Here is a 115,343-nt window from a genome sequence, read left to right on the forward strand (position 1 = left end):
TAATACAGCCCGTGTAAAACTAATACTGTAATTTAGTTGGATAAATTAAAAATAAAACGGAGTTATTAGACGAACTGACGTTGCCAGTAATTTAAGAAAATCCGTAAATAATTTGAAAATTCTGTCATATTTCGAAAACTCTTGTCACTAAATAAGTAGAGAGTAATAATGAAAGATAAAAAACCAATGACAGAAACATTTGAACAGCTACTTGAAAATAATAAAGAGAAAATTTATAGAATTTGTAAAATCTACGCAATTTCACCTTTAGAACCTCAAGACCTTTTCCAAGAAGTAATCTTTGCAATTTGGAAATCTCTTCCAACTTTTAAAGGCAATTCGAGTGTTGACACTTGGATTTACAGAATTACACTAAATGTCTGTCTTCGCTCAAAACAAAAATCAGAGAAAACTTATAACGAGACACTTCAATTAGAATCTATTCAATTCATTCCTTTAGAAACTCCTATTGAGAATAATCAACACGAAAAGTTTAATGCTTTGACTTCTTGCATCTCAAAACTAAACAATGAAAATAAATCAATCATTATCCTTTATTTAGAAGAATTGAAGTATAAAGAGATTGCAGAAATAACTGGATTAACAGAAAATCATATTGCAGTAAAAATGAAAAGAATTAAAAAAATCCTATTGGATTGTATAACAAATAAAATATAATATTATGTGGAATAGTGAACAGAAAAATATTTGGAAAGACATAAAAGATACTTGGAATGAACAGCCTCAATCCGAAAAGATTAATATTCAAGTATCACAGCTCATAAATGAATTTAAAAGTAAAGTAAGTCAATTCGAGAAAGATTCGATTAATTCAGACATAGCTACTTTGAAATTAAACTGGGCTAAAACGAAAAGAAATAACGTCAGCCAATTTGAAAAAGATTCAATCAAAAAGGATATTAATTTAATTTCAAAATTTATAAAGAAGATAATCAACAAATTAAGAAGAAAAAACTAATAAAAATTATGAGGAAAATTATATCAGTTAGCTTATTTGTTTTGATAACAAATATAACATTTGCACAAACTGAAAAACCAACTTACACAGACGTTGTAAGTGACTTTGAAAAAAACTATAATACTAATAATTTTGAAATTATTTTCTCTATGTTTTCAAATAATATGAAAACAGCAGTACCTCAAGATAAATTAATCCCTTTCTTAACTAATTTAAAAGCGCAAGCTGGAAACATAACCAAAAGAGAATTTGTAAGCTATAAAAACGGGAGTGTTGCTGTTTACAAAACGAATTTTGAACGTGCACTTTACGCCCTAAATATTTCGTTAGATAATAATTCTAAAATTAATGGTTTTGCAGTAACACCTTTTAAAGACGATAAACTACCAAAAATGGATCGCAATAGCACCAATCTTATATTACCATTCAAAGAAGAATGGAATGTACTATGGGGAGGAGATACAAAGGAATTAAATTATCATATAATAAGTGAAGCTGAAAAAAATGCGTTTGACTTTGTTATAACCAATGAAAAAGGGAGCTCATTTAAAACGAATGGTTTAAAAAATGAAGATTATTATGCCTTTGGTAAAGAATTGATTGCTCCTTGCGATGGAGAAATTGTTTTGGTTGTTGATGGTGTAAAAGATAATAACCCTGGAGAAATGAACCCTGCATACGTCCCTGGAAATACAGTTATTATTAAAACAATAAATGATGAATATCTTTTTTTTGCTCACTTCAAGCAAAATACTATTAAGGTAGCCCAAGGTCAAAAAGTAAAACAAGGTGATTTATTGGGGCTTTGTGGGAATTCTGGGAATTCCACTGAACCTCATTTACACTTTCATATTCAAAATATTGAAAATATTAATATGGCAACAGGTGTAAAATGTTACTTTAATACTATTTTAGTAAATGGTAAGTTAAAAGCAGATTACTCACCCTTTAAAAATGATAAAATAAGTAACAAATAAACTACTGGCAATAACTAAGTATATGGCGTGCCGATAGGCCAACGCTATATATTCTGTTGATTGATCTGAAAAGTCTTTAGATAAGGAGGGAATCGAGGTTTTGGGTGTTATTTATGGGAAGAAGTACTGTGTATACTCTTTTCGCTTTTGTGTCCATTTGTTAAGATTTAGGCACTTCTATTGATACAATACTTACAGAAGCGTTTACAATAAATCTATTTACATTGCAGGTAATAAGAATTTTTATCTTTTTACAATAAAAGCTAGCGTGGTAATTAATGCATCAACAAAACTCTCGTATATCCGATCGTGATGGCTGTGTAATGGGATAAAAGTTTTGTATTTAACAAGTTGTGTGCAATTTGGATACGTTACCAAGATTTGGTATATTTGAATAAATTTTAGTTAAAATGGGAAAAAACACATCAATTTCAATAGGAAATTATTTTGAAGATTTCATTAAAGACGAAGTGAAATCAGGCAGATATAATTCAGTAAGCGAAGTAATTCGTTCAGCTTTACGTTTATTAGAAAGTGAAGAAAAAAAAGAAAGAGAATTGATTAAGGCTCTTGAAGTTGGAGAACAAAGTGGATTTGTAGAAAATTTCGACCCAAAACAAAATCTCGCTGAATTACATCGAAAACACTTATGAGTAAAAACAAATACAGAATAAGTGAACAGGCAATTGAAGATTTAAATAATATTTGGGCTTATACCTTTCATAAGTGGTCTAAAGAGCAAGCGGATAGATATTACGACTTAATAATCGGAGAAATCGAATTTATAGCTGATAATTTTATGATTGGAAAATCGGCTCAACAAACTCGGAAAAATTATAGATACTCGAAAATCAAGTCGCATCTGATTTTCTATAGAAAATCAGAAAATGAAATTGTAGAAATTGTTAGAATTTTACATCAGAGAATGGACTTGAAGAAAAGGTTAGCGGAATAAAAACTGCACAAATAACTAAATATATGTCGTACCGATAGGCCAACGCTATACATCTTGTTGACTGATCCAGAGTTTTTTTTTAAGTAAGGGATACATCGAGGTTTTGCCTTTTACTTTGAGAAGAAGTCATTTGTACTTATGTGTCTCATCAGGTTTCTTTTTTGTACTTGAGCGATCATTTTATCATTTTTGCTATATTCTATGGAATATGTATGTAAGTTTTAGTTCTTTATTTTTCTTTTAAACAATAGAATACTAAAACTCCTTTTAAAGACTTATTATCGATTGTATTTTGTTTTTTTTATATTTAAATTCACCTATAATCTCTTTTTGATAAAAGACTTCCAAAGGTAAAAAGGTCTTTAACAATGGTTAACTTTCTTAAAATTTCATAATTTTAGAAATCCTTAAAATTATGTATTTTTACAGGTAACTAAAAGCCTTTGATACACAAGGATATAACAAATCGCATTCAACTTGAAATAGCTCAACTAAGTCTTATTGCTATTTAAAATGAGAGAAATAGAAAAAATTTGGTTAGAAAAAGGCTACAATTGTTTTGCCTACGAAGGTCCAAAAGGACTTAAGGTAGAAAGGTTATCAAGAGAAGTTGGAAAGAATAAGTCTTCATTTTACCATTTATTTGCTGACTTAGACGTTTTTACGGAACGTTTATTGGAATTTCACTTGAGTCGCGCAAAAGCAATTTCAAAAAAAGAATCAGCGGCAAAGAATGAGAATGCATTAATCTCAATTATCATTGAACACAAGATCGATCTATTATTTAATCGTCAATTAAGAATCCATAGAGACAACCAAGAATTCAAAAAATATCTATATCGTATAAATCAATTTTCAATTGAAGGATTGATACCTGTATGGAAAAACATAATTTCATTATCGGAAAATAGTTCGCTAGCCAAAATGGTTTTGCACCTTAGTTTGGAAAATTTTTATCTTCAAATTACTGATGAGACGTTGAACGAAAGTTGGCTAAAAGCGTATTTCGCAGATATTCGCAAAATGGTACTTCTGTTCCAACAATCAAAAAAGTACACGAAATGAACGGTAGCGTCTAAAATTTAACATTTATTCTCTATAATTTTGTCAAAAAGAATGACAAGAAATGAAGCTAAATAGATTCCAATACTCAATATTATATTTGGCATTATTAATTAATCAAGGCTGCACCATGGTAAATGTATCAATAAGCGAAAAAAGAAATCCAATTCCACAACAAGTGACTATTGGAGAAAATATAACCTTAACAACTTGGGGAGCAATTAAAGTGAACAAATCACACTTTTTCCCTTCTAGTTTTCAGTTGAAAATTGAAGATAAGATTGTTTATATAGACCCTGTAGGAGTTGGAAAACCAGAACAAGCCGATTATATTTTAATAACGCATGCGCATCCAGACCATTTCTCTATTAAGGATATTAAAAATCTCCTTAAAGATGAGACAATCATAATTTGTTCAAAAGGAGTTTCAAAGAAGCTAAAAAACATCTCGAATAAAACACAAATAGTAAGACCTAAGGAACAGTTAAACTTTGAAGATTTTAATGTTGAGACAACCTTAGCATACAATACAAAATCAGTTTTCTTATGGATAAAGGCGCATCCAAAATCAAAAGAAAATGTAGGTTATGTATTTACAATGAAAAATGGATTAAGGATTTACCATGCAGGCGACACGGACCATATTCCTGAAATGAAAGAACTAAATGGTATTAATGTTGCTTTGATTCCCATTGGAGGCGATAACCTAACGATGAATGAGGAAGAAGCCGCCGAGATTATAAATAAAATCAACCCCAAAGTAGTTATTCCAATGCACTATGAAATCAAAAACAAAACAGCATTAAACAGGTTTGAAACTTTAGTTAACAAAAAAACCAGCATAATTAAATTAGACTAGAAAAGTCAACTAAAAATATAGGGAACAGGATGACAATTCAAGATTTAGGATATAATGATAATTTCGAAAAATTAAGAGTCGATAATAATCTTAAGGGCTTTGAAATTGGACGTGTAATAGCCGAGCATAAGGAAAGATATATTGTAAAGAACGGAAAAGGTGAATTTGAAGCTGAGATTACAGGAAAATTAAGGTTCTCTGCTATAAGCCGTAAAGATTTCCCCGCTGTTGGAGATTGGGTTTCTTTAATACATTATGAGACTGATTTTGTAATCATTCATAGTATTTTACCAAGATTTTCCGTGCTTTCAAGACAGGCGGTTAATAAGTTTGGTGAGTTGCAAATTATTGCTAGCAATATCGATTACGGGTTAATTGTACAATCGGTAAATAGAGATTTTAACTTGAACCGATTGGAACGGTATTTAACCCTTTGTTTCGCTTCCAAGATTGAACCGATAATTGTGATCACCAAAACTGACTTAATAGACGAGCAGCACTTAAATGATTTGCTTAACAAAATAAAAACCAGAGTTAAAAACATTCCTTTAATCCATGTGAGTAATGAAACTCAGGTAGGGATGGACAAATTGAAAAAATTGCTTTATAAAGGAAAAACATATTGCCTTCTAGGCTCATCAGGTGTGGGAAAATCTTCTCTTATAAACAGTTTGAGTGGGGAAAATAGAATGAAAACAGACACTATCAGTACAAGTATTGATAGAGGCAAACATGTTACAACTCACCGTGAGCTAATCCCAATGGTAAATGGCGCAATACTTATTGACAATCCAGGAATGCGTGAAGTTGGTATTACAGATAGTTCAGGTGGACTAGAAAGTACATTTGAAAGAATATATGACTTGACACAAAATTGTAGGTTTTCGGATTGCACCCACACCTCTGAAAGTGGTTGTGCGATTACATCAGCTCTAGAAAATGGACAAATAGACAAATCATATTTCGAAAACTATTTGAAAATGGAACGAGAAAAAGAACACTATGAGTCAACCGCTACTGAAAAACGTAAAAAAGATAAAGATTTTGGAAAAATGATAAATCAATATAAGAAGACAAGAAAATCAAATAAGTACTAAGGTACAATAATAACTAAATATATGGCGTGCCGATAGGCCAACGCTATACATCTTGTTGAATGATCCAGGAAGTTTTTAGATAAGGCGAAATCGAGGTTTAGGTTTTACTGATCAGAAGAAGTACTGCGTATACTCTTTTCGATTTTGTGTGCATTTTTTGTTTTAACCACAGCAGAAAATCGTACTACCATCAAATTTAGAATTGATAAAGTCCACTGCACAATCAAGCACATCTCATTTTGCTCCTGCCTCACAAAATAAAAAGAGCTTGCCTTTTTCTACCGCTATCCAAAAAATAAATTATGTTTCATATCGCAATAGACAGGATTTAACTGACTTAAATATATTAAAAAATAAGTTTTAGACTGATGATATATACCCTATGAGAATAAAAAACATATCAGCGCAATCAAATAAGATTCTCTCTTATTTCAATAAATTAAATCAAAATTGTTTTGGGTATACTGAAGCCGTAAATGCATTGCCTAATTCGAGCAATACTGCCCTAAAGGAATTATTGAGCGATATGGTAAAAAGAGGACTCTTAATGCGTTTAAAAAATGGCTATACTTTATCTTCCTTATGAGAAAGATGCTACATCTTTTATGCCTGATTGGCATCCCATTGCAGGACACCTTGCAAAAGAAACAAATCATTATATTGAGTATTATTCAGCCTTACAAATACACAATTTGATTACACAACCCTCACTAAAAGAACAAATTGTTGTTTCAAAACAAATTCAACCTTCTATAACTAAAATAAAAAATGTTGATTTTCAATTACCTCTAATTTTCTTAAATTGGCAAATTGGAAAATAAATTATTCAGAACGAGCAACGGAATGAATTTGACAATCAGTCTTCAAGACAAATAATTTTATCATTGTCAAAACAATGAACCACAGAATTTGGAAAAGGATTTTCTCGTTTCAATCTGTTCAATATGCGTAAATTTCATCTTGAATACCCGAATGTCCAAACATTGTCTGGACAACTTACTTGGTTGCATATTTGCGAACTGCTAATAATTGAAAATAAGGAAAAACGAAATTTTTACGAAAAAGAAATATCAAATTCTCAATGGTCAATAAGGGAATTAAAAAGACAAATCAATAGTTCTCTATATGAGCGTTTATTAAAAACTTAAAGAAATGAAGAACCTAATCAAACGAATGGATGAAATTAAGTAAAATAGTATTTATTAGCACACTATATTTGTCAAGTATTATGTTTCGTTTACTTGACAAATAAAATAAATTCTGTACTTTTGTTTTACAATGAAAGTAGCTCAAAAAATAGAAAAGCAAATTACCAAGTTAAAAGAAGGTACCACTTTCAAGTACCAGCAACTTTCTATTGAATCAAACGAATATAGTGCAGCTACAAAAGCAATTGAACGTTTAATTGAGAAAGAAATCATCAAAAGAGTTTCTACAGGTGTATTCTACAAACCTAAACAAACCATTTTTGGAGAGTTAAAACCTAATGAAGAAGAGTTATTGAAACCTTATTTATTCCAAAACAACAAAAGAATTGCCTACATCACAGGTATTTCCTTATACAACAGAATGGGTTTAACAACTCAAGTACCAAGAAATATAAAAATTGCAAGTAGAGATAAACGAATAACAGTATCAGTTGGAAATATTAAAGGAAAGCCAGTAAAAAGTTATGTAGATGTGACAGATAAAAATTACGTTCTACTAGAAATTTTAGACGCTCTCAAAGATTTTAAAAAAATCCCCGATTTAGATAAAAAATCAGGTATTAAAATTATTTCCAATCAACTAAAAAAACTAACCTTAAAAGAAGTAAAACAACTTATTGATTGTGCCTTATATTATCCACCTAGAGTGAGGGCTTTTTTGGGTTCTTTGTTGGAAAAAATAAACTTTTCCATTGAACTACAAACATTAAAAAAGAGTCTAAATCCACTTTCTGAATACAATTATGGAATTGATAAAAAAGCACTATCAACCATAACCAATTGGAATATTAAATGAAGCTACACAAAAACAAAGAACTATTCCAGGATGCGATAACTGCAACTTCTCAACAAAAAGGAATTCCAGAAATCTATATGTTTACAATTTTATTTCTTCACTAAATGTGCTAAACTCGGGTCGTTTTGTATCCGATCTATTTCTGACAAAATGATATTTTCAACATCCACTTTAATTTGTCGGTAGTTGGCATTCATTTCTTCTTCCATCCTATCGTTGCCATTTTTATCTACAAAAGAAATGATCTCAGGAATGGGCTTGTATTTTTTAGTTTCGGCAGACACGTTTTCATTGTTTATTACAATTTCAGCATGAAAAATCTTTTGTTCAATACGCTCCTCAAAATTATCCGATACGGCTCCTACAAACATTCCTTGTGTAAGATTGGCTATTTTAGAGGCAGGAATCAAACTATCCAATTGGGTAGCAATAGAGGTCGATGTATCCTGTCTGTTAATCGTCATAGACTGTCGTTTTTGCAATACTTTACCAAAACGTTCCGACAATGTTTTAGCAGTATCACCCACTACCTGACCACTAAAAATATTTCCAACTGTATTTTGAATTACTTTACTTTCCTTATCCCCATAATCACGGGTCAGTTGCGAATAATCTTGAAACCCCAAACAGACGGCTACCTTATTACTCCGAGCTGTGGCAATCAAATTATCCAATCCCCGAAAATAAATGGTGGGTAATTCATCAATAATCACTGAAGATTTAAGTTGCCCTTTTTTATTGATGAGTTTAACAATACGACTATTGTATAAACCTAAAGCTGCCGAATAGATGTTTTGTCGGTCTGGATTGTTCCCTACACATAAAATTTTAGGAGCTACTGGATTGTTGATGTCTAAACTAAAATCATTTCCCGTCATTACCCAATACAAGGCAGGTGAAATCATTCTTGACAACGGGATTTTAGCACTGGCAATCTGCCCCTGCAATTGGTCTTGTGCGCCACTTTGCCAAGCATCCATAAAAGGCGACAAATAGTTTTCCAATTCAGGATAGCTTGTTAAAATGGTAAATACATCTGCATATTTTTTATTCAAAAATTCAATGGCATGCGGAAATGTACAATACCTTCCATTTTCATAGATTTTTAAATACCAAATGATTGAGGCTAATAAAATAATTGGGCTTTCTACAAAGAAATCTCCCTGTTTTTGAATCCATGTCTTATTAAGATTCAACATAATGGTATAAGCACTTTCATAAGCATCCGAGATATCCGTCATAAATGCTGGATCAATAGGATTACATCGGTGACTTTTTCGAGGATCGTCAAAATTAATTACATAAAATTTAGGGGGAATTTTGTACTTATCGGCATGCTTTAACAAATGATTATAAGCTACGGTAGAAAGGTCATCAAACTTAAAATCGTAGATATACATCGCAAACCCTTTTTCAATTTGCTGTTTGATAAAATTATTAATCACGGCATAGGATTTTCCCGAGCCAGGAGTTCCCAACACCATCGTTGCCCGAAATGGATTGACAATATTGATCCATCCCCTATTCCATCTCTTTTGGTAATAGAATCGTGTAGGCAGGTTGACCGAATATTCATTTTCTAGCAAACGAGTTTCTTGCATAAAACTTTCGTTTTCGATATTGAAAACATCGTCCATCAAATTATTATTTAGCAATCGGCTCATCCAAACACCGCCCAAAAGCAACGAAATATATCCAACAGACATGCTTGAAATGTATAAAATAGCAATCTTCATTTTAGATAACGAAGCGGCTAATAGCCAAAAATTGAAAAAGAAAAACAGCACTCCTACTATAAAGGCAATACTAATTTTAGTCCCTGTTATTTTTTCATTTTTGATTCCTTTTGTACCCAAACAGGATAAACCGAGAAAGACAACAGCAAATAATTTTGTCCATAGCAAAGATGAAAACAACCCTGTAGTTCGTTGAAAGTTCCATAGTATTTTATCTACGATAGTTACGGTAAATTTCCATTCTGTAAACGCCTCATAACAAAACCAATAACAATGAATCACAACAAACAAAATACTAATCGCTCGCATAAATTCCATTATTTTGGCGAGTCCTCTTAAATCATCTTCGTTTTGCATTTTTCTTCTTTTTCCGTTTCTTTTTGATGATATCCTCATCATTTTCTAAAGGAATATCCATCGGCAGTAAACTCAAGGCTTCCCAAGAATGTGCATTAGAGAAGCTGTCTGCTTCTGCGATCGGTTCCTCTTGTATAAGTTCTGTTGGAGGGTCTTTTATATTATCAGCAATCAGAATTGGGGATTCTCCTTCCTTCCACCAACGATGAAACACATTGGCTGAAAAAGCTTTGCCCAACCGGGAACCATTAAGTACTGTTTTTGAGGCATGATCTATAAAACTTACGCCATAAATTCTTCCTTTATCATTTTCTCGAACAAAAAGCGATACTTTATGCTCCTGCAAATAGCTTCTAAAATCGGCTTGTGTTTGAGCATTTTGTATGGCCTGAGTGACCAACCCACGAAGTCGTTTTTGTGGTTTGTGTTGCTGAACAAAGATTTTCGATTTTTCCATTTTTCGGTGCACATCAGCTAAACTCACAGGTTGTGGGAATCGTGATGATGGTAACGGGTGGCTTCCCTTTTTACCCAAATCATCGATAGCAAAATACACCAACCCTTTTTTTTCTTTTCCGTGAATTTCACCTCTCACTTCCTGTGCAGTAACATTAAAAAAAGACAATAGGGCTTTGTATTCACCAAATGTTTGAAAATGGTAATACTCATTCACAAAGGTTAGCACAGAAGCAATTTGTCGTTTCAGATTAGCCTGTGTAATATCCACTTTTTGTAAAGGAATTGCTTCTTTCTTTTTTGAAGCTACCGCAGGAGATAAATCAAATTGTTTTTCTAATGCTCGGCAAACTTTCATAGAACGCCTTTTCTCGAAACTGTCCGAGATTCGTTTTCCTGTTTCATCGACACAAACCGAAACAATATGAATGTGAGCACGGTCAATATCCGTATGTTTAAAGACCACATAGGGCTGATTCCTATATCCCATTTCGTTCATATAATTTTCTGATAGCTGTTGAAATAACTCATCTGAAACTTCATCTTTTGGACTAGGATTTAAGGAGATGTGTAGTATTGGTTTTTCGGTACGTTTATTAGCGATGAGATACGGTTTAAAAGATTGTTCTAATAAGGAAATGGTAAACCTTTCACCCAAGGGTTCAATCATCTTATGGCCATGTAAAATGTTGCCTTTACCCTTTTCTACCTTTTTATGATTGTAAATCAATGCTCCTATCAGGTTATTTCCACGTCCTATTTTTGCAACCATTTTTCTTTAAATTTTTGGGTGAGGTGCGTAATTTCTTTGGACACCATAATGAGTTCTATGGTGAGTTTTTCCAACTTTAAAAGTAAAAACTGTGCTTTTTTTTCAGTAAATGTTGTGTGCAATGCTTTGACCGTTTGATTATAGTTTACACCAATAGCTCTAAATTGAGCATAAAACGAGGTCAATCGCATATAATAATCATGTGTTGATTTGTCGATTTTCACCACTTTAATTTCCTTTTCAAAGACTATTGCACGGATAAATTTGGCTTTGGTATCCAGTCCAGATGCCTCAAATTGTTTTAAAAACTCGGCATTTTCTGTTGCATTTAATCGAAACACATAGCGGTATGCTAGCGGGTTTTCTTTGGGTTTTCGTCCTTTTTTGGTGTTTTCTTTCTTCATTTTAGATCGTTTTATTGTAAAAATTCCAATTCGTCTTTTCCAAAAATCCTCGACTTCGGAGGGATTTTAAACTCCGTAGGACAAGTTTGTAATGAGCGGCACAAAATGCATTTTGAGGCACGCATTACACAACTTGCTCTGTTCTGCTGAACAGTTTTTAAATTGATTTTTTTGTTGTGATGGGACATCACAACTCTGAGATCTTATCACTACAAAGTAAAAGCGAAAAAATGAATGTAACACTACAATAACCAGTGACAAAAGGCGTCTTTTGAAGCCATAAAACGTCATAAAGTGGAGTCCCTAAAAAATAAGTTAAAAGTGTTGTTTTTTTGATGTGTGGAACGTCAGCACGTTCCAACGTACCGATGTTCTAACGCATAAATACATGAGCGTAACGATGCATATGCAAAAGAACAGACGTGTATATGTTCTAGCGTACCAAAGTACAAGCGCATCGAGGCACGTACGTACTTGCGTTCTAGCACACGGATATATAAACAAACCTATGTACACTAGCACCGACATGCGGACGTACAAACAGATCTACGAACAAACCTGTAAACAGTAAAAATTTATTCAATGAAAAAAGAACCTTTAAAAATCAGTTTTTCCTCTCAAAAAGGAGGTGTAGGCAAAAGTGCCATTACGATATTAACCGCAAGTATTTTGCATTACAAAATGGGCTATCAAGTGGTACTTTTTGATTGTGATTATCCACAACTGAGTATCGTAAAGCAACGTGAACGAGAGCTAAAAGTAGTTATGGAACATGACCATTACAAACGGATGGCACATACTCAATTTTCTCATTTAAACAAAAAAGCATATCCTGTTATTCCATGCCATGCAGATACCGCTCTACAAGAAGCAGAACGGTTTTTAAAAGAAAGTCCCATATCCTATGACATCGCTTTTTTTGATTTGCCTGGAACGGTAAATTCATCGGGAATATTACAAACACTCATGGGAATGGATGTTATTTTTTCGCCAATGACAGCCGATAGGTTGGTGATGGAAAGCACTTTGTCTTTTTATCAAGTAATCTCCGAGCTATTTAAAAAACAACCCAATAATAAAGGGTTGTATCTATTCTGGAATATGGTGGATGGACGAGAAAAATCGCCCCTCTACAAGATGTATGAAAAGGTAATCAGTCAATTAGATTTACATCTGATGCAACACTATTTTTCAGATAGCAAACGTTTCCGTAAAGAACTCTTGGAAATTGGTAACGGATTGGTATTTCGCGCTACTTTATTTCCCCCTCATCATCGATTGATTAAACATGCTCGATTGGACATTTTTATCGATGAATTTTTACATCTCTTACATCATAGCAATGAAAAAGATAAAAGGTTAGAAAAAGGCAAAATTGATGTATGACAAAACCATCCTAAAGCAGTATGCTTTGCCTATAAAATAGATTTTTTTACCATTTTTTCAGATTGGAACAGTATGAATGCAGCACAATTTTTGAAAAATCTATTTGAAGGAAAATCAGCTACTAGCATAGGAGAAGCTTGGAAAGAAGCTAAAAAAAAAGTGAGAAGCAACAAAGAAAAATTAACCACAAAACAACAAACTCGTAAGAGCCAAAAAACTTTATAGAAAATGAAGAAAAAAGAAGCACCCATCAACGAAGATAAACTAATGGAGATGATGTCACATTCATTTTCAGAAGACCGAGCGTTGCCTGAAATGAGAGAAACAGCACCCAAAAAGAAAAACCTGAAATCTAAAGAAAAATTAGCTATCAGTTTAGTGGCAAAAAAACAAACGTCATTTCAAGAATTATTTTTACAAAAAAGCGATTTAACGGCTCGTAATGGAAAGTCTATTTCCATCCGAAAAGAATTTCACCAACGATTACTCCGAATAACGCAAGTAATTGGTGATAATCAAATACCTATTTCAGGCTATCTCGATAAAATTTTAGAACATCATTTTAGGGAATTTGAAACCGATATTAAAAAACAGTTTAAAGATAAATACAAACCTATTTTATAAAAAGCAACTATTATGGAAATGTTGTTACAATTTATTATTTTATTGTTATTACTCATTTTATGGATTGACCGTTTTCGTTTTAAAAAAGCACGAAAAAATACACCTAAAAAAACAAAACGTACAAAAAAGAGTATTCAAATTATGGGGAAAAGTAAAGTCGCTTTAAATAAAGTGGAAACTGTAATACAATTTGATGAGGTGGTAGAAAAGAAAGCCAATAAAGCAATACCTACAGCTAAGTTAGATACCATTTTTAATTCGCCAAAAATGGAAACTTTTATCAATCCAGTAGAATTGTTAGAAGAGGAAGAAGAATTAAAAACTAATTTTTCTGTAAAAAATGATACTGATTTTGCCACAGGTTTGAGTTTTGAAGAATTGCAAAAAATACCAGCGCTATTAACTCAAGAAGAACCAACGCCTGATACATTACCTCTAGCCGTAAAAATTGCGGATACAGCATTGTTAGAAATGCTAAACAAATTAATTCCAGAAGCACAAGAACGTGTTTCAGAATTATTGGACAAGCACCTGGCTATCCGACCAACGATCAAGAAGGATTGGCGTGATTTTGATATTCAAGAGTTTGTATGAAACAAACATAAAAATCAATATCACATCCTTTAAAATATCCAAACCCTACCCTCCCAAAGCCAACGAAAGCCATAAAGTTTATATTCTAAAAAGGCTTTCTTACTCTCGCTACATTCGTGTAAAACAAGCTAAAAAAAAGCTTAAAACATATAAGAATGATAGAAAAACACTTTATACAACAGCATTTCAAGTATGGATAAGTTCCATCACTATCAACGGCAATTATTTGAGCACAAAAATAAAAAGGTTCAGACACTTCATAGCATTCAATTCATTAAAAAATCATCAAAAAAATGAAAACAAAAATTTATAAAAAAATAGCCTTTTGTATCCTATACTTTTTAATATATGGTATTGGAGCATATGCACAAGACGGCGCAGGAGGTATTAATGAAGCCACTCGAATGGTTACCTCCTACTTTGACCCAGCCACCAAGCTCATTTACGCTATAGGTGCAGTGGTGGGTTTAATCGGAGGCGTAAAAGTCTATAACAAATTTTCATCAGGAGATCCAGATACTTCTAAAACCGCAGCTTCGTGGTTTGGGGCATGTATCTTCTTGATTGTATCGGCAACCATTTTACGTTCCTTTTTCTTATAGATTATGGCAGCATTTCAAATTAATAAAGGCATCGGGCGTACCGTAGAATTTAAAGGTTTAAAGGCACAATATCTGTTTATTTTTGCAGGCGGATTACTCGGTCTTTTTATTGCGGTTGTCATATTGTATATGATTGGTATCAATCCATATGTATGCTTAACACTAGGATTAGGTAGCGGTGGTTTTCTGATATTGAAAACGTTTGCTATCAACAATGCCTATGGTGAACATGGTTTGATGAAGCGTTCGGCACAAAAAAGCCATCCACGATTTATTACCCGTCATCGCGCAGTGCGTTCGATTATCAACACTCAAAATCAAGACCGATGAGACCGATAGCAAAAAGAAGTGCATTCGCAAAAAAGCTTCCAATTTGGGCGGTGGAACACAATTGTATCATTAGCAAGGATGCGGATATCACCATCGCGTTTAAAGTAACCTTACCTGAACTGTTTACAGTGACTGCAAAGGAATACGAAGCCCTTCATTCCGCATGGTATAAAGCCATCAAGGTACTCCCTGATTATACCATTGTACATAAGCAAGATTGGTTTTTAAAAGAAACCTACCAGCCCGAAATCCAAAAAGACCATTTGAGTTTTCTCTCTCGCAGTTTTGAAAAGCATTTTAATGAACGCCCTTTTTTATCACATCACTGTTATGTGTATGTCACCAAAACTACCAAGGAGCGGATGCGCCTTCAAAGTAATTTTTCTGCGCTGACACGCAAACATTTGGTTCCGAAAGAAATTAGGGACAAAGAAATCCTGCTCAAGTTTATGGAATCGGTGGATCAATTTGAACGAATTATCAATGATTCGGGCTATGTTGATTTACAACGTTTAACTGATACCGACATTCTCGGTTCCGCTGCTAAAAAAGGACTGTTAGAAGAATATTTATCGCTGTCTAGAAATGATAATTTTACATTACAAGATATTCATTTAGGAGTAGATGAAGTCCAAATAGGCGATAAAATTTTATGCTTGCACACATTGTCCGACACGGAAAATTTACCCAATCAAGTAAGTACCGACACTCGTTTTGAACGATTATCTACCGATAAAAGCGATTGCCGATTGTCTTTTGCCTCGCCCGTAGGCTTATTGCTCAGTTGTAATCATATCTACAACCAATATATTTTTATAGATAATAGTGATGAGAATTTACGGAAATTTGAAAAATCAGCTCGGAATATGCACTCGCTGGGCAGGTACAGTAGAAGTAACCAAATTAATAAAGAATGGATAGAGGATTATTTAAACGAAGCCCATTCTAAAGGACTGACATCCGTACGCTGTCACTGTAATGTATTGGCATGGAGCGATGACCGACAAGAACTGCGACAGATTAAAAATGATGTCGGAAGTCAGTTAGCACTCATGGAATGCCGTCCGCATCACAATACGGTAGATACCGCCACTTTATATTGGGCGGGAATTCCAGGCAATGCAGGAGATTTTCCAGCCGAAGAAAGTTTTTATACGTTTATAGACCCCGCACTGTGTTTCTTTACCCAAGAAACCAATTACCACAATTCGTTATCTCCTTTCGGAATCAAAATGGTGGATCGGTTGACAGGAAAGCCCATTCATTTAGACATTTCCGATTTACCGATGAAAAAAGGAATTATTACCAACCGAAACAAGTTCATTTTGGGACCTTCGGGAAGTGGAAAATCCTTTTTTACCAACCACCTGATTCGACAATATTACGAACAAGGAACGCACGTATTGCTGGTAGATACAGGTAATAGTTATCAAGGGTTGTGCGAATTAGTTCGTCAAAAAACAGCTGGTGAAGACGGAGTCTATTTTACCTATACAGAAGACCATCCCATAGCTTTCAATCCTTTTTACACAGACGATGGTGTGTTTGATATTGAAAAAAGAGAAAGTATCAAAACACTCATTATGACCTTGTGGAAACGAGATGATGAACCTGCTTCACGTTCGGAAGAAGTGGCGTTGTCCAATGCAGTAAACTTGTTTATCAAAAGTATTCAAAAAGAGGCAACTACCGATATCTCGTTCAACGGATTTTATGAGTTTTCAAAAACCGATTATAAAACCATTTTGGAAGAAAAATCGGTACGAGAAAAAGATTTTGATTTGGCAAACTTCCTTAATGTATTAGAACCTTATTACAAAGGAGGTGAATACGATTATTTGCTAAACTCCACGGAAGAACTAGACCTGTTGAGCAAACGATTTATCGTGTTTGAAATTGATGCCATTAAAGACCATAAAATTCTATTTCCAATTGTTACGATTATCATTATGGAGGTATTTATCAATAAAATGCGCCGATTGACAGGGATTCGTAAACTGATTTTGATTGAGGAAGCTTGGAAAGCGATTGCTAAAGAAGGCATGGCAGAATACATTAAATATCTATTTAAAACGGTACGAAAGTTTTTTGGAGAAGCCATTGTGGTTACACAGGAAGTGGATGACATTATTCAATCACCTATTGTTAAGGAATCTATTATCAATAATTCCGATTGTAAGATCCTACTCGACCAACGTAAGTATATGAACAAATTTGATGGCATTCAAGAGGTGTTAGGACTTACCGAAAAGGAGAAAGCACAGATTTTATCGATCAATCTCAACAATCACCCCAGTCGCTTATACAAAGAGGTTTGGATTGGTTTGGGCGGCACACAATCAGCGGTTTACGCTACTGAGGTAAGTGCAGAAGAATATTTGACCTATACCACCGAAGAAACCGAAAAAATGAAGGTGCTACAACTTGCTAAAGAGCACCAAGGAAATATTGAATTTGCTATTAAGCAATTGGCAACAAAAAGAAAAGCCCATCCCTAGTGGTATTTGCTATCGCAAATAGTCCAAAGGAAAGAGAAAATAGGGTGGTAGAAATAGGATATAAATTTTAAAAATATAAAAATGAAAAAAACAATCTATATCGTATTGTTTATGATCGGTTTTCATAGCAGTACACAAGCGCAATGGGTAGTAAGTGACCCTGGGAATTTGATACAAAGTATTGTCAATACCGCTCAAGAAATCATACAAACATCAGCTACGGCGAGTAATATGATTAACAACTTTAAGGAAACGGTAAAGATTTACGAGCAAGGAAAAAAGTATTATGACAAACTTAAAAGTGTCAATAATTTAGTAAAGGATGCGAGAAAAGTACAGCAAGCAGTACTGATGATTGGCGAAATATCAGAGGTATATGTACACAGTTTTCAAAAAATGCTTCAAGATGAAAGCTATACCCCCCAAGAACTAACTGCCATCGCCTTTGGCTATTCGAAGCTATTAGAAGAAAGTGGTGGTTTGGTCATAGAGCTGAAAGAAATTGTGAACCCATCCACCTTGTCCATGAATGATAAAGAACGGATGGATGTGATAGACCGTTTGTATAAAGAAATCAAAGACTATCGTAATCTATTGAATTACTACACACAAAAAAATATCGGAATTAGCTATTTACGAGCTAAAAAGAAAGGCGATACCCAGCGTGTATTGGCTTTATATGGAACCCTAAACGAACGTAACTGGTAATTCAAAGCACATGTTTTTAGGTATAGAATTTGACAATTTGCATCAGGTATTACGGAGTTTATATACCGAAATGATGCCTTTATGCAGTACGATGATAGGCATCGCCAAAGCCTTGGCTGGTTTGGGTGCATTGTTTTATGTATCCTCAAGAGTATGGCAAGCTTTGGCTAGAGCTGAACCTATTGATGTGTACCCGATGTTACGTCCGTTTGCAATTGGTTTGTGTATCCTGTTTTTTCCGTCCATTGTACTAGGAACTATTAACAGTATATTGAGTCCTGTAGTATCAGGAACGGCAAGCATTCTAGAGACACAAACCTTTGATATGCAAGCATACCAAATCCAAAAAGATCAGTTAGAGCGAGCAGCATTGCTTCGAAATCCTGAAACCGCTTATTTAGTTAGTAACGAGGAATTTGATAAAAAACTAGAAGAACTAGGTTGGTTACCTTCAGATTTAGCCACCATGTCTGGAATGTATATTGAGAAAGGAATGTACGAAATGAAAAAGAGCATTCAGGATGCTTTTAGATCGTTGTTAGAACTTATTTTTCACGCTTCCTCTTTAATCATAGATACCATTCGCACTTTCTTTCTGGTGGTCTTATCCATTTTAGGACCGATAGCTTTTGCGATTTCCGTGTGGGATGGATTTCAATCCACATTGATACAATGGCTTAATCGCTATATCAGTGTGTATTTATGGTTACCCATTTCTAATCTATTCGGAGCGATGCTAGGTAAAATTCAAGTATTGATGTTAACTAAGGATATCGAAGCCTTGTCAGATCCCGATTATATTCCTGATGATTCCAATACGGTCTATACCGTATTTATGTTGATTGGAATTATTGGCTACTTCACCATTCCCACGGTATCCAATTGGATTATACAAGCTGGAGGTATGGGCAATTATCATAGAAATATCAATCAATCTTCCAAAAAAGCAGGCAATATGGTAGGTGCTGGAGCAGGTGCAGCTACGGGGAATATTAGAGGAAGATTAAAACCATAAAATAATGAAGAAAAATATTGAATTTAAGACGCTAACTACGGTAGAAAGTAGCTTTAAACAAATTCGTTTGTTGAGCATGCTGTTTGTGGTATTGTGTGCAGGAATTGTAGGATATGTAGTATTCAGCTCTTACCAATTTGCCGAAGCACAACGCCAAAAGATCTACGTACTGGACAAAGGAAAATCGTTAATGCTGGCGTTGTCACAAGATGCCTCATTAAACCGTCCAGTAGAAGCCCGAGAACATATTCGTCGATTTCATGAGTTGTTTTTTACCCTTGCCCCAGATAATAAAGCCATCGAATCAAATATTAAAAGAGCCTTGTTTATGGCAGACAGAAGTGCCTTTGACTATTACAAAGATCTTTCGGAAAAAGGCTACTATAACCGTATGATTTCGGGCAACATTCACCAACGGATTGTTATAGATAGTATTCAAACAAATTTTGATACCTATCCGTATGCTATGGTGTTATATGCCAAACAATGGATTATCAGAGCCAGTAATAAAACCCAACGGAGTTTGGTGACCTCTTGCCAATTAATCAATTCGGTACGTTCAGACAACAATCCACAAGGCTTTACTATTGAAAATTTTCGAGTGTTAGTCAATAAAAATTTGCAAACCATAAAGCGATGACCCTTACCAAGGGAAGGAAATTAAAAAAATGAGTAGCAAACAAAAAATAACTGATTGGTTACAAAAACAATGTAAAACCCTACCGCCCAGACAGCGTAAAGTGTTGTTATGGCTACTCTTTATAGGTTATGTAGCACTAACTCTTTGGGTCGTTGGAATGGTATTTTTTGAAACCTAAAAAAAGCATTAATAATTATAAAATTTTAAACAGATGAAAAATAATCAAAAAGAAAATCGAGAGAAACGTCCTATAAAACTCCAGGAGAAGCATAAGAAATTGTTTGTATATACAGCACTTTCGCTGCTATTTATAGGCGTGATGTATGTATTATTTGCTCCTGATACTCATAAAAAAACAGGACATACCACAAATAAAGGGATGAATGTATCTATTCCACAGGCAACTGGTGCAGGGCTATTAGACGATAAACAATCGGCATACGAACAGCAACAATTAGTAGAGGAGCAAGAACGAAAACGACAAGCGATGGCTAGTCTATCCGATTTATTTCAAAATGATACGATACAGAAACCCATGTCAAAAACCAATCGACATACACCGTCATCGGCTAGGAATCACATTGGAGCTTCTGTTTCGGCGTATCAAAATATACATAAAACTTTGGATAACTTTTACACCAACGAAACGTCACAAACCAAAGCTTTACAAGAAGAAATTGAGGCATTGAAAAAACAAGTAGCTTCTAAAAATGATGTGGTGAATCAAGAAGAACGTCAGTTGGCATTGTTGGAAAAGTCGTATCAAATGGCTTCAAAATATTTACCCGCAACTACACAAGAAACTACAGTAAAAGGAACACCTGTACAAAACGGACAACACCGAAAGATACAGATTAAATCAGTACAACAGCATCAAGAATTGGTGGTATCAAGTTTACAAAATGGTCGTTGGAATAATGGGCAATCTTTTAACACTGTAGTAGGGTTGGTACAAGAAACCCAACGCAACACCATAAAAGCCTGTGTACATCAAACCATGGAAATTGTACAAGGTGAAAGCGTCCCTATTCGATTGTTAGAACCGATACAAGTCGCCAATGTGGTTGTACCAGCTCAAACCATTTTTACGGCAAGCCCTAAACTACAAGGGAATCGTTTGCTATTAACCATTACATCAATACAATACAGAGGGTTATTAGTGCCTGTACAATTGGAAGTATATGATTTAGACGGACAAAAAGGAGTTTTAGTTCCTGGTACTTTGGAACAAAATGCAGTGAAAGAAGTATTGTTAAGTTTAGGTACTGCCTCAGGCACTGCCTTTTCGCTTAATAATTCTGCTTCTGAGCAATTACTGACTGATATGGGAAAAGGAGTATTACAAGGAACATCCAACTACCTAAAAAAGAAAATTCAACATATAAAAATCAAAGTAAAAGCAGGACATAGTGTATTACTGCTTTCAGAAATTCAATAACTTTTTAAACCAGAAAAAATGAAAAATAATTTAAAAGCACTTATGATTTTAATCATGATAGGTCAAAGTGCAATCGCACAAGAAAAACCATCTAGTGATTTATTTAGAGGATGGAGTCAACCCTTTTCGTATCAACAAATGATTGTTCCGTTCGGATTGGAAATCAGTTTCCACAAAACAACACATTTGCTGTTTGCTTCTCCTATCCGTTATGTGGATTTAGGCAGTAACAATTTGATTGCAGGAAAAGCGAAACAAGCTGAAAATGTATTGCGTATAAAAGCCAAAAAAGAACATTTTACTGCTGAAACCAACCTCACAGTGATTTGTGAAGACGGCAGTTTTTACACATTCAACGTCAAATATGCAGATGAGCCTGAAAAACTGAATATTGATATGAACGAGGCAATTATGAAAGATGCTCGTAAACACCCCAATAAACAAACCGTATTATTTAGAGAATTAGCAGGAGAATCTCCTCGTTTGGTGGATTTGATAATGGAATCCATATATCGGAATAACCGTACTCGCATTCATCATATCGGTTCTAAAAAAGCAAGCATTCAGTTTCGTTTAAAGGGACTGTATGTAGAAAAAGGTTTATTGTATTTCCATACAGCATTAAAAAATCGTTCCAGCGTCCCTTTTGAAGTAGATTTTATCATCTTTAAAATTGTGGATAAAAAGCTATTGAAAAAAACAGCTATGCAAGAAAAACAGCTACAACCTGTCCGTGTATATCATTCCCTTGGGCAAATACAGGGTAAAAGTAAAGAACACTCGGTGTTCTGTTTAGGTAAGATCACCTTACCTAATGACAAATTATTAGTGGTCGATGTGTTTGAAAAAAATGGTGGCAGACACCAAACATTTCAATTAGAGAATAAAGATTTGATACAAGTAGAAACCATTGAAAAACTACAGTTGCGATGGAACTAAGAATAATAATTATGATAGGGCTTTTACTTTTGATAAGCCCTATACAAGCACAACGTCTATTGGGAGACGAAATAGGAATACAAGTATCAGGAGCTATTCCGATGAAATCAATTAGTACGATGGATAAAGATTTCGGTTTTCAATTAGCCATAGTATCAAATACGGCATCAGGTAATTATTGGAAGTTTGGAATGGAATACCAGCATAAAACTTTTGATTATAAAAAAGGGCAATTGCCCTATGAGTACTATAACGGAAACATCGGATATTTTTTGCAAGCATTGAGTAACCATCGCAAAAGCGTTTTAGTATATGTAGGTATATCGGGAGTAGCGGGTTATGAGGTCTTCAATAAAAATACCGCATTATTACAAGACGGAGCAACCCTTAAAAATACTTCGGGATTTGTCTATGGTGGTAATGCAACGCTTTCATTGGAAACGTACTTGTCCAACCGTTGGGTATTGTTTGGCTTTTCGGAAATAACCTATTTGCCTAAAAGTGGTTTATCCAAATGGCGATCACAGTTTGGTATAGGCACACGCATCTTTATAAATTAATTTAAAAATGAAAAAAATGAAAACCAACTCAATTATTGGGCTTGTATTAATTTTAATAATGGCTATTTCTTGCAAGGATGAAACATTAGAGATTCAACAAGCCTACACGTTCAAATTAACGCATTTACCAATCCCTTCAGACGTTCCAGAAAACGGAACGGTGGAAATCCGTTGCACGTTGGAGACAGCGGGGAATTATAAGGAAGCGATATATAAAATTCGATTTTTTCAAAATGAGGGAAAAGGGCGATTGTTTTTAGAAAATATGCACCTTTCAGTCCCAAATGATCTGTACGCCATTGAACATCGAAATTTTAGATTGTATTACAAAGCAGAATCCAAACAAAATCATCAGTTTGATGTCTATGTGGAAGATACTTTCGGGCAAACTGAAAAAGTGAGTTTTGAGTTTGGAGCACAAGAATCAAAGAATTAAAAAACATCAATAAATGAAATTTTTTAATTTCGCTATATATCAAGCATCACCATGGACAAAAGATTTACAGATATTATTACGCTTATTAAAGTTTCTCGAAACCATGCTGTAAAAGCAGTAAATACAGAACTCATTAGCCTTTATTGGAAGATTGGTTCCCATATTTCACTTAAAGTAGCACAATCGGAATGGGGGAAGTCAGTCGTATCAGAATTAGCTAGTTATATTCAACAAAAAGAACCACATATTAGAGGTTTTTCTGATAAAAACCTGTGGCGAATGAAGCAGTTTTATGAAACCTATCAAGATTTCCCAAAACTCTCAACACTGTCGAGAGAAATCAGTTGGTCTCATAATTTGGCAATTTTTTCACGATGCAAAACGAATGAAGAACGCGCGTTTTACCTTAAATTATCAAAACAGGAAAATTACAGTTACCGTGAGCTGGATAGGCAAATATCGTCAAGTCTTTTTGAACGGACCATGATAGGTAACTCAAAACTCTCAACACCGTTGAGAGCAATTAAAGAAAGTATATCCAATACCTTTAGAGACAGTTATGTGTTTGATTTTTTAAACCTGCACGAATCCCATAACGAAAGTGATTTGCAAAAAGGACTTATAAAGCAGATGAAAAATTTTATTTTAGAATTAGGAAAAGATTTTATTTTTATTGGAGAAGAATACAAAGTGCAGGTAGGCAATAACGATTTTTTTATAGACCTCTTATTTTATCATAGAGCTTTACAATGTCTTGCTGTATTTGAGCTAAAATCAGATAAATTCAAACCACAACATTTAGGACAGCTTAATTTTTATTTAGAAGTTTTGGATAGGGATGTGAAAAGAGCCAACGAAAACCCAAGTATCGGAATTTTACTTTGTAAAGATAAGGATAGTGAAGTGGTAGAATATGCAATGAGTAGAAGTTTGTCGCCAACAATGGTTTCTGAATACAAAACAAAATTACCCGATAAAAAAATACTGCAACAAAAATTCCACGAATTGTTTGAGGGTAAAATAGAATAATATTCAGTCCAAGCGGAGTTCTTTTGCTTCTTTTCTTGTCTCCGCAAAACCCAAAGAAAAGAAGTCAAGGAGGTGCGTAAAAACACTTCCTTTTTAAGAATTCAATTTGCTATTTATTTTCATAGTCGTTACCATCATCGTAATCGTCCACATCGCCTATACAAACGTCTTCTTCTCTATCTACACAAACAAAATAGCCCTTTCTTATGAGGTGTAAATAAAAATAGAAAATTTGAACCAAAAAAGATAAAACGCCTTCAATTTTTGAAGACGTTTTTATGTTATATATTGAATACATACTCGTAATTATATAAATTTCGTAGTGCCTCTTCTTCCAACAAAACATCATAATTAATGTACTATTTTTTGGCATAGGTTTTCAAATCATTTCCAAATGTATTTTCAATATCTTTTTTAGAAACTGAAAGCAAACGGTTTTGTGTTTCTGCATCAAGATTGTTATAATTTAAATAGATCATATTTGTCGTTTTTGATAAATTCTATTATAAAATACCTTCATCGGCAAAACTATAGTAACTACCATTAGGTGCTAAAATCAAATGGTCTAAAATTTTTACATCAAAAAGTTTAGAAGCATTTTTTATTTTAGCGGTCAATTTTCGGTCAGATTCACTCGGGATTAATTTTCAGCTAGGGTGGTTATGTACTAAAATAACTCCCACAGAAAGGGTTTTTAAAATAATGGCAAATAAGATGCGGATGTCTACCAATGTACCTGTGATACTACCCGAAGACAATGGGTAGATGCCTTTTGTTTTATTGGAGTTATTGAGCAATACTACCTTAAAAGATTCATACAAAGCGATGGTATTTTCATCCCAATTTTTATAAATTAGGGTTGCTGCATCCCTTGAACTTTTAATAGTCGGAGATTGCGCAATTCCTATTTTTTCTCGGTAACTAATCTTTATTTCGTTAACTTGTACTTTCATTGTTTGCTGTTTTAAGTTTATAATGAAAAAGAGGGCAACAATTTTGATGATGATTGCCCCCCTTCCTTTTTGTTTACCCGTTGTTTCCTAATAGTAATATTTCACTTACAACCACTTCGGTTACATAACGTTTTACGCCCTCTTTGTCCTCGTAACTTCTTGAAGTCAATTTGCCCTCAATGGCAATCTCCTTGCCTTTTGTTACGTAATTTTCAATGATCTCAGCAGTTTTACCCCATGCCACAATAGTGTGCCAATTGGTATCGGTTTGTTTTTCGCCTTTTGAGTTTTTATAGTTCTCATTAGTGGCTACTGACAAACGGGCTACTTTTTTACCGCTATCCAAATTTGTAATAATTGGGTCTTGCCCAACGTTTCCGATGAACTGTACTTTGTTTTTTAATGTACTCATGATATAAAATTTAAAAGATTTATAATTCCCCTGTTTTGGTTTAAACTGAATTAAATTTTAAGGGGTGTTTTATTCGATTTCTCTCGTGCATAGCACAATAGATGACGTGGGTTTTGTCAAGACTTTTCGGAAAAAATCAGGAGTGTCTGCGACGTAGTAAAACCTGACTGCCGACAGGCAGGCCTTTTGGTTTTCAAGGAAGTAGAAACCTTATTTTTTTCTAAAACTTGTGTAGTCTTTACAAGTTCCATAAGGGCATTAGCAATTCTTTTGAACACATTTGTAAAATGAGCGTACGGGAAGTTAAGCGATTGAAACAGAGATGTTCTAACTAGAAGTGCTTAGGCCCTGCTTGTTTTTCGATGCCCCGAAAAACAACCAAGGCGCCATCTATTATAAACCCCTTAAAATGGTTCGAGCCAATCCTTTCATTTTTAAGAATTCTTCAACAAAGATCCGAGAAGGATTTGCCGAGAATTTGGTTCAGAAAATGAAGGGGTTGGGTTTCTATTTAAAATCCAATAGTTTTAGTTCTATATAATGAAAGAATCCATCCGCTAAAAAGAGTGTACACAAAATAAGAGTAGCGGTTTTGTGTAGATTCTTTTAAAAAAATTTCAGAGGCTCTTTTTCTTGAAGAGTATCCCTTTATTATCGATTAAGAATGTATCCTATTCAAGGAAATGTGCCGAAAAATTAAAAAAGGAATTGCCATTAAATCGAGGTTCAGAGTCTCATAAGATATATATTTTTAAGAGCATCAACTAGACAATACATGACAAATACAGTCATTTATATCTATTAAAATACAGTATGTTGTAAAAAAAATAGGTTTGTGTAAATGACATTATTGCTCTGGTGTTAGTCGGAGCAGTGATACGACACTATTTTAACCTATGGAAACGCCCCGTAAAGAAGATATACAGCAAGCCACAGAGAGAGTAAAAATAAGACTCCCAATTGAAAAGATAAGGAGTATTCCCAAATTTAGAAATATATCTGAAGAAAAATATCACAAACTTATCAAGAGTGCAGAAACATTTGCTTTGCTTATACTAGAGATCATCCTAAAGGAGAAAGATGATGTTTTTTAGATTTAAAGTTTTCAGAATTGACGCTTAATTCGTATATTTAGTAGTTATATTAAGTATTTGCAACTATGAATGATTTAGCCATTTTTCGACAATTTGCTGCACCAGTTCCAAAGGGATTTGAAAAAGGAAATAACGCCGTTATATATACTCGAGTATCATCCGCTGATCAGGAGAACAACACAAGTCTGGCATCTCAGAAAAAGCACTGTGAGTTGTACTCAGAAAAACGAAACCTAACTATTATTGATTATTTTGGAGGAACTTACGAGTCTGCTAAAACAGATGATCGCAAGGAGTTTATGCGGATGCTTGCATTCGTAAAGCGAAATAAAACTATAGATTACATCATAGTTTACTCTTATGAGCGTTTTTCCCGTTCAGGAATCGCTGGTGCTTTGATTGCTGATGAGCTATTGAAAAAGTACGGTGTTATTACTCTCGCGGTAACACAAGAACTTGATCCAACAACGCCCGCAGGTTCATTTCAACAAAAAATACTTTTCCTTTTTGGGCAAATGGATAACGAATTGAGGAAAGACAAGGTGGTTACAGGCATGAAAGAGTTGCTACTAAAGGGTTATTGGTTATGGTCTGTTCCACGTGGTTATCAAGACTTAAACAAAGGCAGGGCTACAGAGAGAAAACTGATAGTCAATGAAGAAGGAAAACTTTTGAAAAAAGCTTTTGAATGGAAAGCCTATAGTCAATTACCCAATGCCGAAATCGCAAGAAAATTAAACAAAATGGGAATTAAGATTTCAGATAAACGTCTGAACAAGCTTTTTTTGAATCCATTTTATTGCGGATTAATTACCAGTAGAATGATACCTGGTCAAGTTATTAATGGTCATCATGAGTCATTAATTTCAAAGGAATTATTTTTGGAAGTCAATAATATCAGAAAAGAGAAGCGCATACATGGATTTGTTCATGATAAAGAAAACGACAATCTGCCCTTGAAAGTGTTTACAAAATGTAGTAAATGCGAACAGGCGCTTACGGGCTACCTTGTTAAGAAGAAAGGGTTATACTATTACAAATGCAGAACTAGGGGATGTAAAGTAAACCGAAGTGCCAAAGCAATGCACGAGCTATTTAAAAAAGCTATAGCTGTATTTCATGTAGATAAAGAAGAACTTGAAGTATTAAAAGTACAATTAGAGGAACAAATTACGGTCTTTTTTAAATCGAAAATGCAGAGTGCAAATGCTTTAAAGGGTAATTTAAACGATATAAAAAAGAAACTGGATACCATAGAGGAGCGTTTTGCCATTGGGGAGATAGACCGCAACATTTATGACAAATTCAGACCAAAATACCAAAAAGAATATTTTGAAATCGAACAACAATTAAATAAAACCGGAGGATATAGTTCGAACCTTAAAAAGGTATTAAATTTAACCCTCAAAATATGCCAAGACCCCTTGCTATTATGGGAATCATCCAATTTCGAGAATAGGAAAATTTTTCAGAAAATGCTGTTTCCTGATGGAATCTTTTATAATAGGGAATTGGATCAAGTTCGAACCACTCGTGTAAATTCATTTTTCTCTCTAAACCCTTATATACTAAGGAATAAAGGAAATAAAAAAAGCGAGGATTCCATCATTTTTGACGAAATCCCCGCTTTGGTGAGCCCTGAAGGATTCGAACCTTCGACCGCCTCCTTAGAAGGGAGGTGCTCTATCCAGCTGAGCTAAGAGCCCGTAATTTTTAAGTTGTTACGACCAACTGTGTCGGGGTGGCAGGATTCGAACCTGCGACCTCCTCGTCCCAAACGAGGCGCGATGACCGGGCTACGCTACACCCCGAAAATGTGTAAGTGGTATGTGTTTTCTCAACTAAAATTGAGAGACCACACGCCGAAATAATTAAAAATTGCGGAGAGACAGGGACTCGAACCCTGGCGACAGTTACCCGTCGACAGATTAGCAATCTGCTCCATTACCACTCTGGCACCTCTCCTATTTTTTTTGAACTTGTACGCACTTCTTTAAAATTGCGAGTGCAAATGTAGTATTACATTTACAAATTCGCAAGATGTTTTTCAATTTTTTTTATCTTTTATTTACTCTGGATATTCCACTCGTAAATGGTAAATATTTAGGAGTTTTTTCTTGATAACTTTTTTGATAATTTCGATCTCTTTAAACGTAATATCTGCATTTAAAAACTGGTTGTCTGCCATCTGTTTGTCTACAATTTTATCAATTAAATCACTGATGGATTGTGCGGTAGGTTTTTTTAAACTTTTAGACGCCGCTTCAGCAGCATCACACATCATTAAAATGGCCGTTTCTTTTGAAAAGGGATTGGGACCTTTGTACTGAAATTTTTTAATATCTACCTCGGTGTCTATATTCAATTCTTTCTCTTTCCTATAAAAGTAATACGCAGTACTGGTTCCATGATGCGTTCGAATAAAATCTATAATTCTATCGGGTAAATTGTATTTTTTTGCAATCTCTACGCCTTTAATCACATGATCTGTAATAATTTTGGCGCTATCTCTTGGAGACAATTCATGGTGTGGATTCACTCCCGTGGTTTGATTTTCTGTAAAATACATCGGATTTATCATCTTCCCAACATCATGATATAAGGCACCAGTTCTTACCAACATCGAGTTGGCGCCTATTTCATTTGCCGCGGCTTCTGCTAAATTGGCAACTTGCATGGAATGTTGAAAAGTACCTGGTGCTTTTTCATTAAGTTCACGAAGTAATTTAGAATTTGTATTTGAAAGTTCTAACAGCGTAACATCAGACACCAAACCGAATATTTTTTCATACATATAAATCAGAATAACCGCTAGAAAAGAAAGCAATCCGTTGGCCGCAAAAAGCATAAAATAATCTAGGTTTATTTGCGAAGCATTTCCTTCTTTGATAATTGAAAATGCAAAATAGGTAATCATATAAATTCCTGTAATCTGTGCCACAGAGATAAACAAACTGGCTCTTTTGTACAAATCTGAAACCGATAAAATAGTGACAATTCCTGCAATAATATGCAAATATATAAACTCAAAACTATTCGGAACCACATAGCCCAATAGCAACACCGTAAGCACATGGGTAAACAAACCCAAACGGGCATCAAAAAAGGTTTTTAAAATGATGGGCAACACACTTAAAGGAACTACGTACAAATAGTCTGAATTGTATTTTATCACCAACGTTTGTATAAAAATCATCGAGAACACGTTGAAAAATATAAAAGTAACTTTGTTGTTATTGTTGTAAATGTCTAATCTGTTTTTTTTCAGAAATAGTAATAGCATCAGTAATGCCAATGCGACAAGAATTGTATACCCTAAAATAATCCAATTGTAATTAGATTCTGTCCAGATTTTAGATTCAGATTCACTTTTTAAGGAACTTAAAATCGCTAGTTTTTTGCCACCAACAATATCTCCTTTTAAGATGATCAATTCTCCTGCAGACACTTTTCCTTTGGTATAGGAAATGTTATTGATTTCGTTGGCAATAACTTTCTCGGTAAAATCAGCATCGTACCTAGTATTAGGTTTGATGACCTCCGTTAAAATAGTAAAAATTTGTTTGGTTCCGTACACCTCAAAATTTTCATCTAAATTCTGGGTAATTATTTTTAGTACATCATTCGAATTGAATAGATTTTTAAAAGGAATGTCTTTGACCTCGTTATCTACCCGAATCGAAACAAATTCGTCTTTATTGACTACTTTATCTTGACTCACCACTTCTAAAAAGCCTACTTTGTAAACTTTGTCAATAATATTGAGTCCCTTTCTAATAAAATTAGATTTTTGCCTTGCGGTTAAAGAATCACTTACAGGCAAAGAATTTACCCTTCTTTCAAAATTGTTTTTAACTTGATGTACTACGGAAGAATTGTAGGTAAAATACAATTTTGAATTTGCTTCAATTTGTTTTTTCTCTGCGGTGATTTCTTCTTCAGATTTTTGAATTGCAAAATCGAATGGAGCGTATAAGTTGTCATATTTCCATAGTTGACCATTGTCGAAATCATATTTAAATTGCCCTCCTTTTGGAAACAAATAAACAATCGCAACCGTGGTAATTATAAATAAAATTACTTTAAAAATGATGGTGTTATTTTGATACAGTTTATTTACTAGTTTGCTCATATTTATCATCTTGCTAGCACAAACTTAGTGCAAAAAAGTTTAGGTCGAAAATTCAACCCAAACAATCCTATAAAAATTGATTAAAAAAGATTAATTTAGCAGACAATCTTACACTAAAATAAACTCAATATATTATATGAAAGAAGTCGTAATTGTTTCTGTTGCAAGAACACCTATTGGAAGTTTTATGGGAAGTTTATCTGCTATACCAGCACCAAAATTAGGCGCTATTGCTATAAAAGGAGCTTTAGATAAAATCAACTTGGCGCCAGAGATGGTACAAGAAGTTTTTATGGGAAATGTAGTTTCTGCAGGCTTAGGACAAGCACCGGCAAGACAAGCTGCCATCTATGCGGGCATCCCAGATACCGTGCCTTGTACTACCGTTAATAAAGTGTGTGCTTCAGGAATGAAAGCCATCATGTTGGCTGCACAAAGCATTGCTTTAGGAGATGCAGATATTATTGTAGCAGGTGGTATGGAAAACATGAGTGCGATTCCGCATTACCAACATGCAAGAAGTGGTACTAAATTTGGTTCCATTACTATGGAAGATGGCTTGCAAAAAGATGGCTTAGTAGATGCTTATGAAAAGGTTGCTATGGGCGTTTGTGCAGATGACTGTGCTACAGAATATAATTTCTCTAGAGAAGACCAAGATAATTTTGCAATTCAATCTTATAAAAGAGCTGCAAAAGCGTGGAGCGAAGGAAAATATGCGGATGAAATTGTGCCGGTAGAAATTCCGCAAAGACGTGGAGATCCAATTATTTTTTCGGAAGATGAAGAATATACAAATGTAAAGATGGAAAAAATTCCAACTTTACGTGCGGCTTTTACAAAGGAAGGTACTGTTACTGCAGCCAATGCCTCTACCATTAATGATGGTGGTGCTGCCTTGGTTTTAATGTCTTTAGAAAAAGCCAAGGAATTAAACATAACACCATTGGCAAAAATTAGAGGCTATGCAGATGCTGCACATGAACCAAAATGGTTTACAACGGCTCCTGCAAAAGCATTGCCAAAAGCGTTGGCAAAGGCAAATATTGCTATAGATGATGTTGATTATTTTGAATTAAACGAAGCCTTTTCTGTAGTTGGTTTGGCAAATATGAAGTTGTTAAATATTACAGACGAGAACGTAAATGTAAATGGTGGTGCAGTGTCGTTAGGGCATCCGTTAGGGGTTTCTGGAGCAAGAATTGTTATTGCATTGACGTCTATTTTAAAACAAAATAATTCGAAAATTGGTGCTGCAGGAATTTGTAATGGTGGCGGTGGCGCTAGTGCCATGGTTATAGAACGAATTTAAAATCTGTCTCTATTTATGCTTTTTGGCATTTGTAATTTAAGTATGGTTCCTTTAAGAGCTGCAAAGGCTGACCAATCTGAAATGATTAGTCAGCTACTTTTTGGAGAACATTTTGAAGTGCTCGAAAAAGAAAAAAACTGGAGTAAAATCCGTTTGACTTTTGATCATTTTGAAGGATTTATAGACAATAAGCAGTATGTAGAAATTACAGCAAATTTTTATCATTCTATCGTAAAAGAAACTCCTCGATATTCTAGTGAAATTCTAGATTTTGTGACCAATAAAAAAAACGAGCTTACCACGATTGCAATTGGCTCTGAATTGCCATTATTACAAAATGGCGAATTCTTTTTGGAACATCAAAAGTACACCTATGAAAATTCAGTTTTTGAAGGAAAACTAGCTAAGCATGAAATTTTAAAAATTGCCTTTACGTACTTAAATTCGCCGTATGTATGGGGAGGAAAAACGCCTTTTGGCATTGATGCTTCTGGCTTTACGCAAATGGTCTACAAACTCTGTGGATATAGTCTGTTAAGGGATGTAAAAGAACAAGCTACTCAAGGCGAAGTGTTAAGTTTTATTGAAGAAAGTGAACCTGGAGATTTGGCTTTTTTTGATAACGAGGAAGGTGAAATTATGCATGTAGGCATTATTTTGAATGATTATCATATTATTCATTCTTATGGAAAAGTAAGAATAGATACCTTAGACCATAGTGGCATCTTTAATACAGACCTGCAAAAACACACACATACATTAAGGGTCATTAAAAAAATGATATAAAAAAACCGAAACGATGAAGTTTCGGTTTTTTTTACGAAAGTGATAAGATTAATTACCAGCTCTCATTTCTTTATATATTGGTCTTAAAGCGTCTGCTTCTTTTTCCATTTCTAACGTATCATAAATATTTAGTAAAGACCTTACAGTGCCTTCATTTCTATTCAAACTATCTGCTTTTATTAAAAAAGGCAACGCTTTTTTATACAAAGCTTTTTGCTTGTCTTGTAAAGCGTCGTATTTTTTGAAGTTTGATAGGTTTTTATTCATTTCTTCAACAATTGCTTTTTCTGCTGAAAGCATTGCAACAGCCAAATTCATATAAGCATCTCCATAATTTGGATCTAACTCAATGGCTTTTTTATAATAACCAATTGCTTCTTCCGTTTTATTTTCATTCGCATTTACAACTCCTAGATTAAAAAATAAGGTAGGGTTTGTAGGATCTAACTTTACTGCTTCTTCCATTAAAGCACCAAACTTCTCCATATCATCAAGCTTGATATACAACTGTGCTTCATTCAATATTAAATTTACATCCTTTGGACTCGACTTTCTTGCTTCTTGTAATGCCACAATAGCTTCTTCCGTTTTTCCTTGGTTTACTAAAATGTATCCAATATTTTTTACAATATCTGCGTACTTAGACTCAGAAGTTTTTTGGGTAGGAGATGTATACTGTCCTAATTTCACCATGGTATCTCTATTAGATTTAGAACCTAAATTTTCTACTTCACCAGAGACCTTATTCACGGCAAGGTATTGAGTTGTAATACCTGTATACCCCACTTCTTTTAATTCTTTAAAGTATTTTAAAGCAGTATCATTGTCTTTATCTAAAGAAGCACTTACAGCGGCATTGTATAAAAAAGAGGTATCTGTTGGACTTAACTTATAGGTTAAGGCAAAGTTTTTAGTTGCATCTTTATAATTTTTGTCTGTATTGTACTGTTTGATTGCTAAGTTAGATACCTTTTGAATCAGTTCGTTTAACATTGGTTGCGCTTCTTTTGTATATCTTTGTTTTCCAATTTCCTTTTCATAAGAAAACAAATTATTGAAAGAGTTAGCTGCACCCTCGTAGTCATTCTTACCTGCTAAAGCCTGTCCTTTTAAGAAATAATAATTTGCTTTATACTTCGCATCCATTCCAGCTAACATTCCATCTAATGCGTTTACAGTATTTAATGCTGTTGTATAATCTTTATTCTTAATCGCTTTTTCTGCGCTTCTTATTTCTTTCTTTTGACCAAATGCCATTACAGACATTAAACCTATAGAAAGTACTAATATTTGTTTCTTCATTGTATACGTTTTAAGTTAATTTTTATTCTTGATTTTCATTTGAATCATTTTCAATTTCCGTGCCATCTTCTAATTCATCCGCATCTTCTTCGGTTTCATGCATCACTTTGGCTACGGCAGCAATACTGTCTGTATCTTTAATATTAATCAAACGAACCCCTTGTGTTGCGCGTCCCATCACTCTTAAATCTTCTACAGCCATTCTAATGGTAAGCCCCGATTTATTAATAATCATTAAATCATTAGAATCATCTACATTTTTAATGGCCACTAAGTTACCCGTTTTTTCTGAAATATTCAACGTTTTTACACCTTTACCTCCTCTATTGGTTACTCTGTAATCTTCTAATTTAGAACGTTTTCCGTATCCTTTTTCAGAAACTACCAAGATATTGCTTTCCATATCGTTTACAGCAATCATACCAATTACCTCATCATTTTCATGCTGTAATGTGATTCCTCTTACACCAGAAGCAGTTCTTCCCATAGGTCTGGTTTTCGCTTCTTCAAAACGAATTGATTTACCAGAGGCCAATGCCAACATTACTTGGCTATCTCCTGTTGTTAATTTAGCTTCTAGCAACTCATCACCTTCTTTAATGGTAATTGCATTGATACCATTGGTTCTTGGTCTCGAATATTGCTCTAAAGAAGTCTTTTTAACTTGTCCTTTTTTAGTCGCCATAATTACATAGTGACTGTTGATATAGGCTTCGTCTTTTAAATCTTGTGTTACCAAAAATGCCTTTACAGAATCATCTTGTTCGATGTTGATCAAATTCTGCATCGCTCTACCTTTGGTGTTTTTTCCACCTTCAGGAATTTCATACACACGCATCCAGAATACTTTTCCTTTTTGAGTGAAAAACATCATGTATTGATGATTTGTACCTACAAATAAATGCTCTAAGAAATCTTCATTTCTTGTGGTGGCACCTTTTTGACCTCTTCCTCCTCTATTCTGAACTTTATATTCGTCTAGATTTGTACGTTTTAAATAACCTGCATTAGAAATGGTAACCACCACTTTTGTATCAGGAATCATATCTTCTATACGCATGTCTCCACCAGCATATTCTATAATAGATCTACGCTCATCGCCATATTTCTCTTTGATAAGTAATAATTCGTCTTTTATAATTTGATAACGTCTTGGTTCATTGGCAAGAATGTCTTTCAAATCTGTAATTGTCAACATAATTTCGTCAAATTCAGCACGCAATTTGTCTTGCTCTAAACCAGTTAATTGACGCAAACGCATTTCTACAATGGCTTTTGCCTGAATTTCTGTCAATTCGAAACGCTCGATTAAGCTTTCTCTCGCTTCATCTGCATTGCTAGAAGCTCTAATAATTTTAATGACTTCATCGATATTGTCTGACGCAATAATTAATCCTTCTAAAATGTGTGCTCTTGCTTCTGCTTTCTTTAATAAAAACTCTGTTCTACGAACCACCACTTCATGTCTGTGTTCAACAAAATAATGAATTAATTGTTTCAAGTTTAATTGCTCTGGTCTTCCTTTAACCAAGGCAATATTATTAACACTAAAAGAAGTTTGTAATTGCGTGTATTTAAACAATTTATTTAAAACGATGTTAGGAATTGCATCTCGTTTTAAAACATACACAATACGCATTCCGTTTCTATCAGATTCATCTCTAATATTCGCAATCCCTTCTATTTTTTTATCATTGACAAGTTCAGCAGTTTTTTTAATCATTTCTGCTTTGTTTACTTGGTAAGGAATCTCTGTAACGATGATACATTCACGTCCTTTTACTTCTTCAATAATGGCTTTTGCACGCATTACAATACGTCCTCGACCTGTATGAAATGCATCTCTAACACCATCATAACCATAAATAATGCCTCCTGTAGGAAAATCTGGTGCCGTGATGTGCTGCATTAATTCATCGATCTCAATCTCATTATTTTCAATATAAGCAATGGTTCCATTGATGACCTCTGTGAGGTTATGAGGTGCCATGTTTGTTGCCATACCCACAGCAATTCCCGATGCTCCGTTGACCAATAAATTGGGAATACGAGTGGGTAAAACCGTTGGTTCTTGCAAGGTATCATCAAAATTTAAACGATGGTCTACAGTATCTTTTTCAATATCAGCCAACATGTCTTCTGATATTTTTTGCATTCGAACCTCTGTATAACGCATTGCCGCTGGCGAATCTCCATCTACAGAACCAAAATTTCCTTGCCCATCTACCATCATATAACGCACACTCCAGTTTTGCGCCATACGTACCATAGAATCGTATACAGAAGTATCTCCGTGTGGGTGATACTTTCCTAAAACTTCCCCAACAATTCTTGCCGATTTTTTATACGTTCCAGTCGCTTTAATTCCTAATTCGTGCATTCCAAATAAAACCCTTCTGTGAACTGGTTTTAAACCATCTCTTACGTCTGGTAATGCTCTTGAAACAATCACTGACATCGAGTAATCGATGTACGCAGCTTTCATCTGATCTTCAATGTTAATCGGAATTAACTTTTCTCCGTCTGCCATATATATATTCTATTAATATTAAGTCATTTTTTTAAAACAAGGCAAGATACTATTTCTGTTAGTATCTACAAAGATTTCTCTACGCTGAAATGAAGAGAGTTATCAACATTTATTGATAATTTTTAACACTATTTTATTTGCCTGGTTTTCAATAGTTTTATAACTTGTATTCGAAGTCAAACTGTCAGTTTTTCAGCCTTGGCACCTTTTTTGTAATTATTCAAAAAAAAAAGGACTAAATTTACAACAAGATAGCATAAAATATGGACGATAATTTTTCACCAAAAGTTAGAGATGTAATTGCTTTCAGTAAAGAAGAAGCACTAAGATTAGGGCATGAATTTATTGGGACAGAACATTTAATATTAGGATTGATTCGAAAAGGAGAAGGAAAAGCAATAGAGATCTTAACTGCATTTGATGTAGATACTACGTTGTTGCGAAAAAAACTAGAACAACTGAATCCTGTAAATCCTGCATTTACAGAGACTTCAGAAAAGAAAAGCTTGCATTTAACAAGACAAGCAGAAAAGGCGCTTAAAACTACGTTTCTAGAAGCGAAACTATATCAAAGTGAGTCTATTGATACGGCTCATTTGTTATTATGCATCCTTAGAAATGAAAATGATCCTACAACAAAACTAATTCAGAAATACCATGTAAATTATGATGAAGCAAAAGCTTTGTACAAACAATTACATGTAGATGATACTGCTGAATTACTAAATAACCCTGTCGCGGAAACACCTTCTGACGATGAGTTTGAATCAGAAAAAACAAATCCGTTTGACCAACCTCAAAAAGGAAAATCTATTAAAAAATCGAAAACACCTGTTTTAGATAATTTTGGTAGAGATTTAACAGCTTTGGCAGAAAATGGCAAACTAGATCCTGTAGTGGGCAGACAAAAAGAAATTGAAAGAGTTTCGCAAATTCTAAGTCGAAGAAAAAAGAACAACCCAATGTTAATTGGTGAACCTGGTGTTGGTAAATCTGCCATTGCAGAAGGTTTGGCTTTAAGAATTGTAGAGCGTAAAGTTTCTAGAATTTTGTTTGACAAACGATTGGTTTCTTTAGATTTGGCAAGTTTGGTTGCAGGCACAAAATACCGTGGGCAATTTGAAGAACGTATGAAAGCATTGATGAATGAGCTTGAAAAGAATGAAGATATCATTCTTTTTATTGATGAAATTCACACCATTGTGGGTGCCGGTGGTGCAACGGGCTCTTTAGATGCTTCGAACATGCTAAAACCTGCTTTGGCTAGAGGTGAAATACAATGTATTGGTGCTACCACTTTAGATGAATACCGTCAGAATATTGAAAAAGATGGCGCTTTAGAACGTCGTTTCCAAAAAGTGATTATCAACCCTACAACGGTTGAAGAAACCATTCAGATTTTAAACAATATCAAAGGTAAATATGAAGAGCATCATCATGTAAATTATACAGATGAAGCCATTGAAGCTTGTGTAAAGTTAACCAATAGATATATGACAGACAGGTACCTGCCAGACAAAGCCATTGATGCTTTAGATGAAGCGGGTTCTAGAATTCATATTACAAATATTGTGGTTCCAAAACAAGTTTTAGAATTAGAGGCGCAGTTAGAAGTGATTCGCGATCAAAAGACAAAAGCAGTAAACGGACAAAAATATGAGGAAGCAGCAAAGTTAAGAGATGATGAAAAAAACATGGAAGCTGCCTTAGATTCTGCTCAGAAACAATGGGAAGATGATTCTAAATTGAATAGAGAAGTTGTCACGGAAGACAATGTTGCAGAAGTAGTTTCTATGATGACAGGCATTCCTGTAAATAGAGTCGCGGAAGCAGAAACCCATAAATTACATGAACTTCCTCAATTAATTAAAGGAAAAGTAGTAGGACAAGATATTGCCGTTACCAAAGTGGTAAAAGCCATACAGAGAAATAGAGTGGGTTTAAAAGATCCTAACAAACCCATTGGTTCTTTTATTTTCTTAGGACAAACAGGTGTTGGGAAAACGCAATTGGCAAAAGTGTTAGCTCGTGAATTATTTGACTCTGACGATTCTTTAATTAGAATTGATATGAGTGAATATATGGAGAAGTTTGCGATTTCTCGTTTAATTGGAGCACCTCCAGGATATGTGGGGTACGAAGAAGGCGGTCAGTTAACAGAAAAAGTAAGAAGAAAACCCTATTCTGTAATTCTTTTAGATGAAATTGAAAAAGCGCATCCAGATGTATTTAACATGTTGTTACAAATTTTAGATGACGGACATATTACAGACAGTTTAGGTAGAAAAATCGATTTTAGAAATACCATTATTATTATGACTTCTAATATTGGTGCACGTCAACTAAAAGATTTTGGTGGTGGTGTTGGCTTTGGTACTTCGTCTAAAAAAGAACAAGCAGATGCGCATGCAAAATCTGTTATTGAAGGTGCTTTAAAGAAATCTTTTGCACCTGAATTCTTAAACAGAATCGACGATGTAATCATATTCAACGCACTAGAAAGAGATGACATTCACTCAATTATAGATATTGAATTAGATAAGTTATTCCATAGAATTTCAGATTTAGGCTATACTCTAAATTTAAGTGAAAAAGCAAAAGATTATATTGCTGACAAAGGTTTTGATAAGAAATATGGCGCAAGACCACTAAAAAGAGCCATTCAAAAATATATTGAAGATGCCTTGGCAGAAGAGATTGTAAATTCTAAACTTTCTGAAGGCGATACCATTACTATGGATTTAGATGAGCAAGAAAACAAACTGACCATCAAAATTAAGAAAGGTAAAAAGAAAGAAGAATCTCGAACAGAGACAAAGTCTTAAAATTTAAGAAATCCCAAATGAGAATTTGGGATTTTTTTTATTTTTGATTTAAAATTTTAGAGGTCAGTAGTTAAATACACACTAAATTCAAGTTTTAAAATACTGTTTATTAAGTGTTTGAGTTATTCGTTATTGTCCGTTCGAGACCCGAGAAAAAAATTTTTATCAAGCGATTGGAATGACCTAATGTCTCCTCGAGCGCAGTCGAGAGGTTAAAGAAGGTCTCGACTGCGCTCGACCAGACATATATTAATAATTTGTAAAACAGTAACTTACAAGCTACGTCAATGGTAGCATTACTAAAATGAAAATGTATTTTCATTGAAAGTAGCTAGCAAAGCTATCGAGAACTATTGGTCTGCTTTATATAGGTTTCGACTGCGCTCAACCAGACATAGTTAGTTGATTATTGTTTTTAATAAGTAACTACTGACCTCTATAAAATTGATCCTATGAAAAAGATACTTTTCACGCTGCTTATCTTTACAACAGTAAGCATAAAATCACAAAATAAAGTTATTAAAGCGAACCCGCTTGGTTTGGCTTTTGGAATAGCTAATGTCGGTTTCGAATATTCAGAAAGAGAAAATCAATCTACCACTTTTTCAGTACTCTATTATTCTAAATCTGACCTTAAAGGTTTTGGTGTTGGTTTAGAAAAAAAGATTCTATTTTGATACAAATGAATCTTTAAAAGGATTTCATGCGGGTCCGAGTGCTGGATATTTAAATCTAAGCAATCGATCTAAAAATGGCATAACTGTTTTTAGTGTTGGTGCAGAAATTGGACATCAATGGTTTTTAAGCAAAAACTTCACAGCAGACTTATTTACTGGAATTGCATTTTTAACGGGTATACAAGAAGAAACCCTCTCCATTGGTATAGGCCTATCTGTTGGTTACGCTTGGTAAAGTTGTTTTATTTTAACTATTTTTTAAAACTATTAAATTCTATATTTGCGATTGATTTTCAAATAACAATCTATTCAAATGAAAAAATTAAGCCTACTTCTTTTTACCATTGTACTCATGAGTGCTTGTACAAAAGAACATTCTAAAGAATACATCACTTTTCAAGGAAAGTTAGAAAATAATAAAGATTCTGTTTTAACCGTAGCTAGCAGAACTGGTATTATAAAAACAATACAAATAAATGAAGACGGAACTTTTAAAGACACTTTAAAAGTAGCCAAAGGAGATATCTATACCTTTCAAACGAGCAATGCTAAAAGAGCGCCAATTTATTTAAAAAATGGTTTCGATCTTCAATTAACAGGAGATGCAGAAGATTTTATGACAAGTTTTAAGTACTCTGGAGAAGGAGCTGAAAACAGTAACTTTATGATTGCGCAAATTAAAGAAAGTCAGCACCTTGGCAATCCTTCTTTACTATTAGATCTTGAAGAAGAAGCGTTTAAAAATAAATTAGAAGCTATTAAAAAACGATATGATAGTATCTTAAACTCTTATCAAGATATAGACAGTTCTTTGGTTAGCATGGCGAATCAACAAACTACGCAAATGATGAATTACTTTACTCAAACATACGCGAGTAATAAGGGAATGGCTAAAGGAACTCCTTCACCAAAATTTGAAAACTATGTTGATTTTAAAGGAGGCAAAAAGTCTTTAGATGCTTTTAAAGGGAAATATGTATATATAGATGTTTGGGCAACTTGGTGCGGGCCTTGCATTCAACAAATTCCTTATTTAAAAGAATTGGAAAAAGAGTATCATACTAAAAATATAGAATTCATTAGTCTTTCTACAGATGAATCTAGAAGAAGTGGTGGCTCTTGGGAAGCTGCTGAAAAAAAATGGAGAGATTTTGTAAAAGCAAAACAATTAACAGGCACTCAATTATGGGCAGGACAAGATTTTTCTTTTCAACAAGCTTATCAAATCAATTCTATTCCGAGATTTATTCTAATTGATCCTCAAGGAAATATTGTAAATGCCAATGCACCCCGACCTTCAGACCCAGAATTAAAGGAAGTCTTTACTTCTTTAGGGATCTAAAGTAGATTGATAGTTTTTGCAAGATCTCAAGCAAAACTTACAACATAAAAAAAGCGAAATTCAATTCTGAATTTCGCTTTTTTTAATTTATCTGTAGTTGAATACTTATTCTTTATAAACACCCATATTTGCATACTTCTCCATTCTTTTGGCAACCAAATCTGTCTCTGACAAATCTTTCAATTCGTTAAAAGCAGCTACAATCTGATTTTGAACAACTTTAAAAGCGCCTTCTCGATCTGTATGTGCGCCACCAATTGGTTCTTTTATAATGCCATCAATTAACTTCAACTTTTTCATATCGTTTCCAGTTAATTTTAAAGCTTCCGCTGCTTGCTCTTTAAATTCCCAACTTCTCCATAAAATAGAAGAACAAGATTCAGGAGAAATCACGGTATACCAAGTGTTTTCCATCATGTAAACCCGGTCTCCTACTCCAATTCCCAAGGCACCTCCAGAAGCTCCTTCACCAATAACAACTGTTATAATGGGCGTTTTTAAAATGGTCATTTCAAAAATATTTCTGGCAATGGCTTCGCCTTGACCACGTTCTTCTGCTTCCAAACCAGGATACGCTCCTGGAGTATCTAATAAGGTAACCACAGGAATGCCAAATTTCTCTGCCATTTTCATTAAGCGTAAGGCTTTTCTATACCCTTCAGGATTTGCCATCCCAAAATTTCTATATTGACGTGTTTTTGTATTGTAGCCTTTTTGTTGGCCAATAAACATATAAGATTGGTCGCCAATTTTACCCAAACCACCAATCATGGCTTTGTCATCACCTACACTTCTATCTCCATGAAGTTCCATAAAGCTATCTCCACAAATGGCTTTGATATAATCTAATGTATAAGGTCTATTTGGGTGTCTAGACAATTGAACACGTTGCCAAGGTGTTAAATTTTTATATATACTCTTTCTAGACGCTTCTAGTTTCTTTTCTATTTTTTTGCAAGTTGCGGTAACATCTACTTCACTCTCTTCACCAATAATCTGACATTTCTGTAGTTGATCTTGCAACTCTTTTATTGGCATTTCAAACTCTAAATATTCCATATTATAGTGCTTTGATTTTAGTTATTTGTAAAGACAAACATACTATAAAATTTACTTTCTCAGGCAAAATAGATTTACTTTTTTCGCTTTAACTTTTGTTGAAACTTTCCTTTTATGGCAGTACTATTTTTTATAATTCCGTTTAATAATACCACAAAGAGTACCATAAAAGCACCTAGATAAAAGGTACTACTCATCTTTTCTTTTTCACCAAAAATAAGCAATGCTAAAACAATGGCATAAATGGGTTCTAAATTAATGGTAAGCATGACTGTATAGGGAGATAAATATTTCATAATTTTTACAGAAACAATAAAAGCATAAGCTGTACAAATACTACTCAATACCACTAAATACAACCAATCTGAGATTGGTATCTGGAAGAAACTTGCAGAAAAGCCATTGTTAAACAATAGATAAACACTCACAAAAACAACCCCAAAAAGTAATTGATAAAATGAAATGGTATCCGCTTGGTATTTTTTAATAAACAAACCATTTAAAACTGCAAATACAGCACCTGAAAAAGAGGCTATCAAAGCATATATAATACCAAGTTTATATTCCGTTTCAAAATTAAAAATAATGTACAAACCAGCAATAACTAACAGCCCCAAAAATATTTCTATTCCGTTTATTTTTCTTTTAAAAAAAACAGGCTCTATTAAAGATGTAAAAAATGCACCCGTGCTCATGGTTACCAAAGCAACTGAAACATTAGATACTTTTATTGCTTTAAAAAAAAAGATCCAATGTAATGCTATTACGATTCCGGTAAAGAAAAATTTTAGGAGTCCCTTAACATCTATTTTAAATGATTTTTTCTTCAACAGAAAATAAATGCCAATAAACACAACAGCCAAAAGCATTCGATACCAAACTAACGGAATTGCATCAATTGTTATTAAAGCGCCTAAAATTGCGGTAAAACCCCAGATAAAAACAACGAGATGAAGTAAGAGGTAATTTTTTATTTTACTTTCTTGCATTAAAGTATAGATAAATAGCTAAACTGCCAAACATGATGTTAGGAATCCATACATAATTTAATGAGTTTACGCCTGCGACAGAGCCTAAAACCTCACCAATTTTCATAAAGAAAACATATAAAAACATAATACCAACACCTATGGCTAAATTTACACCAGTACCTCCTCTTCTCTTTCTAAATGCCAAAGCAACAGCTATAATAGTAAGAATATAAGAGGCTATTGGTAAACTTGTTCTTTTGTATAGCTCAACTAAATAGGCATTTAAATTCTTAACGCCTCTTTTTTTAGAAAGGTCAATAAATTTAACCAATTCATTGGTTGGCATTTCTTGGGCAAATGCAGATTTATAAATTAAATCTCGAGGTGTAAAATTAAACACCGTATCTATTTTATTGCCAGAAAAAATACTGTCTCTATTTTCAAAAATTAAGCGTTTTCGCCACCGTGTTAAAGCGAATGTAGAGTCTTTTGTATTGTACCTTAAATTATCTGCAAAAAGTTTAGATTTTAACTCTAAACCATCATAGGTTTCCGAAGTAAAATCATATCCAGAATTTGTTTCTGTATTAAAACTTCTTATAAAAATATAAGTACTATCTGTAAGTTGTAAGCTAAAATCGGAAATATATTTTAACTCATTTTTTTGTTTTGTATTGCTTATATATTTTTTTTCAAACGCTTTTCTTACTTTACTACTCTTAGGCACAACATAGTGGTTCATTCCTAAAGAAACTAGTGTGATTAAAGTTGCTCCAATAAAATATGGATACAAAAAGCGTGTAAAAGAGACTTTCGCATTTGTTATGGCAATTATTTCTGTATTGTTAGAAAGTTTAGACGTAAACAATATAACGGCAATAAATAATGCCAAAGGCATAAAAGTATTGGTATAATAAATAATGAAATTTAAATAGTAATCATTTAAAATTTCTTCTAACCCCAGGTTTGGATGTTCTAAAAAATTATCTACTTTTTCAGAAACATCGATAGCTATTGCTATTGGAATTAAGATTAATAAGGTAAACAGAAATGTTACCAAAAATCGTTTTAATATGTACCAATCTATAATTTTCATAAAACTGTGCTAAGAGCCCATCCTAAATCCTTCCCCAAGAAGGACTTTTGCGAAGTAACATTTTATTTTTTTATTTTTCTTATATATTCGTTTCTATTAAACTAACGCTACTTTCTCCTTTGGGGAAATGTCTAAAGGACAAAGGGGATTTTAAAGTCGCTTATCCATTTGTTTGACCATTTTATCTTTCCATTCTCTAAAATCTCCTGCTAAGATATGTTTTCTAGCTTCTCTTGTCAACCAAACATAAAAACCAAGGTTATGAATAGATGCAATTTGTTTTCCTAGCATTTCTTTGGCTGCAAATAAATGTCTTAAATAGGCTTTTGAATACATGGTATCTACCCAAGTAATGCCCATATCATCTATTGGAGAAAAATCGTCTTCCCACTTTTTATTTTTAATATTGATGCTTCCATGTGCTGTAAACAACATGCCATTTCGTGCGTTTCTAGTGGGCATTACACAATCGAACATGTCTATACCTAATGCAATATTTTCTAAAATATTTATTGGCGTTCCTACGCCCATTAAATAACGAGGTTTGTCTTCTGGTAAAATTTCTGTAACAATCTCTGTCATTGCGTACAATTCTTCAGCTGGTTCCCCTACTGAAAGTCCGCCAATTGCATTTCCTTCTGCACCCGCATTTGCAATATATTCTGCAGATTGTTTTCTTAAATCTTTGTACGTACTTCCTTGAACGATTGGAAAAAATGCTTGTTCATGCCCATATTTAAAGGGCAATGTTTCTAAATGATTCATGCAGCGATTTAACCATCTATGCGTCATGTGCATAGAGCGTTTTGCATAATTATAATCACATGGATAAGGTGTACATTCATCAAACGCCATAATGATATCTGCACCAATTGTACGCTGAGTTTCCATGACATTTTCTGGTGTAAAAAAGTGCATAGAACCATCTATATGACTTTTAAACTTTACACCTTCTTCGTTAATTTTTCTTCTTCCAGAAAGCGAATACACTTGGTAGCCTCCAGAATCTGTTAAGATATTACGATCCCAATTCATAAACTTGTGCAAACCACCTGCTTTTTCTAAAATATCCATACCTGGACGCAAGTATAAATGATAGGTGTTTCCTAAAATAATATCAGGATTTATCTCATCTTTAAGTTCTGTTTGATGTACTCCTTTTACGGTTCCAACAGTTCCTACAGGCATAAAAATAGGTGTTTCTATTTCACCATGATCTGTAGTTATTACGCCTGCTCTTGCCTTACTTTTTGGGTCTGTTAATTTTAAGTCAAATTTCATTGTCGGCAAAGATACTACTAACAAGGGGTTTAAACCCCTTGTAAGAAAAATTATTCACTTAAAAAAAAAGGGTTGCGATTCGTTGCTGATTACCAACGTTTCTTTTTGGAAGAAAAGCTCGAGTTGTTTCTTTTACTTTTTGGTGATGATTTCCTAAAAGATGCACTTTTTTTATTGAAGTCGTTTTTAGTAGGTGCTTGTTTTCTTTTAGACTTTACTTGTTTTGGCTTTGGCGCTGTTGTTGAAGCTTCTTCGGTTTTAGAAGAAGTCGCAATCATTGTATTGATTTCTTTCATCTCTTCTTCTGTCAATTCTCGCCAATCGCCAGATTGTAAATAGCCTAACTCGACATTCATAATTCGAGTACGTTTCAGCTTGGTAACTTCATACTCTAAATATTCGCACATTCTACGAATTTGACGATTCAAACCTTGTGTTAAAACGATTTTAAAAATTTTATCACTCACTTTTTCTACCAAACATTTTTGAGTAACGACTCCTAAAATAGGAATTCCATTTCCCATTTTTTGAATAAAATCATCTGATATAGATTTATTTACAGAAACAAAATATTCTTTCTCGTGATTGTTTCCTGCGCGTAAGATTTTATTGACAATATCACCGTCGTTAGTTAAGAAAATTAACCCTTCAGAAGGTTTGTCTAAACGTCCAATTGGAAATAGCCTTTCAGGATAATTGATGTGTTTTATAATATTATCAGGCTCTCTTTCATCAGTAGTAGAAACAATACCAACTGGTTTATTTAAGGCGATGTATAAAACAGTATCTTTAGGTCTTACAACAGTTCCATCTAATTTTACAACATCTTTTTTGGCTACTCTATTTCCTAATTGAGTAGGTTTTCCATTGATAGTAACTCTACCTTCACTTATAAATTTCTCAGCTTCTCTTCTAGAACAAATTCCTGAAGAACTAATGTATTTATTAAGATTTATAGACTGTTGATTGTTGGTATCCAAAAGAGAAATATTTTACACCAAAAGTACTTATAAGATTGTAATTCTACTGTTTAAAAAGCTAAATTTATTTGAATTAATCTATTTTTCTTTTATCAAACCATTTCCCTACAAAGTTTAAGTTTAAAGTAATCTTATGAAAATTTTCTTCTATTAATTTATGCTCTAAGGTTCCTTCTTTTCCATAAGAATACGAAATATTTAAATTACTTCTCGTATGCTTTCCTAAAGGCAAACCTAAACCAGCAGACAGAAAGTAACTTTTTATTTGTTGATTAGATATTTGTAAAAAACCAGTATTATAGTTGGCTCCTATCCTATATTTTACATTGTTAAAATAGTTAATTTTATTCTTCGACGCTTCGTATTCTAGCCCAAAAGCATATATAGATTGATTTGTATACCGCTCATTATTTAACTTTTGACTTGTATCACTCCAAAATAATTTCTTATAATCGAAACTTGATGTAAAACTTTTATTTAAAACCGTAGTAAAACCTAATCCGTAAGCAGTAGGAAGTTCAAAATTATCTAATTCGTTTTCAACCTCCTCTTCAATAGTTATAGAAGTGCCGTTTGAAGAAGTTTTATATGAAGATCTTATTTGACTTCCCCTAAGTGATGTTGGCAATTCTAAAGTACCACCAAGCGTAGTTTTTATTCCTTTGAGACTAGGAAATGTGTATTGAAAACCTGTTTTTAATTGCACACCACCATAACTATTTTGATCGCTAATAGCAACATACGAATCTGTAAATAATTGATTCTCTTGATTGATAGCTCCAAATAGAAAAGAAAAATCTACACCAAGTGAAAGGTTTTTTAAGGCTTTGATTCCTGAAGAAATGTAAAATTTATTCAACCCGCCAGTACCGGTTATTCTTGTAATATAGGTATCTGTAGAACCTTCTATTGCATTTTCTATATCTACATTATAACCTGTTTTTGTATAAGGCAATAGTCCTATACCCATACCCCAATTGTGTTTTATTGGAAAAGCAATGGCCACATGAGAAAAATTACCATTATTGGTTGTTTCACTTAAGGTGTTGGTTTTTAAAGTAGCATAGATGCCGTTAATCCCAAATTCATATAAGAAAGATCCTTGTATCATGTTTCCTAAATTGGCAGGATTAAAAATATTTATTTCGAATAGGTTCTTTTGAGCAATCCCAGTGTTTCCTAGAGCTGTTAAGCCTGCTGTTCCGGTTTTGTTTTCTACACCTAAACCAAACAAAGAATAAGGTGTGTTTGTATTATTTTGTGAAAAAAAACTACTGATGGAAGCAATGAACAATAAAACTAAATTTTTTTTTAACATCTTCATTAATAATTTAAATATTTTACTGTTAATTTTATTTCGTTTTCTGTATCGTTCTGAATAACTAAGTTTTTAACAATGCTATTGTAATCACTAAACTGAATCATAATTGCATAATTTAAATCTGCTTCCGTTTGTAATATTTCTTCAACAAAACCACTTAAATCGATACTATAATAGGTATTCGAATTAAACTCATTACCCTCATCATTTAAAACTGCATTCACAGCATTACCATCAATATCTGTAAGCTCATTTAGTATTCTGTTTTTATGATCTACGATGTAAACCAATAGTGCATCTTCTAGTAAATCGCTATTGCTACTATTTGAAGGTATAAAAGTTAATTCTGCACTTAGTACAGTACCTGTATTTGAAATTTCTGTTAGTTTTTTTATGGATGGAATTTCTATTCTAGAAGAAATACCCGTTCCTCCTTGAGTAAAAATTAAATTGTTGGTATTGGTACTTTGTTTAATGTCTTCTCCATTTTCAAAATCGCCTAATAGGGTTGCTGTGACATTTGAACTAATTTCATTGAATTGATTTGCTTCACTAGTAATCGTAAAATCTATAAAATAATTATTGTCTTCATTGTCATCATCTTTTACGGTGTAATACAATCGCATTCTAGAATTGCTAGCTGTAGTTTCTGCTGTCAAAGTATGAAACCCTAAAACATGGCTGTCTAGAGTAGTATCTGGTACAATAGCAATTCCTTTAAAATATTGTAAAAAATCATCTGAACTATTGATCTCATTATCTATAATTTTATCAAATATTTCTTCCCCTAATGCATCTTTTATAGGAATGTATAAAGAATCTGTACTTTTATTGGGTCTGGGTGTAAAGCTTAATGACCCTAATGATTCTGAATCATAATTTAACGAAGAAGTATTGTAGAAATCAGTTCCTTCCTCTGGGACTATCGTTTGGCTTACTCTATGAACAGTATAGGTTTGTATTTTTGTAGTATCTCCATAGTAATAAGTATCATAGTTTAAAATGATTCCTATAGAATCATAAATAGCATCAGTATCTAAAGAAAAGGTATTGGTAGTTAATTGAAGGTAAGATTTTGCTGTTAAATGCCCTAGATGATCGTCTATTAAACTGCCTAATAAAATACGATTTGTACTTGATGTGGGTAAAGAGTCTAATTTAAAAGTTCCTGCTTTTATAGCAAATGTATCTAGCAACCTTATTTGTATAGCATTCTCTATAAAATCACTTCCAACTTCATACGTTGCATTTTCTTCTGAAGAACAGGAGACAAACAAAAGAACACCTAAAACACCTATAATAAAATACCTCATTTTACTTTTTAAAGCAAAAGTATTAGGCAGGTTATCACAAAAAATCATAAAATATACAAACAGCACTTTTTCATAGACTTACTAGCAAAAAACATCTCTAAATCTAATAATTACTACATTTTGAGAAAATTAACATTTGATTTACACGGTTATCTATAAAATATACCTGTTTGTCTATTTCGTACTAATTTACATTTTAATAGCTTCTAATTTTGTTTGATAACTAAGGAAATGAATAAATTAAACAGAATGAAAGAAGCAAATTTGATACAAAAAAGTAAAATTTTATTTTTAGTCATGTTCGTATCTATATCTTTTATAGGATGTAGCGATGATGACGATGATGCATACGAATATGGGAACTGGGTAGAAAGTTCAACCTTTGATGGAAACTCAAGAGCAAATTCTATCAGTTTTACCATTGGTACAAAAGGATATTTAGTAACAGGCTATGATGGCGATGATTACTTAACAGATACTTGGGAGTATAATTCTGATGAGGATTATTGGACTAGAAAAGCAGATTTTCCTGGAGTAGGAAGAAGTGGTGCTGTAGGATTTACCATTAATGGAAAAGGCTATCTTGGAACTGGTTATGATGGAGATGACGAACTGAAAGATTTTTGGGAGTACAATCCAACTACAGACACCTGGTCACAAAAAGCAGATTTCGGTGGCACGGCAAGGTATGGAGCCATAGGATTTTCTATTGCAGGAAATGGATATATTGGAACGGGCTATGATGGAAGTGAGCAAAAAGATTTTTGGAAATACAATGTGGCTACAGATACTTGGGAACAATCTGTAGGTTTTGGTGGAGAAAAAAGACAGGGTGCTTCCGTTTTTGTAATTGATGAAATTGCCTATATTGGTTTAGGAATTCATAACGGAGCTTATGAAGAGGATTTCTACTCTTTTGATGGCACTAACTGGACAAGATTAACCGACTTAGATGATGACGATGACGATGATGATGATTATGAAATTCTATTAAGTAGCGGAGCTTCTTTTTCTCTAAATGGAAAAGGATATATAACTACAGGAATTGCTGGCGCCATAACAACAGAAACTTGGGGATATGATCCTGCAACAGATACTTGGGAAGAATTACCTGCCTTTGAAGGTTCTGCAAGACAAAATGCCAATACCTTTACTTTTGATGCTAAGGCGTATGTATTAATGGGTAGAAGTGGTAGCTACTATTTTGATGATGTTTGGGAATTTAGACCTGAAGAATTAGAAAATGAAGATGATTAATTTTTCAACTAAATAACTCTTTTGTAAATGATAAAAAATAAATTTCTCTTTAAGTCAATTTATTTTTATTATTTTTTTTTAAGAAAAATACAACAGTCTTTTGGGAGTATTTTAAGAATCAAACTCTATAACATTGTACTTTATAATAGAAAATAAATTGAATATTTATCATAAGAAAATAGCAAGTTTAACTGTTCATATACTAGTATGGATTATTTTTTTTGCGATTAGTGCTTCTCCGATCTATTTAAAAATTGGGAGTGTCCCTAATGATTTCTATTTTAAATTCAGTGTATTTTTTATCACTTTTTATTTAAACTATTACATCCTTGTCCCTAAAATTTTTCTTAAGAAAAAATTTTTATTCTATATAATTACCGTTTTAGTACTTAGTATTTCTTTTACTTTATTCTTAGAATTTGTTATTGCCAAGCCTTTCAACATAAATCCACCAAATGGATTTCGAGAATACAAACCACAAGGTTTCCCTAGGATGTTTCCAAAACCAAGAGGCAAAGGTTTGTTCTTTTTTAAAACTTTACCCATATTTGCCCTCTTATTGCTATTTTTTACACTTAGTACAAGTATAAAACTAGGTATAGAGTGGTATCGAACAGAAAAAGAAAGAGTTTTAATAGCATCTCAAAAAGTAAGTTCTGAACTCTCTTTTTTAAAAGCACAATTAAATCCACATTTTTTATTCAATACTTTAAACAGTATTTATGCTTTAGCGAACAAAAAATCAGACAATACTACAGAAGCAATTGTAACGCTATCTGAATTAATGCGCTATATAATTTACGAAGCAAATGAAGACACAGTATCTTTAGAAAAAGAAATTGAACATATTAAAAACTACATCTCATTGCAGTTACTTCGTTTGAAAGATTCTAGCGGAGTAAGCGTAAATATTCACGGGAATTTAAACTACAAAATAGAACCCTTACTCTTAATTTCTTTTATAGAAAATGCTTTTAAATACGGTACCAATTTTAATGGAAAAACAGACATAAAAATAAAAATAATTATTGAAGATAAGACCTTACATTTATATGTTTATAATACTTCTTCCCACCAAAAAACAAAAAAAGAAAATTCAGGAATAGGATTAGAAAATATAAAAAATAGATTGAACTTGCTGTATCCGAATGCGCATACACTCGATATAAAAAGTGATAAAAAATCATATACAGTTAATTTAATTTTAGAATTGAAAAACAAGCAGATATGAGATGTTTAATTATTGATGATGAACCGCTTGCTCTTGAAGTACTAGAAGATTTTATATCTAAAATTTCTTTTATAGAATTAGTTGCCTCTTGCTCTAGTGGTTTTGAAGCAACAACTATTTTACAAGAACATCAAATAGATTTAATTTTTACGGATATTGAAATGCCAGATTTTTCTGGAATAGATCTTATTAAATCTTTAGATCCAAAACCTATGTTTGCTTTTACAACAGCATATTCACATTATGCTGTAGAGGGTTTTAATTTAAATGTTATCGATTATCTTGTAAAACCAATACCATTTCATAGATTTTTAAAAGCAGCTACCAGAGCTCAAAATTTATTAAATTTAAAGGTAGAAAAAGAGACACCAAGTGTGCATCGGGAAATAAAACCTGAATTTATTTTTGTAAAATCTGAATATGAAAATTTAAAAATAAGTTTAGCAGACATCAAATATGTAGAATCTTTAAAAGATTATATTAAAATTTACACCCATAAAGAGAAGCCTATTTTAACGCTAAGTAGTCTAAAAAGTTTTGAAGAAAAAATAGGGAACTCAAATTTTATTCGGGTTCATAAATCCTTTATTGTTTCCATTAAGCATATTTACTCTGTACAACGAAATAGAATTATTATTGATGGTAAATGGATTCCTATTGGACTAAATTATAAAGATGATTTTATTAAAAAGATTGACAGTTAATTTTACAATTCTATCGTTCTAAACGTCAAATTAATTCTAGGTGTCAAAATCTTTTTAGTAGGTGGCAATCGATGCAACCAATGAGACTGCGTGTTTTCTTTCATTACTAGTAAGCTTCCTCTTTCTAATACAATATCTATTCGTTGTTTATTTTCTTTGTGTTTAAAGGAGAATTTACGCGCTGCTCCTAAAGATATTGAAGCAATCGCGCCATTTTTCTTCAACATTTTTTCTCCGTCTGAATGATACGCCATTCCTTCATCTCCTGAGTGATATAAATTTAGGAGACAAGAATTGTAGGTTTCTCCACTTTCTTTTTCAACAATTTCTTTTAATGCCAACAGCTCTTCTGTAAAGATACTTGCCGTTTTAGTTGTACCTGAATATGTATATGAAAATTCAGCATTTCCGTACCAAGCCACTTTTCTTTTCGTAATTATTTTCTTGCCGAAAATAATAGCCTCATCGTTTTTCCACTGAATGGTATTCATGAACTTCTCATAATAAAAATCACATTGATTTTTATTTAAAACAATACCGTGATAATTAGTAACCCCATCAAAAGGTAGAATATTTTTTACTGTTTCTGAAGCGAATAAATCCATACATTAAAAGTACAAATTAAACTTGAAATAACTATTTTTAGATTTTATTAAATAGTAATTTTTGGTATTGATAACATGTCTAACTATTTCCAATCCTATTGCTGTAATGTAGGTTAGAGTAACTAGCAAATAGTAGGTATATAAATCTAAAAAAGTTATGAATATTCATAAACTAAATTTACCCGTTGTGCATTTTGATAAATTCTGTCAATTCGAGTGAATTTCACGATTGAAATAAGTGAAATTTGTATCGAGAATAAGAATTTTCGTTTCTAAACTAGTTCTCGATACGATTTTTTTATCAAAAAATCACTCGAACTGACATTTTGGAATATATTTAACTCAAAATGCACAACGGGTTAAATTTAATATTTTGTACGTAACATCATTACTTAACCTAGAAAAGCGCTTACAATTAATAGTTTTTGCTGAAGCAACACTTATCGTTTTGAAATGAGTTACGAATGAATTATCTGTATTTGTTTCAATAACTTGAGTAAATAGAAGGTTAATTTTGCTGAATTAGCGCAATGGCTTGTTCAGCAAATCTTTTTCCTAAAATTTTATATCCTTCTTCAGACAAATGCAAATCGTCTTCTACATATTTGCCTTTGTTGTCTAAACCAGTATTTAAATCATCAGTATTTATAAATGCGAAATTTGGATTCGAATTCGCCACTTTTTCCTGAATAATTCTAATTTTTGTCCAATGCTTCCAGTTTTTATTCTCCATATCAAAATCGCTTAATCTGCCAATTATAAAATTGATATTGTCTCGTTTTAAATCATTTTTTAATTGTTGATGCAATCCTAATAAACTATTTTCATAAACAGTTGCAAATTTTTGTCTGGCATCTCTTTCACCCTGCATCTAAATAAAAGTAATCGATTTTATTTTTTTATTTTTGATAACATCTCTTACTTTTCTCAACAACTTATTATACAAATTTCCACGAATAGTAGGGATATCTCCATCTGGCGATTCCCATTTTTTATACCATCTTCTTATCGATTGAGACCCTTTTGCATCTTTTACAATAATAACGTTTTCAGCCCCAAAATGTGATTCTAAAATGGGTGTAAATGATGTTTTCACATCCATTCTTACCATATTAGATTAACCAGAAAGGATAAATAAATGGTTTCCTTTTTCTTCTGTTTTACAGCATAAAAATACTACTAAAGAAATTAAACCAATGCATATAAGAAAAATTGATTTCATCATTTATTTATGAACTATTTTATATTTATAAATTCTCTAACTCCAAAAGTCCAAAAGAAGTTGGGGTATGAAAGTTAGGTGTTTCTGTATTTGGGTTTATCCACGTAATCCAAGTTGGTTGATAGCTTTTATCTTTTGTTTTATTATATTTTGCTCTGTAAATTCCTGTTTCAATACTATTATCTTTTAGTACATTTAAATCTCTTAAAGATTGAAGAGAAATAACAATTTCTACAATATAATGGTCTTGATGTATTGATGATTTTACTGCAATCTGATTTTGAGCCCAATTCCAATTAAAATCGAATTTCTTATTTGGTTGTGCTTTAAAATCCATAATTCTTGATGTTGGATCTATTTCTAGACAGTAGTATGGATTTAGAGAAGCATCACTTCTAAAAAATAATTCTACTCTGTCAGAATTATTAATGCTCTCATTTTTATTTGCTGAAGAATGAATGTACGTTTGAGGATCATCAACTTTAAATTGAAAAAAGATATTTTCTGAATTGTGAATTGCCTTAAATTCAGTTTTATTTATAGGTCGATTGTTCCAAGGACAAGAAAAATTGGTCAAACTATTTGCTGTTTTCCAAATTATATTCTTATCGTCTCCAGTAATTTGTACGTTTTTATTATTTACGTTTTTCACCTTGTAGGTATTCATTATAGTTTGAATTAAGGTAATTGAATCACTTTAAAATTTTCAATACGCAAGTGGTTGTTAACTGTTCTAAATCCAAAGTAACCACTTTTATAAGGTTCCATATCGTTCATTTTAAAAATGATTTCTCCATCTCTTGCGTAGCTTGTAAAATTGTCTTTTACCACAATTTCAATCTGCATTTTTTTGTTGGCCGTAATCATAAATTTTTTATCAGATAAATCGTGTTCTGGTAATAATGGTCTATCAATACTTCCATTATACCTTCTAAACCTTGTTTTGGTATTATGATGCCCACCGTAACCTACATAGTATAGTGTTAAATGATGATAGTTAGAAAAACGACCTGCTCTTTTTTTAGCATCTTTAAAAAAATCATCTGGATTTTTAGGATCAGTCGCCATCCAAAAACAGTTCATATCAGAAACTCTATCATACTTACCACCTTCGTCTATGATTGTAATTTCGTATTGAATTTTTATGTTTCCTTCTAGTTTATTTTTAAACCAAATGGTGCAGCCTTTTGCATCAATAATTTCGAGTGTGTTGTTTTTAAAGATTGATGTACCTTTTGGTTGTTGTTCTACAACCCAGTTTCTAGACGTATTTAAAACATCTTTGTAGCTAATTTTTTCTGATGCCGAATTGCATCCAAAGAAAAATAAAAGTATTAAAAAAAAGGGAAAATGATAAATTCTAAACATTGTTTTACACATCTAAATTATTATAACTCATAATTTTTACGAACTATATCTTGTGAAAATAAAGCATATATTGTTGTCAAAAAAGAAATTGAAAGAAGTAAATTCTTACACCTCATCTTAAATTTTAGTTTATGGTTTTTAAAGTTCCTGTAAAACTTAAATATAGCAATTTATTTGATTTTATCTTAAGGAAAAGTTACATACAAATAAATTTGTTTGTTTGGTTTCTAAACAAAAATATTTTCTAATGCTTTTTGCTAGCTTGCAATCTAGTTGATTGTTTTCTGTATCGATATCTAATGTCAATCTGTCTTTATCTATAAATGCGCAGATATCATAAACAGACAATAATACCTAAAACTTAATAAAAACATATTGACAATGCGTCAATATCATCAGTAATGTGTGTGTTTTTAATTTTAGGCACCATCGTTAAAGATAGAAGTCATCTTGACTTTTTTTTGATAAAAATAAAAGGGTTGTAGATATTTGTGTTGCGAAACATAAAAATTACAACCCAGTGTACTAGGTACTCGACAAAGATATGATAGAATTAGAAATAGTTCCCTATTTACCATTGCCAAAAAGAGGTTTTAAATCTAAAGCACCTCTTTGTGAGATTGTTAACGCTATTCTCTATAAATTAAAACAGGGATTCAATGGAAATATTTACCTGTTGAAACGTAACCCTCCGCCCAACTGCACTCCATTAAAAAAAGGAATCATTTTAGTGAGCTGTTTTCCAGTTTTCAGGAAGAAGCTTTTGGAAAAAATAAATAAAAGATATCTTGTTAGAAATATATTTTTTGAGTGAATTAGCGTATAAAATAAAACTTCACTTTAGATTAGGAAAAGTAAAATAATGCTTTGATATACTTTGAATTCATCCATCTAATAAAGAAAGCTTCATTAAGCTAGATATTTTGATATAAGAATTATATAAATGCCTTTTGATAATAAATTACATTATATACAAACTTCTAATTTGTACAGTTTACTAAAAAATGTATAAAAGCTTCAAATTTATAAATTTGAGGCTTTTATTAATTACAAATTAATTTTTTACTGCCACTTTTAGTTTAGACATTTCAAATGATCTATTCTTTCATAACTTTTTTAGTTGATAACTTGCCTTTAAAATCTAATATTTTGACAATGTACATACCTAACGATAAATTACTCATATCATAGTCTCCATTATTATTTATTTTAACATTTCTTGTTACATCTTTTCCTAAAATATTATAAAATACCACATCCTTAATACTATTATCACTATAAGCCTTGACTTTTAAAATACCTTCTGTTGGATTTGGGTAAACTGAAATAGTTTTATTTAATTCAAATTCATTAACACTTAAAGGGTTTCCATCTGTAAAAGTAAAATTATCAACATAACCAAACAAATCAGTATTATTAAGAACTAAACCTGCAGGGTCATTTTGAAAACCTAAATCTCCAAGAAAAATAATAGCTGAAACTGTAAGTCCAGAAGCTCCTCCGTCTAAAGGGAAAATTAAATTTTGCCAGCCACCTGCATTTAGATCATAAGAGTTAAGTGCTCTAACGTCTCCACTTCCATCTACCCCTGATGAAGCAGCATTAAATCTAACTGAAACATCTGGTTGAGCAGGATAATTAACCATAATATTTAAAAACTTTGTTTCTCCAGAAGCAACAACATAAGGAGTTGCTAAATCAAAAGCAATTAACTCATACCAAAGAGATGTTGTTCTTCCAATCTTTGCAACTTTAGCAGAAGTGTTATTTCCCATATTAGCTGGGTTATCCACAACGGAAACCTGTGCCCCATATCTTTGAACTAATACCGGAGAACTTGCCTCAAAATCATTAACTACAGTTTGAGCATTTAACGCCCAAAAACTATAATTTATGAAAACAATTAAAAAAGTAATTTTTTTTATCATAATAATAACATTTTATATATTTAATTATAAAATTAATAATTACTATTGTAAAAAAAATAGATGATAGTTTTAATTATATAGACAAAAACACTTTAAAGTTTATGAATTCAAAAATTTGAGCTATTCTTTATAAATATCATTTGTAGAGAAACTACTTTTATTATTTTTTAAGTTAATATTTTCTAGATCTTTAGCTTTTAATGATTTTAATGGAGCAAATTCATCAGACACCATATATTCCAATAAGCTATATCTTAATTGTTTTGCAACAGGTCTTTTCTCTAAATTTGAAATCAAATCTATGGACGAAAATAATAGTTTTCCTTCACCTATTTTAGTTTCAAAAATATTTGATAAATGATGATTTGTTACAAAGTTATCAATCACACGCACTATAGGATCTACTTCTAAATTATCTATAATAATGGATTTAGAGTTCATACATAAATCCCACCATTGCCAATCGCTATGATAATCTGTTGGAAAATTATTGAATGCTAGATTCTTTTCATCTAAAAGAATACCCATTGTTGCTGGCTGATTTGGAAAATGGACAGGACTCCAAAAAACAGGGACAAACCTACCTTCTATTCCATCTAAAGTCTTTGGATTTGGACTTAACAATACTTTTTTACCTTTTTTTAATAAATTTAAAGCTTCTTTAATTGATGCCGTAACTACAATTCCTTCTCTAGACGTTGGTACATTTTTTGGATACACCCAAATGTTCCAACTATTTGTGTATTTAGTATTTATTAAATTTACGGTTACAGTTAATTTTTTAGCTTTTTCAAATTCGATTGGAAAATTAATTGTTCCTAAATTAATGTTGTTACCAATCGTTAAATTTACATCAGTAATTATTTCTTTTTTGATGACTGTATTTACTTCATCAATAATTAAACATTCTATTGTTTGATTTGTTTTTTCTTCAAAAAAGTTCGCAATTTCTACAGAAGCCGTAAACGTTTCTCCAGTTTTATAAGTCGCTTTTTCAAATCTAATTAGTGGAACTACTTCACTATTAAATTCACTAAATTTTTCTGCGGATATAATTCCTTTAGATTCCCAAAAAGCATTTAATAAACCAACCAAAGCGGTTCCTTGACCAGGAAAATCTTGTAATTGCAATAACTGAAAACCATCAAAACTTGGTGTTTTTAAAGCACGTTCAATTTCTTCTTTATACAACAAAGCCGCTAATTTACCAGAGGCATTTGTAAACTTTGGAGCCCATTCTAAAAGTCCTTTCTTTTCTAAATCGTTTTTTACTGCTTTAAAGTTTAAAGGGTTTAAAACTCCTGTATATTTTTTAATTTCACTCATATCTGGATATATAGAATATTGTCCGATTTCATGAGAAATAAGTGGAATATTTATGTGGGCTGCGCCAGAGGTGTAATCTGCATTAAAATGTGGAGGTATAGTATTGAATATTCCTTGTCCACGAATCCATCCTTTATCTGTCCATTGTGCAATAAAAAATTCATCTTGTTTTTCTGGTCTCGTACCCGTTGGTTGCTGAAAAGAAAATGCGGTTGTCGCATATAAATGTCTATTATCTATTGGTTTTAATTCAGCAACCATATCATTTAATACACTAATATCACCTTGTAATTCATTTCCCATTGCCATAAATATAAATGAAGGATGATTCCCATAATCTTTAAGTATCTTCTTTGCTTCTTCTTTTAAAAACAGGGTTGTATTTTCATCTTCGCCTACTTTTAAACTCCAATGTGGTAATTCTACTTGGTAATAAAAACCTGCTTCGTCTGCAGCTTCAAATGCTGCTTTTGGCGGACACCAAGAGTGAAAACGTAAGTGATTTAATCCATACGCTTTTGCTTGTGCAATTAGTTTTGCCCATTCTTCTTTTTTTGTTGGTGGATACCCTGTTAAAGGAAAAATTACACATTCTAAATTTCCTCTCAAAAAAATACGTTTGTCATTCAAAGTTAAATTCCCCTCTTTATTTCCAACATATTTATATCCAAATCTTGCAGTTGTTTTTCCTGCTATTGTTTTTATTTCTACATCATATAAATTAGGATTGAATTCATCCCAAAGCTTTAGATTATTAGGTTTATCAATTTCAAAGGTTAATGTATTATTTGCATTTTTTACAATACTAACTTTTTTATTAAAAATTTCATTACCATCTGTAGAAGTAATAATACAGTTTACTTGGTCTTCTTTAAAAAAAGGCTGTTGAAAACTAATTTTTAACTTATTAAGTTTCTTGTCTGGATATATTTGAAGATTATCTGGAGTATTTTTATTTGATGCTTCTAACATTATATCACCCAAAATACCATTCCATTTTATTTGTGTATGATTGGTATAGGCATGTGCCATATCTTGGTTTACCTTATCAGGATATTTGTTTCCAGCAACATTTATAAAAGGGAATTTATTAGAGTTATCTATACAAATAGTTAATAAATGTTTTCCAGGTGTTAGGTATGAGGTTAAATCATAATCATGACTAGATACTAAACTATTAGCAGTACCTACCAATTTACCATCTATATAAACAGTAGATTCCCAAATAATTCTTTCTAGTTTTAAATCTATATCTTTTGATTGCCAAGAAGTTGGAATTTCAATTTCTTTTTGATACCAAGCTTTACCAATATATTGATGTTTTCTAGTAAGATTAGACATTACATAATTATTAATGGCAGGCTCTAACGTAATTGGAGTTCCAATTTCAGCATCATCTAATGTACCTGGTAAGTTTATATTCTTTCCAGAAAACTTATTTACAGCCCAGTCTTCATCAACCCCTACATTTGTGGAATCTAATTTAACATGCCAACCACCAGCCAAAGATATAGCATCTGTGTCCGAATTTGAACAACTATAAATAACTGTTAATAAAATAAATATTGAGCGAAATAGTTTCATATATGTATTAGTTTTAATGCTGTTATTTTTTTAGTTTTCGGTTTTAGAAGTATTCTCTACCAAGTCTAAAATTGATAAAAAATCCATACAAGCGGCTTTTATATTGTAATTGCGTTTGGGCATTTTATGAACTTTTTGTATCGTTTCTATAAATGCTTGTTTGTCATCAACATATAGTAAATAATTAATGGTCATTAATGCCAAATCCATGTTGTCACTTTTACTGAATTTTAGTAAAATCCCTTCCGATTTTTTATCTTGAAAATTTTCATATAATATGGCAGCTGTAGTTATTGCAACTGGTGGATAAGAATCTTCTAATGCCTTTGTGAGCTCCTTTTGATAACAATTAAGGATTTCTTTTTTCTGACTCATTAAGCCAACAACTGCCCAGTAGCGTATAATTTTGTTATTATTTTTTAATAGTTTTATTTGTTTCTTGGCAATTTTATTTCCTTTTTCTCCAGATAGCATTGCCACCTTATAAATTTTTTTAAACGGATATTTTTCATCATCCAGTCGATATTCATAAGGCGTTGTTGTTTTAGAAATCAAACCAATTTCATATTCAGTTGCAAAGTGAATGTCTTTTGCTTTTAAAACATCTTCAGTTAACTGCTTTCGCATTTTCTTTAAAACTGATTTGTATTTTAGATTATGAATTAAATTTTTAGTTTCCCACGAATCATTTTCAATATCATATAAAACTTCCGTAGATCTTTGATTGAATAGACTTTTTTGTATAGAATTTAATTGGTTATTCTTATAATCTAATCGCATTTGTTGTGTGATTTCTGCAATCTCTAAATACCTTATGTAGCGCATTTCTGGCATGAAAGGCATAAAGTTTCTTGAATACACAAATCTACCATCTGTAATTGTTCTTACTAAATCTGAACCATTATCTGCACGATCTGTAGATAGTAGTAAATGGTCTCTTTCTTTGTCTCTGTTTTTTCCAATTAGCGCTCTTCCTTTTAAATACTCAGGCACTTTGCCATCTGCAAGACTTATAATAGTTGGCGCTAAATCTTCAAAATTGATGAGTTCACTGGAAACTGTTCCTGCTTTTCCCCAAGGAGAAAGATGCTTAAATTTTTCTGGAAACTTTATAATAAACGGCACTCTATACCCATAATTAATTCCGTTTGTTTTTCCTCTTGGCATTCCTTCTCCGTGATCTGCATAAAAGAAGATAATGGTGTTTTCCGTTAAATTATCATCTTCTAATTTCTTTAGCAACTCCCCTATTCTATTATCTGTCAACTTTATAGAATTATAAACCCTGGCAAATTGTTTTCGCATTTCTGGTGTATCTTTATAAAAAGGTGGCATTTCAAATTCATTATCTCCAATTCTATCCTCTTCTGATAGATAATCCCAAACATATTTTTTATACCAGTTAAAAGGCATAGACATTGTTCTTGATTGATGAGACGCTGCATAATTAAACACAGAGAAAAAAGGTTGATTTTTGTCTTCTCTATTAGCCCAAGTTGCTTTACCAGAACTTTCGTCCCAAGCTTCTTTTATGAAATCTTTTTCATTAGCTATATTATAATCTGTTTTTACATTATTAGAAGTATAATATCCTTGTTGTTTTAAATAGTATGGAAAACCGTGAATAAATTCTGGAATAGGATAATTACTTCTGTGATTTCCAGTTCCCATTTTGTAAGTTGGAATTCCTGTTATAATTGTAGATCTACTTGGTGAGCAAACAGTTCCAGTAGAAAAGGCATTTGTAAATCGAATGCCTTCAATAGCAAGTTTATCTATATTTGGTGTACTTGCATTTTTATTACCGTAAACTCCTATAAATTGCGGGGAAGTATCTTCTATAGTAATCCAAAGAATATTTGGTTTTTCTTGCGCAGATATACGAATTACTAATACTATATAAAGAAAGAAATAAAAAAAGGTTTTCATTTTATTTAAGAGTTTTACTTAATTCCTTTTCCATCATTTTTACTATTTCTGGAAAATTATTAGAAACATTATTTTTTTCTGATGGATCTTTTTCTAAATTGAATAATTGGGGTTCTTTTCGAAAACCAGGATCTACAAATTTGTTGGCAATCCAATTTGGAATTTTAGCATCTTTAGGTTTTATATATTTCCATTTGCCCATTCTTAAACCAAAAGTATATGCCTCTTCTAATAAAAATTTACGTCCTTTTTCTGATTTTCCTAACCAAGCATTTAAATGGTTTTCGCTATCTATAGCTGCACCTTTTTGAATTTTTTGATTCACTAATTTTGCTAAAGAAGCATATAAATCTACCTGTGTTAACAAAGCATTACTTACACCTGGTTTTACGCTTTTAGGCCAGTGCAAAATGGTTGGCATTCTTGTACCAGCTTCATAAATAGAATATTTTGCACCTCTAAAAACGCCTCCAGGCTTATGATTTCCTAGTAATTCTATAGCATAATCTAAATAACCATCGTCTAAAATTGGACCATTATCACTAGTAAAAATGATAAGTGTATTTTCTAATAAGTTTTCTTTCTTTAGCTTTTTTGTGATTTCACCAACACACCAATCCATTTGTGCAATTACATCTCCACGAGCCCCCATTGTACTGCTTTCTACAAATTTTATATTTGCAATTCTTGGTTGATGAATATCGTGCAAAGAAAAAAAGAGAAAAAACTTATTTTCTTTTTCCTTCTCTATAAAATCTGTTGCTTTTTGAGAAAGTACAAAAGGTATTTTTTCATCTACCCATAAAGCACTTTTTCCACCTTTCATATAACCAATTCTACTAATTCCGTTTGTAATTGCTCCTTGATGATAAGGATCTGTATGTACTTTTAATAATTCAGGTTTTTTGCTACCTAAAGGATAACCGTCAATTTTGGTTGCATAACTTACCGTTATTGGATCTGACGAATCTAAATTTAAAACTTCTTGATTTTCTAAAAACACAGTTGGAACACGATCTCCAGTTGCTGGAATTAAAAAACTATAATCAAAACCTACTTCTTTTGGCCCTGGGCTTACTCTTTTATTCCAATCTATTTTACCGTTTCCAAGTCCTAAATGCCATTTCCCAACAACACCTGTTCTATACCCTGCTTTTTGCAACATATCTGGCAGAGTTTCTTTATCTGGATTTATGAGTAAAGGTGCATCGCCTTCTAAAATTGCTGCATTATTTCTAAAAGCATAATTTCCTGTTAAAAGGGAATATCGAGAAGGTGTACAAGTTGCTGCTGCACTATGTGCATCTGTAAAATTTAGTCCATTTTTTGCAAGCAAATCTACATTTGGCGTTTTTACACCAATTGCTCCATTTACACCAATATCACCATAACCTAAATCATCTACATAAATAATGACGATGTTTGGTTTTTTCTCTTGAGAAAGAAATGTAAAATTCAATCCGAAAAGAAAAAAAAGTAGCACTATGTTTTTATAAAAATTCATTTATTTATCGCTGATAGACTCAATAATAACAAGCTTTCCGTGTATATGTGCTGGTAGATGATACGTATCCATTTTTAGTACTTTAGCAAAACTTTCTGTTGCTTTTTCTTGATTTCCTAAGCCTAACTCTCCTAAACCAATTAAATAATTACAGTGAATTTTATTAATATCATTCAAATCTTCTTCCCAAATCAATAAATCTGGTAATGAAATTGCAAAATAATCCAATTTTACATCATCATTCATATGGGTTTTTCCGTAGTTAATTAAATTCTCAAAACGAACAATTGCTTTATCCTTTCTATTTAATTTTTTAAATGCCAAACCTTGATAAAAAATTTTATCTGGTTGTTGATCATTGTAAAAAATTGCAGGACTTGGATTGCTTAAACCTTGAGATGCTTTTTCAAAAAAGTGTTTTGCTTTTTCTTGTTCGCCCAAACCTTCATAGGCGCAACCTAACCAATAGTCAATATCATTCTCTTGTGTTCCTTGCAACTTCCCTTCTCCTAAATTATGAGGATAAACTTTTGCCTGCATTAAGCATGCAATTGCTTTATTAAAATTATTTAAACTGATGTGTTTTTTAGCCAATTCAACTTGATTTATTAAATACTGAAAAGGAACTTTCCCTTCGCCACCCTCCCAAGGGTGAAATTGACGATTTTTTATTAATTCTGCAGCAGTTTCATAATTTCCTTTGGTATTATGAAGTGCAATTTGTTCTAAATACAAATCGTCTCTTGAATTGGTTAAATCGATGTGTTTTTCCAATAATTCTAAACGGGTATCAACACAAATATTAATTTTCTTATACAATTGGTCTAACTCCATTAACAAACGTGCATCTTTACTGTCTAAATAAAATGCTTTCTCTAAATGAGTTTTTGCCAATTCTTTTTGATTTGTTTTATTGTAATATAACAAAGCCAAATTACGGTGTGTAATTGCAAAACCATCATTCAGTTGTAGAGACATTTCCCAATACATTTGCGCTTCTTTATACTGTCTTGCAGCATACCAGAAATTCCCTAAATAATAGAATGCTTTGTCATCATTCGGGTTTGCTTTACAAGCAGCTTGCAATGCTAAAACTTCTTCAATTTTATTTGGAAAACAATATTCATCTGACATTTTAGATGCTTTTTTATAACATTCTAAAGCATTAAAATCATTACCTTTTTGATCATAATACCATCCCATAAAGTAATAAACCATCGGATATGCTTTTTCATTTTCACTGGTATAAACTTTTAATAGTGAAATTGCATCATCAAACTGACCCGCCATTGCATAATCAATAGAAAACTCATTGTAATTGTGCGCATAACCTCTAATCATCTTCTTAAAATACTCTAAATCATCTTTTTTATTTGATAATATATAACGCTCGTATAAAACGCCAAAATTGAATTTATCGATTGCTAAAGAATCTGTAATTAGTGTATTTGCTTGTTCTAATTCTCCTAATCTTCTTAGAATAACAATTTTAAGATGTCTTGCTTTATGGTTGTGCCAGTTTTTAATTAAAGCCCTGTCTACCAAATCTAACGCTTTGTCTAAATCGCCTCTAAAAGTATCTATTTGCGCTAAATTGAAATACCCAGCATCTTGCCATTGTGCATTCCAACATCCTTTAAAGAAACTTGCATACGCATCGTCTTTTTTTCCTAAAAAGTTTAATGCAATTCCTCTATTAAAATAAGCTTCACCGTCATATGGATTTGGATTGTGATTTGTAAGTGTGCTAATTGCAGTATCAAAATAAGAAACGGCTTTTTCTAATTGCCCTTTTTTCAAAAACAACAAGCCCATTGCGTTGTTATTTCTAACATCTTTCGGACTTCTACGCAACGCTTCTTCGTAATAATCTATCGGATTAAAAGTTGCGTGCCTGTATTGTTCTAAATGCAAACCTTGTAAAAATAAACCTTCTACAGTATCAATTTCCTTGGGTGCCTTTGCTGCTTTCGCAGGTTCTGGAATTTCTGTTTTTATATTTGTATCTGGTTTCCAGGCAACTAAAATAGTTCCATCTTTATCTGAAACAGCAATTTGTAAATCTTCAAATTTAGCACTGTTAATTGCTACTAATTTCTCGAAACCATCTTTAGGAGACAATTGTATAATTTCTTCTAATAAAACTTCATTTTTTCCTTTTAAGACAATACTACTATCTTTATAAGTTGATGTTACATAGACCTTTATTAAGGCTTTTCCATCTACAATTTCAAGATTTACCAAGGCTTCTTTTGTTGCATTTTTTACAACGCCAACATTGTAATAAGGCATAAAATATTGGGTAAAACTTTTTTCTTCATACGGATGCATCCAAGAAAAATCTGGTTGATTATCAGTATAAACACCGCACATTAATTCAATATATGGACCATCTTCATCGGTTAAATTTCTGTCCCATGCTTTTCCGAAATCGCCATTTCCCCAAGTCCATTGTTTTTTTCCTGGCGAAACATTATGATCTGCAATATGTAAAAGTCCTCCTTTTGAATCGTTTTCATAACCACCTACAAAATCATATTCTGATGTAATTGCCATATAACTTGTTGGCACAGGAATATTTTTATAATTAGAAATGTCTGTTCCTGGTGAATAATCTACTTTGTAATACTCTCCTTTTGCAATTGGGAATTCAGAAACATCACGCTTTCCATGATCAAAAACAGCATTTACGTCTGGTGGAAAAACCGATTGATAATGATCATTTACAGCAACAGCAGGATTTGCCCACCATAAAAAAGTCTGCGGATGCGGAGTTCTGTTGTACAATTGTGCTTTAATTTCTATGTATGCTTTGTCTGGATGTAAGGTAAAACCTGCCATTCCTTTGGTTCTAAACATTCGTTCTACTTCACTTACCCAAATCGTTTTACTTCCGTCTTCATTTTCTTCGATACAAGAATCTATTGGATCATACGTACTTGGTCTGTGGTGTTGTGGCCAGTTAAATTCTATTCCGCCAGAAATCCAAGGACCTGTTAAACCAACCAAAGCTGGCTTAATAACGTGATTGTAATATACAAAATGACGTTCTCTAACTTTGTCATAGGCCATTTGAATTCTGCCCCCTAATTCTGGTAAAACCATTACTTTTATGTAATCGTTTTCTATATAAATAGCATCCCACTCTTTGTCTGTTTTTGTGTCGCTTATTTTTTCAATTACAGGATGCGGATACACAGCTCCACTACTTGCTTGATACACACGTTTTTCTAAAAAAACAGGGTATTTTTCTGGAGTTCCAACTTCATAGGTAGGAATTACTACCTTTTCTTTCCAAGCTTTTACAGTCTTCATAAATAATTAATTTTCTTCTCTTTTTAATGAGTATTATTGTAATTTAATAGTTGTGTTATTTGTTCAATTTCTAAAGTAATTTTTGGATTAAAATTAGCTTTAGTCATATATTTTTTTAAGCTGTACAATAATTGTTTTGCTTCTAATCTTTTATCAATATTTGTGTGTAAATCAATTCCCGAAAAAATTAATTTTCCTTTGCCAACTTTTGCTTCAAAAATCAATGCTAACTTTCTGTTTTTAAACCAATCATCTACCACTCTAACAATTGGAGTTAATGCTGGTAAATCATCTAAAATTATGACATTTGAATTACTCATTGCATCCCACCATTGCCAATTGGAATGATATTCTGTTGGGAAATCTGCCAACGCAGGATTTTCAGGATTGCATAAAATTCCTAACGTATGTGGTTTTTGTCCTTTTGTCCATGAAGTATTCCAGAAAATACTTGAAAAACCAATACCAATAGCTCCTCCTTTATCTTTTGCAATAGCTCCTTTAGAAATGTTTAATAAAACGTTTCCTCCTTTTTGAAGGAAATCAATAGTTTTTGAATCTAATTTACTCACAACTTTTACATCGTTTTCATTTAAGATTGGTGCTGGATTTTCTGGATATACCCAAAAACCCCAAGTGTTTTTAAATTTATTTACGCCTACTGAAAGTGTTAATTTTTGTGCTTTATTTACTTTAATAAGTGGTAAATTGATGTTCCCCAATTGAATTCCATTTCCTATTTCAATATCAGTTTTAGCGAGATTACCTTCAGCAAAAACTTCACTTTCTATGTTTTTTATAGACCAAGTTGATGTCACCTCTTTTAATTTATTTTGACCAAAATGAGCAACTTCAACCTTTACATTTAAAGTGTCTGTATTTTTAAATGTTCTTTTTTTGAAACGTGCTAATGGAACTGTTTGTCCGCTAAATGCTTTAAATTCATCTGGAGAAATATATCCTTTTTCATCCCAAAAAGCATCTAAAACACCAATTAAAGCAGTTCCTTGTCCAGGAAAATCGTGTAAGTCTAGTAATTGAAAACCTGCCATATTTTTGGTTCTCAAAGCAGCTTCAATATCTGCTTTGTAACATAAGGCTTGTAATTTACCAGAAGCCATTAAAAATTGCTTCGACAAATTAGCCATTCCGTTTTCTGCTAACGTTTTTTTAAAAATTTCGAAGTTTTTAGGTTTTAAAACACCAGTATATTTCGCCATTTCTTCAAAATTAGGATACACACACCATTGTCCAATTTCGTGACTTACATAAGGCATTGGTGTTTTATCAATAATGTCTTTATAATCAAAAAGTGTTTGAGGTGCTTCCGCATTAATAATACTATTCAAGTTTTGGTTCCATTTTTGAATACGCGCTTGAAAATGATTGTAATAATCCATATTATCAAGATATGCCCAACCTGCAGCACTTGTGTACATTCTTCTATTGTCTAATTCCTTAAAGTGAGCCACATAGTCACGTAAATAATCAACATGATTTTTTCCACTTGGCTCATTACCATACGCCATCATTACAAAAGATGGATGATTTCCGTAAGCATTTATAATATCTTCTCCTTCTTTGTATAGCCACTTATCAATTGGTTTACCATCTCCAATAGTGGCCCAGACCGACGCTTCTACTTGTAAATAAACACCCATTTCATCTGCGGCAATAAACGCTGCTTCTGGCGGACACCAGGAATGAAAACGCATATGGTTTAGTCCGTGATTTTTAATTGTTTTATAAATACGTTTCCAAGCAGCTACATCAGTTGGAGGATAACCCGTTAAAGGAAAAATGGCACATTCTAAAGTTCCTCTTAAAAATACTTTTCTATCATTTATAGTGAATGTTTTATCTACTGCCTTAAATTCACGCATTCCAAAATCGATGTTCTTAGTATCTGATCCAGCTTTCGATTTTAACGTTAATTGCAATTCGTATACATTTGGGTTAAATTCATCCCAAAGTTTAGGATTTTCTCCCATATCATACTCAATAATTATTTCTTGATTTCCTTTAGTGGAAATATATTTTTTTATTGTTTTGAGTGAAAAACTTCCATTCTTTTCTTTCGCATTTAAAACTAATTGAAGATTTTGATTTCCCTTTGAACTATCTTCAATTTGAACAACAACTTTTACTTTGTTTTGTTTGATATTGGAATACAATTTGACATTTCCAATCGCTATTTTTGGAGTTGCCATTAGTTTTATATCGCCAATAATACCATTCCAATTCGTTTGTGTATTGTCTGAGATACTGTGCGCATCTGCACCCACATCAATGTCTTTAATGCGATTGTCTATTCTTATAGTTATGATGTGTTTACCTGCAGTTAATAATTCATTTAAATCAGTATAATTATGTGCAGTTCCTAAACTATTTTGCATACTTACTTTTTTGTCATCTACCCAAAGGGTAGATTCCCAATGCACTCTTTCTAGGTGTAAATCTATTTTTTTATTTTTCCAATCTTCTGGAATTTCTACTTCTTTTTGATACCAAGCTACGCCTGTATAAACTTTATTTGGAGTTAACCAAAAAGGAACTTTTATGTTTCCTTTTTGTCTGTATTTTGCCATTTTTGGGTCTTTGTACCACAAACTGTCATTCCACATATTACCTGTCCAAACTGTGTTTACAGAAACTTCATTTCCTTTGTTATTTTCTGCCATTGAACCTGGTAATATTATCTTTTCAGAAAAAGAAGTTGCAAACCATTTTTCTGATATTCCTGTATCTAATGAATCAATTTTAAAACTCCATTCTCCAGATAAATCAATACTATTTTTTTCCATATTATTACAAGCTGAAATAGCTAATAATAGTATCGAGTATAAAAGTATTTTTATGTAAGTGATGTGTTTCATTAATTAAAAAACGGTTATTTTTTTGGTGCTATTTTAAAATATTCAAAAATAGCATCCGCAACAAATTGATGCCCTTTTTGGTTGATATGATTGTTCTGTGCCATATATCTTTTTAAAGGTTTTTTTTCTGATAATTTTTTAAAAATGGCATAACTATCTACCAATCCAACCTTATACTTTTTTGCTAATTTTCTTATTTGTTTACTATGTTTTGCCAACTTAGATTCCTCTGAATTGATATCTTCTTTTAAATCTGGTGTTGGTGTTAATAAAATCACTTTTGCACCATATTCTAATCCTTCAACAATCATTTTTTCCCAAGCAACTTTTGCTCTTTCTAAACCCATACTTCTATCATTTAAGGCATAATCTATAAAAATTACGTTTGGTTTATAAGTAAGAACTTCCTTTTTAAATCTTTTTGCTCCTTGCTCAGCCTGTTCGCCTCCAATAGAAGTTGTTATAGCATTTACAACAGAATAAGGGTAGTGATCGTTTATTTTTTTTAATGTTTGAAATGGATATGAGTTTACTCGATCTACGACCCCTTTTGTTAAATAACCCGTAGGTACAGAATGACCATGAAAAACCAAGTTAACAGTTTTATTTTTCGGCCATTTTTTTCGAAGTTCTAACTTTAAAGAATCTAAATAATAATCTACTATTTCTTGCTTAGAAGAAATATTTATTCTGTGTTGAGCACAAGCAATATTTAAGCTTAGTAAAAAGCCAACGATTAATAACAAACCAATCTTCTTTATCTGAAATATCATTAATTATTTATCTTTTGTTAATTCTGTTTCAATTTCCTCTAAACTTTTTCCTTTGGTTTCTGGCAATCTGTTTTTTATAAATAGAAATCCTAAAACACAAATAAAACTATATACCCAGAATGTTCCAGATGCTCCTAAAGCATCATTTAAAATTGGGAAAGTAAACGTTAAAATAAAAGAAGCTACCCATAATGAGAACGTTGCAATAGACATCGCAACACCTCTTATTTTATTTGGAAATATTTCCGATAAAACCACCCAAGTAATTGGTGCCAAAGACATTGAGTAAATTGCAATAGCAATAATTACCAATAATAATACTGGCCAACCTGTAAATTGCATGTAATAGGCACCTCCTAAAATAGCATACACGACACCTAAACCTATTGACCCAAATAGCATTAACTTTCTTCTTCCCCAACTGTCAACCGTTCTCATAGCAATAATGGTAAAAATTAAGTTTACACTTCCTGTAATTACAATATTAAACAACATGTCTCCAACACTATAGCCAGCAGCAGTAAATATTTCTTCAGCATAATTGAAAATGATATTGATACCACACCACTGTTGAAAAATTGCCAAAACAATTCCTATAATTAGAATGGGTTTTACTTTCGGGTTTTTAAAGTCTGAAAATTTAATTTTTGCTTTATCACTTTCACTAAGTGTTACTGCGATATTTGCTGTTTCTATTTCTGCATAGTCATTTCCGCCAATTTTAGCCAGCACTTTTTTAGCCGAAACTACATCTCCAATCTTCATTAAAAAACGTGGACTTTTAGGAACTAAAAATAGCAAACCAAAAAATAAAATTGCAGGTATTAATTCTGCCCAAAACATCCAACGCCATCCAGATTGTCCGTTCCAAGAACTTAAAATAGCTGCTGTATTATCATCTAAAACAGGTTCTGCAATTAAATAATTGGCTACTTGTGCCATTAAAATACCAATCACTAAAGTAAGCTGATTGATGGCTACAAATTGACCTCTATATTTTGCTGGAGCAATTTCTGCTATATACATTGGAGAGAGTGTAGAAGCCAAACCAATACCTAATCCGCCGATTAATCTATAGATGATAAATGGGGTAAAATTATCTACATAACCTGTACCAAAAGCAGATAAAGTAAATAATACGGCAGCAAAAATTAATGGAATTTTTCGTCCGAATCTATCTGCTACAAAGCCAGAAATTATTGCTCCGAAAATACAACCAACCAAAGCACTGCTCATGGCCCAACCTTGTAATGTCGGCATGGAACTGATATCAAAATACAGTTCATAAAATGGTTTTGCACCTCCAATTACTACCCAATCGTATCCAAATAAAAATCCGCCCATTGCAGAAATTAATGCTAAAAAAATCAAATAGGTGAAATTAAAATTATTTTTATCTGTACTATTTTGGTGATTGATTTCCATATATTATTTAAATAATTAGTCTTTGGTTAAGTTGCTATTGTACCAATCTTTAGTTGGCATAAAATCTTTTGATAAGAAATCTTTACGTTGTTTTTCTAATTGAGGAAGCATTTTATTTTTCCTACTTACGTACAATTTTTTTGCTTTCTTATCATCGTAATTTGTATTCAATTTAGGATTATTAGAATTAACACTTTTTAAATACGTGTCTAATTCAGTTCTTAGATCTTTGACTAATTCAGAATTATTAGAAGAAACATCTTGCATTTCTCCTAGGTCATTTTCTAAACTATAAAGCTCATCACGTCCATCTTCCCAATAGTGAATCAATTTCCAATTATTCTTTCTAATCATACTTACTGGCTCACCACCTTGGTTTCCATAATGGGGATAGTGCCAAAATAGAGGTCTATCTTGAAGTGATTTACCTTTTAACAAAGGAACTAAACTAACACCATCAAAAATTTGATTTGATTTTTTATACATTCCAGCCAATTCAAGTAAAGTTGGATAAAAATCAATTCCAGAAACGGGGTAACTGATACTTTTGGGTGTGTTTTTTAACATAGGTGCTTTAATCAAATATGGTGCTCTTATACCGCCTTCCCATTGGTACCCTTTGCCACCTCTTAACGGAAAGTTTGTTGTTGAAAAGGCATCTCCACTAGCAACACCACCATTATCGGATGTGAAGACAATAATTGTATTTTCTTCTAACCCAAGCTCTTTTATTCTACTCAAAACAATACCAACTGCGTCATCCATAGATTCTATTAAACCGGCATACACAGGGTTGTCTTGTACTGTTCGGATTGGCAAAATACGTTCCATCTCAAAACCGTCTTCAGGAATTCCTTGCATTTCAGCTTTGGTTCTATATTTATTCCACTTTTCTTGTGTTGTTTCTATAGGGCCATGAACAGCATAAAATGATAGAAAAGCAAAAAAAGGTGCTGTTTTGTTTTTAGTAATAAAATCTGCTGTTTCTAATGCCAATCTTTTAGTTAAGTTTTCCCCTTCGTATTTATAATTTAATTTAGGGTTTTGCCATGGAGCGTAATAACCTCCTTTAGGACTTCCAACTTCCCAGCCTCCAATATTAATCTCGAAACCATTATTTTCTGGTGTATAAGGTTCATCACCTAAATGCCATTTTCCCGCAAAAAAAGTGCTATAACCTGCTGCCTTAAATGCTTCTGCAATCGTAACATCTTGTTTTGGAATAGCGCTAACATATGCTGGGGGCAAAAGTTTGGTGTTGTTTCTTTTTACCCAGTTTTCACCCGTAGCAGCGCCAATCCAATCTGTTATTTGATGACGCGCTGTATTTTGACCTGTCATTAAGCTAGCTCTAGAAGGGCTACAGACTTGTGCAGCAGCATAGCCTTGCGTAAATTCTACACCTTGTGCTGCAATTGCATCTATGTGAGGCGTTTCGTAATAGGTACTGCCTGTGTAACTTAAATCATGTGCACCTAAATCATCAGCAAGAATAAAAACAATGTTCGGTCTTTTATTTTGTTTTTTTACAGACGAATCTTTAGTTTTACAGTTATTAAGAATAATAACGGTAAAACTAATACACAAAATCAACTCAAATTTATTGTTAAAAATTATTTTCATTTTACTTTTTTAAATGACCAATAACGGTACTTACTGATCTTGATTCGAAAACAATATTCTCGTTATTTACAGCTACTTTTTCTAAATTTTTATCTTCAGAAGTCACATACATTTTATCTGTGTAAAAGTTTTTAAAATTCACTTTTTTATCTTCATTACTATAATTAATAACCACAGAAATTAATTCTGAAGTTTCTTTATTCAAATAAGTAGAATGCATTAAATTATCATACTGTTCTTTTAAATTAAGCGTTGTATTTAATTTTGAATCTACACGAATCATTCCTGGTCTAATAAATTTTGAATAATTACCAAATGCCCATAAAAGTTTAGAATCATGAAAATTACCATCAAATTTTAAGGATTCTAAATTATGCATATTTTTTTTTACTCCTGTGTCTAGGTAAATAAGTCCATCCTTATAATCGGCATTTGTCAATGCTGTCCACCATTGCCAAGAATTAGCATTTGCTAAAGTTAAATCTGCATGAATTACGCGAGCTACATAAAGAGCTGTTGCCATTCCTAAATCTCTTTTTCGACCACCTTCAATATCGTTATTTTTTTCAAGAATGCAGAATTCACTTTGCCAGTAGTCAAGATTTGGATATTTGACTAACTTTTTATGTAATTTTTGTCTGATAGTAATTAGACTGTCAATAGGCCAAGTCGTAAAATAACTATGTCCAGTAATTGTTTGATCTAAATTCTCGATTTTTACTCCTTCATTGAAAAAATAATCAATTTGATTGCCTCTTTTTGGCTTGCCATAATCTGAATATAACCAACGTAAATCTGCAGCTTCTGCAATCACTATTTTTGTTGATAAATTATTTTCTTTGATATAATTATCTATTAAACTAGAAATTAATAAAATATCTTTATTTGTTGCAGGTGTGCCTTCCTGTGTTTTCTTCTCCCATTCCCATTGTGGCTCATTTATAGGGCTTAAATAATCAAATGAAATTCCTTTAGCATTAAAATGTTTTAAAAATTCAACCAAAAAACCTGCATAATCATCAAATTTATCAGCTTTTAGATTGATACTTCCAGATTTTAAATCAGAATTATATGCTTTTCCGTTTAGTGACCATTGCACAGGTGGTGCAATAGAAAAAGCTAAAAAATTATCAACTCCGTAAGATTTGGCTTTATTTAAAAACCATTGTTGTCCTTTTTGTTTGTTCCAATCATAATTTCCATCAGCATCTATAAACGATTCTCCTCTTCGCCATTCATTTCTAATTTCTGAATTTCTACCTTGTTCTGTAGAACCAGCCCCTATATAAAAACGCCAAAAAGAAAGTCCGATTCCTTTTGGGTTTCCATTTTCGTCAAATTCCTTACTAAATAAAAGTTCTGCTATTCTTTCTTTTTTATCCTCTGGCCAATTCAATCCAACAAATTGGCAACGCCAAGCATCTGAAGCACCAAAACCTTTCATAGTTTGGTAAACAATATTTTTGTTTACTGTGATATTAAAGTCGGCTGTTTTGGTATTACAAGAAACTAAAACACAAAAACATATAACTTTAAAAATACTCACTAGCATGTTTTTATATTTTGACTTTCTATGATTCAACATTCATAAAATATTTGAAATTTTGATTTACTCTTTCTATTATTACAAGTTGAATTGAGTTTTCTATTCTTTAAAATAAAAAAGTCTAATTAAGGTTTCCTTTTAAAGTTACAATTGATTTTGCTGGAATCACAATTTCATCAGCTGCGGTTGTTCCTTTTTCTAAATTCATTGTTGAAGAAGTTGTATAGGTTTCAAAAGAATTCCCAGTTACTTCGAACTCTGTTCCATAATCTTGAAAAGAAATAGTTCTAGCACTTTCTGTATTGTTTATACAAACTAATACAATTTCTTTTGACGAATCATTTTTATAACCCGAAATCATAAAGTTTTCAACAGATGTAGTTTCGTTGTAAATAGGATCAACAACTTCAAAACGAACCATTCCTGGCCTTACAAATCGGCTGTAATTACCTAAAGCCCATAAGTTTTTAACTTCATAAAAAGTACCATCTGTATGCGATGGACTATTTGAGTTTGGTTGATATAATATTAAATTAAACCGAAAAGGATGATCTCCAAAAGTAGACTGATTTAAAGCAGTCCAAAAACTCCAACCTGTTGCATTTCCAAACACTAAATCTGTATGAATAATTCTGCTCATCCATAGTGCATAATCTATCTCTGTTAATTCCGATAAGGATTTTCCTTGTTGATAAGCAGTCCCTAACAAACTATATTCTGTCTGCCAATAATCTAAACCTTGACCAGCATTTAATAATGCTGTTTTTAAAGATGTACGCTGGTTTAACGAATTAGTAGTAGTGGTATTACTAAAATAACTATGTCCAGCAACGTGTTTGGAAAGGTTTGGTAAATCACCAATATAATTAGAGCTTGCTGTATCCCAAAAACTATTTATCTGATTCGTTGTACTTTGATTTCCAGAATATAAGTAACTTAATTGGGCTGCTTCTGGAATCATTATTTTTGCATTTATACCTTTGTCTGTAAATACTTGATCCATAATCCTAGATACATCAGCAACTTCTTTATTTGTTGCTCTTGTTCCTGATTGTGATGCATCGCCTATATTCGCTGTCCATTCATATTGTGTTTCGTTAAATGCACAAACTGTAGAAAAATTATAACCTTTACTTTCATAGTTTTTGATAACATCGGCTAAAAAAGTTGAATATGCCTCATAATTACTTTCTGGACAATTAAACTGACCATTACCTATTGTTCTAAAAGTATAACCATTTTTTGTCATAAAATAGGGTGGGCTAATTGCCCAACCTGTAAATTGAGGTACACCGTATTCTTTAGCTTTTTGAAGAAACCATTGTTCTCCTGCTTGTTTTGTCCAATCATAATTTCCATTAGCATCTAAATAACATTCTGTCTCTCTAAACCAAGAATTAGCTCTAAAACCACTATCTGATTGATCTGCAGAACCATCTCCAATAAAAGTCCTCCAAAGTGAAAGTCCTATACCTTCTGGATTTCCTTGTGCATCAGTTTCTGAACTGAATAATAGTTTTGCTATATCTTCTCTAGCAGTACTTGTCCATTCACCAACCCATTGGTCTTGAAATCCACCCGATGCTCCAAAATGATTTATTCTTTGTTCAATATTGTCAAAATTAAGCTGAATAGCTGGTTCTAAACTCCCAAATTTAGGGTCGTTAGGATCTGTAAAATCATCTTTATCACAACCAAAGGAGATGATGAACACTATTAATAATATTTTAATTGATGAATTGCTCATTATTTTATTTGTTTATTTTTTAGTAACCAGGGTTTTGTGTTATATTTCCTCTCGATAATTGAATTTCTTCTGGTGGAATTGGCCAAACCAAGTGTGTATTAATATCAAAGAAGATGCCTTTATCTTGAGACTCTTGTAAATTTGTAGTTTCAAATGGATCTGTACTAATTTCTGTATTGTATTTTACAAAAGAACCATTAGGTCCCATAAGTAGTGCTATTCTAGGTACACCATTAATTTTCTGTCTTCTCAAATCAAACAACCTGTGGTGTTCTAATGCCAGTTCTAATCTTCTTTCTTTCCAGATGGCATCTCTTAGTGCCTCTCCTGATAAAGCCATATCTGTGGTTAACTGTACTCTATCTCTAATTGATTTTAAAGAGTTTAAAGCCGCAGCCTCATCTCCATCAAAATAAGCAGCTTCTGCATGCATTAAAATAACATCTGCCAATCTAATATGTATATAAGGAAGCGCAATGGTTCCTCTTTGATAAGGTACAGGTCTTTCATCAACAGGAATATAAAATTTTCTATTGGTTCTGCCTGATTTGTTTTCATCTGGTGCACCATCAAAAGATGTAGTAGCTGGATCACCAAAAACAGGTTCACCATGTTTGATTATGGTAGATTGTAATCTAATATTATCACCTTCACTTAAAAAAGCATTTTCTAGGTCACTTGTAGGTGAACCCCAACCCCAACCTTGGTCTCCACGACTTCCATTGGTTATTGGCAAACCATTACCAACTTCACTAAAAGTTAAATTCGTGAAGTAATTAATTTCAAATATAGATTCCGAACCGTTGTAATGACCAGTTTGGTAAATATTTGCAAAATCGGTTTCTAAAGAGTACTCGCCTGAATTCATCACTTCAAAAGCAAGATTTTTTGCAAGTTTCCATTCTTCTGTCGTTAAATATACTTTTGCTAATAAAGACTGTGCAGCTCCTTTAGTTACTCTTCCTAAGTCTGCACTTGCTTGGCTACTTTTTGAAGGTAAATCTTCAATTGATTTAACTAAATCGTCTTTTATTAATACATAAACCTCTTCTACAGAAGCTCTAACTTTATCATTAATTGCTGGTTCCAAAAGTTCTGTGTAAGTTGTTACAATTGGCACACCACCAAAGCTTCTAACCAGCTCAAAATAAAAGAAAGCTCTAAGAAACTTAGCTTCTGCTAACAATCTTGCTTTTAAAGCATCATCCATAGCTACTTCTGGTATTCTTTCTAAAGCGATGTTTGCTCTTGTGATACCTATATAATGACTTTCCCAGAATGAGTTAAAGTAAGTTGAACCTGGAAACACATTATAAGCTGCAATACCAGTAATATCTGGTCTTGGCTGTAATGTGTTACCAGACCAATTATCATCTGTAGCCATATCATTTATCTGTCTTGGCATCGTTACTTGCCACCAACTTTCTCCATTTATTTTCTGGTAAATACTGTTTACAAAGTTGATTGAGTTTTCTTCTGAAGAGAAGAAATCGTCTAACTGTTGTCTACCTCTTGGTTGTTCATCTAAAAAATTGTCTGTATTACATCCAAAATTTACTAGCAACGTAAAAATTAATACTATTTTGAAATATTTTTTCATGATTTTATAAACTTAAATTTAATCCTAATAAAAAAGTTTTTGCTACCGGGTTTCTAGCGTAGTCTACTCCAAAACCGTCAATTACACCACCTCCACCACTTACTTCAGGGTCAAATCCAGGATAGTTTGTTAAGGTTAACAAATTTTGTCCGGAAAGGAATACTCTACACTTTTGAAAACCAGGTAAAGTAAAATCATACCCTACTTGTATATTTCTTAATCTTAAGTAAGAAGCGTCTTCAATAAATAAATCAGAAGGTCTTAAATAGTTTCCATTTCTATCTTGTTGCGTTAATCGTGGATATTGTGCTCCTGTATTTTGAGGAGTCCAAACTCTATCTATTGTGCCTTTAGCTATATTAACATCCTGGATTCCTGAATTAAGAAATGTTGAGGGATAATTAAATACATCATTACCAAAAGTACCATACCACTGCATAGAAAGATACCATTTCTTATACTGAATATTTGCATTGAAACCACCATAAAAATCTGCAAATGGATTTCCAATAGTTGTCATATCTTCATCTGTTAATGAGCCATCATTATTTGTATCTTGAAAGATTACATCTCCAGGTTGGGCATTTGGTTGTATAATAGATCCGTCTTCTGATGAATGTGAATTGATTTCTGTTTGATTTTGGAAAATTCCTAGCGTTTGAAAACCTTGAAATAAACCTACAGTTTGCCCTAATTCTGTAACTTTAATAAACCTATTACCTAAATCTTCTCTTTTTTGACCTAATAATTGCTCATTACCAGGAGCAAAAGCAACTGCTTTACTTTCATTAGTTGACAATGTTAAGTTTAAACCAATATCAAAATTACCTACAGTTTTATTATATCCTAGTTGAAGGTCTATACCTTGAGACTCAAAACTACCTACATTCTGCCAAACTCTTCCTGGAACTCCTGTATAATTTGGTAATTCAACTGCAAACAATAAATCTTCTGACGTTTTCTTATAAGCTTCTACAGATACTGTAAATTCATTATTCCAAAATGCTACATCTAAGCCTATGTTTTGATCTCTAACAGTTTCCCATTTTAAACGAGTGTTACCAAATGCTGACAAGAAATTTGTAACAGTTCTATCTCCATTAAAACCAAAATTTCCATCACCAATTTGAAAAAACCTTGCAGTAACAGGTATATTGTCATTACCAACTTCTCCTGTACCAACCTTCAATCTTAAATTATTAATGGTTTCACTTTTAAACCAATCTTCAGAATCAATATCCCAAGAAAAAGAGATACTAGAAAAAACACCCGTTTTATTTTCCTCTGGAAATATTGATGAACTATCTGCTCTTACAGAACCATTAATTGTATACTTATTATCATAACTATAAATTCCTCTAAAAATTCCAGAAAAAATATTTCTTTGACTTTCGTTACTATTTGCCACAATTCTTTCGCCTACTGCCGCATCTATATATCTCAACAAAGGGTCTTCATCACTAGGAACACCATCTCTTGAAGCATTTAAATAATTAGAATTCTGAGCATCGTACAAAATACCACCTAAAAAATTCATATAATGATTATCTGAAATTGTCTTTGTAAAATTAATTGTATTATTTATTACATAATCAAATCTTTGACTTGAGTTTCTAAAAACCGTATTAATCTCTCTTTGCTGATTGGGATTTGTAAAATATGTTGGAGAAAAAGCATCGGTTCTTGAACTAGTGATATTTAAACCAAATTGAGACGTAAATGTTAAGTCTGGCGTTATTTTATAGTTTAACTTCGTATTTGTAAACATCCCAAAAAACATAGTTTCATTGAATTGACGTGCAACAATACCTACTGGATTTGGAACCAAATTATTACTTGGTGCATAGATACTAAAAATGTTACCTGTTCTTTGACTTTGTGGTAAATACACTTCTGTTAAAGGATCTATTCGTAATAGGTTGTACAATAACCCAGGTGTATTTTCATAACGCTCAATTCTAGGGCTTAAATCTTGAGAAATAGTAAGTTTATCAGAAAGTTTAAAATCAAAATTAAAACGCCCAGTAACTCTTTGATACCAACCTTTTGTATAATTTGATTGTTGATCGAAGAAACTTAAACTACTAGAGTATTTAACTTTATCAGACCCCCCAGAAACACTAACATTTGCATTGGTAATTGGAGCGAAATCCTCGATAGTTTCATCCCACCAATCTGTATCTGTTGCAATTGTAGAAGGGTCGTATAAAGATGGGTTACCGTCATTTGTTCTTCTTTGATTAATTACTTGCATATATTCATTAGCGTCTGCCATTTCAATTTTATCTAATCTTTGAATACCTGTAGTAATATCTACAGAAATTTTAGTCTTACCTTCTTTACCTCTTTTTGAAGTAATTAAAACAACACCATTAGCAGCTCTTGACCCATAAATTGCAGAAGCAGAAGCATCTTTTAATATTTGAAAATTTTCTATATCCGCAGGGTTTAAAAAATTAAGTGATGTACCAGAAGGCAACATAACCCCATCTAAAACAATTAAAGGCGTAGAACCATTTGCACTGGTAATACCTCTAATTAAAATTTGTGGTGAAGCCCCAGGATTACCACCTGCAGATAAAACTTGTACACCTGCTGCTTTACCCTGTAAAGCTTCTGCAGGGTTACTAGCTACTTGCTTAGCTAACTCTGAACCTTTAACAGTAGAAATAGAACTTGTAATTTTATCTCTTTTAACGGATCCATATCCAATTACAACAATTTCATCTAATTGAGCTACGTCTGGTTCTAGCGCTACAGAAATTTCTTTTTGCCCCGTGTATTTTACTTCTTTAACTTTATAACCCAAATAATTAAAAATAATTATTGCGTTTTCTGCTACAGTAATAGAAAAATTACCATCAAAATCTGTAGTAGTTCCGTTTTTAGTATTTTTTTCTAAAATACTTACTGAAGGAATTGGATTATTAACTTCATCTTTAACAGTACCTTTTACAACATTTTGCGCTGCTGACGAAAAGCCAAAAAATAGGATACTCATTACAATTAATATTGAGTGCTTCATAAGAATAATTCTTTTAAGTTTATAAGTGATTTTTATTATCTAAGAACTGCTGTAATTCTATTTAAGTGAGTATCAAATTTGAATGTATAATCTTTACCTAAAGCACTATCTGGAAAGATATAATTTACACCTCCATTTGGAACAGTCGCTGTAGGTTCTGTACCATCATCTAACCTCCAAAAAGGAGACCAGCCAGCTGCGTTTGCGTTTAAAATAAATCCGTTATCTCCACTGTTATTTGGTTCCTCTTTAAGGGTTACATCTATAGACCATAAATAATCATTGTTTGCATTTTTTACAAATGGTTTACCAGATGCAAAATTCCAACAAGTAATACCCCCAGTTGAATTATTTGTACATGTAGAAATCGTATCATCAATATAGACTCCAGTACCAATAATATAAACTTGATCAAAAGTTGTATCTGACGGTGTGTAAGGTGTTATTGTATAACTGCTATCTCTTAAATCCATTTGAATTTCATAATACCCTTTTTGAGGTAAAACTATTGGATTCACATTCGCACTATTGCTTAATACGAGACCTCCAGATGTTGTTGAATCTGCGCCAAAAGTATAAGGGCTAAATGAGCCTTTTTGAGCTAAAAATCGAACTTCTGAATTTACTTGTGGTGAATAATATTTTGCAGTAAAAACAAAACCATCTTCAGTAGAAGCAGTACTTGCAGATGTTGTAAAAGGAATTCCAAACAAATCAGAAGACAGTAAAGATGCATCTTTTACGTCTGTCATATACATTACATCAAAAGATAGCTGGTTTAAAACATTTACGACTACTGTTTTTGTTGCACTATTACCAGAAACATCTGTACTAGTAATTACAAAATGATAACTTTTTGGGTCTGCGATATCTAGTGCTTTAGTATATGTATATGTTGCACCAGAGACAGCAATTGTTTCATTTAAAACATCACTTTCTATTTTGAATTCCGCTAATTCTTTGTCTGTAACCGTAATCTCTAAATTAACTTCAATTCCACTACCTATTAATACGGTAGATCCATCAACTGGTTGTGCAATTTGAATGCTCGGGTTTTCAATGTCTTTATCTAAGGTAATTACTATATTTTGAGTGGTTGTTTTATCACCAGCGTTAGAAACCGCGATTGGTATTGTGTGTATACTGTTATCTACAGCATCTTCGGGTACTCTAAAACTGTAAGAAATTTCATAAGTTTCTGGCAAAGAATCTTTTACTATTTTTTTATTTAAAAACCAAGGCTCATAACTAATATTTACAGATTTAATTCCTGCTGGGTCAGATACCACTCCTTTAAAAGTAAACAACTCTCCAGGCAATGAAGAAATAACTACATCTACAGATTGAAATTCTGGAATCGAGTCTACTGATAAAGAATCATCATCATTACAACTTACCATAATTGCTATAGCCCCAATAAATAGCAATAATTTTGTTTTAATATTTCTCATTTTTATTTGTGTTTTTTTTGCAAAAAATATAAAATTGATGCATTATTTTCACAAATCTATAATTTTATTACTTTGAAAAAATAGACAGAAAAACCCAAAAAATGGATTATATTGTTTTTTTAAGATGATTAAATATAAATATGTCATTAAATTTGTTTATATTTTATTAGATTAGCAAAAAATAATATGGATATAATCACTTATATTTTTTTATTGAGAGGTTAAAATTTAAAACTTATTTGTATTAACTTTAAAAGAGAAATAATAATGGATACTACAGTATTAAAAGAAGGTTTTTTAGGTCAAAAAATGATTTCCTTACCTAAATCCATTATAAACAATACAAAAAACAATAAGATAACTAGAAATTTTTATATTACTGATTTAGGTTATTATCCAAAAGCAAACCATCATTATAGAAGAAGAAAAAAGGGATCTAACCAATTCATATTTATATATTGTACAAAAGGTAAGGGTGAAGTACTAATAAATGATTCAAAAACAATAATAAGCCCTAACCAGTTTTTTATAATTCCTAAGAGAGCTAAACATGAATACAAAGCAGATGAGTCTGATCCGTGGAGTATTTACTGGTTTCATTTTAATGGAGATATTGCCCCAGAATTATATAAAAGATACACTACTACAGATGCAAATAATTATAAAAATGTACATTTTTCTAAAGAAAAGATAGAGTTATTTGAAAAAATATTTAACCTTTTTAACAACAATAATCTTGAAAATCAAATGGAATATTCGAATCTATTGAGCCTAAATTTTGTGAGCTCATTTATTTACCATGATTTTGAATCTCATCTTAATTTAATCAATAATGATAATATTGTAAACTCTATAAAAAAATTTTTATTAGACAAGTTAGATCAAAACTTCACTTTAGATGAAATTGCTACTAAATTTAACTATTCAAAATCTTATCTACACACAAAATTTAAAACCAATACCGGTTATCCTATTTTGGTTTTTTTTAATTTAAAGAAAACACAAAAAGCTTGCGAATATTTAAATTATACAGATTTGAGTATTAAAGAAATTAGTTTCAAAGTAGGCTTTGAAGATCCTTTATATTTTTCAAGAATATTTAAAAATTTTATGGGAAAATCTCCAAGAGATTATAAAAAAAGTCAGAGAAAATAAACGCTGTTCAACTTGGTTTGTTTATTCTGTATATCAATATTTTTTCTTTATTCAACTTTCTAAACATAAATTTACCTTCAGCTTATCTATTATAATTACATCATTGTGAAAATATATTTTAAGTAGTTTTCCATAAGATTTTTCTTTATTTCCTTTACCAGTTAAATTTCAACTGTCTAAACTAAATACTTACTACATAATTTGAGAAAAATATATAGATAACCCGTTGTGCATTTTGAGTTAAATATATTCCAAAATGTCAGTTCGAGTGATTTTTTGATAAAAAAATCGTATCGAGAACTAGTTTAGAAACGAAAATTCTTATTCTCGATACAAATTTCACTTATTTCAATCGTGAAATTCACTCGAATTGACAGAATTTATCAAAATGCACAACGGGTATAGATAAGAAATTTAATTATTAATAATTGATGCAACGTGCCTAGGTGGAGGTATTAGTGATGTTGGAGCATTTGGAAAAATAAATGAGGTGCTTAACGCAATGGTGCACTTTTTTTATGGGCGGTGTTGCCGTGGGTGCATGTAATGAATGATTCCATGAAAGGAGGTTGAATGAATAAAATGCACCTACCGAAGGCACATGGCAAACATTATTAATTGCTAGAACTTATACCTTTGAAAGGGTATGGAGATTGTGTTTTTTTATTTCTTAGTGAAATGAGACCAGCAAATACTTGAGATAAGCGGATGGAATGGATGCTGAAACTAGTTAAGCACAAGCTTAGTGATAATTTTGTGCAGGTGAATGAGATAAGGAGTAAAAAATATATTCTTTAATTAGGTCAAAATATTAATGTTAGCTCCTATTTGCGCGTTGGAAAGCTGGCTATTTAGTTCACGACTTTTCTATTTTTACGGAGTTCATGAATAGCCACAAATTCAATTTATAGTTCTAATTTATGCGGTTGGGTCCGGCTATTTAACATAATGCCGTTATAGTGCCTGGAAGCATGAAAGAGCAGTATAACAGCGCATTATGTTACTTAGCTTTGGGATAGCGTTTAAATGAATAGCTTTTTGCTGGGGCAGCTCTTTATAGTTGTGGAATGAGGTACGAATGGAGCAAGCTATAATGTGCTGCAGTAGTATGGGAATTTAAACGCTATTGGCGTGTGGCGAGGGGGTACAAACTTAAAGACAAGTGATTGAAGAGTGAGAAAACTTGGTTATGGTTTGTGGGGATTATTCTTTCTTTTGAGATGCTAACATCTTTAAAGGCGAAACAACAGGTAAGGTCATTCCTTTAAAATTAGTTTCTTGTAACTGTTGAAATATAATACCTCTTGCCGTTGAAAAGCTAATACCTATTAAAGTTGCAATAAATTGTCCAGAAAATAGTGGAATTTCATTTTCATTTAATTCATAATGATTTTTTAAGTCAGTAATATTGTAATGAAAATCTATATGAAATTTAACTCCGATTTCTTGATGCGATAACAGGTTTATAAATAACTCAATTTTAACGCGTTCGTCTTTAAGATTGTGTCTTGTGTTATGCGCAACACTAAATTCAAGATTTAAGTTTCCATCAATAGTGTTGTCATTTATATAGGCACTAACAACATCAATATGAAATAATTTTATTTTATCTGGTATGATTACGTTTTCTGCCATTATACAGCTTCTTGCGTATAGTAAGTTTGTTCATAATCGTCTGTAGCTGTCACTAAATCTTTAGTACCTCCTTCTACTTTTCCTAAATAAATATATTGAGGTTCTGGGTTCATTAAGTTTACACCTAAAGCAACTTCCATTTTTGTAATACTCTTTAGTGTTAGGTTATGCAAACCAGATAACCATTTTGTAACCTCTGATGGTCTTTTGTCTAACATTTTAGCAAACTCTTTCTTCCTTAACCCTCTTTTATTCAAAATAGCGCATACTTTTTGAGTAATCTCTAAATTACGCTCTATAAATCTATCAATTTCTGGGTTTTTATTTTCTTGTAACCAGTTATTAAGTATGTTTTCTTTAGGAAATTCCATTTTTGTTTGTTTTAATAATAAAGGATAAAATCTTCATCACAACTAATTGAAGTGCTATTTTCATTCCAAATAATGTCGCCTTCTCTAAAAGCATTATCAATGGCTTTCGTTAATGTGTTTGCTAAATTAAAATGTTCTCTAACATTTGGCAATCTTGTGCTTTTTGCGTTGTTTTTATGTCGCCATTAAAAAGAAAAACAACATTTGGATTTGCTTTTAAACAATATAATCTTAAATTATTTGCTTTTTTCTTACCATATTCCACGTAATAAGGTTTTCTGTCTTTGCCTATTGGCGGTAATGCTGAAGTGTCTGCATTTTTTGCTTCATTTCTAAAAAAACGATTTTGTGCACCATATTTTTCACCTATAAGTTGTAACCATTTTTGAATATGATATAACTTGTTTTTATTTTCGATTGTATGTTTTTCATTTCAACAAATTCTTGATAAAGAGTCATATCATTATCATCTAAACAAACAGAATAATATGCTACTGTTTTGAATTTAAATAATGGTTTTATGCGTGCAAAGTTATTCACTTATCAGTTAATTTACAAATTAATTTCACTTTTAAGTGAAATTTTAACATTTTTAGTTTAAAAAAATATTGACAAGCTATGATGCAAGAAACCAAAAATACTGCTATCAAGATATTATTTTTAAAAATAAAAAAATAGTTATTAACGAAAAATTTGATTCTATTTTTCAAGTATCTTCTACTGTAACATTATACATCCTACTATTTATAAATTTACAAGGCTGTTTACTATCACTCGCTTATTTTAATAAAATCTTTTTGTCATTTTCAAAATATAAGAAGTTTTGTAATATTAACTATTTTAATTTTTCAAAACTTCTAATAGTCTAAAATTTAGATATAGTTTTTCTTTACCAACTTGTTCACTTTTTAAAAAACCTTCTTTCTCTAATTCGTTTAAATAATTACCCACTGTTTTTAAATTCCCTAAACCTGCTTTTTCTAATTGATTTCTTTTGGTATATGGCAGTCTAAAAAGTTCCTCCATTAAATCTTTTGAGTATATTCTTGGTATCTTTTTTTGAATTTCTATTCCCATTTCATTCATTAGACTTTCTATTTCAGCAATCTGTTGCCTTCCTTTAAAGGCAGTTTGTTCAACCATATCTAGCATATACAAAATCCAATCTTCCCAGTTTCCTTCTTCTGTAACCCTTCGAAGATTTGTCTAATATTGATCTTTATGTGCTATAATGTAACTACTTAAATAGAGTGCAGGCAAATCTAATAGCTTCGCAAATTTTAAATATAATAGTAGAATAATTCTACCTGTTCGACCGTTTCCATCAAAAAATGGATGTATTGCTTCAAATTGATAATGGATAATTGCCATTTTCACTAAAGGATCAACTCCGTCTTCAGCGTGTATAAAATCTTCTAGATTTTTTAATTTTTCTCTAATTATATTTTCTCCTTCTGGAGGTGTGTACACCACTTTATTTGTTGCTGGATTTTTTAATTGTGTGCCAGGGGCATTTCTAATATTCGATTTATTCTCTTTAATTATTTGCATTATTGCATAAAGAGATTTGTGGTAAGTACTGGTCTTTTTTTTATTTGTTCTACACCAAACCATAATGCATCTTTATAATGGATTACCTCTTTTGTAGCAGGATTATTTTCTTTTTATCTGCAATAGATGCCTTAAAAAGTTCGTCTTGTGTTGTTATGATATTTTCAATTGCAGAACGGGCTCTTGCTTCTTGTAAATTAATCGTATTAATAAATAATATTGGGTTGGGAAGGTTGGTTATTGCTCCCTTTAATTCGGACAAAGCTCTACTTGCAACAATTGTTTTTTTTAGTATCGCTATACTTTCTATCTCCTTTGATGGAGTCAATATAAGAAATCGTTATAAGGTATTTCTGGATTGTATATTGTCTCTTTACTCATTTTAATGTTTTTTAAACGAGGGCGTAAAACGCCTCTAATCATATTACGAGTGTAAATATACTGAAAAATTACTCTCGTTAAATATTCAAGAGTGAGCATTGCCCTCGTTTGAAATACGAGCATAAAATTCACTTTCTTTTATCTACACTCGCTTTTTCGAATGCTATTAAATTAAATAACTGCCGCATACGAGAGCGCACACGGTTGCCGTATCTATCTTCGAGTTTCTGGTGGTTGTAGCATGTGTGAGACTTCTCGACTGCGCCTGCCTTGTCGGCAGCTACCGTCAGGCAGGCTTGTCTGCCAAATCCTTATGGCGAGTTTATCCTCAAACTTTGAGATTCCTCCTTATTCCCTGCTTAAAGCAGGTAAACTCTGTCGGAGTGAGGGGATAACTGTCAGTTGTCGTTGAGATTAACAGTGAACATATGGGGTTTTTGTTATGTATCATTATAGTTTTATATTTTAATTTTTGTAAAACTCTTTGATACCACTTTTTAAAAAATCAATAAAGTTTTCTACTTCTAAATCGTAGGCTTTGGTTGGTGCTAATATTTTACCATTTAGATTTATGAGCACATAATATGGTTGTACGCTGTTGGTAAATTTGGTCATTTGATAATTGGCGTTTTGTTTGCCCATCGTTTTTTTGGTTTTGCTACCATACTCTGAAATGTAACAGTCTTCTTTTTGTAATTTGGTTTTTTCATCTATATATACCATCACATACTCGTTTTTTAAGATTTCTAAGACTTGTGGATTGCTCCATATACGTGTTTCCATTTCCTTATAATTCATACAACCGTGTCCTGTAAACTCAATGAAAATAGGTTTGTTTTGTACATTGGCACAAACTTTGGCTTTTGCTAAATCAAAATAACCTTTTAACCCATGTGGAAACTGTCTCATTTCTGCATATTTTGGTTGTGGACATGCGAATGCAGCAAACATTTTCATTGTATTTCTCTCTCTTCTATCAAAAGAGTCTTTGATTACACCAGAGGGTACTAAGTTTGGATTCATAACAAATTTCTTGTAACATTAATGTAGAGTAAACTAGATAGCGCTTCTAAAGGCGTATCAAAAATTCTAAGGATAAAGCACATTAAAAAAAACTAAAAACAAGCAGTGCCACTGGTAATTTTGGTACACTAATATCCTTTTTTTCTGCATAGTGCGGTAATCGGAGTTTCCTTAAAAAACTAAGCCTAATAGAGCAAAAATTACCACCCAAATCGTTAAATACAATTCTCTATCTAAAATTTCCCAGTGATATACTCGGTTATATAATACACTTAAAAATTAATGCCAGTTGAAAAAAACCAAAATTAAGATCTACATAAATTAATGGTAAACATTTTTCATCATTGCATACTATAAATTACATTTCACAGTTTATATTTAATGACTCATCACTAACTAATTCTATTTTTTGCTTAAATAAGGTGTTATTATCGAAAAACTTAATTTTCATTTTGAAAATTGAATCATTAACAGTATGGCCTATTTCTTCCTAAAAACTGTCAATTAATTTAAATTTTTATTAAAGTTAAAAATGTTAGAATATGTCTGTTTTTAGGCACATTATAAGAGTACAAATGCTAGGCTTCATCTATTCTAACTTAAGTAACTAAAATAAATTCGGTTTCAGATACTTTTTGAAAAGATGTAGATCATGTTACTGATTCATAAATAAATACTGTTTAATTGTTCAATTAAAAAGGAAGTTGCTATTAACATAACTTCCTTTTAAAATTAACTCAAAAAAAAATTAAATTATTCTGGGAACAATTCTTCCATTTTCTTTTCTAAAGATTTGCCTCTTACGTTTCTGCCAATTATAAAACCATTTTCATCAAGGATAAAGAGCTGCGGGATTGAAATGATATGGTATTTTTTAGAAGCATCATTCTCATTATCTAATAGTTGATCCCAAGGCATGGCTTCTTCTTTAACTGCGTTACGCCAGTCTAGTTCTTTCTTATCTGTTGATATACTTACAGTCTCAAAACCTCTATCTTTATACTTTTTATGAATTTTTTTTAGATGCGGAATTTCTTTTCTACAAGGTATACACCAAGATGCCCAAAAGTCTAACAAAACAATCTTACCCTTTTTGTCTGACAAGCTAATTTTTTTTCCTCTAATATTTGGGAGGCTAAATTCTGGAGCTTGAGCACCAATAGCAGTTCTTTTGGCTCCCTCATAAAATCTTTTTAAAGATTTATACGATGGATTGTCTTCAAAAGCACTGTAATTATCAATTAATGTTTTCAACTCATTCATTTCAAAATATTTAAGATTGAAAGGCACATAAGTTAGTCCAGCTAATTCTTCACTCTCCAAAGCTAAATCTAATTGAAGTTTTCTCCATTTTTTAGAGTTTTCTAAAGTTTTAATACTATTTTCTTTCGCTATTTTGATGCTATCAGCTTCACTCAAACCTTTATAATTATAATGGAAAATCTTATGGCTCGCTAAACGAAGTACTTCTTTTTTTCTATTTAAATTACCTAAAATTTCATTATTAGGCGTACCACCAACAATTATAGAACTGTCTTTTAGAATTTTAATTTCTAAAATGCCTTTTTCCAATATTAATTTGTGAGCCCAATGCTTATCTATTTCTTGATTATAAATGTTTGCAATTAAACCATCATCCGTTTTCCAATCTAAAGTTCCTTTACCATTCACAATAAATAGTGTATCTGCCTGGCTACCACCTAAAGTTCTATTGTAAATAGTAAAATAACCATTATAATCTAAAAGCTCATCTTCGACTATTTCCTTTTCTTTTTTACCATTCTCACAACTAAATACTAAAAGCGTAATAAATATGAGTACTATTTTAAAATATAAATTTTTCATTATTAAAATTTTATTACTTTGTTTTATTTTAATTAATAGTTACGCCTGTATTGCTCCTATCATTTTGTTCTATTTCTGGATTTTGCTCCAAATATCCGTCCCATATAGGATGAATTAATCTTGAATCATTTGCAGGTACATTTATAGTCGCTGATCCTAACTTGTGAGAAAAAGCTACATTCAGCCTTTTTACATCAAACAATCGCAAGTCTTTCCCGTATAATTCTCTTCTACGTTCTGCCAGTACAGCACTAATGACTTCATTTTGATTATTAGAACTGAAATCTACATAAGTGCCAGTTTTGTATCTTTTTCTTCCAATGAAATTAATATCTGAAATTGCTTGTCCTAAATTGCCCAACCTAGCACTAGCTTCTGCCCTAGTTACATACATTTCTGCAGTTGTAATAGGAATATTATCTGATCTATCAGCATTCCTATTATCTAAACCATATCTGAAAGTTGAATGATTACCATAATACACAAAATGATATGCGTTATTACTTTCTTTTATCGTATTAGAAGTATCCCATCCTCTAAACCAAAGTGTTCTTCTTAAATCTAAATTGGTATAGTTAGAACCCATTTTAGTAAAACCAGGATATATATTGTCAAAACTTAACGTATCTATAATATTATAATTTCTAGAATAAAAGCCTTGCGTAGTAGTTTTATGTAGTAAAATTTCTTGATCTGTAGTTCTAGAAATCTTTGTAATAGCTGTGTAATATGGGTCTGCACCTGAATATTCTGTATTTAAGTCGTACAAAAAATTTCTTATTTGTAAGCTCTTATCTGCAAACTCAAAAGCTTTTTCATAATTGCCCATATACAAATAGGCACGCGCAAGAATTGCATAAGCAGCCGTTTTTGTGGGTCTATGGTTATATATGTCTACATCTTCTGGTAAATCTTCAATTGCTTCATTTAGGTCTTTAAGAATAAAATCATACACTTCTTGAACTGAACTTCGCTCTAATGAAGGTAATGCTGATGGAAGCGTAACAATTGGAACGCCCAAATCTGACGAGGCAGAACTTTCATTATAAGTTTTAGCGTAAACATTAACCAGCGTTAAATAACCATAGGCTCTATGAACTTTTGTTTCTGCTATAAGTTGCTTTTTTAAGTTATCATTATCAGTGACTTTGTTAATTTCTTCTAAAATAGTTGAAGATAATGAAGCAATATAGAAAGAGGGTTTCCAATTTGGGTCATCTCTTAAGTTATCATAAATAAACACAAAATCTTTAAAGGTAAAAAGTTCTTGAAAATGTTCTGCAGTAAACCTCCAACTAGCCCAATCTGTAGAATCTACAGAAACATTATCTGTTAATACGTCTAAATAAGCACTTGTTTGTGAAAATGAATGTGGGAAACGCTCATTGTCAACATTATCTAAAAGTTTTCTAAAATCGCTTGTTGTTTTTGCAATAGCCACCCCTTTTGGTAATTGATCTAAAAAATCATCGTCGTCGCATGCATTCCACGTTAATATAGTTATCAACGGAAGTAATATATATATTGATATTTTATTTTTCATAATAGTAGTTTAAAACATTAATTATTAAAGCCCTAACCTTAAACCCAATGAATATTCTGGTCTAAATCTAGTGACATAGCGTAGTGCCCCATATTGTGATGCACTGTAAGGAACATTTGAGGGGTCTATACCTTTATTATTTGCTACCCAAATGGCACCTAAATTTCTTCCTTCTATTCTTACAGAAGCACTTTTTATCCATTTAAAAAGTGGCGTCCTCTGGAAGTTATAAGCTAAACTTATTGCTTGAAGCCGAACTTGCCCAGCATCCATAATTTTATGATCTCCATATTGTTCTAAATACCGAATGTTTGTGAGTGCATTAAAATCAGTAACAGGTTCATTTAAAGAATGCATACTTACATCGTCTCCATCTTCTGGGGATTGCCATCTATCTGTAATTAATTCAGACAACCAAGTAAATTGGTTATTACTCCTAAAATAATCTCTTGCGATATTACTTCTCGGATAGTCGCTGAAGAACTTATGTCCAAATTTGTAGGACAAACGTACATTTAACTCAAAACTTTTATACCTGAAAGTATTTTGAAAAGAGCCAAATATTTTAGGATTTCTTCTACCTACAAAAGATGCCACAGAATCTAAATCTTGAACAGGGATACGAACTCCTTCTGCAGCTGAAACAATTTTAGCATCTTTACCATAAAAATATTGCGGTAACCCTTCATCGTCATAACCTGCAAAACGCATGGCATAGATATAATCTACTGGTAAATTTGGTAGATGAAAGAAATAAGGGAGTTGTAAATAAGAAGCTATACTAAACCCTACAGCTTGGTAACCCGTTGTTTTATTATCGTTTGTACTGATTAAAAATTGCGACCGCAAACTATAATCTTTTTTGTTGATTATATTTGAAGACAAACTTAATTCTACTCCACTGTTTTCTATATTCCCAGCATTTAATGTAGCTCTATTATTTTGAAAACCATAGGTTCCATTAACTTCTGTTGATACTAATACATCTGAAGATAACTTCTTGTAATACTCTAAAGTACCATATAGTTTATTTTGAAATAATCTAAAATCTAATCCTACATTAAACACCTCTGTTCTTTCCCAAGTTAAATTAGGATTGGGTGAAAATTGCACAGCAGTGTAAGGCAATCTTGTTACTGGATCTGTCCAAGGGGAACCTTGAATAAAAGGACTTGCTGATTTATCTATATTTCCATTAAAGCCATAAGAAGCTCTAACTCTTAATCTATCTATAAAATTAACGTTAAAGAAAGATTCTTGAGTAATATTCCAACCTGCTCCAACAGACCATTGTGGTAAGTCTCTAAAGGAGTCCGACTGTCCATAAAGGTTTGTTTTGTCTAACCTTATACTTCCGGTAATATCATATTTACGATCAAAGTTATAACCAATATTACCATAATAAGAAACATATCTATTATCTTGACCAGAAACACCACCAAAAAAAGTAGTACCTGGTAAAACTGGAACACCAGCAGCTCTTCCTCCATCAATTTTATCAAAAGCTTCAGAAAAATCTATTCCAGGAAAAGTAGTAAGTGATTGTGGATCATAACCATAATATCCAGAAGGAGTAGATTGAGATTCATCTTTTCTCCATTCTGTTCCTCCTAATAGTGTAAAATCATGTTTACCAAACTTTGGGTTAAATACAAATTGTGCTCTAATATTGTGAGAGCTTGATGCAGCTTTAAACTCAGTTAACATACCACCTGTTGGTAGCGCTAAAGTACCGTCTGGTCTTAAAGAATAATTAATCGTGTTACGCGTTGTCCAAGACTCTTCATTAAAATAATTACTTGTTAAAGAGTTGTCTTGAACATATTGGTATCTAACTTCTAGTTGCAATGGGTCTATTGGCTTAATAGCCATATGTGCATTTAATCTCAAATTCGTTTTTTCAAAAGAATTGTCTCTATTGGTTACATCTTGTTTTAAATTCCAATCCCAATTATAAGGTAAATTGTATTTAGCAACAGAGTCTCTTCGCTTTTCTGTTCCAAAATCATAATATAAATCTCTCGCTCTAGGGTCTTGCTTAATCATTGGATTGTAACCTCCATTATTGTCTAAAATTCTTTCATGTTGATTTATTAAACTCAATTCATTAATATCTACACCATTATTCTTTTCTTGTGTCAAATAAAAATTTAGACCAACACCAAATTTCAACCACTTATTAGGAATGTATTCGTCATTAATATTTGCTAAGAATTCTATATTTGAATCTCCTTTAGCATACCCCTCATTAACAATTGTTGTTAACGATGTTCTAAACGAATTTTTTTCTCCTGGAACTGTAATGGATACATTCATTCTTTGGAAAGATTCTGGACGTAAAAATAAATCTGAAAACTCATTACGAACATCTCTTTTTGATAACATATCTAACGTTGAATTACCCTGTACTTGAGTAATTCTTCCAGATTTCATATCTATCAATGTTTTTATTGCTGGGGGTAACTCGTACAAACCATAATCTGTTGTTAATAAATCGTCATAATACGTATTATCTAAAATTAAATTTTTATAAAATTCTATGGCATCCCCACTCTCTGCCCAAGGTATTTTAGATAGATTCGGTTTGGGTTTTATCAAATAATCTAAAGTAAAATTATAGGAAGTTTCTTTTGCCCCTTTCTTCCCTTTTTTTGTAACAATTACGATGACTCCGTTTGCAGCTTGTGCTCCCCAAATAGAAGCGGCTGCTGCATCTTTTAAAACTGTTACAGATTTTACATCGTCTGGATTTAAAACTGTAAATGGATCTACAACACCTGGATCTAAAGGAAACCCATCAACAACAATTAATGGATTGTTATTTCCAAATGTACTCACACCTCTAATTACAACACTTCTACTATCATCACCATTTGCATTTTGATCATCAACAAAATTAGACTCAAAATACAAACCTGGAACTAAATCTTCTAATCTGTTTTTTAAACTGATATTACTTCCTGCTCTAGCTAATTCATCTCCACTAATTGTTACATAAGAACCAGTGACTCTTTCTTTAGAAATTTCTTGAAATCCAGTAGAAACAACTTGTATCTCATCTAATGAATTCACATCTTCTTTCATAATAATGTTAAGAACGCTATTTGTATTAACTGTTTTCTTTTGTGTAGTAAAACCTAAATAAGAAAAAATTAAAACCACAGAAGGTTTTGTTGTTGTTATTTTATACTTTCCATAAAAATCAGTGGATGTTCCTTTTTTTGTGCCTTCAATTATTATGGAAACGTCCGGCATTGTGTTTCCTAATGCATCGGTTACCTTTCCCGTGATTTTAATTTCTTGTTGGAATTTTACAGGAGAGGTTTTTTCTCTAATAATGATTGTGTTTTCTTTTGTTACCCTATAGCTTAATTTATCACCAGATAAACTTTGTTCTAATAATTTAGTTATTAATATTTCTCCTTTTTTTAACTGTATTTTTGGTTTGTTTTTAAATAAGTTTTTTGGATACAAAAAATTGTATGCCGCCTGCTGTTTGATTATTTTGAATACTTGATCTACGGTAACCAGTTGATCTTTATCTATATGTACCTTCTTTTGAGAGAACGAATTCTCTGTTGTAAAACTAAAAAGAGCTGTACATACTAAAAAGATAAATGTTCTCATAATCATCATTAGTAGCCGTTTTCTATACAGAGAACAGGCATTGGTTGATTTAATTTTCATAAATTTGCATGTGTTAGTTGAACCTTGTTTTAATTAATTAGCTAGAGGGACGAAGTTTTATTCACCGCAAAATGATTGGCTTCGCCCTCTTTTTTTTATTCTTATTTCATGTTAATTTTTCAAACCCTTTTTAGCTCTATGCTACGGTGGAGCGAAAATTCTTCTGCTATACATATTTTGAGTTTATTTTAATGTAATTGTTTTATTACTAATTTTATAGTCTTTTATAATTCTAAAATTTTTAATTGTTTCCAAAATTTCATTAAGATTTTGTGTTTTTCTTAAGTTACCAATAAACTCCTCATTTTCTACTGCTTTATTTTTAAACACTACTTCAACATCATACCATCTTGAAAGTACCTTCATAATTTTTTTTAATGATTTGTCTTCGAAACTAAAAACACCATCTTTCCAAGAAGTTTCATTATACACATCTATTGTGCTTATCTTAAGCATATTCTTTTTTAAATTATAATTTGCTTGTTGATTGGGTATTAAATTGTGTCTTTTATCACTGTAACTTATCGCCACCTTTCCTTCTACTAGCGTTGTATAAATATTGGTTTCGTCTTTATATGCTTTGATATTGAATTCTGTTCCTAATACTTCTACAACCTGATCTTTATTTAGTACCTGAAATCTTGTATTTCTATGATTCTTACTAGAAGATACATCAAAATACGCTTCGCCATATATCAACGCTACGCTACGAGATATGCCTTCCGTAAAACTTACTGGGTATTTTAATTGTGATTCAGAATTTAACCATACATGTGTACCGTCTGATAGAGTTACCTGAAATTGCCCACCTCTTGGAATTGTTAAATAGTTGTAGACTATCTTTTTTTTATTTTGTTGTTTTGCATTATAAACAATTCTTTCTCCATTACTTTCTGCGTTTTGAGTTTGGTGTTTTGTTCCTTCTGTTAGTGTAATGTTTGTCCCATCTTCTAATGTTAAAGTAGCTTTGTCTGTACCTGGTTGAATTGGTAGATTACTAATAATAGGTTTTTTACTTTCATTATTGAAAAGGCTATCTTTAAAAAAGAAAGTTATTGATAGAATACCAGCTATAAATGCAGCAGCTGCATACTGCCAATATAATTTTTGTGTTGGAATATTACTTTTTGGTTTTATTCTATGCCAATCTTCCTCTCTATTAATTTCACTTTTTAATTTATCACGTGCACTGATAATTGATTTATCAGTTAGGTTTTTAACGATGTATTTTTTATCATCTTCGTCAAAAATTACTGATTTATCTAAAGAAACAGGGGGTTCTTTCTTTAAGATTGAAGCTGCTACCTGTTTTGTGAGCGTTACTATTTCATTAAATATTGACATAAGAATATATAGTTAGATACTTCTATGACGATCAAATGTTTAGAAAGGGTTAAAAAAAAGTTATTTTTTTTATTAAATACTTTTTATTTGACCAAAAAGATAACAAAAAGTTAAACCTTGAATTTGGATTCTGATTGGTTGTTAAAAAGTAGTAAATAATTTTTAATTTACAGAACTAAAAATATAGGCTATTAGTACAAAGTACTCTTTCAATAATGGTTTAAGCCTCTTGTAAGCTATCTTTTTTTGAGTTTTTACCGTATTTATTGAAATACCTAACTCATTTGCAATTTCTAAATTAGTGAAACCTTTAATTCTTAACCGAACGATTTGTCCGCATCTATTAGGTAATGTATTTATAGCGTTTTCTATAATATTAGAAGTTTCTATAATAACTACTTCACGTAAAAAAAAAGATTCTGTTTCTAATTTTTCTATTTCCTCTGTTGAAAAATGGTTTGTGGATTTATAATGCTTACTTTTTAAGTAATCTAGAGATTTGTTTTTTACTGATGTGTATAGATATGATTTAATTGTCTTTTCATTTTTGAATTTAACTTTATCTTCCCATATTTTAATAAAAACGTCTTGAACAACGTCTTTTGAAACTTCGATGTTATCAAGATATTTATTGGCAAATAAGCATAATGAAGTATATAAATTATCAAAAAGATTTTTATATTCCTTTAATGTCAATTGATAGATCTCAATATTTTGCACTGTGTAATTTTAATTATCCCCTGCTCAAATCTAAATAAAAGAAATTAAATCTTATGAAAGGAAACCAAATTTAATTTTTCTTTTATTGATTGATTACTTATTTTTAGCCTAGATATCATCATTTATAAGAGGCAAAAAGATTAATAATTTTTGAAAATTTATTTAATGATTTTTGGGGCAGTATTTCTTTAGAAAAATAATTATTAAGCCATGAAGTTCTTAATTTTTTAGTTACAAACTGGGAATTAAAAAATCTATCCTTTTAAGTATACAGTTTTTTATCGGGAGTTTGTTTTATGTAATTTACAACTTCATTTATTGAAAAAAAATAGCTTTAAGTGCTATTGAATGTACCTTTTTAAATTCTGAAGGTTTTTTCTTTTTAATCGATTTAAACTGTCTGTTGAAATTAGACATATTATTAAATCCTGATGCTTCAGCTATTTGAATGATTGATAAATCTTTATTCGATAACAATAATTTACAAGCATTCTCAATGCGCAATTCATTTAAAAACTGAAAATAGGTTTTGTTGGTTCGTTTTTTAAAGTATTTACAAAAAGCATTTTTAGTCATGTTTGCAACTTCGGCAATCTCTTCTAAAGTAATTTCTTTTTCAAAATTATTCATTGTGAATTCAAATACGTTGCGCATTCTGTAGCCTTCATTATCAGTATATTTTTTATCGTATATAAATGTTGATAAACTTTTATATGTTGCTTTTGAAGTAATTTTTAAAAGTTGTAATAATATTAAAAAACGATTTAGTTTTGATGCCTTTTCTAGTTTAAAAAATAATTTTTCAATTAGTTTAAGATTAGAAGTAACTTTAAACCCATGTTTAGCGCGTTTAAAAAAAGAGGCTAGTTCCTTTAATTCTTCGAGGTCAAAAAACTGATTTCCAAAATCTGATTTTGTAAAAAACAACGTTAACATGTGCGAAATTTTAGACGTTTTAGTATCACTTTTAAGCACATGAGGTAAAAAACTTCCAATTATGATGATGTCTCCTTTTGAGTAGTGATTTATAGAATTACCAACCACAAGTGTTCCTTCTCCTTCAACAATAAAACTTATCTGTATTTCTTCATGCTGATGAAATTTATCATAAAAAGTATCAGAATTATCAACTTGAAAAACAAGGGCACCCTGTTCTGGTTTCGGTATTTTAAATGGTAAAACTCTCATTTAGTTATATGAATGCTACCTCTAAAATAAGTAAATAATACTCGTTAAAGAGCATTTTATAATCAATCAGGATAATTTAGTATTTATAATGAATAATAAAATATTATCATTGATTGTATACTTAAAGTAAATTTACTAAATATATAAAAAGTCAATTTTCATTTTATCATACTCCTAATGAAAAAAGATTTTATTTGAGACAATCTTAACTATTGTAAAACAAACTTATTAAAGTAATTCATTACTAGAAAAATAGCCTAAGTGAAACAGGACTAAATCTATTATTTATAAAAGTGAATTAATGAAGCTTTATCTATAAGATATAAAGTAAAAGAAATCTAAAGCTGTAATTTCTGACGACACAATCTTTAGATTTCTAAATTATTAATTAATAACTCAAATTTATGAAATTAAAAACTATTAAATCCTTTTTTAAGCTTAAAAAGCTACGAATGATTTCTATTTTCTTTATGATGCTATTTAGTTTTTCAAGTATGTTTAGCTCCAATTCCAAAAATACCATATTACTAAATACAAAAGCTAAAATAAATTTAAGTAAAAGTTTTGTGGAGAGTTTAAAAATAAATCCACAAAAAACAATTACAGGTACCGTTAAAGATACTAACAAACAACCTATTTCTGGAGTAAGTGTAAGTATAAAGAATACATCTAGAGGTGTCGAAACAGATTTTGATGGTAATTATACTATAAAAGCAAGTAAAGGAGATGTTTTAGTATTTTCTTTTTTAGGACTTAAAACTGCTGAAGTTCTAATAGCAGATACAAATATTATAAATGTTTCATTAGATGAGGACTCACAAGAACTGGATGAAGTTATTGTAACAGCTTTGGGAGAGAGTAGATCTACGAGATCTCTTGGTTATGCAGCTACAAACATTAAAGGAGCCGAGGTTTCTGAAACTGCCGAAAATAATGTTATAAATGGATTAATAGGTAAGGTTGCCGGCTTAGATATTAGTACATCCAGCGGAGGTGTAGGAGCTTCTTCAAGAATAATTTTAAGAGGAATAAAGACTATTGGCAGTGATAGTGATCAACCGCTGTTTGTAATTGATGGGGTACCCGTCAACAATACTTTAAGATCAGGAGGGCGTATTGATTACGGGAATGGTATTGCCGATTTTAACCCAGATGATATCGCAGAAATTACAGTATTAAAATCTGCTGCTGCCGCTGCATTATATGGGTCTGCAGGTGCTAATGGTGTTATTGTAATAAAAACCAAAGATGGAGGTAATGGTAAGAATTTAGGCATTGAAATTAATAGTTCTGTGATGGTAAGCACTCCTTTAAAACTAATCGACTATCAAAATACTTATGGGCCAGGGCTTGTGGGCTTTGATTGGGATAGTTATAATAGAATTGGTGGTTCTGATGGATGGGGTAACGCATTTGGAGTACAACCAACCGCTATACAATGGAATAGCCCTTTAGATGATCAGGGGAATTTAGTGCCACTACCGCTTAAGGCCTATCCTAACAATGGAAAAGAGTTTTTCGATACAGGAATTATGCGTGATAATAGTATTTCTATTTCTAAAAGTGAAAAAGATAAATATAATTTTAGATTAGCTTTAAGGAATATACATGAAGATGGAATAATCCCAACAACAGAACTAACGAGAAATTCAATTTCGTTTAATGGTGGAGCATACATTACCGAAAAGTTTAAGGCAAATGTTAGTTTGATTTACTCTAATCAAGATAGTCCAAATAGAGCAACATCAGAGAACTGGTCTGATAATCCAATAAGACAAGCACTACTGATCCCTAGGCACGTAGATGCAAAAGCTCTTAGGGATTATGAAGGCTTATTGGCTAATGGAGTGCCATTGCCTTTTGAGGTAACTGGTGAAGATCCTCAGGTAATTGTACCTGGTTGGGAAGCCAATAATGGTGATTTTTTTCCAAACCCATTCTTTACCTTAGATAATGTCAAAAATATATACAGCAACAACAGAATGTTTGCCGTAGTTAACTTAACCTATAATATAAAAGATTGGTTGAGCATGGATGCCAGGGTAAGTAAAGAGTTTATAAGCGAAAAAAAAGAAACCAGAAGAAATGTAGGAGTTCGTTTATGGACAGGGTCGTTTTATAGTTACAAAGGCTCTTATTTTAGAGATCATTTTACTAGAAATAATACTTTTGCAAATGTCCTTTTAAAAGGAAAGCATAAAATAGGTGACTTTGGTATAAATAGTCTTTTAGGTGCAGAGACCAGGGATTTTATTTTAGATGGTGCGTCACAAAATGCCCCAGAAATAGAACTACCTAACCTATTTAATATCAACAATGTAGTTGGTGACCCAGTGTTAAATCAATATTACATTCAAACCAGAACAAATAGTGTTTTGGGACAGTTGGATTTTGATTATAAGAATCTTGTGTTTCTTACTTTAACTGGTAGAAATGATTGGAACAGTACATTACCTCAATCAAACAGGTCGTTCTTTTATCCTTCTGCTTCTTTAAGTGTCATGTTAAGCGATATATTCAAACTACCATCAGCTATATCGTATTTTAAATTAAGAGGGAATGCAGGTTTGGTCGGCATTGGTACTGGCGCTTACCAAATAGCACCTACTTTGTCTACACAAAATAGGCTGTCAGGAATATTTGAAGCAACAATTAGTGATGGCCTTAATAACCCAACCTTAAAACCCACCAGAACGACTACTTATGAAATAGGGGCAGATTTAAGATTGTTTGAAAGCAGGTTGAATTTTGATGTAGCTGCATATATAGGTACATCAAAAGATCAAATACAGCGTGTGCAATTACCAGGGTCCAGTGGCTACTCTAGTAGAATAATTAACGCTGGTGATATTCAGAATAAAGGAATTGAAATTGCTGTTAATGCAACTCCTATTTCTGGTGATATTACTTGGGACCTAGGGTTTACTTATGCCAAAAATGTGAATGAAGTTTTGTCTTTGGCAGAAGGCGTTGATGAGTTGCTGATTACAAGTCGGTACTCGAATATTAGAACGATTGCAAGACCAGGTGAACCTTATGGACAGTTAATGGGAAATGGTTATAAACGAGATCCCAATGGCAATAAAATTCATAATAACGGATTTGCAGTACAAACAGATGAGCAAATTGTGTTGGGGAACGTTACTCCAGATTGGATAGGGAGTTTTACTTCTACCCTACGCTATAAGTCTTTGAGTCTTACCGCACAAATCAATGGTAGAATAGGCGGAGACATATTTTCACTCACAAATCAATGGGCTGCAGGAAGCGGATTGACCAAAAGTACGTTGGGACCTAATAGAGATGGCTCTATCGTGCCCAATGGTGTTATTGACGTAGGAGATGGAACGTTTATTCCCAATAACGTTTCTGTTACTTATGAGGATTACACTAGAAATCTTATGAGGTGGGGTTTCCATGAACCTGTAGTTTATGATGCTAGCTTTATAAAATTAAGGTCCATTCAACTTTACTATACACTTCCTAAGAAGGCTATGGAAAAATTACCTTTCCAAAGTATAAGACTAGGTTTAATTGGTAGTAATTTGGCGATTTTGTATTCTAAAGCACCAAATTTCGATCCAGAAGGTTCAAGTTCGGCAAGAAATTCAGATCAGGGATTCGATGAGTTTAATATGCCAACAGCAAGAACATTTACATTTAATCTCTCTCTTAAATTTTAAAAATGAATATTATGAAAAATTTAGATATAAAAAAATATACCTTATTTTTAGTAGTTTTTCTTTTTCTTTTTACAGGATGTGAGAATAAATTCGATGAAATAAATACCGACCCTAATGCATTTTCAGAAGTGCCTACGCATTTTTTTCTTGCAGGCTCAATACTATCTATAGCAAATGCAGAGAATCATTATTTTGATGGTTACCTCTACCCTTCTTTATGGATTCAACATACTACACTGGGATCGTGGGATCAGCCGGGTTCGTATTTTTATGAGGATGGAAGGTCTTTTCTCTGGAACGGTTTGTATAGAGGGCCATTAACAGATCTTGATTTAATGGTTTCTTTGGCCGAAGAAGAAGGGAATACATCACTTCAAGCCATAGGTACCATTTTACATGCCTATTCATTTACTTTACTGGTAAATGCTTTTGGAGATTTGCCCTATACGGAATCTTTTAAAGTAGATGAAGGCATTAATCAACCGGTTTATGATCCACAATCAGATGTATTTGACGCTATTTTAGAAAATCTAAGACAAGCAAGTAATCTGTTGAATGGCATGTCTAATATTGATGTAGATAGCACTTATGATTTAATCTACCAAGGCGATGCTGAAAAATGGCAAAAGTTTGCTAATAGCTTAAGGTTTAGATTATTAATTCAGCTTTCAGATATAAGAGATGTTTCTTCTGAGCTTTCTTCTATTTCACCAATGTTTGAAAGTGCTTCGGATAATGCAACCTATACGTATTCTGGCAGCGTTAATGGGAATATTTATCCGCCTAGTACAGCTATTGGGCCTGATGGTACAGACCCAGGACACAGAATGGCAGCACCATTAATTAATAGGATGAATACTACTGACGACCCTAGAAGACCTATCTATGCTAAGGTGAATGATGACGGTATGTATGTTGGTGCGGATACACAGGATGTATTTGGAAATGGCAATGAATTTTCTCCAATAAATTCGGATAGCTTTACCCGGGATGCTACCATTATTTTTATGGACTATTCTGAATTATTGTTTTTAAAAGCAGAAGCAGCTCAGAAAGGATTAACCACAGGCAATGAAATTGCGTTATTAAGAGATGCGGTTATTGCTCACATGCAACGGGTAGGAGTTTCAGCAGCAGATACAGAGTTGTATGCAGACAATCTTGTTGCAAACGGAACTAACCTTGATGAGATTTATACTGAAAAATGGGTAAGTATGTTTGGAAGAGCGATGCAAGCATGGGGTGATTACAGACGTACAGGTGTTCCTAGTTTGCTTCCCAATCCAAATGGTATAATTAACGTAATTCCAAGAAGATTTACCTATCCAGAAAACGAACAATCTACCAATAATGCTAACAGAACAGAAGCTGCTCAGAAGTTAAGCAACGGTGATGCACTAGATTCTCCATTAATATGGACACAAAATTAATAAACTTAAAAATTTTGTATTATGAAAAAATATAAAAAAAATATTTTAATAATTAGCGCTCTTATTATCTTAAACTCCTGTGTTGATGAACCTGTCCCCTTTGCTTCAGATTCCGCACCAGGCTTTAATGTAACTTATGTGGGCGAAGAGGATTTCTTGTCTTTCACAAAAAATTCTGATGAAACCATAGATGGGGAAATTAATATTTTAGGCAAATGGTTTGCAAAACCTGATGCACTTTTAGATAGAGTGGTTTTAATAAAATCTTTATTGAACAGTAATAATGATGAAATTGATAGTGCCATAGAAAACAGAGACCTGGTTTTTAATGATTCCGTTAGTTTTAGTGTTACAAACGTAGATGAGCTGTTTAGCGGGTTCTCTACTAGTATTAATGATTTAAAAGTAGGATCTAGATTTAGATTTCAGGCAATTGGTATTACCCCATCTGCCGATACACTTTTTATTAATAATGCTACTTTTTTTGATGCCGAGTATATCTCATTTTGCGAAAAGCCACAATTGACTTTAGGAACTTGGACAGCTACAAACACAATCACTAATTTTTCTAAAGATGTAGAGTTGATCTGGGACGATGTTTACGGTGTCTATTTATTTACAGATTTTGGTATAGATTGGAGTAATTGGGATGACTTTTGGTATGGCACCATGTTTAATCTCGCTTGCCCATTAATAGAAGGCAATCCAGTTCAAGTAGAACTTGCCGGTTTCGGCTGGGATACCAATGATGAATATGAAATGTTAGGTGATAATGGTACTTTAGAGACCAGGCGGTTAAGACGCATGCCTTATATCTATAAAGAAGGATCTCCTAAAGGTTATTATGATAGTACGACCGAGGAACTAGTGTTTAACAATATTAGTGTAACAGATGCTTGGTGGGATGCAGATCAACATGATTTTAGTATGAGCTTTAAAAAGAAGCAGTAGGACTTCTATGTTTTATCGATGATATGGATCAGCATATGAATTAAAAAATATTTCACACATTAATTATAAAATAAAAAAAATGAAATTTTTTATAAAATATAAATTTTTAAAGTTTTCCTGTTTACTTTTCCTGTTGATCGTAGTTACTGCTTGCAGTAATGATGATGGTGATAGTGGAACAATACATGTTGAACTGGCAGAAGCTTCGTATCATGAAGTTATGTTTACCAGAATATCGGCTACTGAGGTACGGGACGATGTATATATTCGTATTGGTGCAACTTTTAAAAATGCATCCAGTTATTCGAATCTTGGTATTTACAAGATGCTATTAGATGCCTCCGGACAAGAAATAAGCCGTGCAGTAGCTATTGATAACATAGCTCCAGACACATATACACGATTAATAATAGATTCTGGAGAAACGTTATTTGAAGGGCTAGGCATTAGTAAACACGAAGTTGAAGAAGGACACTCTTTTAAGTTTGTAACCTTTGGCGATAGCGGAAGTGAAATAAATTTGTTTACAGATGATGTCTATGAGCTTTCTCCTAACTATAATATGCTTGAATTCAATGTGGACTATACTGCATCTTCTTCTGGTCATGTAGATTATGTTAGAATATCAGAGACCAATGTAACTGCCGAAGTAGACATCAATCTTACCTTTACTATTAGTGCTGATGCTAATGATGCTGAAGAATATACTAATATAGGCTTGATGAAGCATTTATTTAATGACAATGGTGTTGAAATTGGTACAGCCATAGCAATGGAAAACATTGCTATAAATACAGAAACAACATTAAGTATTACAGATATTGAAACACTATTTGAAGGCATTGATTATGGTTATAACACTAATCTGGATGCAGCATATACATTTAGTTTTACTGCTTTTGCACTAACAGATATGATGGAAACGGTAATAATGAATGATGTTTTTGAGACTACCGCTACTTTTCAAGTTAGAATTTTACCTGTACTTCAAACAGGTACGACATGGATAGTAACCAATAACAATACAGGTTTTTCAAAAGAAGTTCAATTATTCAGTGTTCAAGAAGAATTTGGTATTCCTTCTTCAGAATATTTTTTTACAGATTTTGGAATAGATTGGAGTTGGTGGAATGACTTCTGGTACTCAACGTCGTTCGCATTGGATTTTCCAGAAGTTGATGGCAATCCGTACGTTATTACATTAGGAGGAACTAGTGGAGATATGGATGCTTTTTACGATGGAGTTGCCGATGATGGAGTGACTATAGAAAACAGAAAATTAAGATTAATGGGGTATACTTATAAAGATGGTTCGGTTAAAGGACACTATGATGAAACTACAGGAGATATAACATTTACAGGTGTTAACATTTTAGATTGGTGGTGGGGTGCCGATAGTCATGATAATATAAGTATGACATTTGTTAAAAAACCGTAATATTCGATTATAATTCAGTGTCTAAAAGAGCGGTTTATTTTCTTTTAGATGCTTTAAATTTAAGTGTAAACCAAAATATGTACAAAATGTTAGAGAAAAATATTATGGGTTTTTTATATGTTTTTATGTTATTTTTAATGCCTAGTTGTAGTTCTAATTCTAATGTAGAAGAAGAGCCAGAAGAACAAGAAACCAATGTTTCATCAATAAAAATAAGTGCAGCAGCTGAATGGATATATGTAAGTGGTAAATCAGAAGTATCTGCAGAAGTAACCTACAAAGATGCATCTACAGCTACTCCTAACGTAAACTGGACAGTTAATTCTATAGGAAGTTTGAGTAATGCAAAAGGAGTATCCACTACTGTAGAAGCTATAAAAAAAGGAACTATCAATATAGTAGCAGAATTAGAGGGTGTTACATCATCCATTACTATAGAAGCTAAGGAGGCAATACCTCCCTTTTCTGGGACTATTTTTGTTGATCCGGATATTATAACATCTTCAGACCCTTCAGTGCTAAAAACAGTAAACTATTCAGGCCAAGGTTCTCGTACGATGTATGATAGAAGGGTTAATGATTGGGTTACCGTAAATGCCTTTTTATTTGATGTCACTTTTGATGATGGGTTAGCTACAGAAGTTCAAGTAAACCCAGAATTCGCAACTAAAGAACTCGCAGAAATAGAAGCAAACATATACGCGTTAGAGGCAGGAAGGTTACCAAAAATTTTAAGAAAAGATGTCAATGCCATATGGATCCATAAAGGCGTAGAATTATTTGGAGGTGGTAATAATAGCCTCCTAATTCATACAGGTCAAGCAGCAAATTATATAGCAGATGGTATATTGGAAGAAACCCTTGTACATGAAGCAGCCCACACATCTCTTGATGCAGAGCATGCTGCATCTCCTGGTTGGTTGGCTAGTCAGACTGCCGATATTAATTTTATTTCTACGTATGCCAGGGATAACCCTACTAGAGAAGATGTAGCAGAAAGTTTTTTGATGTACCTAGCAGTTAAATACAGGACTGATAGAATTTCTCAAGACCTTGAAACTACGATCAATGGTACCATCCCTAATCGTATAAAATATTTTGATGATTTATCTTTAGATGTAAGTCCTATAGATTAAAAAAAATGTTTAAAATTAATATAGCAATTAAATAGTGCGGTTCATTTATGGATTTTAGCCTTTTTATATTAATATTCTCAAAATATTAATATTCATAAATAGAATAGATAATATAGTATTGTTTTGAGATAAAAATGAACTATTCAAAACACAGCCAATAAATTAATTTTGTCAAACGAAATAATATAAAAAATAAAATATGAGTATTAAATGGAAAGGCGTAATGCCAGCGGTAACAACACAATTCACTAAACATGATGCTTTGGATTTAGAGTTATTTGAGGTTAATATTAAAGCACAATTAGCTGCTGGAGTTCACGGTATTGTTTTAGGCGGTACACTTGGTGAGGCGAGTACGTTAACAGATCAAGAAAGGCGAATCTTAACAAGAGAAACGGTAAGAATTGTTGAAGGTAAAGTACCTGTGCTAATGAATATTGCGGAACAAACTACCAAAGCAGCAATAGATTTGGCAAAAACAGCTGAAGAAGATGGTGCAAAAGGCTTGATGATTTTGCCACCAATGCGCTATAAGGCAAGCGACGAAGAAGTTGTAGAATATTTTAAAACCATAGCAAATAGCACGTCATTACCCATTATGATTTACAATAATCCAGTAGATTATAAAATTTTGGTAACCCTTGATATGTTTGCAGAATTAATAGAAGCGTGTCCAAACATTCAAGCAGTAAAAGAATCTACTAGGGATACCACGAATATAACCAGAATTAAAAATCGTTTTGGGGATAGATTAGCAATTATGACAGGTGTCGATACTTTAGCTTTAGAAAGCTTATTAATTGGCGCCGATGGTTGGGTCGCTGGTTTAGTAGATGCATTTCCTACAGAAACCGTTGCTATTTATGAGCTTCAAAAAGTAGGACGTATAAAAGAAGCTATAGCCATTTATCGTTGGTTTTTACCATTGTTGGAACTGGATATCCATTCTAAATTAGTGCAATACATCAAAATGGCCTCTCTCCATACGGGCATTGGTTCAGAACATGTAAGAGCGCCCCGTTTGGTTTTAAAAGGTGAAGAGCGTGAAAGAATTGAGAAAGTAATTACAAATGCTTTAGCGGTAAGACCAAATTTACCAGAATATAAAGGAATAAGCAATGATGTTTTAGTGTAAATAAAATTTATTTTCTGATGTTTTAATCATCTGAAAAAGAACCTATAAAAACAATCACAAATCGTTGCTCTAAATTTAAGGCAGTGATTTGTTAGTTTCTAAATTTCTAACATTGAAACTAACATTATAATTTAAAAATAAGGAAAATGATTACTGGAAAAAATTATATAGGAAATTTACTATCTGCTAAAGGAAATAAAACATTTACAACCTTTAATCCTGAATTAAATTCAAAAAATACGGCTGTTTTTACAGAAGCAACATCTGCTGAAATTGACGAAGCGGTAAAGTTAGCATCAGAAGCATTTAAAAAATTTAATAAAATTACGGGCTCAAAAAAAGCAGCATTTTTAAATACCATTGCAGATGAAATTTTAGCGTTAGATGATTTGTTGATACAGATATATTGTTCAGAAACAGGTTTACCAGAAGGTCGCGCGAAAGGAGAAAGAGGAAGAACAATTGGGCAATTAAGAAATTTTGCCAATTTAGTAGCAGAAGGTTCTTGGGTAGAAGCAACTATAGATACTGAAGACTTAACTAGAGCATCACAACCAAAACCAGATATAAGGAAATATAATTTCCCTTTAGGGCCCGTTGTTGTTTTTGGTGCAAGTAATTTCCCGTTAGCATATTCAACTGCTGGTGGAGATACGGCGTCTGCACTTGCTGCAGGTTGTCCAGTAATTGTAAAATCACATCCAATGCATGCTGGAACAGGTGAGTTAGTAGCTTCTGCGATTAAAAAAGCAGCAGAAAAAACAAAAATGCCAAATGGTGTTTTTTCGAATTTGAATTCAAGCGGAATTGAAGTCGGACAAAAATTAGTTTTAAACGCTGGTGTGAAAGCAGTTGGCTTTACAGGAAGCATAAAAGGCGGAAGAGCACTATATGATTTAGCGGCTAATAGGGAAGAACCAATTCCTGTTTTTGCAGAAATGGGAAGTATAAATCCTGTAATTTTATTGCCAAACGCTTTAATAAATAGAGCAAAAAATATTGCAAACATCTATGCAGGATCTATTACCTTAGGAACTGGGCAATTTTGCACAAACCCAGGGTTAATTTTAGGAATAAAATCAGAAGGGTTAACAACATTTATAAATACTTTATCTAAAGAAATTGTAAAGATCAATCCGTCTGTAATGTTACACTCGAATATTAAAAAAGGGTATGTAAAAAATAAAGAAAAAGTGGTTTCTCAAGAAGGAGTTACAGTGAGTGCAAATTACTCAGAATACGTTCAAACAAATTATGCACAACAGGCAGTTGTAACAGTAGATGGAAAATATTTTTTAGAAAATGCTACGCTTCATTTAGAGGTTTTCGGTCCTTTTTCTATGATTGTTGAATGTGAAAATAAAAAGCAATTAGAAAAAATCATTACTAATCTAGAAGGACAATTAACAGGAACCATTATTGCTGATAATAATGAGTTAGAAAATCATGCTAACATTGTAAACGCATTGCAAAATAGAGTTGGGCGAATTATTTTTAATGGCGTTCCCACAGGTGTTGAGGTTTGCGAATCTATGGTGCATGGAGGTCCATATCCTGCATCTACAGATAGTAGATTTACTGCAGTTGGTATCGGCTCAATAAAACGTTGGGTAAGGCCATTTAGTTATCAAGATTGGCCAAATAATTTACTTCCAAATGAATTAAAAAATGAAAATCCTTTAGGTATTTTAAGAACTATTAATGGTGAAAAATCTAGAGCTAAAATCAATTAAATATGAAATTTTTCTATTCGTTCTGTTTTTTAGTTTTTTTAAGTCATATTTCTTGTACTAGAAATAATACTCAAGAACTAACAACTATTATTGCTGAAGTTGAAAAAGAAAGAGTGTACGATTTTGATAAAACAGCATCTGTAGAAAATACGATACAATTTCATCAATTAGAAGCTGATTTTGCTGAAAATACAATTCAAAAATTGAATAAAATTTCTTCAGAAAATTTGTCTGAAACGGATCAAATTTCAAAAGAATTATTACTATTTACACTTCAAGACAAAATTGATACCCACAAATTTAAAACCTATCTAAATCCGATTACAAATGAAGTCGCATTTCATTTAAACTTAGGAAATATGGGCAACAAAGCTTTAAATAATAAGACAGACGTAAAAAAATATTTGTCTGATTTAGAAAAGCTATCTAAAAAAATAGAGTATAATTTAGAATTATTAAGAGCTGGTGTTAGAGAAGGTATTTCTCAACCAAAAGAAGTGTTTAGCAATTATGGTTTTACGTATAACAAGCATATTATAGAAGATGAAACTACAAGCAAATTTTACAAACCCTTTTTAAATTTACCTGAGAATTTATCAAAAACAGAGAAAGATTCTATTTTAGAAGTTGCAAAAATAAGTGTTCAAAAGAACGCCATCGAAAAGTATAAAGAAATTAAAAACTTTTTCGAGAATGAATATTTCCCAAATACTAGAAGAGGTTTAGGAGTTCATACAACGCCAAATGGCGAAGCATTTTATCAAAATAGAATTAATTTTTATACCACAAGCACACAATATACCGCAGATGATATTCATAAAATAGGATTAAAAGAGGTTGCTAGAATAAAAGCAGAAATGCAAAAAATTATAAACGATTTAGATTTTAATGGCTCTTTTGCAGATTTCATACAATTTTTAAGAACAGACGAACAATTCTATGCAAAAACGCCAAAAGAATTATTAATGTTTGCGCGAGATATTTCTAAAAGAATAGATGCCGAATTACCAAAATTCTTTAAAACGTTACCCAGAAAACCTTATGGTGTTGTCCCAGTTCCTGCTGCAATAGCACCTAATTATACAGGTGGTAGATATTCTGGTTCTAACAGTGAAACTAATGCTGGTTTTTATTGGGTAAATACTTACAATTTACCAAGTAGAACCTTATATACAATTCCAGCTTTAACAGCCCATGAAGCTGTTCCAGGACATCACTTGCAAATTTCTTTAAACAACGAATTACCGAAAGATAAAATCCCAAAATTTAGAAGAAATTTATATTTATCTGCTTATGGCGAAGGTTGGGGTTTGTATTCAGAAACGTTAGCAGATGAAATGGGAATTTATACAACTCCATATGAAAAATTCGGAAAATATACGTATGAAATGTGGCGTGCTTGCAGATTAGTTGTAGATACTGGAATTCACTCAAAAGGTTGGTCTAGACAACAAGTTATTGATTATATGGCAGAAAACACGGCATTATCAATTCATGAAGTAACTACAGAAACAGACCGATATATTTCTTGGCCAGGACAAGCGATTTCTTATAAAATGGGCGAGATTAAAATTCGCCAATTAAGAAAAGAAGCCAAAGAGAAATTAGAAAAAAAATTCAATATTAGAGATTTTCATGAAGTTATTTTGGGTGAAGGAACCGTGACTTTATCAATCATGGAAAATCGTGTAAATAGTTATATCAATCAAAAATTAAATGAGTAGAAAAACTTTTTTTTGTATTGATGCACATACTTGTGGAAATCCTGTACGTTTGGTTGCTGGTGGTGCACCAAATTTAATTGGTGAAAATATGAGTGAAAAGCGACAGCATTTTTTAAAAGAATTTGACTGGATTCGCAAAGGTTTAATGTTTGAACCAAGAGGACACGATATGATGAGTGGCGCTATTTTATTTCCACCACATCATCCTGAAAACGATTTTGCCATTTTATTTTTAGAAACTTCTGGCTGTTTGCCGATGTGTGGGCATGGTACAATTGGCACCATAACTATTGCCATTGAAGAAGGTTTAATATCGCCAAAAATTCCTGGAAAAATTAAAATCGAAGCGCCAGCAGGTTTGGTAGAGATTGCATATAAACTAACAGATAAAAAAGTAGATTGGGTGAAGTTGATGAATGTGAAAAGCTATTTAGCTGCAGAAAATTTAACGGTAAACTGTCCAGAATTAGGAGCACTTACTTTTGATGTTTCTTATGGTGGTAATTTTTACGCAATTATAGATCCGCAGAAAAATTTTAGTGGAGTTCATAATTTTACTGCGAGTAAAATTGTGCAATATTCACAAATAGTAAGAGCAAAAATGAATCTAAAATATCCAGATGTGTTTATTCATCCAGAAAATGATACCATTAGAAATATAACACACATCTTATGGACAGGAAATCCTCTAGATTCAACTTCTTCAGGTAGAAATGCTGTTTTTTATGGTGATAAAGCCATTGATAGAAGTCCTTGTGGCACAGGAACTTCTGCAAGATTAGCACAACTATACGCAAAGGGTAAATTAAAAATTGGTGAAGAATTTATTCATGAAAGTTTTATTGGTTCTAAATTTACTGGAAAAGTAGAACAAGAAACTACTTTAGATGGTAAACTGGCAATTATTCCTAGTATACAAGGTTGGGCAAAAGTGTTTGGTTACAATACCATTATAATTGATGACGAAGACGATCCGTATGCACACGGATTTCAAGTTGTTTAAAATAATTAATTATGAAATATTTCCTTTTTTTAGTTTCTGCCCTTGGTTTGGTTTCTTTTTTAAGTAATGCACAAAACCTAACTTTAGAAGATTACAATAGAGCCGTAAGTTTTACTCATGAGAACAGCTATAATAAAACGGTTTTTAATCTAAACACCAAAACCAACTGGTTTAAAAACAATAAAGGACTTTGGTTTATTGATTATTCCAAAGAAGGAAAAACGTATAAGAAAGTTCGTTTTAGTGATTATAAAGTCACCACATTATTTAATCATGAAAAGCTAGCAAGTGCTTTAACTGAATTTTCTGAAAAGGAAGTTGAACCCAATAATCTTTCGCTTTCAAATATTGAATTTGATGATGATGAAAATTTATCTTTTGAAGCTTTGGGAAACGCATATATCTTGAATTTGGATTCATACCAACTTGAACCAAAAGAAGAAAAGAACAAAGAACAAGAAAATGAATTTGAAAGCAGGTCACCGGATGGTAAATGGGTGGCTTATTCCAAAGATCATGATCTTTTTATAAAATCTACAGAAACTGAAGAGGAGCATCAATTAAGTTTTAACGGAAGGAAAAATTATGAGTATGCCAGTTATTATGGTTGGACTGATAAGATGGAAGGCGAAAAGGGTGAACGCCCAAAGCACTTTTCGGTAAACTGGTCCAAAGATTCCAAATGGTTGGCTGCAAATGTCATCGATTTGCAACATGCTGAAAAAATGTATTTACTGGATTGGAGTATCGATTCGCTGTACAAACCCAAATTATTGTCCTATTAT

General features: G+C 32.3%; 91 protein-coding genes, 3 tRNA genes and 6 pseudogenes (1 of these 100 running past the window's edge). 47 read left to right on the forward strand and 53 right to left on the reverse strand.

What is annotated here, in order from left to right:
- Window positions 1-168 precede the first annotated feature (168 nt).
- From Q0998_RS00005 to Q0998_RS00050, 11 genes and pseudogenes are all read left to right on the forward strand, one after another.
- On the forward strand, window positions 169-678 hold the full coding sequence (locus tag Q0998_RS00005; protein ID WP_299664466.1) for a sigma-70 family RNA polymerase sigma factor: 510 nt from the start codon (window positions 169-171) through the stop codon (window positions 676-678).
- 4 nt (window positions 679-682) lie between these two features.
- Window positions 683-979: a hypothetical protein gene (locus Q0998_RS00010; RefSeq protein WP_299664469.1), complete on the forward strand. Its 297-nt coding sequence runs from the start codon at window positions 683-685 to the stop codon at window positions 977-979.
- Between the two features lie 8 nt (window positions 980-987).
- Window positions 988-1,956 (forward strand): M23 family metallopeptidase, encoded by a 969-nt coding sequence (locus tag Q0998_RS00015; RefSeq protein ID WP_299664472.1) that lies wholly within the window; start codon window positions 988-990, stop codon window positions 1,954-1,956.
- Window positions 1,957-2,366: 410 nt separating this feature from the next.
- A complete protein-coding gene (locus tag Q0998_RS00020) occupies window positions 2,367-2,609 on the forward strand; it encodes a type II toxin-antitoxin system ParD family antitoxin (protein ID WP_299664475.1) in 243 nt (80 codons plus the stop codon).
- Entirely contained in the window at window positions 2,606-2,911 is a 306-nt protein-coding gene (locus Q0998_RS00025; protein ID WP_299664477.1) for a type II toxin-antitoxin system RelE/ParE family toxin, read from the forward strand. Before Q0998_RS00020 ends, Q0998_RS00025 begins: the two co-directional genes overlap by 4 nt.
- A 513-nt stretch (window positions 2,912-3,424) precedes the next feature.
- Complete coding sequence (locus Q0998_RS00030; RefSeq protein WP_299664480.1) at window positions 3,425-3,976, forward strand: hypothetical protein; 552 nt, start codon at window positions 3,425-3,427, stop codon at window positions 3,974-3,976.
- A 61-nt stretch (window positions 3,977-4,037) separates the two neighbouring features.
- Window positions 4,038-4,832 (forward strand): MBL fold metallo-hydrolase, encoded by a 795-nt coding sequence (locus tag Q0998_RS00035; RefSeq protein WP_299664483.1) that lies wholly within the window; start codon window positions 4,038-4,040, stop codon window positions 4,830-4,832.
- Window positions 4,833-4,861: 29 nt separating this feature from the next.
- Window positions 4,862-5,929, forward strand: coding sequence for a ribosome small subunit-dependent GTPase A (gene rsgA / locus Q0998_RS00040; protein WP_299664486.1), 1,068 nt, complete (start codon window positions 4,862-4,864; stop codon window positions 5,927-5,929).
- 560 nt (window positions 5,930-6,489) lie between these two features.
- On the forward strand, window positions 6,490-6,750 hold the full coding sequence (locus Q0998_RS00045) for a hypothetical protein (RefSeq protein WP_299664489.1): 261 nt from the start codon (window positions 6,490-6,492) through the stop codon (window positions 6,748-6,750).
- 93 nt (window positions 6,751-6,843) lie between these two features.
- A pseudogene (locus Q0998_RS19350) lies at window positions 6,844-7,077 on the forward strand (DUF1016 N-terminal domain-containing protein); the annotation flags it as partial.
- A 130-nt stretch (window positions 7,078-7,207) separates the two neighbouring features.
- Window positions 7,208-7,933 (forward strand): DUF6088 family protein, encoded by a 726-nt coding sequence (locus Q0998_RS00050; protein WP_299664492.1) that lies wholly within the window; start codon window positions 7,208-7,210, stop codon window positions 7,931-7,933.
- Window positions 7,934-8,022: 89 nt separating this feature from the next.
- On the opposite strand, the gene mobC is transcribed toward Q0998_RS00050, so the two are convergent.
- Genes mobC through mobA form a run of 3 tightly spaced genes read right to left on the reverse strand, consistent with a single transcriptional unit; the run spans window position 8,023 to window position 11,658 of the window.
- Window positions 8,023-10,026, reverse strand: a complete 2,004-nt coding sequence (mobC, locus tag Q0998_RS00055; RefSeq protein WP_299664495.1) for a conjugal transfer protein MobC — start codon at window positions 10,024-10,026, stop codon at window positions 8,023-8,025.
- On the reverse strand, window positions 10,010-11,254 hold the full coding sequence (gene mobB / locus Q0998_RS00060; RefSeq protein ID WP_299664498.1) for a conjugal transfer protein MobB: 1,245 nt from the start codon (window positions 11,252-11,254) through the stop codon (window positions 10,010-10,012). Before mobB ends, mobC begins: the two co-directional genes overlap by 17 nt.
- On the reverse strand, window positions 11,239-11,658 hold the full coding sequence (mobA, locus tag Q0998_RS00065; protein WP_299664501.1) for a conjugal transfer protein MobA: 420 nt from the start codon (window positions 11,656-11,658) through the stop codon (window positions 11,239-11,241). Before mobA ends, mobB begins: the two co-directional genes overlap by 16 nt.
- Window positions 11,659-12,240: 582 nt before the next feature.
- On the opposite strand from mobA, the gene Q0998_RS00070 reads away from it, so the two are divergent.
- The 15 genes from Q0998_RS00070 (at window position 12,241) to Q0998_RS00140 (ending at window position 24,457) form a co-directional block, all read left to right on the forward strand.
- Window positions 12,241-13,044, forward strand: coding sequence for a ParA family protein (locus tag Q0998_RS00070; protein ID WP_299664504.1), 804 nt, complete (start codon window positions 12,241-12,243; stop codon window positions 13,042-13,044).
- Between the two features lie 72 nt (window positions 13,045-13,116).
- Window positions 13,117-13,269, forward strand: coding sequence for a hypothetical protein (locus Q0998_RS00075; RefSeq protein WP_299664507.1), 153 nt, complete (start codon window positions 13,117-13,119; stop codon window positions 13,267-13,269).
- Between the two features lie 3 nt (window positions 13,270-13,272).
- Window positions 13,273-13,668 carry a DUF3408 domain-containing protein gene (locus Q0998_RS00080; RefSeq protein ID WP_299664509.1) on the forward strand — a complete coding sequence of 132 codons (396 nt, stop codon included), beginning with the start codon at window positions 13,273-13,275 and terminating at the stop codon, window positions 13,666-13,668.
- Between the two features lie 12 nt (window positions 13,669-13,680).
- Complete coding sequence (locus tag Q0998_RS00085) at window positions 13,681-14,262, forward strand: hypothetical protein (protein ID WP_299664512.1); 582 nt, start codon at window positions 13,681-13,683, stop codon at window positions 14,260-14,262.
- Window positions 14,263-14,555: 293 nt separating this feature from the next.
- Entirely contained in the window at window positions 14,556-14,864 is a 309-nt protein-coding gene (locus Q0998_RS00090; RefSeq protein ID WP_299664515.1) for a DUF4134 domain-containing protein, read from the forward strand.
- Between the two features lie 3 nt (window positions 14,865-14,867).
- Complete coding sequence (locus Q0998_RS00095) at window positions 14,868-15,194, forward strand: DUF4133 domain-containing protein (protein WP_299664517.1); 327 nt, start codon at window positions 14,868-14,870, stop codon at window positions 15,192-15,194.
- Entirely contained in the window at window positions 15,191-17,692 is a 2,502-nt protein-coding gene (locus Q0998_RS00100) for a TraG family conjugative transposon ATPase (RefSeq protein WP_299664520.1), read from the forward strand. Before Q0998_RS00095 ends, Q0998_RS00100 begins: the two co-directional genes overlap by 4 nt.
- A gap of 81 nt (window positions 17,693-17,773) precedes the next feature.
- Window positions 17,774-18,400 carry a DUF4141 domain-containing protein gene (locus tag Q0998_RS00105; protein WP_299664523.1) on the forward strand — a complete coding sequence of 209 codons (627 nt, stop codon included), beginning with the start codon at window positions 17,774-17,776 and terminating at the stop codon, window positions 18,398-18,400.
- A gap of 22 nt (window positions 18,401-18,422) precedes the next feature.
- The gene (gene traJ / locus Q0998_RS00110; RefSeq protein WP_299665186.1) at window positions 18,423-19,415 is read left to right on the forward strand and encodes a conjugative transposon protein TraJ; all 993 of its coding nucleotides are present in this window, start codon (window positions 18,423-18,425) and stop codon (window positions 19,413-19,415) included.
- 16 nt (window positions 19,416-19,431) lie between these two features.
- Window positions 19,432-20,055, forward strand: coding sequence for a conjugative transposon protein TraK (gene traK / locus Q0998_RS00115; RefSeq protein ID WP_299665189.1), 624 nt, complete (start codon window positions 19,432-19,434; stop codon window positions 20,053-20,055).
- Between the two features lie 211 nt (window positions 20,056-20,266).
- Window positions 20,267-21,493, forward strand: coding sequence for a conjugative transposon protein TraM (gene traM / locus Q0998_RS00120; RefSeq protein ID WP_299664526.1), 1,227 nt, complete (start codon window positions 20,267-20,269; stop codon window positions 21,491-21,493).
- Between the two features lie 18 nt (window positions 21,494-21,511).
- A complete protein-coding gene (gene traN, locus Q0998_RS00125) occupies window positions 21,512-22,432 on the forward strand; it encodes a conjugative transposon protein TraN (RefSeq protein ID WP_299664529.1) in 921 nt (306 codons plus the stop codon).
- 59 nt (window positions 22,433-22,491) lie between these two features.
- Window positions 22,492-22,992: a conjugal transfer protein TraO gene (locus Q0998_RS00130; protein ID WP_299664532.1), complete on the forward strand. Its 501-nt coding sequence runs from the start codon at window positions 22,492-22,494 to the stop codon at window positions 22,990-22,992.
- A 16-nt stretch (window positions 22,993-23,008) separates the two neighbouring features.
- Complete coding sequence (locus tag Q0998_RS00135; protein ID WP_299664534.1) at window positions 23,009-23,428, forward strand: TraQ conjugal transfer family protein; 420 nt, start codon at window positions 23,009-23,011, stop codon at window positions 23,426-23,428.
- A 51-nt stretch (window positions 23,429-23,479) separates the two neighbouring features.
- Window positions 23,480-24,457: a PDDEXK nuclease domain-containing protein gene (locus Q0998_RS00140; RefSeq protein ID WP_299664536.1), complete on the forward strand. Its 978-nt coding sequence runs from the start codon at window positions 23,480-23,482 to the stop codon at window positions 24,455-24,457.
- A gap of 109 nt (window positions 24,458-24,566) precedes the next feature.
- Here the strand turns inward: Q0998_RS00140 and Q0998_RS00145 are convergent, their stop codons facing one another.
- The 4 genes and pseudogenes from Q0998_RS00145 to ssb all read right to left on the reverse strand — a co-directional run bounded on the left by Q0998_RS00145 (window position 24,567) and on the right by ssb (window position 25,822).
- Window positions 24,567-24,755: a hypothetical protein gene (locus Q0998_RS00145; RefSeq protein ID WP_299664538.1), complete on the reverse strand. Its 189-nt coding sequence runs from the start codon at window positions 24,753-24,755 to the stop codon at window positions 24,567-24,569.
- Window positions 24,739-24,936 (reverse strand): annotated as a pseudogene (locus Q0998_RS00150) (hypothetical protein). Before Q0998_RS00150 ends, Q0998_RS00145 begins: the two are co-directional and overlap by 17 nt.
- A 24-nt stretch (window positions 24,937-24,960) precedes the next feature.
- Window positions 24,961-25,410 (reverse strand): annotated as a pseudogene (locus Q0998_RS00155) (JAB domain-containing protein).
- Window positions 25,411-25,483: 73 nt separating this feature from the next.
- On the reverse strand, window positions 25,484-25,822 hold the full coding sequence (ssb, locus tag Q0998_RS00160; RefSeq protein WP_299664540.1) for a single-stranded DNA-binding protein: 339 nt from the start codon (window positions 25,820-25,822) through the stop codon (window positions 25,484-25,486).
- Window positions 25,823-26,981: 1,159 nt separating this feature from the next.
- On the opposite strand from ssb, the pseudogene Q0998_RS19355 reads away from it, so the two are divergent.
- A pseudogene (locus Q0998_RS19355) lies at window positions 26,982-27,812 on the forward strand (recombinase family protein); the annotation flags it as partial.
- 733 nt (window positions 27,813-28,545) lie between these two features.
- Here the strand turns inward: Q0998_RS19355 and Q0998_RS00165 are convergent.
- From Q0998_RS00165 to Q0998_RS00180, 4 genes are all read right to left on the reverse strand, one after another.
- Window positions 28,546-28,622: transfer RNA gene (locus Q0998_RS00165), tRNA-Arg, on the reverse strand.
- A gap of 30 nt (window positions 28,623-28,652) precedes the next feature.
- Window positions 28,653-28,727, reverse strand: a tRNA-Pro gene (locus Q0998_RS00170).
- 70 nt (window positions 28,728-28,797) lie between these two features.
- Window positions 28,798-28,881, reverse strand: a tRNA-Ser gene (locus Q0998_RS00175).
- 103 nt (window positions 28,882-28,984) lie between these two features.
- Window positions 28,985-31,048, reverse strand: coding sequence for an HDIG domain-containing metalloprotein (locus Q0998_RS00180; RefSeq protein WP_299664542.1), 2,064 nt, complete (start codon window positions 31,046-31,048; stop codon window positions 28,985-28,987).
- Window positions 31,049-31,184: 136 nt separating this feature from the next.
- On the opposite strand from Q0998_RS00180, the gene Q0998_RS00185 reads away from it, so the two are divergent.
- Together Q0998_RS00185 and Q0998_RS00190 are read left to right on the forward strand one after the other, a co-directional pair.
- On the forward strand, window positions 31,185-32,360 hold the full coding sequence (locus Q0998_RS00185; protein WP_299664545.1) for an acetyl-CoA C-acyltransferase: 1,176 nt from the start codon (window positions 31,185-31,187) through the stop codon (window positions 32,358-32,360).
- A 15-nt stretch (window positions 32,361-32,375) separates the two neighbouring features.
- Window positions 32,376-33,146 carry a C40 family peptidase gene (locus tag Q0998_RS00190; RefSeq protein ID WP_299664547.1) on the forward strand — a complete coding sequence of 257 codons (771 nt, stop codon included), beginning with the start codon at window positions 32,376-32,378 and terminating at the stop codon, window positions 33,144-33,146.
- 48 nt (window positions 33,147-33,194) lie between these two features.
- Here Q0998_RS00190 and Q0998_RS00195 read toward each other — a convergent pair whose 3' ends face one another.
- Together Q0998_RS00195 and gyrA are read right to left on the reverse strand one after the other, a co-directional pair.
- The gene (locus Q0998_RS00195; RefSeq protein WP_299664550.1) at window positions 33,195-34,448 is read right to left on the reverse strand and encodes a tetratricopeptide repeat protein; all 1,254 of its coding nucleotides are present in this window, start codon (window positions 34,446-34,448) and stop codon (window positions 33,195-33,197) included.
- Window positions 34,449-34,470: 22 nt separating this feature from the next.
- Window positions 34,471-36,978, reverse strand: a complete 2,508-nt coding sequence (gyrA, locus tag Q0998_RS00200) for a DNA gyrase subunit A (RefSeq protein WP_299664553.1) — start codon at window positions 36,976-36,978, stop codon at window positions 34,471-34,473.
- 263 nt (window positions 36,979-37,241) lie between these two features.
- Here gyrA and Q0998_RS00205 point away from each other — a divergent pair, with 263 nt between their 5' ends.
- From Q0998_RS00205 to Q0998_RS00215, 3 genes are all read left to right on the forward strand, one after another.
- Window positions 37,242-39,803, forward strand: a complete 2,562-nt coding sequence (locus Q0998_RS00205; RefSeq protein ID WP_299664555.1) for an ATP-dependent Clp protease ATP-binding subunit — start codon at window positions 37,242-37,244, stop codon at window positions 39,801-39,803.
- 452 nt (window positions 39,804-40,255) lie between these two features.
- Window positions 40,256-40,480 carry a hypothetical protein gene (locus Q0998_RS00210; protein ID WP_299664557.1) on the forward strand — a complete coding sequence of 75 codons (225 nt, stop codon included), beginning with the start codon at window positions 40,256-40,258 and terminating at the stop codon, window positions 40,478-40,480.
- Between the two features lie 313 nt (window positions 40,481-40,793).
- Window positions 40,794-41,822: a TlpA disulfide reductase family protein gene (locus Q0998_RS00215; protein WP_299664560.1), complete on the forward strand. Its 1,029-nt coding sequence runs from the start codon at window positions 40,794-40,796 to the stop codon at window positions 41,820-41,822.
- 105 nt (window positions 41,823-41,927) lie between these two features.
- Here Q0998_RS00215 and Q0998_RS00220 read toward each other — a convergent pair whose 3' ends face one another.
- From Q0998_RS00220 to Q0998_RS00250, 7 genes are all read right to left on the reverse strand, one after another.
- Window positions 41,928-42,881 carry an acetyl-CoA carboxylase carboxyltransferase subunit alpha gene (locus Q0998_RS00220; RefSeq protein WP_299664563.1) on the reverse strand — a complete coding sequence of 318 codons (954 nt, stop codon included), beginning with the start codon at window positions 42,879-42,881 and terminating at the stop codon, window positions 41,928-41,930.
- 74 nt (window positions 42,882-42,955) lie between these two features.
- Window positions 42,956-43,870 (reverse strand): EamA family transporter, encoded by a 915-nt coding sequence (locus Q0998_RS00225; RefSeq protein WP_299664565.1) that lies wholly within the window; start codon window positions 43,868-43,870, stop codon window positions 42,956-42,958.
- Entirely contained in the window at window positions 43,857-44,948 is a 1,092-nt protein-coding gene (locus tag Q0998_RS00230) for an LptF/LptG family permease (protein WP_299664567.1), read from the reverse strand. The genes Q0998_RS00225 and Q0998_RS00230 overlap by 14 nt, the downstream gene beginning before the upstream one ends.
- A gap of 150 nt (window positions 44,949-45,098) precedes the next feature.
- Window positions 45,099-46,229 carry a tRNA guanosine(34) transglycosylase Tgt gene (gene tgt / locus Q0998_RS00235; protein ID WP_299664569.1) on the reverse strand — a complete coding sequence of 377 codons (1,131 nt, stop codon included), beginning with the start codon at window positions 46,227-46,229 and terminating at the stop codon, window positions 45,099-45,101.
- An 89-nt stretch (window positions 46,230-46,318) separates the two neighbouring features.
- The gene (gene rluF, locus Q0998_RS00240; RefSeq protein ID WP_299664572.1) at window positions 46,319-47,209 is read right to left on the reverse strand and encodes a 23S rRNA pseudouridine(2604) synthase RluF; all 891 of its coding nucleotides are present in this window, start codon (window positions 47,207-47,209) and stop codon (window positions 46,319-46,321) included.
- 73 nt (window positions 47,210-47,282) lie between these two features.
- Window positions 47,283-48,527 (reverse strand): hypothetical protein, encoded by a 1,245-nt coding sequence (locus tag Q0998_RS00245; RefSeq protein WP_299664574.1) that lies wholly within the window; start codon window positions 48,525-48,527, stop codon window positions 47,283-47,285.
- Between the two features lie 5 nt (window positions 48,528-48,532).
- Window positions 48,533-49,843, reverse strand: a complete 1,311-nt coding sequence (locus Q0998_RS00250) for a DUF4270 family protein (RefSeq protein ID WP_299664576.1) — start codon at window positions 49,841-49,843, stop codon at window positions 48,533-48,535.
- Between the two features lie 249 nt (window positions 49,844-50,092).
- On the opposite strand from Q0998_RS00250, the gene Q0998_RS00255 reads away from it, so the two are divergent.
- The 3 genes from Q0998_RS00255 to Q0998_RS00265 all read left to right on the forward strand — a co-directional run bounded on the left by Q0998_RS00255 (window position 50,093) and on the right by Q0998_RS00265 (window position 53,035).
- A complete protein-coding gene (locus Q0998_RS00255; protein ID WP_299664578.1) occupies window positions 50,093-51,100 on the forward strand; it encodes a galactose oxidase in 1,008 nt (335 codons plus the stop codon).
- 133 nt (window positions 51,101-51,233) lie between these two features.
- Complete coding sequence (locus Q0998_RS00260; protein WP_299664579.1) at window positions 51,234-52,331, forward strand: histidine kinase; 1,098 nt, start codon at window positions 51,234-51,236, stop codon at window positions 52,329-52,331.
- On the forward strand, window positions 52,328-53,035 hold the full coding sequence (locus tag Q0998_RS00265; protein ID WP_299664580.1) for a LytTR family DNA-binding domain-containing protein: 708 nt from the start codon (window positions 52,328-52,330) through the stop codon (window positions 53,033-53,035). Before Q0998_RS00260 ends, Q0998_RS00265 begins: the two co-directional genes overlap by 4 nt.
- 2 nt (window positions 53,036-53,037) lie before the next feature.
- Here Q0998_RS00265 and Q0998_RS00270 read toward each other — a convergent pair whose 3' ends face one another.
- The 5 genes from Q0998_RS00270 to Q0998_RS00290 form a co-directional block, all read right to left on the reverse strand.
- Window positions 53,038-53,640: an alpha-ketoglutarate-dependent dioxygenase AlkB gene (locus Q0998_RS00270; RefSeq protein WP_299664581.1), complete on the reverse strand. Its 603-nt coding sequence runs from the start codon at window positions 53,638-53,640 to the stop codon at window positions 53,038-53,040.
- 508 nt (window positions 53,641-54,148) lie between these two features.
- Window positions 54,149-54,511: a sialate O-acetylesterase gene (locus Q0998_RS00275; RefSeq protein WP_299664583.1), complete on the reverse strand. Its 363-nt coding sequence runs from the start codon at window positions 54,509-54,511 to the stop codon at window positions 54,149-54,151.
- The gene (locus Q0998_RS00280) at window positions 54,512-54,742 is read right to left on the reverse strand and encodes a hypothetical protein (RefSeq protein WP_299664585.1); all 231 of its coding nucleotides are present in this window, start codon (window positions 54,740-54,742) and stop codon (window positions 54,512-54,514) included. It abuts the gene before it with no gap.
- Window positions 54,743-54,887: 145 nt separating this feature from the next.
- Window positions 54,888-55,529 carry a carbohydrate-binding family 9-like protein gene (locus Q0998_RS00285; RefSeq protein ID WP_299664587.1) on the reverse strand — a complete coding sequence of 214 codons (642 nt, stop codon included), beginning with the start codon at window positions 55,527-55,529 and terminating at the stop codon, window positions 54,888-54,890.
- 11 nt (window positions 55,530-55,540) lie between these two features.
- On the reverse strand, window positions 55,541-56,230 hold the full coding sequence (locus Q0998_RS00290; protein WP_299664589.1) for a DUF6250 domain-containing protein: 690 nt from the start codon (window positions 56,228-56,230) through the stop codon (window positions 55,541-55,543).
- A gap of 544 nt (window positions 56,231-56,774) precedes the next feature.
- Here Q0998_RS00290 and Q0998_RS19360 point away from each other — a divergent pair.
- Window positions 56,775-56,911 (forward strand): annotated as a pseudogene (locus Q0998_RS19360) (transposase); the annotation flags it as partial.
- Between the two features lie 416 nt (window positions 56,912-57,327).
- Here Q0998_RS19360 and Q0998_RS00300 read toward each other — a convergent pair.
- From Q0998_RS00300 to Q0998_RS00365, 14 genes are all read right to left on the reverse strand, one after another.
- Entirely contained in the window at window positions 57,328-58,158 is an 831-nt protein-coding gene (locus Q0998_RS00300) for a T9SS type A sorting domain-containing protein (protein WP_299664592.1), read from the reverse strand.
- Between the two features lie 120 nt (window positions 58,159-58,278).
- Window positions 58,279-61,068 (reverse strand): sugar-binding domain-containing protein, encoded by a 2,790-nt coding sequence (locus tag Q0998_RS00305; protein ID WP_299664594.1) that lies wholly within the window; start codon window positions 61,066-61,068, stop codon window positions 58,279-58,281.
- Window positions 61,069-61,098: 30 nt separating this feature from the next.
- Window positions 61,099-62,997 (reverse strand): sulfatase, encoded by a 1,899-nt coding sequence (locus Q0998_RS00310; RefSeq protein ID WP_299664596.1) that lies wholly within the window; start codon window positions 62,995-62,997, stop codon window positions 61,099-61,101.
- A 1-nt stretch (window position 62,998) separates the two neighbouring features.
- Window positions 62,999-64,501: a sulfatase-like hydrolase/transferase gene (locus Q0998_RS00315; RefSeq protein ID WP_299664597.1), complete on the reverse strand. Its 1,503-nt coding sequence runs from the start codon at window positions 64,499-64,501 to the stop codon at window positions 62,999-63,001.
- Window positions 64,502-67,816: a DUF5107 domain-containing protein gene (locus Q0998_RS00320; protein WP_299664599.1), complete on the reverse strand. Its 3,315-nt coding sequence runs from the start codon at window positions 67,814-67,816 to the stop codon at window positions 64,502-64,504.
- 23 nt (window positions 67,817-67,839) lie between these two features.
- Window positions 67,840-70,620 carry a sugar-binding domain-containing protein gene (locus Q0998_RS00325; RefSeq protein WP_299664601.1) on the reverse strand — a complete coding sequence of 927 codons (2,781 nt, stop codon included), beginning with the start codon at window positions 70,618-70,620 and terminating at the stop codon, window positions 67,840-67,842.
- A gap of 86 nt (window positions 70,621-70,706) precedes the next feature.
- A complete protein-coding gene (locus Q0998_RS00330; protein WP_299664603.1) occupies window positions 70,707-71,465 on the reverse strand; it encodes an SGNH/GDSL hydrolase family protein in 759 nt (252 codons plus the stop codon).
- A gap of 3 nt (window positions 71,466-71,468) precedes the next feature.
- Window positions 71,469-72,890, reverse strand: a complete 1,422-nt coding sequence (locus tag Q0998_RS00335; RefSeq protein ID WP_299664605.1) for a sugar porter family MFS transporter — start codon at window positions 72,888-72,890, stop codon at window positions 71,469-71,471.
- 15 nt (window positions 72,891-72,905) lie between these two features.
- Complete coding sequence (locus Q0998_RS00340) at window positions 72,906-74,513, reverse strand: sulfatase (protein ID WP_299664606.1); 1,608 nt, start codon at window positions 74,511-74,513, stop codon at window positions 72,906-72,908.
- Window position 74,514: 1 nt separating this feature from the next.
- On the reverse strand, window positions 74,515-76,059 hold the full coding sequence (locus Q0998_RS00345) for a glycoside hydrolase (RefSeq protein ID WP_299664608.1): 1,545 nt from the start codon (window positions 76,057-76,059) through the stop codon (window positions 74,515-74,517).
- 121 nt (window positions 76,060-76,180) lie between these two features.
- Window positions 76,181-77,806 carry a glycoside hydrolase gene (locus Q0998_RS00350; RefSeq protein ID WP_299664610.1) on the reverse strand — a complete coding sequence of 542 codons (1,626 nt, stop codon included), beginning with the start codon at window positions 77,804-77,806 and terminating at the stop codon, window positions 76,181-76,183.
- Window positions 77,807-77,825: 19 nt separating this feature from the next.
- Entirely contained in the window at window positions 77,826-79,406 is a 1,581-nt protein-coding gene (locus Q0998_RS00355; RefSeq protein ID WP_299664612.1) for a RagB/SusD family nutrient uptake outer membrane protein, read from the reverse strand.
- Between the two features lie 4 nt (window positions 79,407-79,410).
- Entirely contained in the window at window positions 79,411-82,431 is a 3,021-nt protein-coding gene (locus Q0998_RS00360) for a TonB-dependent receptor (RefSeq protein ID WP_299664615.1), read from the reverse strand.
- 35 nt (window positions 82,432-82,466) lie between these two features.
- On the reverse strand, window positions 82,467-83,882 hold the full coding sequence (locus Q0998_RS00365) for a hypothetical protein (protein WP_299664617.1): 1,416 nt from the start codon (window positions 83,880-83,882) through the stop codon (window positions 82,467-82,469).
- Between the two features lie 267 nt (window positions 83,883-84,149).
- Here Q0998_RS00365 and Q0998_RS00370 point away from each other — a divergent pair, with 267 nt between their 5' ends.
- On the forward strand, window positions 84,150-85,037 hold the full coding sequence (locus tag Q0998_RS00370) for an AraC family transcriptional regulator (protein ID WP_299664619.1): 888 nt from the start codon (window positions 84,150-84,152) through the stop codon (window positions 85,035-85,037).
- Between the two features lie 1,203 nt (window positions 85,038-86,240).
- On the opposite strand, the gene Q0998_RS00375 is transcribed toward Q0998_RS00370, so the two are convergent.
- The 14 genes and pseudogenes from Q0998_RS00375 to Q0998_RS00440 all read right to left on the reverse strand — a co-directional run bounded on the left by Q0998_RS00375 (window position 86,241) and on the right by Q0998_RS00440 (window position 100,325).
- Window positions 86,241-86,672: a hypothetical protein gene (locus tag Q0998_RS00375; RefSeq protein WP_299664621.1), complete on the reverse strand. Its 432-nt coding sequence runs from the start codon at window positions 86,670-86,672 to the stop codon at window positions 86,241-86,243.
- Window positions 86,672-87,043: a helix-turn-helix transcriptional regulator gene (locus Q0998_RS00380; RefSeq protein WP_299664624.1), complete on the reverse strand. Its 372-nt coding sequence runs from the start codon at window positions 87,041-87,043 to the stop codon at window positions 86,672-86,674. Before Q0998_RS00380 ends, Q0998_RS00375 begins: the two co-directional genes overlap by 1 nt.
- A gap of 11 nt (window positions 87,044-87,054) precedes the next feature.
- Window positions 87,055-87,195: a hypothetical protein gene (locus Q0998_RS00385; protein ID WP_299664627.1), complete on the reverse strand. Its 141-nt coding sequence runs from the start codon at window positions 87,193-87,195 to the stop codon at window positions 87,055-87,057.
- Between the two features lie 688 nt (window positions 87,196-87,883).
- Window positions 87,884-88,186: a hypothetical protein gene (locus Q0998_RS00390; RefSeq protein ID WP_299664629.1), complete on the reverse strand. Its 303-nt coding sequence runs from the start codon at window positions 88,184-88,186 to the stop codon at window positions 87,884-87,886.
- Between the two features lie 63 nt (window positions 88,187-88,249).
- The gene (locus Q0998_RS00395) at window positions 88,250-88,594 is read right to left on the reverse strand and encodes a Fic family protein (RefSeq protein ID WP_299664632.1); all 345 of its coding nucleotides are present in this window, start codon (window positions 88,592-88,594) and stop codon (window positions 88,250-88,252) included.
- 82 nt (window positions 88,595-88,676) lie between these two features.
- The gene (locus Q0998_RS00400) at window positions 88,677-88,922 is read right to left on the reverse strand and encodes a Fic/DOC family N-terminal domain-containing protein (protein WP_299664635.1); all 246 of its coding nucleotides are present in this window, start codon (window positions 88,920-88,922) and stop codon (window positions 88,677-88,679) included.
- 181 nt (window positions 88,923-89,103) lie between these two features.
- A pseudogene (locus tag Q0998_RS00405) lies at window positions 89,104-89,229 on the reverse strand (ATPase); the annotation flags it as partial.
- A 211-nt stretch (window positions 89,230-89,440) separates the two neighbouring features.
- Complete coding sequence (locus tag Q0998_RS00410) at window positions 89,441-89,998, reverse strand: thioredoxin family protein (protein ID WP_299664638.1); 558 nt, start codon at window positions 89,996-89,998, stop codon at window positions 89,441-89,443.
- A gap of 753 nt (window positions 89,999-90,751) precedes the next feature.
- Complete coding sequence (locus Q0998_RS00415; protein WP_299664641.1) at window positions 90,752-91,843, reverse strand: TlpA disulfide reductase family protein; 1,092 nt, start codon at window positions 91,841-91,843, stop codon at window positions 90,752-90,754.
- Window positions 91,844-91,871: 28 nt separating this feature from the next.
- Window positions 91,872-93,386, reverse strand: coding sequence for a RagB/SusD family nutrient uptake outer membrane protein (locus tag Q0998_RS00420; RefSeq protein WP_299664644.1), 1,515 nt, complete (start codon window positions 93,384-93,386; stop codon window positions 91,872-91,874).
- A 24-nt stretch (window positions 93,387-93,410) separates the two neighbouring features.
- A complete protein-coding gene (locus Q0998_RS00425) occupies window positions 93,411-97,073 on the reverse strand; it encodes a SusC/RagA family TonB-linked outer membrane protein (protein WP_299664647.1) in 3,663 nt (1,220 codons plus the stop codon).
- Between the two features lie 183 nt (window positions 97,074-97,256).
- Window positions 97,257-98,417: a FecR family protein gene (locus Q0998_RS00430; protein ID WP_299664650.1), complete on the reverse strand. Its 1,161-nt coding sequence runs from the start codon at window positions 98,415-98,417 to the stop codon at window positions 97,257-97,259.
- A 162-nt stretch (window positions 98,418-98,579) separates the two neighbouring features.
- On the reverse strand, window positions 98,580-99,137 hold the full coding sequence (locus Q0998_RS00435; protein ID WP_299664652.1) for an RNA polymerase sigma-70 factor: 558 nt from the start codon (window positions 99,135-99,137) through the stop codon (window positions 98,580-98,582).
- Between the two features lie 315 nt (window positions 99,138-99,452).
- Entirely contained in the window at window positions 99,453-100,325 is an 873-nt protein-coding gene (locus Q0998_RS00440; RefSeq protein ID WP_299664655.1) for an AraC family transcriptional regulator, read from the reverse strand.
- 452 nt (window positions 100,326-100,777) lie between these two features.
- On the opposite strand from Q0998_RS00440, the gene Q0998_RS00445 reads away from it, so the two are divergent.
- The 10 genes from Q0998_RS00445 to Q0998_RS00490 all read left to right on the forward strand — a co-directional run.
- Window positions 100,778-104,008, forward strand: coding sequence for a SusC/RagA family TonB-linked outer membrane protein (locus tag Q0998_RS00445; protein WP_299664658.1), 3,231 nt, complete (start codon window positions 100,778-100,780; stop codon window positions 104,006-104,008).
- A gap of 11 nt (window positions 104,009-104,019) precedes the next feature.
- Window positions 104,020-105,438 (forward strand): SusD/RagB family nutrient-binding outer membrane lipoprotein, encoded by a 1,419-nt coding sequence (locus Q0998_RS00450; RefSeq protein ID WP_299664661.1) that lies wholly within the window; start codon window positions 104,020-104,022, stop codon window positions 105,436-105,438.
- 21 nt (window positions 105,439-105,459) lie between these two features.
- Window positions 105,460-106,389 carry a hypothetical protein gene (locus Q0998_RS00455; RefSeq protein WP_299664664.1) on the forward strand — a complete coding sequence of 310 codons (930 nt, stop codon included), beginning with the start codon at window positions 105,460-105,462 and terminating at the stop codon, window positions 106,387-106,389.
- A 79-nt stretch (window positions 106,390-106,468) separates the two neighbouring features.
- Window positions 106,469-107,827: a hypothetical protein gene (locus tag Q0998_RS00460; protein WP_299664667.1), complete on the forward strand. Its 1,359-nt coding sequence runs from the start codon at window positions 106,469-106,471 to the stop codon at window positions 107,825-107,827.
- 86 nt (window positions 107,828-107,913) lie between these two features.
- Window positions 107,914-108,963, forward strand: a complete 1,050-nt coding sequence (locus Q0998_RS00465) for a hypothetical protein (protein ID WP_299664669.1) — start codon at window positions 107,914-107,916, stop codon at window positions 108,961-108,963.
- Between the two features lie 199 nt (window positions 108,964-109,162).
- Entirely contained in the window at window positions 109,163-110,098 is a 936-nt protein-coding gene (locus Q0998_RS00470) for a dihydrodipicolinate synthase family protein (RefSeq protein WP_299664672.1), read from the forward strand.
- Between the two features lie 146 nt (window positions 110,099-110,244).
- Entirely contained in the window at window positions 110,245-111,831 is a 1,587-nt protein-coding gene (locus tag Q0998_RS00475) for an aldehyde dehydrogenase (NADP(+)) (protein WP_299664675.1), read from the forward strand.
- Between the two features lie 2 nt (window positions 111,832-111,833).
- Window positions 111,834-113,555: a DUF885 family protein gene (locus Q0998_RS00480; RefSeq protein WP_299664678.1), complete on the forward strand. Its 1,722-nt coding sequence runs from the start codon at window positions 111,834-111,836 to the stop codon at window positions 113,553-113,555.
- Window positions 113,548-114,558 carry a 4-hydroxyproline epimerase gene (locus Q0998_RS00485; RefSeq protein WP_299664681.1) on the forward strand — a complete coding sequence of 337 codons (1,011 nt, stop codon included), beginning with the start codon at window positions 113,548-113,550 and terminating at the stop codon, window positions 114,556-114,558. Before Q0998_RS00480 ends, Q0998_RS00485 begins: the two co-directional genes overlap by 8 nt.
- A gap of 11 nt (window positions 114,559-114,569) precedes the next feature.
- On the forward strand, window positions 114,570-115,343 hold the 5' end (the start) of the coding sequence (locus Q0998_RS00490; protein WP_299664684.1) for a prolyl oligopeptidase family serine peptidase. It continues 1,488 nt past the right edge of the window; 774 of the gene's 2,262 nt are visible here — the first part of the coding sequence; the start codon lies at window positions 114,570-114,572; the stop codon falls past the right edge of the window.

The sequence above is a fragment of the uncultured Polaribacter sp. genome (assembly GCF_947501385.1).
Classification (GTDB): domain Bacteria; phylum Bacteroidota; class Bacteroidia; order Flavobacteriales; family Flavobacteriaceae; genus Polaribacter.

Bases quoted from the DNA above. Each gene is read 5' to 3' on its own strand.
- Q0998_RS00285 (WP_299664587.1), bottom strand. From the start codon at position 55,529: ATGAATACCTACAAGGTGAAAAACGTAAATAATAAAAACGTACAAATT.
- Q0998_RS00390 (WP_299664629.1), bottom strand. From the start codon at position 88,186: ATGGTTGAACAAACTGCCTTTAAAGGAAGGCAACAGATTGCTGAAATA.
- Q0998_RS00470 (WP_299664672.1), top strand. From the start codon at position 109,163: ATGAGTATTAAATGGAAAGGCGTAATGCCAGCGGTAACAACACAATTC.
- Q0998_RS00465 (WP_299664669.1), top strand. From the start codon at position 107,914: ATGTTAGAGAAAAATATTATGGGTTTTTTATATGTTTTTATGTTATTT.
- Q0998_RS00255 (WP_299664578.1), top strand. From the start codon at position 50,093: ATGAAAGAAGCAAATTTGATACAAAAAAGTAAAATTTTATTTTTAGTC.
- Q0998_RS00270 (WP_299664581.1), bottom strand. From the start codon at position 53,640: ATGGATTTATTCGCTTCAGAAACAGTAAAAAATATTCTACCTTTTGAT.
- Q0998_RS00215 (WP_299664560.1), top strand. From the start codon at position 40,794: ATGAAAAAATTAAGCCTACTTCTTTTTACCATTGTACTCATGAGTGCT.
- Q0998_RS00340 (WP_299664606.1), bottom strand. From the start codon at position 74,513: ATGAAAATAATTTTTAACAATAAATTTGAGTTGATTTTGTGTATTAGT.
- Q0998_RS00025 (WP_299664477.1), top strand. From the start codon at position 2,606: ATGAGTAAAAACAAATACAGAATAAGTGAACAGGCAATTGAAGATTTA.
- Q0998_RS00360 (WP_299664615.1), bottom strand. From the start codon at position 82,431: ATGAAGCACTCAATATTAATTGTAATGAGTATCCTATTTTTTGGCTTT.
- Q0998_RS00335 (WP_299664605.1), bottom strand. From the start codon at position 72,890: ATGGAAATCAATCACCAAAATAGTACAGATAAAAATAATTTTAATTTC.
- Q0998_RS00275 (WP_299664583.1), bottom strand. From the start codon at position 54,511: ATGCAGGGTGAAAGAGATGCCAGACAAAAATTTGCAACTGTTTATGAA.
- Q0998_RS00420 (WP_299664644.1), bottom strand. From the start codon at position 93,386: ATGAAAAATAAAATATCAATATATATATTACTTCCGTTGATAACTATA.
- Q0998_RS00070 (WP_299664504.1), top strand. From the start codon at position 12,241: ATGAAAAAAGAACCTTTAAAAATCAGTTTTTCCTCTCAAAAAGGAGGT.
- Q0998_RS00410 (WP_299664638.1), bottom strand. From the start codon at position 89,998: ATGAATCCAAACTTAGTACCCTCTGGTGTAATCAAAGACTCTTTTGAT.
- Q0998_RS00045 (WP_299664489.1), top strand. From the start codon at position 6,490: ATGGCTATACTTTATCTTCCTTATGAGAAAGATGCTACATCTTTTATG.
- Q0998_RS00030 (WP_299664480.1), top strand. From the start codon at position 3,425: ATGAGAGAAATAGAAAAAATTTGGTTAGAAAAAGGCTACAATTGTTTT.
- Q0998_RS00355 (WP_299664612.1), bottom strand. From the start codon at position 79,406: ATGAAAAAATATTTCAAAATAGTATTAATTTTTACGTTGCTAGTAAAT.
- Q0998_RS00180 (WP_299664542.1), bottom strand. From the start codon at position 31,048: ATGAGCAAACTAGTAAATAAACTGTATCAAAATAACACCATCATTTTT.
- Q0998_RS00210 (WP_299664557.1), top strand. From the start codon at position 40,256: ATGAAAAAGATACTTTTCACGCTGCTTATCTTTACAACAGTAAGCATA.
- mobC (WP_299664495.1), bottom strand. From the start codon at position 10,026: ATGCAAAACGAAGATGATTTAAGAGGACTCGCCAAAATAATGGAATTT.
- mobA (WP_299664501.1), bottom strand. From the start codon at position 11,658: ATGAAGAAAGAAAACACCAAAAAAGGACGAAAACCCAAAGAAAACCCG.
- Q0998_RS00455 (WP_299664664.1), top strand. From the start codon at position 105,460: ATGAAAAAATATAAAAAAAATATTTTAATAATTAGCGCTCTTATTATC.
- ssb (WP_299664540.1), bottom strand. From the start codon at position 25,822: ATGAGTACATTAAAAAACAAAGTACAGTTCATCGGAAACGTTGGGCAA.
- Q0998_RS00105 (WP_299664523.1), top strand. From the start codon at position 17,774: ATGAAAAAAACAATCTATATCGTATTGTTTATGATCGGTTTTCATAGC.
- rsgA (WP_299664486.1), top strand. From the start codon at position 4,862: ATGACAATTCAAGATTTAGGATATAATGATAATTTCGAAAAATTAAGA.
- gyrA (WP_299664553.1), bottom strand. From the start codon at position 36,978: ATGGCAGACGGAGAAAAGTTAATTCCGATTAACATTGAAGATCAGATG.
- Q0998_RS00250 (WP_299664576.1), bottom strand. From the start codon at position 49,843: ATGAGGTATTTTATTATAGGTGTTTTAGGTGTTCTTTTGTTTGTCTCC.
- Q0998_RS00015 (WP_299664472.1), top strand. From the start codon at position 988: ATGAGGAAAATTATATCAGTTAGCTTATTTGTTTTGATAACAAATATA.
- Q0998_RS00440 (WP_299664655.1), bottom strand. From the start codon at position 100,325: ATGAGAGTTTTACCATTTAAAATACCGAAACCAGAACAGGGTGCCCTT.
- Q0998_RS00365 (WP_299664617.1), bottom strand. From the start codon at position 83,882: ATGAGAAATATTAAAACAAAATTATTGCTATTTATTGGGGCTATAGCA.
- Q0998_RS00005 (WP_299664466.1), top strand. From the start codon at position 169: ATGAAAGATAAAAAACCAATGACAGAAACATTTGAACAGCTACTTGAA.
- Q0998_RS00245 (WP_299664574.1), bottom strand. From the start codon at position 48,527: ATGTTAAAAAAAAATTTAGTTTTATTGTTCATTGCTTCCATCAGTAGT.
- Q0998_RS00090 (WP_299664515.1), top strand. From the start codon at position 14,556: ATGAAAACAAAAATTTATAAAAAAATAGCCTTTTGTATCCTATACTTT.
- Q0998_RS00395 (WP_299664632.1), bottom strand. From the start codon at position 88,594: ATGCAAATAATTAAAGAGAATAAATCGAATATTAGAAATGCCCCTGGC.
- Q0998_RS00375 (WP_299664621.1), bottom strand. From the start codon at position 86,672: ATGGCAGAAAACGTAATCATACCAGATAAAATAAAATTATTTCATATT.
- Q0998_RS00305 (WP_299664594.1), bottom strand. From the start codon at position 61,068: ATGAAACTATTTCGCTCAATATTTATTTTATTAACAGTTATTTATAGT.
- Q0998_RS00010 (WP_299664469.1), top strand. From the start codon at position 683: ATGTGGAATAGTGAACAGAAAAATATTTGGAAAGACATAAAAGATACT.
- Q0998_RS00415 (WP_299664641.1), bottom strand. From the start codon at position 91,843: ATGAAAAATTTATATTTTAAAATAGTACTCATATTTATTACGCTTTTA.
- Q0998_RS00080 (WP_299664509.1), top strand. From the start codon at position 13,273: ATGAAGAAAAAAGAAGCACCCATCAACGAAGATAAACTAATGGAGATG.
- Q0998_RS00095 (WP_299664517.1), top strand. From the start codon at position 14,868: ATGGCAGCATTTCAAATTAATAAAGGCATCGGGCGTACCGTAGAATTT.
- Q0998_RS00290 (WP_299664589.1), bottom strand. From the start codon at position 56,230: ATGTTTAGAATTTATCATTTTCCCTTTTTTTTAATACTTTTATTTTTC.
- traN (WP_299664529.1), top strand. From the start codon at position 21,512: ATGAAAAATAATTTAAAAGCACTTATGATTTTAATCATGATAGGTCAA.
- Q0998_RS00315 (WP_299664597.1), bottom strand. From the start codon at position 64,501: ATGAATTTTTATAAAAACATAGTGCTACTTTTTTTTCTTTTCGGATTG.
- Q0998_RS00135 (WP_299664534.1), top strand. From the start codon at position 23,009: ATGAAAACCAACTCAATTATTGGGCTTGTATTAATTTTAATAATGGCT.
- Q0998_RS00195 (WP_299664550.1), bottom strand. From the start codon at position 34,448: ATGAAGAAACAAATATTAGTACTTTCTATAGGTTTAATGTCTGTAATG.
- Q0998_RS00220 (WP_299664563.1), bottom strand. From the start codon at position 42,881: ATGGAATATTTAGAGTTTGAAATGCCAATAAAAGAGTTGCAAGATCAA.
- tgt (WP_299664569.1), bottom strand. From the start codon at position 46,229: ATGAAATTTGACTTAAAATTAACAGACCCAAAAAGTAAGGCAAGAGCA.
- Q0998_RS00425 (WP_299664647.1), bottom strand. From the start codon at position 97,073: ATGAAAATTAAATCAACCAATGCCTGTTCTCTGTATAGAAAACGGCTA.
- Q0998_RS00145 (WP_299664538.1), bottom strand. From the start codon at position 24,755: ATGTATTCAATATATAACATAAAAACGTCTTCAAAAATTGAAGGCGTT.
- Q0998_RS00480 (WP_299664678.1), top strand. From the start codon at position 111,834: ATGAAATTTTTCTATTCGTTCTGTTTTTTAGTTTTTTTAAGTCATATT.
- Q0998_RS00020 (WP_299664475.1), top strand. From the start codon at position 2,367: ATGGGAAAAAACACATCAATTTCAATAGGAAATTATTTTGAAGATTTC.
- Q0998_RS00320 (WP_299664599.1), bottom strand. From the start codon at position 67,816: ATGAAGACTGTAAAAGCTTGGAAAGAAAAGGTAGTAATTCCTACCTAT.
- Q0998_RS00035 (WP_299664483.1), top strand. From the start codon at position 4,038: ATGAAGCTAAATAGATTCCAATACTCAATATTATATTTGGCATTATTA.
- Q0998_RS00445 (WP_299664658.1), top strand. From the start codon at position 100,778: ATGATTTCTATTTTCTTTATGATGCTATTTAGTTTTTCAAGTATGTTT.
- Q0998_RS00310 (WP_299664596.1), bottom strand. From the start codon at position 62,997: ATGAAAACCTTTTTTTATTTCTTTCTTTATATAGTATTAGTAATTCGT.
- Q0998_RS00075 (WP_299664507.1), top strand. From the start codon at position 13,117: ATGAATGCAGCACAATTTTTGAAAAATCTATTTGAAGGAAAATCAGCT.
- Q0998_RS00100 (WP_299664520.1), top strand. From the start codon at position 15,191: ATGAGACCGATAGCAAAAAGAAGTGCATTCGCAAAAAAGCTTCCAATT.
- Q0998_RS00050 (WP_299664492.1), top strand. From the start codon at position 7,208: ATGAAAGTAGCTCAAAAAATAGAAAAGCAAATTACCAAGTTAAAAGAA.
- Q0998_RS00225 (WP_299664565.1), bottom strand. From the start codon at position 43,870: ATGCAAGAAAGTAAAATAAAAAATTACCTCTTACTTCATCTCGTTGTT.
- mobB (WP_299664498.1), bottom strand. From the start codon at position 11,254: ATGGTTGCAAAAATAGGACGTGGAAATAACCTGATAGGAGCATTGATT.
- Q0998_RS00370 (WP_299664619.1), top strand. From the start codon at position 84,150: ATGGATACTACAGTATTAAAAGAAGGTTTTTTAGGTCAAAAAATGATT.
- Q0998_RS00085 (WP_299664512.1), top strand. From the start codon at position 13,681: ATGGAAATGTTGTTACAATTTATTATTTTATTGTTATTACTCATTTTA.
- Q0998_RS00300 (WP_299664592.1), bottom strand. From the start codon at position 58,158: ATGATAAAAAAAATTACTTTTTTAATTGTTTTCATAAATTATAGTTTT.
- Q0998_RS00475 (WP_299664675.1), top strand. From the start codon at position 110,245: ATGATTACTGGAAAAAATTATATAGGAAATTTACTATCTGCTAAAGGA.
- Q0998_RS00460 (WP_299664667.1), top strand. From the start codon at position 106,469: ATGAAATTTTTTATAAAATATAAATTTTTAAAGTTTTCCTGTTTACTT.
- Q0998_RS00205 (WP_299664555.1), top strand. From the start codon at position 37,242: ATGGACGATAATTTTTCACCAAAAGTTAGAGATGTAATTGCTTTCAGT.
- Q0998_RS00330 (WP_299664603.1), bottom strand. From the start codon at position 71,465: ATGATATTTCAGATAAAGAAGATTGGTTTGTTATTAATCGTTGGCTTT.
- Q0998_RS00450 (WP_299664661.1), top strand. From the start codon at position 104,020: ATGAAAAATTTAGATATAAAAAAATATACCTTATTTTTAGTAGTTTTT.
- Q0998_RS00380 (WP_299664624.1), bottom strand. From the start codon at position 87,043: ATGGAATTTCCTAAAGAAAACATACTTAATAACTGGTTACAAGAAAAT.
- Q0998_RS00230 (WP_299664567.1), bottom strand. From the start codon at position 44,948: ATGAAAATTATAGATTGGTACATATTAAAACGATTTTTGGTAACATTT.
- Q0998_RS00325 (WP_299664601.1), bottom strand. From the start codon at position 70,620: ATGGAAAAAAATAGTATTGATTTATCTGGAGAATGGAGTTTTAAAATT.
- Q0998_RS00485 (WP_299664681.1), top strand. From the start codon at position 113,548: ATGAGTAGAAAAACTTTTTTTTGTATTGATGCACATACTTGTGGAAAT.
- Q0998_RS00140 (WP_299664536.1), top strand. From the start codon at position 23,480: ATGGACAAAAGATTTACAGATATTATTACGCTTATTAAAGTTTCTCGA.
- traM (WP_299664526.1), top strand. From the start codon at position 20,267: ATGAAAAATAATCAAAAAGAAAATCGAGAGAAACGTCCTATAAAACTC.
- Q0998_RS00280 (WP_299664585.1), bottom strand. From the start codon at position 54,742: ATGGATGTGAAAACATCATTTACACCCATTTTAGAATCACATTTTGGG.
- Q0998_RS00185 (WP_299664545.1), top strand. From the start codon at position 31,185: ATGAAAGAAGTCGTAATTGTTTCTGTTGCAAGAACACCTATTGGAAGT.
- Q0998_RS00430 (WP_299664650.1), bottom strand. From the start codon at position 98,417: ATGTCAATATTTAATGAAATAGTAACGCTCACAAAACAGGTAGCAGCT.
- Q0998_RS00265 (WP_299664580.1), top strand. From the start codon at position 52,328: ATGAGATGTTTAATTATTGATGATGAACCGCTTGCTCTTGAAGTACTA.
- Q0998_RS00190 (WP_299664547.1), top strand. From the start codon at position 32,376: ATGCTTTTTGGCATTTGTAATTTAAGTATGGTTCCTTTAAGAGCTGCA.
- Q0998_RS00350 (WP_299664610.1), bottom strand. From the start codon at position 77,806: ATGAGCAATTCATCAATTAAAATATTATTAATAGTGTTCATCATCTCC.